109 protein-coding genes (2 of these 109 only partly in view) are annotated in these 111529 nt (G+C 60.2%); 51 read left to right on the forward strand and 58 right to left on the reverse strand.

Annotation, left to right across the window (positions count from 1 at the left end; genetic code table 11):
* Positions 1-6, reverse strand: partial view of a tartrate dehydrogenase gene (locus ACRWA7_RS14045; RefSeq protein ID WP_438391515.1) — the 5' portion only. It extends 1089 nt beyond the left edge of the window; the window shows 6 of its 1095 coding nt (coding positions 1-6); it begins with the start codon at positions 4-6; its stop codon lies off the left edge, out of view.
* A gap of 148 nt (positions 7-154) precedes the next feature.
* Between ACRWA7_RS14045 and ACRWA7_RS14050 the strand changes: the two genes are divergently transcribed.
* Positions 155-1069, forward strand: a complete 915-nt coding sequence (locus tag ACRWA7_RS14050; protein ID WP_438391516.1) for a LysR family transcriptional regulator — start codon at positions 155-157, stop codon at positions 1067-1069.
* Here the strand turns inward: ACRWA7_RS14050 and ACRWA7_RS14055 are convergent.
* The 3 genes from ACRWA7_RS14055 to ACRWA7_RS14065 are packed head-to-tail and all read right to left on the reverse strand — an operon-like array spanning position 1066 to position 1835.
* On the reverse strand, positions 1066-1317 hold the full coding sequence (locus tag ACRWA7_RS14055; RefSeq protein ID WP_438391518.1) for an AraC family transcriptional regulator: 252 nt from the start codon (positions 1315-1317) through the stop codon (positions 1066-1068). The two genes, ACRWA7_RS14050 and ACRWA7_RS14055, sit on opposite strands and share 4 nt — an antisense overlap.
* Complete coding sequence (locus tag ACRWA7_RS14060; protein WP_438391519.1) at positions 1281-1535, reverse strand: hypothetical protein; 255 nt, start codon at positions 1533-1535, stop codon at positions 1281-1283. The genes ACRWA7_RS14055 and ACRWA7_RS14060 overlap by 37 nt, the downstream gene beginning before the upstream one ends.
* A 15-nt stretch (positions 1536-1550) precedes the next feature.
* Complete coding sequence (locus ACRWA7_RS14065) at positions 1551-1835, reverse strand: hypothetical protein (RefSeq protein ID WP_060818064.1); 285 nt, start codon at positions 1833-1835, stop codon at positions 1551-1553.
* Positions 1836-2114: 279 nt separating this feature from the next.
* Here ACRWA7_RS14065 and kynB point away from each other — a divergent pair, with 279 nt between their 5' ends.
* Positions 2115-2756 (forward strand): arylformamidase, encoded by a 642-nt coding sequence (kynB, locus tag ACRWA7_RS14070; RefSeq protein ID WP_438391520.1) that lies wholly within the window; start codon positions 2115-2117, stop codon positions 2754-2756.
* 57 nt (positions 2757-2813) lie between these two features.
* Here the strand turns inward: kynB and ACRWA7_RS14075 are convergent, their stop codons facing one another.
* On the reverse strand, positions 2814-3659 hold the full coding sequence (locus ACRWA7_RS14075; RefSeq protein WP_438391521.1) for an oxidoreductase: 846 nt from the start codon (positions 3657-3659) through the stop codon (positions 2814-2816).
* Positions 3660-3891: 232 nt separating this feature from the next.
* Between ACRWA7_RS14075 and ACRWA7_RS14080 the strand changes: the two genes are divergently transcribed.
* Together ACRWA7_RS14080 and ACRWA7_RS14085 are read left to right on the forward strand one after the other, a co-directional pair.
* Entirely contained in the window at positions 3892-4842 is a 951-nt protein-coding gene (locus ACRWA7_RS14080) for an AraC family transcriptional regulator (RefSeq protein ID WP_438391522.1), read from the forward strand.
* 89 nt (positions 4843-4931) lie between these two features.
* Positions 4932-5240 carry a putative quinol monooxygenase gene (locus ACRWA7_RS14085; RefSeq protein WP_060818068.1) on the forward strand — a complete coding sequence of 103 codons (309 nt, stop codon included), beginning with the start codon at positions 4932-4934 and terminating at the stop codon, positions 5238-5240.
* A gap of 80 nt (positions 5241-5320) precedes the next feature.
* On the opposite strand, the gene ACRWA7_RS14090 is transcribed toward ACRWA7_RS14085, so the two are convergent.
* The gene (locus ACRWA7_RS14090; RefSeq protein WP_438391523.1) at positions 5321-5992 is read right to left on the reverse strand and encodes a glutathione S-transferase family protein; all 672 of its coding nucleotides are present in this window, start codon (positions 5990-5992) and stop codon (positions 5321-5323) included.
* A 179-nt stretch (positions 5993-6171) separates the two neighbouring features.
* On the opposite strand from ACRWA7_RS14090, the gene ACRWA7_RS14095 reads away from it, so the two are divergent.
* The gene (locus ACRWA7_RS14095) at positions 6172-6738 is read left to right on the forward strand and encodes a TetR/AcrR family transcriptional regulator (protein WP_438391524.1); all 567 of its coding nucleotides are present in this window, start codon (positions 6172-6174) and stop codon (positions 6736-6738) included.
* Between the two features lie 25 nt (positions 6739-6763).
* On the opposite strand, the gene ACRWA7_RS14100 is transcribed toward ACRWA7_RS14095, so the two are convergent.
* The 6 genes from ACRWA7_RS14100 to ACRWA7_RS14125 form a co-directional block, all read right to left on the reverse strand.
* A complete protein-coding gene (locus ACRWA7_RS14100; protein ID WP_438391526.1) occupies positions 6764-8386 on the reverse strand; it encodes an AAA family ATPase in 1623 nt (540 codons plus the stop codon).
* Between the two features lie 51 nt (positions 8387-8437).
* Positions 8438-9115, reverse strand: coding sequence for an alpha/beta hydrolase (locus tag ACRWA7_RS14105; RefSeq protein ID WP_438392797.1), 678 nt, complete (start codon positions 9113-9115; stop codon positions 8438-8440).
* Positions 9116-9236: 121 nt separating this feature from the next.
* Positions 9237-9974, reverse strand: coding sequence for a DeoR/GlpR family DNA-binding transcription regulator (locus tag ACRWA7_RS14110; RefSeq protein WP_438391527.1), 738 nt, complete (start codon positions 9972-9974; stop codon positions 9237-9239).
* A gap of 125 nt (positions 9975-10099) precedes the next feature.
* Positions 10100-11236 carry a substrate-binding domain-containing protein gene (locus tag ACRWA7_RS14115; protein WP_438391528.1) on the reverse strand — a complete coding sequence of 379 codons (1137 nt, stop codon included), beginning with the start codon at positions 11234-11236 and terminating at the stop codon, positions 10100-10102.
* 115 nt (positions 11237-11351) lie between these two features.
* Positions 11352-12350, reverse strand: coding sequence for an ABC transporter permease (locus ACRWA7_RS14120; RefSeq protein WP_438391529.1), 999 nt, complete (start codon positions 12348-12350; stop codon positions 11352-11354).
* Positions 12347-13936: a sugar ABC transporter ATP-binding protein gene (locus tag ACRWA7_RS14125; protein WP_438391531.1), complete on the reverse strand. Its 1590-nt coding sequence runs from the start codon at positions 13934-13936 to the stop codon at positions 12347-12349. The genes ACRWA7_RS14120 and ACRWA7_RS14125 overlap by 4 nt, the downstream gene beginning before the upstream one ends.
* A 314-nt stretch (positions 13937-14250) precedes the next feature.
* Here ACRWA7_RS14125 and ACRWA7_RS14130 point away from each other — a divergent pair, with 314 nt between their 5' ends.
* Complete coding sequence (locus ACRWA7_RS14130) at positions 14251-14793, forward strand: glycine zipper family protein (RefSeq protein ID WP_438391532.1); 543 nt, start codon at positions 14251-14253, stop codon at positions 14791-14793.
* Between the two features lie 85 nt (positions 14794-14878).
* On the opposite strand, the gene ACRWA7_RS14135 is transcribed toward ACRWA7_RS14130, so the two are convergent.
* From ACRWA7_RS14135 to ACRWA7_RS14145, 3 genes are all read right to left on the reverse strand, one after another.
* Positions 14879-16201, reverse strand: a complete 1323-nt coding sequence (locus ACRWA7_RS14135) for an SUMF1/EgtB/PvdO family nonheme iron enzyme (RefSeq protein WP_438391533.1) — start codon at positions 16199-16201, stop codon at positions 14879-14881.
* Between the two features lie 89 nt (positions 16202-16290).
* Positions 16291-17025, reverse strand: a complete 735-nt coding sequence (locus ACRWA7_RS14140) for a helix-turn-helix domain-containing protein (protein WP_438391534.1) — start codon at positions 17023-17025, stop codon at positions 16291-16293.
* Between the two features lie 157 nt (positions 17026-17182).
* Complete coding sequence (locus tag ACRWA7_RS14145; protein ID WP_438391535.1) at positions 17183-17650, reverse strand: universal stress protein; 468 nt, start codon at positions 17648-17650, stop codon at positions 17183-17185.
* Positions 17651-17892: 242 nt separating this feature from the next.
* On the opposite strand from ACRWA7_RS14145, the gene ACRWA7_RS14150 reads away from it, so the two are divergent.
* On the forward strand, positions 17893-19398 hold the full coding sequence (locus ACRWA7_RS14150) for an MFS transporter (protein WP_060818402.1): 1506 nt from the start codon (positions 17893-17895) through the stop codon (positions 19396-19398).
* 21 nt (positions 19399-19419) lie between these two features.
* Here the strand turns inward: ACRWA7_RS14150 and ACRWA7_RS14155 are convergent, their stop codons facing one another.
* The 3 genes from ACRWA7_RS14155 to ACRWA7_RS14165 all read right to left on the reverse strand — a co-directional run bounded on the left by ACRWA7_RS14155 (position 19420) and on the right by ACRWA7_RS14165 (position 23145).
* Positions 19420-20991: a DHA2 family efflux MFS transporter permease subunit gene (locus tag ACRWA7_RS14155; RefSeq protein ID WP_438391536.1), complete on the reverse strand. Its 1572-nt coding sequence runs from the start codon at positions 20989-20991 to the stop codon at positions 19420-19422.
* 163 nt (positions 20992-21154) lie between these two features.
* A complete protein-coding gene (locus tag ACRWA7_RS14160) occupies positions 21155-21952 on the reverse strand; it encodes a transporter substrate-binding domain-containing protein (RefSeq protein WP_060818081.1) in 798 nt (265 codons plus the stop codon).
* 38 nt (positions 21953-21990) lie between these two features.
* Positions 21991-23145 carry a methionine aminotransferase gene (locus ACRWA7_RS14165; protein WP_060818082.1) on the reverse strand — a complete coding sequence of 385 codons (1155 nt, stop codon included), beginning with the start codon at positions 23143-23145 and terminating at the stop codon, positions 21991-21993.
* 126 nt (positions 23146-23271) lie between these two features.
* Here ACRWA7_RS14165 and ACRWA7_RS14170 point away from each other — a divergent pair, with 126 nt between their 5' ends.
* Positions 23272-24186 carry a LysR substrate-binding domain-containing protein gene (locus ACRWA7_RS14170; RefSeq protein WP_438391537.1) on the forward strand — a complete coding sequence of 305 codons (915 nt, stop codon included), beginning with the start codon at positions 23272-23274 and terminating at the stop codon, positions 24184-24186.
* Positions 24187-24230: 44 nt separating this feature from the next.
* Here ACRWA7_RS14170 and ACRWA7_RS14175 read toward each other — a convergent pair whose 3' ends face one another.
* On the reverse strand, positions 24231-25388 hold the full coding sequence (locus ACRWA7_RS14175) for a branched-chain amino acid ABC transporter substrate-binding protein (RefSeq protein ID WP_438391538.1): 1158 nt from the start codon (positions 25386-25388) through the stop codon (positions 24231-24233).
* Positions 25389-26074: 686 nt separating this feature from the next.
* Here ACRWA7_RS14175 and ACRWA7_RS14180 point away from each other — a divergent pair.
* From ACRWA7_RS14180 to ACRWA7_RS14230, 11 genes are all read left to right on the forward strand, one after another.
* Positions 26075-27574, forward strand: a complete 1500-nt coding sequence (locus ACRWA7_RS14180; RefSeq protein WP_438391539.1) for a carbohydrate porin — start codon at positions 26075-26077, stop codon at positions 27572-27574.
* Between the two features lie 51 nt (positions 27575-27625).
* Entirely contained in the window at positions 27626-28753 is a 1128-nt protein-coding gene (locus tag ACRWA7_RS14185) for a hypothetical protein (protein WP_438391540.1), read from the forward strand.
* Positions 28754-28791: 38 nt separating this feature from the next.
* The gene (gene efeB / locus ACRWA7_RS14190) at positions 28792-30063 is read left to right on the forward strand and encodes an iron uptake transporter deferrochelatase/peroxidase subunit (RefSeq protein ID WP_060818087.1); all 1272 of its coding nucleotides are present in this window, start codon (positions 28792-28794) and stop codon (positions 30061-30063) included.
* 72 nt (positions 30064-30135) lie between these two features.
* Positions 30136-31161 (forward strand): iron ABC transporter substrate-binding protein, encoded by a 1026-nt coding sequence (locus ACRWA7_RS14195; RefSeq protein WP_438391541.1) that lies wholly within the window; start codon positions 30136-30138, stop codon positions 31159-31161.
* A gap of 4 nt (positions 31162-31165) precedes the next feature.
* Positions 31166-32821: an ABC transporter permease gene (locus tag ACRWA7_RS14200; RefSeq protein ID WP_438391542.1), complete on the forward strand. Its 1656-nt coding sequence runs from the start codon at positions 31166-31168 to the stop codon at positions 32819-32821.
* A 7-nt stretch (positions 32822-32828) separates the two neighbouring features.
* A complete protein-coding gene (locus tag ACRWA7_RS14205; protein WP_438391543.1) occupies positions 32829-33869 on the forward strand; it encodes an ABC transporter ATP-binding protein in 1041 nt (346 codons plus the stop codon).
* A gap of 71 nt (positions 33870-33940) precedes the next feature.
* A complete protein-coding gene (locus ACRWA7_RS14210; protein ID WP_438391544.1) occupies positions 33941-34372 on the forward strand; it encodes a MarR family winged helix-turn-helix transcriptional regulator in 432 nt (143 codons plus the stop codon).
* 68 nt (positions 34373-34440) lie between these two features.
* Entirely contained in the window at positions 34441-35145 is a 705-nt protein-coding gene (locus ACRWA7_RS14215; RefSeq protein WP_438391545.1) for an SDR family oxidoreductase, read from the forward strand.
* A gap of 321 nt (positions 35146-35466) precedes the next feature.
* Entirely contained in the window at positions 35467-36024 is a 558-nt protein-coding gene (locus ACRWA7_RS14220) for a hypothetical protein (RefSeq protein WP_438391546.1), read from the forward strand.
* Positions 36025-36406: 382 nt separating this feature from the next.
* Entirely contained in the window at positions 36407-36922 is a 516-nt protein-coding gene (gene msrB, locus ACRWA7_RS14225) for a peptide-methionine (R)-S-oxide reductase MsrB (RefSeq protein WP_438391547.1), read from the forward strand.
* A 69-nt stretch (positions 36923-36991) separates the two neighbouring features.
* The gene (locus tag ACRWA7_RS14230) at positions 36992-38794 is read left to right on the forward strand and encodes a cytochrome c biogenesis protein DipZ (RefSeq protein WP_438391548.1); all 1803 of its coding nucleotides are present in this window, start codon (positions 36992-36994) and stop codon (positions 38792-38794) included.
* Between the two features lie 15 nt (positions 38795-38809).
* On the opposite strand, the gene ACRWA7_RS14235 is transcribed toward ACRWA7_RS14230, so the two are convergent.
* Complete coding sequence (locus ACRWA7_RS14235; protein ID WP_438391549.1) at positions 38810-39514, reverse strand: class I SAM-dependent methyltransferase; 705 nt, start codon at positions 39512-39514, stop codon at positions 38810-38812.
* 281 nt (positions 39515-39795) lie between these two features.
* Between ACRWA7_RS14235 and gudD the strand changes: the two genes are divergently transcribed.
* The 6 genes from gudD to ACRWA7_RS14265 all read left to right on the forward strand — a co-directional run bounded on the left by gudD (position 39796) and on the right by ACRWA7_RS14265 (position 47328).
* A complete protein-coding gene (gene gudD / locus ACRWA7_RS14240) occupies positions 39796-41139 on the forward strand; it encodes a glucarate dehydratase (protein ID WP_438391550.1) in 1344 nt (447 codons plus the stop codon).
* 558 nt (positions 41140-41697) lie between these two features.
* Positions 41698-42717: a LacI family DNA-binding transcriptional regulator gene (locus ACRWA7_RS14245; RefSeq protein WP_438391551.1), complete on the forward strand. Its 1020-nt coding sequence runs from the start codon at positions 41698-41700 to the stop codon at positions 42715-42717.
* A gap of 1 nt (position 42718) precedes the next feature.
* Positions 42719-44206, forward strand: a complete 1488-nt coding sequence (locus ACRWA7_RS14250) for a sugar ABC transporter ATP-binding protein (protein WP_438391552.1) — start codon at positions 42719-42721, stop codon at positions 44204-44206.
* Complete coding sequence (locus ACRWA7_RS14255) at positions 44187-45209, forward strand: ABC transporter permease (RefSeq protein ID WP_438391553.1); 1023 nt, start codon at positions 44187-44189, stop codon at positions 45207-45209. Before ACRWA7_RS14250 ends, ACRWA7_RS14255 begins: the two co-directional genes overlap by 20 nt.
* 63 nt (positions 45210-45272) lie before the next feature.
* Entirely contained in the window at positions 45273-46223 is a 951-nt protein-coding gene (locus ACRWA7_RS14260; protein WP_438391554.1) for a substrate-binding domain-containing protein, read from the forward strand.
* 40 nt (positions 46224-46263) lie between these two features.
* Complete coding sequence (locus ACRWA7_RS14265) at positions 46264-47328, forward strand: sugar phosphate isomerase/epimerase family protein (RefSeq protein WP_438391555.1); 1065 nt, start codon at positions 46264-46266, stop codon at positions 47326-47328.
* A 113-nt stretch (positions 47329-47441) separates the two neighbouring features.
* On the opposite strand, the gene gndA is transcribed toward ACRWA7_RS14265, so the two are convergent.
* Positions 47442-48848: an NADP-dependent phosphogluconate dehydrogenase gene (gene gndA, locus ACRWA7_RS14270; RefSeq protein WP_438391557.1), complete on the reverse strand. Its 1407-nt coding sequence runs from the start codon at positions 48846-48848 to the stop codon at positions 47442-47444.
* 383 nt (positions 48849-49231) lie between these two features.
* Between gndA and ACRWA7_RS14275 the strand changes: the two genes are divergently transcribed.
* From ACRWA7_RS14275 to ACRWA7_RS14290, 4 genes are all read left to right on the forward strand, one after another.
* Positions 49232-49567, forward strand: a complete 336-nt coding sequence (locus ACRWA7_RS14275) for a hypothetical protein (protein ID WP_060818102.1) — start codon at positions 49232-49234, stop codon at positions 49565-49567.
* A 53-nt stretch (positions 49568-49620) separates the two neighbouring features.
* Positions 49621-50565, forward strand: a complete 945-nt coding sequence (gene panE / locus ACRWA7_RS14280) for a 2-dehydropantoate 2-reductase (RefSeq protein WP_438391558.1) — start codon at positions 49621-49623, stop codon at positions 50563-50565.
* A 109-nt stretch (positions 50566-50674) separates the two neighbouring features.
* Positions 50675-51259, forward strand: coding sequence for a chromate transporter (locus ACRWA7_RS14285; RefSeq protein ID WP_438391559.1), 585 nt, complete (start codon positions 50675-50677; stop codon positions 51257-51259).
* The gene (locus tag ACRWA7_RS14290; RefSeq protein WP_060818105.1) at positions 51256-51786 is read left to right on the forward strand and encodes a chromate transporter; all 531 of its coding nucleotides are present in this window, start codon (positions 51256-51258) and stop codon (positions 51784-51786) included. Before ACRWA7_RS14285 ends, ACRWA7_RS14290 begins: the two co-directional genes overlap by 4 nt.
* A 51-nt stretch (positions 51787-51837) precedes the next feature.
* Here the strand turns inward: ACRWA7_RS14290 and ACRWA7_RS14295 are convergent, their stop codons facing one another.
* Complete coding sequence (locus ACRWA7_RS14295; protein ID WP_438391560.1) at positions 51838-52386, reverse strand: hypothetical protein; 549 nt, start codon at positions 52384-52386, stop codon at positions 51838-51840.
* A 167-nt stretch (positions 52387-52553) separates the two neighbouring features.
* Here ACRWA7_RS14295 and ACRWA7_RS14300 point away from each other — a divergent pair, with 167 nt between their 5' ends.
* The 3 genes from ACRWA7_RS14300 to ACRWA7_RS14310 all read left to right on the forward strand — a co-directional run bounded on the left by ACRWA7_RS14300 (position 52554) and on the right by ACRWA7_RS14310 (position 55641).
* Entirely contained in the window at positions 52554-52892 is a 339-nt protein-coding gene (locus ACRWA7_RS14300) for a thioredoxin family protein (protein WP_438391561.1), read from the forward strand.
* A gap of 210 nt (positions 52893-53102) precedes the next feature.
* Positions 53103-54680 (forward strand): aldehyde dehydrogenase (NADP(+)), encoded by a 1578-nt coding sequence (locus tag ACRWA7_RS14305; RefSeq protein WP_438391562.1) that lies wholly within the window; start codon positions 53103-53105, stop codon positions 54678-54680.
* A 31-nt stretch (positions 54681-54711) separates the two neighbouring features.
* Positions 54712-55641 carry an SMP-30/gluconolactonase/LRE family protein gene (locus tag ACRWA7_RS14310; RefSeq protein ID WP_438392799.1) on the forward strand — a complete coding sequence of 310 codons (930 nt, stop codon included), beginning with the start codon at positions 54712-54714 and terminating at the stop codon, positions 55639-55641.
* A gap of 15 nt (positions 55642-55656) precedes the next feature.
* Here the strand turns inward: ACRWA7_RS14310 and ACRWA7_RS14315 are convergent, their stop codons facing one another.
* The 3 genes from ACRWA7_RS14315 to ACRWA7_RS14325 form a co-directional block, all read right to left on the reverse strand.
* Positions 55657-56088 (reverse strand): GNAT family N-acetyltransferase, encoded by a 432-nt coding sequence (locus ACRWA7_RS14315; protein ID WP_438391563.1) that lies wholly within the window; start codon positions 56086-56088, stop codon positions 55657-55659.
* Positions 56089-56688 (reverse strand): short chain dehydrogenase, encoded by a 600-nt coding sequence (locus ACRWA7_RS14320; RefSeq protein WP_438391564.1) that lies wholly within the window; start codon positions 56686-56688, stop codon positions 56089-56091.
* An 81-nt stretch (positions 56689-56769) separates the two neighbouring features.
* Entirely contained in the window at positions 56770-57210 is a 441-nt protein-coding gene (locus tag ACRWA7_RS14325; RefSeq protein WP_060818111.1) for a hypothetical protein, read from the reverse strand.
* Between the two features lie 331 nt (positions 57211-57541).
* Here ACRWA7_RS14325 and ACRWA7_RS14330 point away from each other — a divergent pair, with 331 nt between their 5' ends.
* Positions 57542-57715 carry a hypothetical protein gene (locus ACRWA7_RS14330; RefSeq protein WP_167353907.1) on the forward strand — a complete coding sequence of 58 codons (174 nt, stop codon included), beginning with the start codon at positions 57542-57544 and terminating at the stop codon, positions 57713-57715.
* A gap of 55 nt (positions 57716-57770) precedes the next feature.
* On the opposite strand, the gene ACRWA7_RS14335 is transcribed toward ACRWA7_RS14330, so the two are convergent.
* Positions 57771-58385 carry a DUF3005 domain-containing protein gene (locus ACRWA7_RS14335; protein ID WP_438391565.1) on the reverse strand — a complete coding sequence of 205 codons (615 nt, stop codon included), beginning with the start codon at positions 58383-58385 and terminating at the stop codon, positions 57771-57773.
* Between the two features lie 307 nt (positions 58386-58692).
* On the opposite strand from ACRWA7_RS14335, the gene ACRWA7_RS14340 reads away from it, so the two are divergent.
* Both ACRWA7_RS14340 and epsC read left to right on the forward strand, forming a co-directional pair.
* The gene (locus ACRWA7_RS14340; RefSeq protein ID WP_075643256.1) at positions 58693-58938 is read left to right on the forward strand and encodes a hypothetical protein; all 246 of its coding nucleotides are present in this window, start codon (positions 58693-58695) and stop codon (positions 58936-58938) included.
* A 134-nt stretch (positions 58939-59072) separates the two neighbouring features.
* Positions 59073-60032 (forward strand): serine O-acetyltransferase EpsC, encoded by a 960-nt coding sequence (gene epsC, locus ACRWA7_RS14345; protein ID WP_438391566.1) that lies wholly within the window; start codon positions 59073-59075, stop codon positions 60030-60032.
* 31 nt (positions 60033-60063) lie between these two features.
* Here the strand turns inward: epsC and folE are convergent, their stop codons facing one another.
* The 5 genes from folE to ACRWA7_RS14370 form a co-directional block, all read right to left on the reverse strand.
* A complete protein-coding gene (gene folE / locus ACRWA7_RS14350) occupies positions 60064-60723 on the reverse strand; it encodes a GTP cyclohydrolase I FolE (protein ID WP_060818115.1) in 660 nt (219 codons plus the stop codon).
* Positions 60724-60817: 94 nt separating this feature from the next.
* Entirely contained in the window at positions 60818-61048 is a 231-nt protein-coding gene (locus tag ACRWA7_RS14355; protein ID WP_060818116.1) for a hypothetical protein, read from the reverse strand.
* An 828-nt stretch (positions 61049-61876) separates the two neighbouring features.
* Positions 61877-62992, reverse strand: a complete 1116-nt coding sequence (locus tag ACRWA7_RS14360; RefSeq protein ID WP_060818117.1) for a succinylglutamate desuccinylase/aspartoacylase family protein — start codon at positions 62990-62992, stop codon at positions 61877-61879.
* A gap of 237 nt (positions 62993-63229) precedes the next feature.
* A complete protein-coding gene (locus ACRWA7_RS14365; protein ID WP_060818118.1) occupies positions 63230-64021 on the reverse strand; it encodes an ABC transporter substrate-binding protein in 792 nt (263 codons plus the stop codon).
* A gap of 324 nt (positions 64022-64345) precedes the next feature.
* Positions 64346-65446 (reverse strand): TIGR03118 family protein, encoded by a 1101-nt coding sequence (locus tag ACRWA7_RS14370; protein ID WP_438391567.1) that lies wholly within the window; start codon positions 65444-65446, stop codon positions 64346-64348.
* A gap of 520 nt (positions 65447-65966) precedes the next feature.
* Between ACRWA7_RS14370 and ACRWA7_RS14375 the strand changes: the two genes are divergently transcribed.
* A complete protein-coding gene (locus tag ACRWA7_RS14375) occupies positions 65967-67592 on the forward strand; it encodes a methyl-accepting chemotaxis protein (protein WP_438391568.1) in 1626 nt (541 codons plus the stop codon).
* A gap of 8 nt (positions 67593-67600) precedes the next feature.
* Here ACRWA7_RS14375 and ACRWA7_RS14380 read toward each other — a convergent pair whose 3' ends face one another.
* The 3 genes from ACRWA7_RS14380 to ACRWA7_RS14390 all read right to left on the reverse strand — a co-directional run bounded on the left by ACRWA7_RS14380 (position 67601) and on the right by ACRWA7_RS14390 (position 70389).
* Complete coding sequence (locus ACRWA7_RS14380; protein ID WP_438391569.1) at positions 67601-68527, reverse strand: LysR family transcriptional regulator; 927 nt, start codon at positions 68525-68527, stop codon at positions 67601-67603.
* Positions 68528-68585: 58 nt separating this feature from the next.
* Positions 68586-68801: a hypothetical protein gene (locus ACRWA7_RS14385; RefSeq protein WP_060818119.1), complete on the reverse strand. Its 216-nt coding sequence runs from the start codon at positions 68799-68801 to the stop codon at positions 68586-68588.
* Between the two features lie 88 nt (positions 68802-68889).
* Positions 68890-70389, reverse strand: a complete 1500-nt coding sequence (locus tag ACRWA7_RS14390; RefSeq protein ID WP_438391570.1) for an MDR family MFS transporter — start codon at positions 70387-70389, stop codon at positions 68890-68892.
* A 225-nt stretch (positions 70390-70614) separates the two neighbouring features.
* Between ACRWA7_RS14390 and ACRWA7_RS14395 the strand changes: the two genes are divergently transcribed.
* Positions 70615-71145: a TetR/AcrR family transcriptional regulator gene (locus tag ACRWA7_RS14395; protein WP_438391571.1), complete on the forward strand. Its 531-nt coding sequence runs from the start codon at positions 70615-70617 to the stop codon at positions 71143-71145.
* A 125-nt stretch (positions 71146-71270) separates the two neighbouring features.
* Positions 71271-71474 carry a cold-shock protein gene (locus tag ACRWA7_RS14400; RefSeq protein WP_060818122.1) on the forward strand — a complete coding sequence of 68 codons (204 nt, stop codon included), beginning with the start codon at positions 71271-71273 and terminating at the stop codon, positions 71472-71474.
* A gap of 16 nt (positions 71475-71490) precedes the next feature.
* On the opposite strand, the gene ACRWA7_RS14405 is transcribed toward ACRWA7_RS14400, so the two are convergent.
* From ACRWA7_RS14405 to ACRWA7_RS14415, 3 genes are all read right to left on the reverse strand, one after another.
* The gene (locus tag ACRWA7_RS14405; RefSeq protein ID WP_060818123.1) at positions 71491-72954 is read right to left on the reverse strand and encodes an amino acid permease; all 1464 of its coding nucleotides are present in this window, start codon (positions 72952-72954) and stop codon (positions 71491-71493) included.
* A 328-nt stretch (positions 72955-73282) separates the two neighbouring features.
* Positions 73283-74401 (reverse strand): 3-deoxy-7-phosphoheptulonate synthase, encoded by a 1119-nt coding sequence (locus ACRWA7_RS14410; protein ID WP_438391572.1) that lies wholly within the window; start codon positions 74399-74401, stop codon positions 73283-73285.
* A gap of 263 nt (positions 74402-74664) precedes the next feature.
* Positions 74665-75546, reverse strand: coding sequence for a manganese catalase family protein (locus ACRWA7_RS14415; RefSeq protein WP_060818125.1), 882 nt, complete (start codon positions 75544-75546; stop codon positions 74665-74667).
* 363 nt (positions 75547-75909) lie between these two features.
* On the opposite strand from ACRWA7_RS14415, the gene ACRWA7_RS14420 reads away from it, so the two are divergent.
* From ACRWA7_RS14420 to ACRWA7_RS14430, 3 genes are read left to right on the forward strand one after another with little or no spacing between them, the layout of a single operon-like run.
* Positions 75910-76326: a hypothetical protein gene (locus tag ACRWA7_RS14420; RefSeq protein WP_060818126.1), complete on the forward strand. Its 417-nt coding sequence runs from the start codon at positions 75910-75912 to the stop codon at positions 76324-76326.
* Between the two features lie 42 nt (positions 76327-76368).
* Positions 76369-77373: an extracellular catalytic domain type 1 short-chain-length polyhydroxyalkanoate depolymerase gene (locus ACRWA7_RS14425; RefSeq protein WP_438391573.1), complete on the forward strand. Its 1005-nt coding sequence runs from the start codon at positions 76369-76371 to the stop codon at positions 77371-77373.
* Positions 77374-77386: 13 nt separating this feature from the next.
* Positions 77387-77881: a nucleoside deaminase gene (locus ACRWA7_RS14430; RefSeq protein ID WP_060818128.1), complete on the forward strand. Its 495-nt coding sequence runs from the start codon at positions 77387-77389 to the stop codon at positions 77879-77881.
* Positions 77882-77917: 36 nt separating this feature from the next.
* Here ACRWA7_RS14430 and ACRWA7_RS14435 read toward each other — a convergent pair whose 3' ends face one another.
* From ACRWA7_RS14435 to ACRWA7_RS14445, 3 genes are all read right to left on the reverse strand, one after another.
* Positions 77918-79462: a methyl-accepting chemotaxis protein gene (locus ACRWA7_RS14435; RefSeq protein WP_438392801.1), complete on the reverse strand. Its 1545-nt coding sequence runs from the start codon at positions 79460-79462 to the stop codon at positions 77918-77920.
* A 178-nt stretch (positions 79463-79640) separates the two neighbouring features.
* Positions 79641-80747, reverse strand: a complete 1107-nt coding sequence (locus ACRWA7_RS14440; protein WP_438391574.1) for a porin — start codon at positions 80745-80747, stop codon at positions 79641-79643.
* Between the two features lie 193 nt (positions 80748-80940).
* On the reverse strand, positions 80941-81801 hold the full coding sequence (locus ACRWA7_RS14445; protein WP_438391575.1) for an MBL fold metallo-hydrolase: 861 nt from the start codon (positions 81799-81801) through the stop codon (positions 80941-80943).
* Positions 81802-82311: 510 nt separating this feature from the next.
* Here ACRWA7_RS14445 and ACRWA7_RS14450 point away from each other — a divergent pair.
* Entirely contained in the window at positions 82312-82590 is a 279-nt protein-coding gene (locus ACRWA7_RS14450) for a hypothetical protein (protein WP_438391576.1), read from the forward strand.
* A gap of 650 nt (positions 82591-83240) precedes the next feature.
* On the forward strand, positions 83241-84071 hold the full coding sequence (locus ACRWA7_RS14455; RefSeq protein WP_438391577.1) for a MipA/OmpV family protein: 831 nt from the start codon (positions 83241-83243) through the stop codon (positions 84069-84071).
* A 23-nt stretch (positions 84072-84094) separates the two neighbouring features.
* Here ACRWA7_RS14455 and ACRWA7_RS14460 read toward each other — a convergent pair whose 3' ends face one another.
* Entirely contained in the window at positions 84095-85348 is a 1254-nt protein-coding gene (locus tag ACRWA7_RS14460) for an MFS transporter (RefSeq protein ID WP_438391578.1), read from the reverse strand.
* A gap of 210 nt (positions 85349-85558) precedes the next feature.
* The gene (locus ACRWA7_RS14465) at positions 85559-86143 is read right to left on the reverse strand and encodes an H-NS histone family protein (RefSeq protein WP_438391580.1); all 585 of its coding nucleotides are present in this window, start codon (positions 86141-86143) and stop codon (positions 85559-85561) included.
* 404 nt (positions 86144-86547) lie between these two features.
* Between ACRWA7_RS14465 and ACRWA7_RS14470 the strand changes: the two genes are divergently transcribed.
* The gene (locus ACRWA7_RS14470; protein ID WP_060818133.1) at positions 86548-87018 is read left to right on the forward strand and encodes an HU family DNA-binding protein; all 471 of its coding nucleotides are present in this window, start codon (positions 86548-86550) and stop codon (positions 87016-87018) included.
* A 91-nt stretch (positions 87019-87109) separates the two neighbouring features.
* Here ACRWA7_RS14470 and ACRWA7_RS14475 read toward each other — a convergent pair whose 3' ends face one another.
* Positions 87110-87535 (reverse strand): phasin family protein, encoded by a 426-nt coding sequence (locus ACRWA7_RS14475; RefSeq protein ID WP_438391581.1) that lies wholly within the window; start codon positions 87533-87535, stop codon positions 87110-87112.
* A gap of 249 nt (positions 87536-87784) precedes the next feature.
* Between ACRWA7_RS14475 and ACRWA7_RS14480 the strand changes: the two genes are divergently transcribed.
* Entirely contained in the window at positions 87785-88090 is a 306-nt protein-coding gene (locus tag ACRWA7_RS14480; RefSeq protein ID WP_438391582.1) for a hypothetical protein, read from the forward strand.
* A gap of 33 nt (positions 88091-88123) precedes the next feature.
* On the opposite strand, the gene ACRWA7_RS14485 is transcribed toward ACRWA7_RS14480, so the two are convergent.
* Complete coding sequence (locus ACRWA7_RS14485; protein ID WP_438391583.1) at positions 88124-88345, reverse strand: hypothetical protein; 222 nt, start codon at positions 88343-88345, stop codon at positions 88124-88126.
* A 449-nt stretch (positions 88346-88794) separates the two neighbouring features.
* Positions 88795-90897, reverse strand: a complete 2103-nt coding sequence (locus ACRWA7_RS14490; RefSeq protein ID WP_438391584.1) for an FUSC family protein — start codon at positions 90895-90897, stop codon at positions 88795-88797.
* A gap of 365 nt (positions 90898-91262) precedes the next feature.
* Here ACRWA7_RS14490 and ACRWA7_RS14495 point away from each other — a divergent pair, with 365 nt between their 5' ends.
* A complete protein-coding gene (locus ACRWA7_RS14495) occupies positions 91263-92435 on the forward strand; it encodes an NAD(P)/FAD-dependent oxidoreductase (RefSeq protein WP_438391585.1) in 1173 nt (390 codons plus the stop codon).
* 59 nt (positions 92436-92494) lie between these two features.
* Here ACRWA7_RS14495 and ACRWA7_RS14500 read toward each other — a convergent pair whose 3' ends face one another.
* Positions 92495-93340, reverse strand: a complete 846-nt coding sequence (locus ACRWA7_RS14500) for an AraC family transcriptional regulator (protein ID WP_438391586.1) — start codon at positions 93338-93340, stop codon at positions 92495-92497.
* A 69-nt stretch (positions 93341-93409) separates the two neighbouring features.
* Positions 93410-93856 carry a DUF2000 domain-containing protein gene (locus ACRWA7_RS14505; protein WP_438392803.1) on the reverse strand — a complete coding sequence of 149 codons (447 nt, stop codon included), beginning with the start codon at positions 93854-93856 and terminating at the stop codon, positions 93410-93412.
* 318 nt (positions 93857-94174) lie between these two features.
* Between ACRWA7_RS14505 and ACRWA7_RS14510 the strand changes: the two genes are divergently transcribed.
* Positions 94175-95476: a sugar efflux transporter gene (locus ACRWA7_RS14510; RefSeq protein ID WP_438391587.1), complete on the forward strand. Its 1302-nt coding sequence runs from the start codon at positions 94175-94177 to the stop codon at positions 95474-95476.
* A gap of 3 nt (positions 95477-95479) precedes the next feature.
* Here the strand turns inward: ACRWA7_RS14510 and ACRWA7_RS14515 are convergent, their stop codons facing one another.
* The 4 genes from ACRWA7_RS14515 to ACRWA7_RS14530 form a co-directional block, all read right to left on the reverse strand.
* Complete coding sequence (locus tag ACRWA7_RS14515) at positions 95480-95668, reverse strand: hypothetical protein (RefSeq protein ID WP_157766598.1); 189 nt, start codon at positions 95666-95668, stop codon at positions 95480-95482.
* A gap of 44 nt (positions 95669-95712) precedes the next feature.
* Entirely contained in the window at positions 95713-96297 is a 585-nt protein-coding gene (locus tag ACRWA7_RS14520; protein WP_438391588.1) for a glycosyltransferase family 9 protein, read from the reverse strand.
* Between the two features lie 112 nt (positions 96298-96409).
* Entirely contained in the window at positions 96410-98701 is a 2292-nt protein-coding gene (locus tag ACRWA7_RS14525) for an FdhF/YdeP family oxidoreductase (protein WP_438391589.1), read from the reverse strand.
* Positions 98702-98907: 206 nt separating this feature from the next.
* Positions 98908-99417, reverse strand: a complete 510-nt coding sequence (locus ACRWA7_RS14530) for a hypothetical protein (protein WP_060818141.1) — start codon at positions 99415-99417, stop codon at positions 98908-98910.
* 318 nt (positions 99418-99735) lie between these two features.
* Between ACRWA7_RS14530 and ACRWA7_RS14535 the strand changes: the two genes are divergently transcribed.
* Positions 99736-100431, forward strand: a complete 696-nt coding sequence (locus ACRWA7_RS14535) for a glycosyltransferase (RefSeq protein WP_438391590.1) — start codon at positions 99736-99738, stop codon at positions 100429-100431.
* A 27-nt stretch (positions 100432-100458) separates the two neighbouring features.
* Here the strand turns inward: ACRWA7_RS14535 and ACRWA7_RS14540 are convergent, their stop codons facing one another.
* Entirely contained in the window at positions 100459-101046 is a 588-nt protein-coding gene (locus ACRWA7_RS14540) for a nucleotidyltransferase family protein (RefSeq protein WP_438391591.1), read from the reverse strand.
* 216 nt (positions 101047-101262) lie between these two features.
* On the opposite strand from ACRWA7_RS14540, the gene ACRWA7_RS14545 reads away from it, so the two are divergent.
* Positions 101263-102225, forward strand: coding sequence for a hypothetical protein (locus tag ACRWA7_RS14545; protein ID WP_438391592.1), 963 nt, complete (start codon positions 101263-101265; stop codon positions 102223-102225).
* A gap of 587 nt (positions 102226-102812) precedes the next feature.
* Here the strand turns inward: ACRWA7_RS14545 and ACRWA7_RS14550 are convergent.
* The 6 genes from ACRWA7_RS14550 to ACRWA7_RS14575 form a co-directional block, all read right to left on the reverse strand.
* The gene (locus tag ACRWA7_RS14550; RefSeq protein WP_438391593.1) at positions 102813-105041 is read right to left on the reverse strand and encodes a xanthine dehydrogenase family protein molybdopterin-binding subunit; all 2229 of its coding nucleotides are present in this window, start codon (positions 105039-105041) and stop codon (positions 102813-102815) included.
* On the reverse strand, positions 105038-106027 hold the full coding sequence (locus ACRWA7_RS14555; RefSeq protein ID WP_438391594.1) for an FAD binding domain-containing protein: 990 nt from the start codon (positions 106025-106027) through the stop codon (positions 105038-105040). Before ACRWA7_RS14555 ends, ACRWA7_RS14550 begins: the two co-directional genes overlap by 4 nt.
* 9 nt (positions 106028-106036) lie before the next feature.
* The gene (locus ACRWA7_RS14560) at positions 106037-106732 is read right to left on the reverse strand and encodes a 2Fe-2S iron-sulfur cluster-binding protein (protein WP_060818148.1); all 696 of its coding nucleotides are present in this window, start codon (positions 106730-106732) and stop codon (positions 106037-106039) included.
* A 323-nt stretch (positions 106733-107055) separates the two neighbouring features.
* Entirely contained in the window at positions 107056-107856 is an 801-nt protein-coding gene (locus ACRWA7_RS14565; protein WP_438391595.1) for a transporter substrate-binding domain-containing protein, read from the reverse strand.
* Between the two features lie 150 nt (positions 107857-108006).
* Positions 108007-108555 (reverse strand): isochorismatase family protein, encoded by a 549-nt coding sequence (locus tag ACRWA7_RS14570; RefSeq protein WP_438391596.1) that lies wholly within the window; start codon positions 108553-108555, stop codon positions 108007-108009.
* Entirely contained in the window at positions 108545-109858 is a 1314-nt protein-coding gene (locus ACRWA7_RS14575; RefSeq protein ID WP_438391597.1) for an inositol monophosphatase, read from the reverse strand. The genes ACRWA7_RS14570 and ACRWA7_RS14575 overlap by 11 nt, the downstream gene beginning before the upstream one ends.
* 263 nt (positions 109859-110121) lie before the next feature.
* Here ACRWA7_RS14575 and ACRWA7_RS14580 point away from each other — a divergent pair, with 263 nt between their 5' ends.
* Both ACRWA7_RS14580 and ACRWA7_RS14585 read left to right on the forward strand, forming a co-directional pair.
* A complete protein-coding gene (locus ACRWA7_RS14580) occupies positions 110122-110505 on the forward strand; it encodes a GFA family protein (protein WP_438392804.1) in 384 nt (127 codons plus the stop codon).
* Between the two features lie 170 nt (positions 110506-110675).
* Positions 110676-111529 carry the 5' portion of a S53 family peptidase gene (locus ACRWA7_RS14585; RefSeq protein ID WP_060818151.1) on the forward strand. Its footprint extends 718 nt past the window's final position, so 854 of the gene's 1572 nt are visible here — the first part of the coding sequence; the start codon lies at positions 110676-110678; the stop codon falls past the right edge of the window.

A 111529-nucleotide genomic window follows, 5' to 3' on the forward strand; every position in this document is an offset into this window, starting at 1 on the left:
CTTCATGTCGAGTCTCTTGGCGATTAAACATCTAACGCATCCTAAGGCGCAAATGGCGCCGGCAAACGCTGCTAGACTTAAATCGTTCTTAACTTGAGGTTAAGAATCCTGATCGCCTGGCAGCGCGCCCAAGCGACTCAAAATAAATGACTCGATGACATCTCCCATTCAGGCGGAAGACTTAAGCTTTTTTTCGATCCTCGCGGGTAGCGGCAGCTTGACTGCGGCCGCCCGCGAATTGGGACTGAGCACTGCGGCCGTCAGTAAACATCTCGCGCAAATGGAGGCTCGCGCGGGCGTTGCGCTGGTAAGCCGGACCACACGGCGCATGAGCCTTACACCCGAGGGCGAAATCTATGTTGCGCGGGCCCGGCGCATCCTGAGCGAATTGGACGAGCTTGCGCAACTTCTAGGCGGTGCTTGCGCTGCGCCAAGTGGTCTTTTACGCGTGAACGCAACGCTGGGTTTTGGCCGGAGTCATATCGCGCCGGCAATATCGCGATTCGTGAAGAAGTTTCCCGAGGTCGATGTTCAATTGCAGTTATCGGTCGATCCGCCGCCGCTTAGCGAAAATTCCTTCGATGTTTGCGTGCGTTTTGGCGAGCCGCCGGACGCTCGCGTCATTGCCCGGCAAGTTGCGCCGAACCGGCGGCTCCTTTGCGCCGCGCCCGCCTATTTCGCGGATCGTCCTTTTCCGCTGACGCCTGATGATCTGGCGCAGCACAATTGCATCGGCATACGCCAAGGTGACGACGGCTACGGTATCTGGCGGCTGATAAGCGGACACGGTGCGGCCGAGAAGACTGAAAGCGTTCGCGTGCGCGGCAACCTGACCACGAACGACGGAGAGATCGCGGTAAAGTGGGCGCTTGACGGACATGGCATCTTGCTGCGTGCGGAATGGGATATTGCTGAATACTTGCGCGATGGCCGGCTTGTGCACGTGCTGCCGGAATACCGCACGCCGGGTGCGGACATTTATGCGGTCATTCCGCAGCACCTGCAAACCACGGCGCGAGTGAAGGCGTTTATTGATTTCCTGGTACTTGCCTTGCACGACGACGCTTAAGCGAGCGGCAAGCAAATTTCCGTGAGCAGATCAGCAGGCGCTGTTTCTTTCGGGTTGTTCAGATATTCCTCGAAGGCCGGTGCATCGGCGGCTTCGCGACCCGACTGCACGAGCCAGGTTCCATAAAGCCATTCATAAGCCGCGTGCAGGTCGCTATAAGGGCCGGCGTGGCGCAATACCGCATATTCACCGCCGCGTATCTGCGTCAGGCTCAGCGGCGGAACGATTTCGATGTCACGCGGCAGCATTGCGCCTGCCTTCGATCGTAATTCCGCTTCGGGAACGATGCCCGGATCGTCGTATAGATCCCCACCATCCGGGTCCCCGGCGAAAGCAGGCCGCGGCTTGCCAGCCCGCCGATGAGCAAGTCGAACGCCTTGCCAATCTGCATATAGGGTCCGGTGTGATCGAGGCATGCCACGGTCATTGCCGCAATGTCGCGAATGACGACCTCATGTGCTGTCATTTCATTGGCTCTAAGTCATTCATCCATTTCGTTCACTCGCCCGATCAGCCTTGCGGGATCGGTCAGGCAATCTTCGATTGTTCCTTCGTCCTCGAACAGCATGCGCAGCACGCACGCTTCATCTTCTGTCAGGCCGGAGTCTTCGAGTTCCCCATCTTGGACAATAGTGTCGCAGTCGTCGAGCGTCAATTCTGCGATCACCGCCGACGACAATGCTACCGGCCACTTCTCGCTGAACGCGACAGTGATCACTTTGCGTGCTTCGTCGTAGGCCCTGATCTCGACGCTGATGTAGGACATGATGTCGAACCCTCGGGTGAATAGACCGGAGTGGGAAGTCTTAAGGGTCAGCAGGATCAGGAAACGCGATGGATGACATCGGTCAGCTCAAGTGTAGCAACACACAATCTCTCGCGTAAACCGGTGGGGTCAAGAAAGGTAATAGTCCTATGGAATACCAGACGTTCTGATTGGTGCCAAGCTTTTTATGCACCAGCGAAAGGCATTCAATCGCACCGGAATGAGGCAAAATTGTCGGCTTTCTCGTAAGATTGGTTTGAATTCGATTTGGTTAAGAACATGCCCCAAAAACTTTTCGACATCAGCGCGCCCATCGACTCGGATACGCCTGTCTGGCCCGGCGATACACCCGTTATGCTCGAACGGGTCTGGAAAATGGAGGCGGGTTCCCCAGTGAATGTCGGGCGCATGACGCTGTCGCCGCACACGGGGACTCATGCGGATGCGCCGTTGCATTATGACGAGCAGGGAGACGCTATCGGCGCGGTCGATCTCAATGTTTATATAGGCGAGTGCGTGGTTGTTTCGATCAGCCCCGCGGGTTCGCATGTCAGCGTTGAAGAGCTCGAATCGGCATTGCGTCACAGGCAATTGCCATTGCCTGCGCGCGTGCTGATCCGCACTTACGCCAAGGCGCCGACCACCGAATGGGATAGCGGGTTTGCCGCTATCTCAGCCCATGCAATCGACTGGCTCGCGGAGCGAGGTGTCGGGCTTATCGGTGTCGATACACCATCGCTCGATCCGCAGGAGTCGAAAACAATGGACGCACATCGTCGCGTGCGCGCGCACAACATGGCAATTCTCGAAGGCTTGATTCTCGACGACGTGCCCGATGGAATCTACGAGCTGATCGCGCTGCCATTGAAGTTGACCACGCTCGACGCCAGTCCGGTCCGGGCAGTCTTGCGGACGTATTGACGACCGATTGCCAGGAGCCGGACCGTTGCCTTTTTCTATGAGCGCGGCGAGCGATCGTCACGCGCTGAAGTCGGTCGAAAGCGACAGCGCTTCCCACTGCTGTAGTTCTTCCTGCAGCGCCGCCAGCTTGTTTTTGACCAACTGCACTGCGTCGCTTCCAAGTAACAAATGCACCGGCGGATTAGGTGCTTCAACGATCCGCAAAAGCGCTTGCGCCGCCTTTGCGGGGTCGCCCAGCTGATTGCCGCTTTTTTCTTCTCGTGCCCGGCGGATGGGATCAAAAAGCGCGTCGTAATCAGCGATTGTCCGGTCTGTGCGCGTCATGGAACGGCCTGCCCAGTCTGTGCGGAACGAACCCGGTGCGATTGATGTCACCTTGACGCCAAGGTCCTTCACTTCTTTGGCAAGCGCCTCGGATATGCCTTCGAGCGCGAACTTGCTGCCGCAATAATAGGCGACACCCGGCATGGTGACAAAGCCACCCATTGATGTGACGTTGATGATGTGACCACTGCGCCGTTGCCGCATTTCCGGCAAGACTGCTTTGATCATGGCGACCGCGCCGAATACATTGACGTCGAATTGGCGTTGTATTTCCTCCAGCGGCGATTCTTCAAGGATCCCTTCGTGGCCATAGCCAGCGTTGTTTACCAGAACGTCAATCGGTTTGTTATCTTGAACAAGCTTATCGATGCACGGCCTGATCGCGGAGAAATCGGTGACATCCAGCTGGACCGCGCGAGCGCGGGCAGTATCGAGCGACTGGAACTCCGCGGCTGCCTGTTCATTGCGGACAGTGCCAAATACAAGGTGGCCTGCATCGAGTGCGGCGCGCGCAAACGCACGGCCAAAGCCGGAACTGACACCGGTGATCAAAAAAGTCTTGTGGGTGGAATTGCTCATGACGCGTGGCTCCTGGACGGTTGGCCGCGACGATGCGCGGCATGATGTGAAATATCGAACACTGTGATGGCGTTCTTTTCGTCACGGAGGAAAGTCTAGAGGCGAAGCGTTGTTCCAGAAATGTCGGTTCGTCCGCGATGGTTGCCTAATCCTCTGGCCGAGTAGAAATCGTGTTCGCCTGATTCCTGTCTCATGTGACACTGGCGGTTATCGAAGACAGCATGTTGATGCCATGGAATCCGAACTCAAAGTCTTGACACGGCTTCGCCGTGAGACGGTTGCGCTGCTATATGAGCTTGCGCCAATTGAAGGCTATAACTTGTCCGCACTGCCGGATGTGCGCTTCGTGCGCTCGAATCGTCCGTTGACGCGCACGCCGGTGCTCTACGATCCTGGCATCGTGATCGTCTGTCAGGGGCGCAAGCGCGGTTACCTTGGCGAAGAGGTTTATCTGTACGACGCGGATCACTATCTGGTTGTGTCCGTGCCGTTGCCGTTTGCAATGGAAACGGATGCGACCGAACGAGAACCCATGCTCGCGATTTATTTACGGCTCGACTTCAATGTAGCGGCCGACCTGATGCTGCAACTCGATGAACGCGATGCACTGAGCCGCGCGAAACCGAGAGGCATGGCAACAACGCGACTCGATGTTCGCCTGAGCGAAACGGTGCTGCGCTTGTTGCAGGCGGTGAGCGATCCGCTCGAGGCGCAAATTCTCGGGCCGGCGCTGGTGCGGGAAATATACTTTCGTGTGTTCATGGGCGACCAGGGCGGGTCGATGCGCGCGGCGTTGAACCGGCAGGGGCATTTCGGAAGCGTTTCGCGGGCGCTTAGAAAGATTCATCAGGCGTTTGCGCAACCCCTGACGGTGGAAGAACTGGCGGCGGAAGCCAACATGAGTGTGTCAACATTCCACGCTCACTTCAAGGACGTGACGGATACATCGCCGATCCAGTACATCAAATCGACGCGGCTACATCAGGCGCGCCTGCTGATGGCGCGCAGCGGTCTGACTGCCGCCGCGGCGGCCGCTAAAGTAGGTTATGAAAGTTCCTCGCAGTTCAGCCGCGAGTTCAAGCGTTTGTTCGGCAGCAGCCCGATAGAAGAAGTGCAAAGAATGCAGCGTTATTTCGCGGTGCCGGCGCCTGCGCCAGATTCAATCTATGTGTCCTCGCACTGAACGCCTATCGAACGCCCGTGCAAGATCGGGATTATGATTAGCGCGGCATTTTCGCCGTCACTTGCCTTAATTCATTTGGAGGGCATCGGATGATCCATGTCATTGCCACTATCACTGCGAAACCCGGTCAACGTAGCACGGTGCTTGCATTGTTCAGTCAGAACCGGCCCGCAGTCCTGGCAGAAGCGGGATGCATCAGCTACGAAGCCGTGATCGATGTGCCTGGTGCTGGCGCAATCCAGACGCCTCTTGGCGACGATACATTCGCGGTCATCGAACAATGGGAAAGCATTGACGCCCTGAAAGCGCACGCCGCATCTCCCCATATGGCGGAATACGGCAAGCAGACCGCGCCGCTGGTCGCCGCGCGTGCAATCAACGTACTGCAGGCGGTCTAGCCGAACGACTGCACATGGCGGCTATGGTCTTTTCGTCTGGCAGCCTGTACGCGCGTATCGCTGTTCCAGGCTGCCGCGCTTTACGCTGCCGGAAGCGCCATCACTTGTCCGCTTCGATTCTTTACACTGGGGCGCTCTGACATCTTTGCCTGCCACGCAAGGAGTGCGGTGCAATCGTCGGGAATCACAACCCCTGCTGCACCTGCGTGCATGAGCGCCGCATAGACTGTGATGTCGGCCATCGAAAAATCATTGCCTGCTACGTAGGCATTTGATTTCAGCACGCTATCGAAGTACTGCATGCCGCGCACGAACTTCTCAAGATAGCGTTCTCCCCATTCCTTCCTGTGCGCCCACTCTGGACTTTTATAGGCCTCCAAGCGAGCGCCGAGTCCCGGCGTGGCGTGGTGAAAGTAAATGCCGATGGCATCAATCAGTTGATCGTCAGCACGCTTTTGCATCATATGAATGACGGCCTTCTGCTTGGGCGTCTTGCCGGTAAGCGTAGGATTGCCGTCCAGGTTGTCGAGATATTCCGTGATCGCAACGCATTCCGAAATGAATGTGCCGTCGTCGAGTTCGAGGACCGGGACTGTACCGGTCGGGTTGATCGCGAGAAAGGCATCCTGCTTGTGCTCGGCGGCAAACAGATCCACTTTGACGAATTCAATTTGTGCATCCAGGCCTTTCTCCGCCAGGACAATGCGAATGCGCGCCGGATTGGGAAAACCCGAAATGTCGTATAGTTTCATGACCGGTCCTTATCTATCGATAGGTTAATGGAGCGAAACGAAGATTAGGACGCGGCGGCAGAACTGTCAACAACAATCTATCGATAGATAAGGAGACAATTCGAGTTATCTATCGATAGGGTTATAATTCCGGGGTAGTTGCTTGACAACGCATGTTTAATGGAAAGAGGAAAGTCTTGATGGCCACTACGGACACCCGGGAAAAAATCATGAGCGTTGGCCGGCTCATGGTGCAGGGTCATGGCTATAACGCGCTGAGCTTTCGGGAGATCGGCAAGGAAGTCGGTGTGTCCAGTGCGAGTATCCACCATCATTTTCCTACCAAGGGCGATCTTGGCGCGGCGCTTGCACAGCGCTACACGGAGGACGGCATTGAGGCGCTTGGGCAAATACTCGCGTCGTCCAGGACGGCCCGCGATTGCATCGACAGTTATGCGGGGATATTTCGGGCGGCGTTATTGAACGACAACAGAATGTGTCTTGTCGGGCTGATGGCTGCCGAACATGATGACTTGCCTGTGGAGGTGCGCGCGGAGGTGGATCGCTTCATCAACGTCAACGTGGAATGGCTCGTTGAAGTGCTCTCGCGTAGAAGAACCAGGGTAGGGAAAGAAGCAAACCGCCAACAAGCGCTGGCGATTTTCGCGGCAATGGAAGGTGCTCAGCTTGTGGCGAGAGGGCGAGGGAATATCGCCTTGTTTGATCAGGCGGTGGCCGCCTACCGGGCCGCCGGCCTGTTTCCGTGAGAAATGCGTCGCACCGCAAGGCGCTTCAGGCATGTCCGCGAAATAACGCGCACATTCTGAAGGCCTCTTCGGAAAGCGGAATATCTTTGGCGCGGCAATAGCGCGTTGTGAGCTTGAGAAGTTCCTTGACGTCTCGTCCGCTTGCGTTCGGATAAGTTCGTGACAGCGCTTCAATTAGATCGTTATTGAGATCCGCGCCCAACTGCTCGCCAAGCAATTTCCAAAGCAGAATCGCGTCCGGTGGCGACGGCGTTTCATACTGTATTTTCGCAATGCAACGGGACAGGATGGCGTCGTCTACATCGTCCACACGATTGGTCGTCATGAAAAGCAGACCATTAAAATATTCGAGCGTACGCAGGAATTCCGCCACGATAGCGTTGTGTTCCAGATCGTTGTCCCGGCGGCGAATATAGACGTCGGCCTCATCCAGAAGCAGGATGGAATCCCAGCGTACCGCGCGCTGCAGAATGCCGGACAAGGACGCGCCGACCGACGCCGCCGAAGTTCCCAACTGCCCGGAATGCACACGGTACAGCGGCTTGCCCACCACTTCCGAATAGACCTCCGCAGTCAGCGTCTTGCCAAGCCCTGGCGCTCCCTGGCAAAGGATTGTCGTGCCGCTCGACTTGCCCGGCACAAAGTCCTGTACGAACACGCGATTTTTCGAAGTCAGAATGTCGATCAGATCGCGATGATGTTTTGGCAGCACCAGCTTGTCGCGCAATTCAGGCTGATACCGATATTCGGTGATGTGCTGCGCATGTACCCATATATTTCGATGCCACTCGAGATGAAACAGGTACACGTAGCAATGCAGCGGCACTTTCTCGAATCCCGTCTCGACGTTCGCGCTGCGCCAGAAGGCGGCGTCGGCCATCATCTGGAAGCGGCGTTCAAGCATTTCTTCGTCATTGATGCACTTCGCGCTGACGCCTTCGACAATACGCGCGAGTTGCGCAACACCCTTTGCATCGACTGTGAACGCGGCCTTCGAAATGACGAACTGCGCGCCAAAACGCGGCTGAATTTTAAGGAAGCGCTGCGCATGTTGCTCGTATTCACGCTTGAATTCCGGGCATTCCTTATAAAATCCAAACTCGGCCAGCAGTTCCGGAATGGTGCGGTTGACTATGTCGTGACGGTTGATAACCAGTGAAGTTGTCATGCCCGAAAGACGCATCTGCGGATCGGTACGTTCCGAGTTAGCCGACTGCATGGTGTTGGCCATCATGTCGACAACCACATAGGGGGCGCCCTGCTCGGGTTCGACATACCGCATGCGGTGCACGAGCCATGGCAAGAGCGTGCCGTCCTTGGCGCGACGGTATAACCAGCCATCGATCACGTCGCGGGAAAGATACGCGATAAGACCCGGCACGGTTTGATCGAGTGCGGGAATTGTGCGAGCTTGCGGCGCGTTATAGATGTTGTCGAGCGCAAGCATCTGGAACATCAGCGCGCTTTCGTTATTCGCCTTGCTCAGAGAATAAAGCGTATTCAGCGACTTCGAATCGAACAGCTTGCTCGACACAAGCATGTTGCCATGACATACACCGTGCTCGTTCAATTGTCTTGCTAGCGGCGACTCGGATTCGATCATTGCAAGCAAGGGGTGAACCAGTGATTCGGGTATTTCGAAGTCCATCAGTACACTCCCGTTGCGTTTGTCCGTAACCGGCCAACACCGGTGCGCTCGCTATTTGAGGAAGAATTGGATCGCCATATTCACAACTGCCGGCTGGATTGCGTGCAAGCCGTTGAACTCGATGTACTGCACGTCGTAGCCCGCCGCCCTTAGCTTGGCGGCATTCGCGCGGCCGCTGGTTTCAATGGGCAATTGCTCGTCGCTCAAGCCATGCGCTATAAAGACTTCCGGCGCGCCTTCCTGCATGAAGACCGACATGAAGCCACCGGAAAATGCGATCACGTGACTCGCAATATCGCCATTCGTAATGCCAATCGACAAGGCGTAACTCGCGCCGTCAGAAAACCCCGCAAAGGCGAGATGACGACGATCGATCCGGTAATGCGACGCGACTTCCTCGAGTGCTTGTTGCAGGCGCTCGAGGTCCGGACCGCTGCCGCCAATCACGATGTCCCACGTTGCAAACATGGAATGAGGTGCGAGGATCAGGAATTTGTCGCGCTCGGCATGCTCTTCGATGAAAGGCAGCACCTTCTCCGGGAAGCCGCCCGCTCCATGGAACATGATGAACAGCGGGACTTCCTGAAGCGCGTCGAGCCCGGTTGGCACGAACAATACGGCATCGCGCTCGCCGGATATCTGAAGCCGGTTGCGGCCCGGCGGCAACGGGTCTTTGCCGGGCTCGGCAGGCGAGAACGAGAGACGGCCGAACAACGAAGGATCGAGCATTGCGAGACCTGATGACGTCCTCATGAAAAATCGAAAGCACTGATATGTAATATATCACCAATGCATTTCGATCGACAAGCGTGGCATCGCACCGGAAAGGGTCGGTGCTGAAGTTGTCGGATCAGGTAGTGAGTGGACGTAACGCCTGGCCGCGCTCCGTGATCAGCGAATCGAAGTCGCTGAGTTGTGAGAAACGCACGGCCTTGACCTTGCCCATCTTGCTGGTATCGATGACCAGATGCTTTTCTACCGCGCTGGCCATCGCGGCTTGCTTGATCGCCACTTCGTGAAAATTCCAGCAAGTCACACCGCGCGTTTCGTCAACGCCACCCGCAGACATGAACGCCTTGTTGATGCCCATGCGCCTGACCGTCTCGATGCTTTCCTCGCTCGCGAACGAATCCGACGACGGGGCATAGACGCCGCCAAGCAGGATCATCCGCACATTGGACTTTCGCCGCAGGATCTCGGCGACGTTGAGTGAATAGCAGACCACGGTGAGATGCAATTCGGCCGGGATCATGCGCGCGAAAGAGGTCAGCGTCGTGCCGCAATCGATGAAAATTGTTTCGTTGTCCGTTACAAGCCGAACCGCGGTTGCGGAAGCTTCCACTTTCGCCTGAGCGAAGTGGTCCTTTTCCTCGTCAATGGTATAGCCCGGATTGATCGTATGATTCGGTACGTCCGAAGTCCGCACGATGTAACCACCGAGGTACGTGAACACGCCGGGGCTCGCGGCAATGTCGCGACGCACTGTCATCTCCGACACATCCAGCAGCGTCGCCGCTTCGCGCAGACGCAACACGCTTTGCTCGCGCAGCGTCTCGGCAAGCATACGCAGTCGTTCGTTCTTGGTCATGCGTGGATCATGCGTGAGTCATGCCTGAAAGAAGACGCGTCAGTCGCTCGCTGGTTGGACCATCGTGCCCGGCAGCACGCGAGACGTGCCGCCGGGCCGCTCTTGCAAGAGGGGTCAAGCGTGCGTCAGCCGCACGCGGGCGCTGCCTTCTTGCATGCGTCCGCGAGCGGCGCCGGCGGATCTTTCTTGAAGACGGTCTTGTAGGACTCGAGCACATTCGACTGGACAACTGGCAAGGATTGCACACCGATCCACGCAGGCGGTGTCTGGCCGAGAATTGCCTTCATCATCGCCATGGCTTCGGCTACGCCCTGATCGTAGGGACGTTGCGAGCCAGTTGCCTTGAGCGGGCCGCCCTTTGCAATTTCGATAGCCGATTCAAGACCAAGATCGACCGTGGTCATGGGAATGGTCACGCCCTGCGCGCGCATGGATGTGAGCGTGTCGAGCGCCGGCTGGTCCCACACGGCGAACAGCCCCTTGACGTCCGGATTGCCGGTCAGGAAGTCGCCCGCAACTTGCCCGACCTTGGACGGGTCGGTGAACGCAACCTGCTTGATCTTGATGTCCGGACGGTTCTTCTTCATCCAGTCGTTGACGGCTTTCGTGCGTTCCGTCGTGCTGAAATAGTCGACACCGAAATTCACCAGCCCGATAGTCGCGCCCTTCGCCACGCACGAGGCCAGTACCTTGGCCGCGATCTGGCCATTGCCTTCGCTGTCGGCCGACACCATGGCGGCATATTGTTCGGGATGCTTGAGACCCGTGGGCACGTTGTCCATGAACACCAGCTTGATGCCTGCCTGGGAGACCTTTTTGTAAGTGGCGGCGGTCGCGGTGCCATCCACGGGAATGGAAATGATGCCGTCGGGATGACGTTGAATGGTGTTCTCGATATCCGCAATCTGCTTGTCGACCTGATACTCAGCCGACGCCACGCCGATCACTTCCACGTTGTATTTCTTGAGCGTGTCCGTGATGCCCGCCACCTGCAGTTGCGCCCAGTCGAGGTTCATGGTCTGCATGGAAATGCCGACCTTGTATTTGCCCGCCTTGATCTTGTCGGCTTCGGCGGCGCTCAGCTTCACCGTATCGACGGATGCGGCTTTTTCTCCATTCGGTCCCTGGCCCACGATAGTCGCCGGCCCGATCGACCCTGCGGGCAGGCTGGTTACGCATTGCGCGCTCGCGTAGGTGGCACACAGCGCCGCGACGACACCGGTCAGCGCAGTCGCGAAAGTTGAATGACGACGATGATCCATGATTTGTCTCCGTTGATTTTGTGTACTGAGTATTACCCACACCACCAAGGAACCTTGCGTCACGTGCACTCACGCTTTGCATGATTCCCACATCACGAGTCATCGGTGCGCCTCGTTATTTCCGGGTGAACGCCACTGCCGCCACGATGATCGCGCCCTTGATCACGAGTTGAAGCGACGAACTGACGCCAAGCAGTACCAGCCCGTTGTTGAGCGTGCCGATGATCAGGCTGCCCAGCAACGTCCCGAGCACGAACCCGCGCCCGCCGAACAGGCTGCAGCCGCCGAGCGTCACGGAGGCGATCACATCGAGTTCGAGTCCTTGCACCACGTCGGGCCGCGCAGCGTGTGAACGCGCGGCGAGCACGAGCGCGGCGAGCCCCGCGAGTGCGCCGGTGAGAATGAACGCAAGCGTCGTCACGCGCTGGATGTTGATGCCTGAATAAAGCGCTGCGGTCGGATTGCCGCCGGCGGCATACACCTGCCGCCCGAAGACGCTGTAGTGCAGCAGCAGGACGCCGCCGACGACCGCGAGCAGCGTCCACAGGATCGGTACGGGCACGCCGAAGATATCGCCTTCACCGAAGATCGCGACGAAGGCGTCGTTCGTGATGATGACCGGCTTCGTGGTGGTGACAAGAAGCGCCAGTCCGCGCGCGGCGCTGAGCGTGCCGAGCGTCACGAGAAACGACGGAATGTTCAGCCGCGTGACCACAATGCCGTTGATGGCTCCGACTATCGCGCCGGTCCCTATCCCTGCAATCGCGCCAATGATCCAGCTGTCGCCGAGATGCGCCATCGCGAGCGCGGCCGACATGCCCGATAGCGCGAGCGTTGAGCCCACGGACAGATCGATCTGCCGCGCGATGATCACGAACGTCATGCCGATCGCGATGATCGAGACGAGCGCGGTCTGCCGGCCGATGTTGAGAAAGTTGTCGATGGAGAGAAACCATGGCGACGCGAAGCTGAACACGACCAGCAGGATCGCAAAGGCCACGTACAGCATGTACGGCCGTTCGCCCTGCAGCAGTAGCCGTGCGAGGCGCATCGCGCGGCTTGGCGGCTGGCTTGCGATCGGATCGGCCGCGAGCGGTGTAACGGAGTCGTTCATGTTGCGTGCTCATCCTCAAAGCGTGGGAGTTGGATCAGGTGATGCAGTGCTTCCGCGTTGCTTATGCTGTCGCGATCGACCGTGTTGACGACCGCGCCGTCCACAACGATTGAAATGCGGTCGCACAGGCGCAGCAGTTCGTCCAGATCGGACGACACGATGAGCACGCCCGTGCCCGCGCGCGCGGCGTCGTGGACCACGGCATAGAGTTCCTCGCGTGCGCCAACATCTACGCCGACCGTGGGTTCGTCGAGCAGAAGAAGCGAGGGCCGCGGACGACTCCACTTCGCGAAAACGACCTTCTGCTGATTGCCGCCCGAGAGAAATTTCACCGGCGTGGCGGGGCCGGGCGCTTTCACGGCGAGCGTTTTCATCGCGCTTCTTGCCTGTTGCGCGGCGGCGCGGCTTTGCAGCCAGCCCGCGCGTGAAAAGAGGGCGAGCCACGGCAACGTCAGGTTGCGTTCAATCGAATGATCCAGCACCAGACCTTCCACATGCCGGTCTTCCGGGACGAGTGCAACGCCCGCGCGTATCGCTGCAGCAGGCGTCAGGCGTTCGACCTGTTGGCCGTTGATCGCGAGCGTGCCGTGGTCGACCTGCCTTAGCCCGAACAGCGTCTGCAGGATCTCGGTGCGTCCGCTGCCGATCAGGCCGGCAAGTCCGTGGATTTCGCCTTTGCGCACCTGCAGGCTGACATCGCGCAGACGGTCGTTGCTGATATTGGACATGGCAAGGACGGGCGCGCTTTGATCCTTCGCACCGAGGCCGCCGCCAAGCTCCCGCGGCGTACCCAACGCGACTTCCCGTGCATGCAGCGCGGCGTGTCCCGATCCGACAATCGCGGCGACCAATTCCTTCATGCTGGTGTCGGCGGTGATGTAGGAACCCGCATTGGCGCCGTCGCGAAACACCGTGACGCGCTGTGAAATGCGGAACACCTCGTTGAGCCGATGTGTCACGTAGATCACGCCGACACCACGGTCCGTCACCGTGCGGATCGCCTTGAAGAGGATTTCTTCCTCGCCGCCGGTGAGCGCGGACGTGGGCTCATCGAGGATGAGAACGCGCACGTCGCCCATCAGCGCCTTGCAGATTTCCGTCATTTGCCGATACGCGAATGGGAGCGAGCCGACCATGGCGCGCGGGTCGAGCGGAATGCCATGCGCGGTGAGGAATTCGCCGACGCGCGCCATGAGTTCGCGCTTCTTAACGAAGCCCACGCGCGTTCGCGGTTCGCGGCCGAGCATCAAATTTGCGCCGACCGACATCGATTCGACGAGGCTCAGATCCTGGTACACCACGGCAATGCCCGCATTGCGCGATTTGGCGGGGGAATCGAATGCCACGCGCGCACCGTCGATTTCGATCACGCCCTGGTCGCAGGCGTGCACGCCGCTCAATATCTTGATGAGCGTGGATTTTCCGGCGCCGTTTTCGCCCAGCAGCGCATGCACTTCGCCGGGAAGCACGTCGAGATTCACGCCGCGAAGCGCCTGGACGCCGCCAAACCGCTTGGTGACGCCGGCTACGCGAATCAAAGGCGCAACGGTGTTGGGCGATGAAGCGGCCACGCGTGGCTCACTCATGTCGCATGTCTCCTTCGCCTGATTTAAAGTCGGCGATTTTTGTGCGTTGCGAGAAAATGCACGTTTTGTTGTTACGTTTCCATCGTGTAAATGGTGGTTCAGTAACATTTCTCAGGCGTATCTTGGGCTTCCGACATTTCCGATGTAATACGTGCATCTTCTAATGTGAAGATCCTGACTTTCCTGTTAGCTTGCAAAGCTCCCTCCGCGCAACGGTTGGCGGAGCATTGCGAAATGATTGGTAACCATTGAGTAACCATTTCGGGCCTGAATTGCTCTAACTTCGTAACTTCAGCACTTCGGATTTTCGCGATATGAACTCAGGCAAGTTACTCAGTGTGGCCGCGCTCGGCGGCGTGATCCTGCTCGGCGGATGTGCGGTCGTGCCGCCAAGCGGTCCGAGCATCGTGGCGTTGCCGCGTTCGGGCGAACCGCTTGCCACTTTTCGGGCGGACGACTATGAATGTCGTAACTACGCGTTTCAGGCGGGCAATCCGCAGGGCGCGGCGCAGGCGGCCACCACGAACAGTGTCAATAGCAGCGTGCTTGGGACGCTGGGTGGCGCTGCGGCGGGCGCCCTGATTGGGGCGGCGGCTGGAAATGCCGGTGCGGGTGCGGCTATTGGCGCAGGCAGCGGTCTGCTGCTTGGCAGCGCGGCGGGCGCGAATGGCGCTCAGTATTCGGCAGCGGGTCTGCAAAGCCAATATGACGCGGCTTATGCGCAATGCATGACATCGAAGGGCAATACGATTCAACAGCCTCAAGTCTATGCACCGCAGCCGGTGTATTACGCACCGCCGCCGCGGTACTACGCGCCGCCGCCTCCGGTCTATTACGCGCCTTATCCGTATTATTGATTGGCGTTGTGGCGGCCCACGTGGAGCGGGTCGTGATCCTGGCAAGGAAAAAGCCGGCCTCGGAGGCCGGCTTTTGATTTATCGGTCAGGATGCGCGCACGCAGCGGAACCCGGCGTACACGTATTGATAATGCGCCTGGAACCAGTTGCGAAAGCTCGGTCTGAGCATGCATGCCGCCGTGCGTGGTGAACCGCCCTTGAGCACGTAATGCTGGTCGTCGTAGAAGTTCGCCGAGTAGCCCAGGTAAAACGGAAATGGCTCGAATCCTGGCAACGGACCGAACGGGGTCGATGTCCATTCCCAGCCATTGCCAAACTGTCCCTCGACGCCTGCGGCACTGCGATTTTCCGGATGTCCCTGCACGGGCGAGGGTTCCCATCGGCGGAAGTCGAAGTTGCCTCCTTCCGCGTGCGGCGCGCCAATGGACGCACGTTGCCATTGCGCTTCGGTCGGCAGCGACTTACCCGCCCACTTCGCGTACGCGCTGGCTTCGGCGTGGCTCACATACACCGGCCAGTCGGCCGGCAGCGCGACCTCGTCGAACATAGTTCGCAGTTTCCACGCGTCCGGGTTGGACGGATCGCGTACCCAGAACGCGGGCTTGTCGATGCCTTCACGCTCTAACCAAGCCCAGTCGACGTCGCGCCAGAGATCGCGGTTCGAATAACCGCCAGCTTGCATGAAGTCGAGCCAATCTGAATTCGTGACCATGTAGCGGTCCATTTCGAACGCCGGCACGTCCACCTTGTGTTCACCAAATTCGTTGTCCCAGCCGAATGTTTCACTTTCGCGCGCGAGACCGAGCGTTGCCACGCCTGCCGGCACATGGACCATTTCGCGTGCCGCGTGGGGATCGAGCGGATGCGGGGCTTCCTTCTCGGTTACGCCGGGCCCGGTTTTCTGATGTAGCGGCAACTGATGCAGCATGTATGCGAGCGTCTCGGCATGCATCAGCCGATGCTCGATGGCTACCTCCAGCAGCGTCTCGGGTTTATCGTCCGACGTGACCGCATTGCCGTTCCTATCAGCACGGCTTGTAATTTCGACGGGGTCGAAGCGCGTGTCGATGTCATCGCGGATACGCTGAACGTACGCCCGAATTATTTCGAGCGTTGGCCAGTCATGCGGCTGATCGGTCGGCAGGCCGCCATCCACCGGATCGATACCGAACGCAAACAACTGGTCGAATTCGGCGTTGGGACTGGGCAGGTCGAAGAGGCGCTGATCGAAGAGATTACGGTCGAACGCTTCCAGATGGCCGATATAAAACACGATCCGATGTCGCTCGGCAATCGGCCGCTCATACAGGAACTCAGGCTTGACGATGTCGAACAGCGCGTCCGTTGTTTGACGCGCCTCGCGCAGGCGGGCGAGCAGCGGGTGCAGCGGGGTAGGTTCGCGATTCATCGCTCTGTTCTCCGGGCAGGGGCCGTGCAAAACGATAAATCGTAGCAGAGGGCATGCCAAGCGCGCTTGAACCGCCGGGAACGTTTTGGTCAGACGGCGCGCAGGCCGTCGAAATCAAGGATATGGATCAGTTTGCCGTCTGCCTGAAGCAGGCCTTTTGCCTGAAAACGCGACAGCGTCCTGCTGACGGTTTCAAGCGTGATGCCGAGAAAGCTGCCCATGTCGTCGCGCTTGAAGCGCAGGTTGAATTCGTTGCCCGCATAGCCGCGGCACGTCAGCCGGGACGATATATCCAGCAGCAGCGCCGCGACACGCTCGTCGGCGCGCAAGGTGCCGAGAATCATGGTTTGTGTCGATTTCCGGACGACTTCGCGGCTCAGCAACTGCAGCAGGCGACGATGAATCGCGATGGTCTCGCGGCAGGCGCGCTCGAAGGTGGACAAGGGGATCACGCAGACCGAGCTGTCTTCCAGCGCCACAGCGCGGCAAGCGTGTGTGCCGTCGTCGAAGCCCTCCAGGCCCAGCGCGTCCCCGCCGAGATGCAGGCCCATGACCTGATCGCGGCCATTTGCGCTTGTCACAACGGTCTTGATCGAGCCCGAACGGATGGCGTAGAGCGCGTCGAAAGTGTCGCCGACCCGGAACAAGGTCTCGCCGCGCCTGATCGCGCGTGCATTGACGATGACGGACTGCAGCTTGTCGGTGTCGGTATTGGACAAGCCTTGTGGTACGCAATACTGCCGCAACGCGCAGGTCGAGCATTGCCCGGCGTGGCGTGAGCAGGCGGAGGGGGCTAGGGCGGAAGTCTCGTGCAGGGTCTGCATGGCGGGCTCGGTTATCTGGTTTCTGTGTAAAACCTTGATCTGGAACAAGGAAATTGTCCCATTGATACTCCACGGAAACCGGGTGTCAAAAGGTCACGGACAATTTATTGCATTCGTGCGTGTTCACCGATTTCCGCATGGCGGCCACCCGTAAAACCTATTCCGCTGCGTCTTGAGCACCCGCCGCCGATGGAATCAGCAGTACCGGCAAGGTTGCATGCCTCAAGCAACGCTCCGCGACGCTGCCAAGAATCACGCGCTGGAAGCCTTTGCGCCCGTGCGTGCCCATGACGAGCAAGTCGGCGTTGAACGCGCTCGCCGCCTTGAGCACGAGTTCCGCGACATCTTCCACCGACGACGCTTCGCTCACCGCGACCTGACCTTCCACGCCGCGCTGTTTCATTGCCGCGTTGGTTTCGGCGGCGAGCGTCGCGCCCTGGTCTGCAAGCTGGGTGCGCAGAATCGACGGATCGTAGCCTGGGACGTCGAAGTAAATAGGCGCTTCTTCAATCACGTAGAACGGCTGCAGCACCGCGTGATGCGTGGCGGCGAGTTCGAGCGCGGCGTTGAATGCGCGGCCGGACGTGCGGCTACCGTCTATGGCGACAAGGATTCGATTGAACATGCGATTCTCCTTCAGCGGTTAGGCCATGCGATCCGCGATGTGATTGCCGGATTTCAATTGTCCGACTGTATAAATTGCCGATCGTTCCGTAAATTGCGGGCACGCCGGCCGATGAATTAATGGCGTCATACAATTAGGCTTCCGCCTTTTCATCTTCCATTCTTTAGCCCGTGTCTCAAGCCACCGCCAGCACCGATCCGCATATCGCTTCCCCGCTCCCCTTTCGTCACGCCCTCATGGCGATGCTCGGCATCGGCCTCGTCAACATGCTGGTCGCACTGGATCAGACCGTCGTGAGCACGGCCTTGCCGTCCATCGTCGCGGAACTGCATGGCTTCGAGTATTACGCGTGGATTGCGAGCGCATATTTGCTGGCTTCGGTGGTGACGGTGCCGGTGTTCGGACGTCTCGGCGATTATTTCGGCCGCAAGCGTTTCGTGATTGCCGCTGTCATCACGTTCACGGTGGCGTCCGTACTGTGCGGCGTGGCCAACGACATGCTGTTCCTGGTCATTGCGCGCGGCTTGCAGGGCGTCGGCGGCGGAATGATGGTGGGGACCGCGTTTGCATCGATTCCCGATCTCTTCCCTGATCCACGGCTGCGCGTGCGCTGGCAAGTGGTGATGGCCGCGTCATACGGCATTGGCACCGCCGCCGGTCCGTCGCTTGGCGGCTGGATGAGCGAACACTGGGGCTGGCGCTCGACGTTTCTTATCAACTTGCCGGTGGGTATTGCGGCGTTTTATTTCATCTGGGCGCATTTGCCGAACTATCGGCGGCCGCGCGAGGGCGCGGTGAAAATCGACTGGATGGGCGCGGCGCTGGTCGCGCTGGTTCTGGGTGGCCTGCAGGCGTTCATTGAAGGCGTGCCCAAGCACGGGTTGACGACCGGCAACGTGGTGCTTGCGCTGTGCGTGGCGATCGGGGCCGTCGCCTTGTTGATGTGCGAGCGTCGCGCCACGCACCCGATCATTCCGCTCGATCTGTTCAAGGATCCGCAGCTTGTGACCCTATTCACGTTGTCCGTATTGTCCGGCTTCGTGATGTTTTCGCTGATCTTCTTCGCGCCGTTATTGTTGCAGGGCGGCTTTGGATTGTCGCCGCAGGAAGCCGGTTTGCTCGCCACGCCGATTGCGATGTTTATCGCCATTGGCAGCTTTATCAATACGCGGATCGTGATTCATCTGCGCAAACCGACGCTGATCCTGTCCATCGGATTCACGCTGCTGCTGTTCGCGTGCATTGCGCTTTCGTTCGCGAATGCGTCGACGCCGCATGTCTGGATCGAGATACCCATGGCCGGAATTGGTATTGGCCTGGGCTTCATTTTGAACAACCTGAATGTGTTCGGGCAGGAGATTGCAGGGCGGGAGCGCTTCGGCATTACCACGGCATTGTTGCAATCCACGCGCATGGTGGGCGGCATGCTAGGGACCAGCGTGGTCGCGACGATCGTTCAGCATCATTATCGCGATGTCATCACGCGCACGCTTCGCGTACTCGGCGAGCCGGCAAGCACTGCATGGCTGCCACGATTCGACGATCCGCGCATCCTGATCGATTCCGCCTTGCGCTCGAAGCTGCTTGCCGATCTCGCGCCCGTTGGACTGGACGGTCCTGCGCTGATCGAAAGTGCGCGCGAGGTACTCGTGCAATCGATCCACATTGGCGTGTTGCTGACGGCGGTGGCGGCGCTGTCGGCCGTGCTGATGGTGCGGCGCGTGTCGCACATCACGTTCCGGAAGTGATGCGCGCCGCGCCCAACTACCTCAATGCGCGCCCGCCGCCGCGCCGCCGCCGCCGCCTTTCGCGCGCTTGGTGATCCAGATCAGTGGAATGATCAGGATGAAGATCACGGCGGACGCGAAGAAAATATCGTTGAGTCCCATCATCGCGGCTTGCGTGCTCACGGTGAAATCGAATAAGCCGCGCGCCTGGGCTTCGTTGACGTGCAAGGTACTCTGCGAAGCCTGCAGTGACGCCATGAAGGCCGGATTGTTGGCGTTCGCCTGTTCCGTCAGCCGTTCATGATGAAGCGCAATCCGGTCGGTCCACGCGTTGCCGCAGAGCGACGTGCCCACGGCGCCGCAAAAGACCCGGGCGAAATTCGACAGACCCGCCGCCGCCGGAATCTTCGCGGGCGGCAATCCCGACAGGATGATCGACGTCAGCGGCACGAAGAACAGCGCCATGGGAATGCCCTGCAAAAGCGTGGGCAGGACCAGATGCCATGTATCGATTTCGATCACGTATTTCGAGCGCATGTAGAACACGATCGCGAAGCCGACAAACGCCAGGGTCGCGACTACGCGAGCGTCCGTGCGCGGCAGCACCTTGCCCATCACCGGCGCGAGAATCACGGCGAAGATGCCGAGCGGCGCGGTCACGAGGCCGGCATCGACGGAACGGTAATTGAGGTATTGCTGCATCCATTGCGGCAACAGCACCAGGTTGCCGAAGAACACGCCATATGCCACGGAAATGGCGACGGTGCCGCCAAAGAAATTGCGTCCGGCGAACAGGCGCAAATCCACCACGGGATTCTTTTCGGTCAGTTCCCAGACCACGAAGAACGCAAATGCAATCAACGCGATAATGCCGAGCCACACGATCAGCGGCGACGAAAACCAGTCGAGGTCGCGGCCTTTGTCGAGCATGATCTGCAGCGACGCCACCCACGCAATCAGCAACATGAGTCCGACTGTATCGATTGGCGCCTTGCGTGTAGCCGATTCCCGTTTCCGGTAGATGAACCACGTCACGCTCGCGGCGAATAATCCGACCGGAATGTTGATGTAGAAGATCCACGACCACGAATAGCTGTCGGTGATCCAGCCGCCCAGGGCCGGACCCGCAATCGGCCCGACGACCGCGGTCATCGCCCATAAGGAAAGCGCCATCGACGCTTTTTCCTTCGGATAGGAACCGAGCAAAATGGCTTGTGAAAGGGGGATCAACGGGCCGGCAACCGCGCCTTGCAACACGCGCGCTGCGAGCAGCACAGGCAAGGTGGGCGCGAGGCCGCATAGCCACGAAGAAATCACGAACAAAAGAATCGCGCCAACAAACAACTTGATCTGTCCGATCCTCTGCGTCAGCCAGCCGGTCAGCGGAATGGACACGGCGTTGGCCGCGGCGAACACGGTGACAACCCACGTGCCTTCATCGACGGATACGCCGAGATTGCCGGAAATGGTCGGAATGGCGACGTTCGCAATCGATGAATCGAGCACGTTCATGAACGTGGCGAGCGCCACGGCGACGGTCGCGAGAACGAGTTGCCCGCCTTTGAGGGGCGCGGGCGGCGTTGGCACGGCAGGTGCGGCGGGCGCGGTGCTCATGAAAGATCCGGATGAACTGGCCGCGTAGTTAATTCAACGGCCGATTGAAGTGAAGATAATGTCTGCAGCGACAATGACTGTCGTGGCAACAAAAGTTCACAGTGTGCCAGCGTTCAAAATTCCGCGCTGACCGCACTCGCCTTCATCCGAATCTGAAACGCTTTCATTTAACCGACACGTCGATATCGCCGAGATGTTTCTTTGCGAATCCGGCAATCGTTCCGTCCGCCTGAAGCTTGGCAATCGCTGTGTTCAGGCGTTGTTTCAGCGCGTTGTCACCCTTGCGGATACCGAATGCAATGCCGCTGCCGAGGATCTTGTCATCGTGGACCGGACCGCCGGCAAACGCGTAACCCGCGCCATCGGGCTTCGACAAAAAGCCCGATTGTCCCGCCGCCGACATCACGAGCGTGCCGTCCAGACGTCCCGCTTTCAGGTCGGTATAAGCCTGGTTCTGATCCTGATACGCCACCACGTTCACGCCCGCGTTGGCCCAGTGCGCCTTTGCAAAAGTCTCCTGCACCGAACCCGCCAGCACGCCGACGTTCTTGCCCTTGAGCGACGTCGCCGTGGGCGCGAGCCCGCTGCTGGTTTTGGCGATCAGTTGCGTCGGCACGTGATACACGACGTTCGTGAAGTCGATAGCCTGGCGGCGCTGGTCGGTGGCGTTCATCGCGGAGTTGATCGCGTCGAACTTGCGGCCTTGCAGTGCGGGAATCAGGCCATCGAACGAGGTCTCGACCCACGCGCATTTCATTTTGGCCGTGGCGCAAACCGCGTTGCCGATATCGATGTCAAGGCCCTGCAATTCTCCCGACGCCGACTTCGATTCAAACGGCGGATACTGCGCTTCGATACCGTAGCGCAGCGTGTCGGAGTCGGCGGCGAAAGCGGCGGTCGCCGTGCACAACGATGCGGCCAGCAGCACGGCGGCGGTCAATGCGTGGAACGGTTTTTTCATGGAGCGGATCTCGTGTCTCATGGTGAATATCGGTTGGTTCAAACCGCGCACAGGCGGCGCGCACCTTCGCGCAATGTGTCGTCGTCCTTCGCAAAGCTCAGGCGAATGATGCGGTTGTCGGTGCCGTCGGTGTAGAACGCGGACAGCGGGATTGTAGCGACCCGAGTTTCACGGATCAGCCGCAGCACGAAATCGCTGTCGCTTTCGCCTGAAAACGCGCCGAAGCGCGCCAGCATGAAGAAGCTGCCCGCGCTCGGCAGGAGTTCGAAGCGCGAACCGGCGAGCGCCGCGGCCAGCAGGTCGCGCTTGTCCTGATAGAACGCGCCGAGGCCGAGATAGCTCGACTCGTCGCCGAGCGCTTCGGCGAATGCGATCTGCATGGGGGTATCGGCGGAGAAGGTCATGAACTGATGGACCTTGCGGATCTCGTTGGTCAACTCGGCTGGCGCGAGCGTGAAGCCGACACGCCAGCCGGTCACGTGATACGACTTGCCAAACGAGGACACGATCACGCTGCGCTCGGCCAGCGCCGGATACCGCGCCATGCTGTGATGCAGGGCGCCGTCGAAGACCACGTGCTCGTACACTTCGTCCGACAAAACGATGATCTTCGAATCGCGTGTGAGCGCCGTGAGCCGGTCGATATCGCCGCGCGTGAACGCGCTGCCCGAAGGATTGTGCGGCGAATTCACGATGATCATGCGAGTGCGGGGCGTGACGGCGGCCTGAACCTCGTCCCAGTCGATGTGAAAATCCACCGGCGAAAGCTTGATGGCGATCGGCGTTGCGCCTTGCAACTGGACGATCGGGCCGTAGCTGTCGAAGGACGGTTCGAAGTAGATCACCTCGTCGCCAGGATGGACGAGCGCGCTGATGGTCGCGTACAAACCCTCGCTCGCGCTCGCGACCACCGTGATCTCGCTCACCGGGTCGTAGGTCGCGCCGTAGAGCTTTTGGGTTTTTAGCGCCAGCGCTTCCCGCAGCGCGTGGACCCCCGACATGGGCGCGTACTGGTTATGCCCTGCGCGCATGGCTCGGGCGGCGCTTTCCACGAGTTTCGGGTCGGGCGCGAAGTTCGGCGCGCCTTGCGAGAGATTGAGCGCGTGATGTTCCTCGGCAAGCTGGCCGATCACGGTAAAAATAGTCGTGCCGACATCCGGCAGCTTCGACGCGGGGGTCCAGGCACTTTTCACGACAAGAGTCTCCACAAGACTGAATTCGGGTAATCGAAGGTCATTCGACCGCAGCCATTAACCGCCGACAATCGAAAGTTTGTCATACTAGCCATGAACGCCGCTCATGGCTAACGAGGTTCCCCGATGAAACCGCTGCCTTCACTTGATGTGCTCAAGACCTTCGCCGTGGTCGCGCAGCGCCTTAACTTTACCCGCGCCGCCGAGTTGCTCAACGTCACGCAAGGCGCTGTCAGCCGGCAGATATCCGGACTGGAAGCGCATCTGGGTTATGCGCTGTTCGTGCGTCAGCCGCGCGGGCTGGCGCTCACGCCCAATGGCGCCATGCTGCTCGCGCCCGTACAGCAGGCGCTCGCGCAGATCGCCGAGGCGCTCGAGCGCAGCGGCGCGCAGTCCGGCACCTTGCGCGTGAAATGTCCGACGTGCGCCATGCGCTGGATCTTGCCGCGCGTGATTCGCCTGCAAAACGAGCGGCCGGAACTCGTGATCGAGGTGACGGCGGCGGTGTCGCACGGCGTCGAATTCAATGCCGAGCAATTCGACGCCGCCGTTGTGTTCGGCCAGCCATCGCTAAAAGGCGTGAGTGTTCACCATCTCTTCGATGAAGTCCTGACACCGGTTTGCGCGCCGGGCTTGCTTGCGGATTCGGCCCGCGACATCACGCCCGACGATCTTGCCGACCAGACCTTGCTGCATCCCACGCGCGACCGGCGGGACTGGTTGAGATGGCTTGCGGCCTATGGATATCGCGGATTGCCGTCCGCGAAAGCGCAGCACTTCGATACGCTGGATCTCGCAATTTCTTCGGCCATGCAGGGTTTAGGCGTGACGATAGGCGATTTGTCGCTGATCGAAGAAGATCTGGCGGCGCACAGGATCGTGACGCCGTTTTCGCTTTGTGTGCCGAGCGGCGCTTCGTATTACCTGATCTATCCGGAACGGCCGGCGCCTTCGAAAGTATTGAGCGAGTTTGCTGACTGGATGGAAGGCGAGGCCGCGCGGACGCGGGCCGGGCTTTCGAGGTATCTGGAACAGGCTTAGATAGCTCGCTGGAATGCCTCGCCGCCGCGCCCGTTGTTTTCCTCTTACGTCCCGCTCTTCGTGACAATCGGCACCCACGCGCCGTTCTTGACCTGGTACATCGTCGACGATGCGTTCTTCAAGGCTCCCTTGTCATCGAATGCGATGGTCCCGGTAATTCCGGGAAACGAGATGGTCTTCAATACCGGCCGATACACCTTCGGATCGATGGAACCCGCCTTTTGCATGGCGTTGACCGCCGCCCACGCCGCGTCGTAGCCAAACGGCGCATACGAAAGAATCGCGACGCCAAAGCGTTTCTGGAACTTGTAGGCGAAGGCCTTGCCCTGCGGCATCTTCTCAAGCGGACTGCCGTATTCCCACGCCATCACGCCTTCCGCCGTGTCGCCCGCGAGCTTCAGGAAATCGGCGTCCATCACGCCGCCGCCGCCCACGAGTTGCGCGTTGACGCCCAGTTGCTTCATCCGTTTGGCCACGGCCGCCGCTTGCCGGTCAAGGCCGCCGAAGAAGATCAGGTCCGCGCCCGCGCCCTTGAGCGCCGTTAGCTGCGCCGAGAAATCGACGGTCTGGTTGTCGCTGTACTGACGCGCGACGATCGAGCCGCCTGCCGCTTTCACCGCCTTTTCGAACTCGTCGGCTTCGCCCTGGCCGAAAGCCGTGCGGTCATCAATGATCGCAATCTTCTTCGCCTTCGTGACCTTCACCGCGTACGTGCCGGCGTTGCCGGCGTTCTGGGCGTCGCTGGAAATCACGGTGAAGACATTTTCGAAACCGCGCTCGGTGATGCTCGGATTGGTCGCGGCCGGATCGATCACCGGAATGCCCGCGTTCTGATAGACCTGCGACGCCGGAATCGTGGTGCCCGAATTGAAGTGGCCAACCACCACCGCGACACCGCCATCCACGAGTTTTTGCGCTGCTTGCACGCCCACGCGCGGATCGGCCTGATCGTCTTCCGCCTGGATCGTGAAGTTGGCCGTCTTGCCGCCAATCTGGATTTTCTTGGCATTGGCTTCATCGAGTGCAAGCTGCACGCCGTTCTGCAGGTCTTTTCCGTAACCCGCATTCGCTCCCGTCAGCGGCGCGGCGAAACCGACTTTCACATCGATGGTGTCAGCGGCCGCGGACAGCGGCAACGCGCCAACGGCGGCAGCACACGCGATGATCCAGGCAAGCGGTTTGAGGCTTGTTCGAAGATGCATTTTTCTTCTCCTTCGGGTTGGACAGGTCAAGCGAGCAGTTCTTTTCTTTGTTGCTTGCAGGCTCCGTACGGATTGGCGGAACACGGGAAACGTTTTCAGTACCACGACTGAAACATGGCCGATATACGCCAACAAGGCGGATTTCCCCGTGCAATCACGGCGGATCCAGCGGAGCGTTCCTCCGGGCCGCCTGGATCGCCGCCAACAGCAATTTAGGAAACCAAATTAGCGGCGTCTTGGCAGTTCGTCGCATTGGGGATGCGCATTTCGGCACAGCATGGCTCGACCGCCTGAAAGTCACGTTTGGGATGAAATGCCCGTCCGCGTTGATGGGATTTTGCGCAACGTCAATGCGAACACGCGCGCGGTTGGCCGATGATTGAAGATTGCGGCACAACGTGGTGGCGTTGCTGAAGAATCCGTAACGCCGCGCAAGATCGTCGTATCTATCTAAAGCATTACGGATTTATTTCACCTCATCCGCCATGGATTTTGAGAAGAACGGATTCTGTAATGTGCATATCGACCGCATGTAATTACAATGAGAATCGTTCTCGTTTATGTTGACGACAGCATGCGGGGTCGATACGATTTGCTCGCCGGCGCCGTATGGCTGAGAACAATCAATGCGGCGCCCGCGCCCGTCAAGAGTCGCAACGGCGTCCGCAACAAGCAAGAGGATTCCGATGCAACCCGTCCAACCCGACACGCGCGATTACAACGCGCCACTGCGCTTGGCCTCCAGATGCCCCGCGCCTTTGCGGCGCGCCTTGTTGGGCGCATGGCTTGCACTGGCTTCATCGGCGGCAATGGCGGCTGGCGCGCCCGTCAATCCGGATGCCACGCCCACGGACGCGCCCGAGGCCGACCTGAACATCCAGGCGCAGCCGGCCGGGCAGTGGACGGGCGTGTGGACCCGTTCGACCTTGCTTGGCGACATGGGCGGCGTCCGCTCGTTTCTGGGTAAATACGGCGTGTCGCTGCAGGCGACCGAAACGTCGGAATACCTGGCGAACGTGCGCGGCGGGCTCAAGACCGGGGGCACCTACGACGGTTTGACCACGGTCACGCTCGGCCTCGATACCCAAAAGGCCTTCGGCTGGGAAGGCGGCACGTTCAACGCGAGCGCGCTGCAGATTCATGGCCGCAACCTCAGCCAGTACAACCTGGGAACGCTCAACACGGCGAGCGGCATTGAAGCGCAGGACACCACGCGTCTTTGGGAACTCTGGTATCAGCAGTCGTTCTTGAACAAGCGCGTGGACGTGAAGATCGGGCAGCAGAGCATCGACCAGGAATTCATGGTCAGTTCGTACGCAGCTACCTTCGTGAACACCATGTTCGGCTGGCCCGGCTTGCCGTCCTACGACATGCCTTCGGGCGGTCCCGCGTATCCGCTGTCCGCGCTCGGCGTGCGGGTGCGCGGACAGATCACGCCGTCCCTGACTGCGCTGGCTGGCGTGTTCGACGGCGATCCGCTCGGCAACAACCCGAACAATCTCAGCGGCACGAATTTCAACCTGCATAACGGCGCGCTGTACATAGGCGAATTGCAATATGCAATCAACCAGCCGTCCGATGGCGAAATGGTCGGCGTGCCGCAAAGCGGTTTGCCGGGCACGTACAAGATTGGCGTCTGGTACAACAACGAACGTTTCGACGATCAGGGTATCGACAACACCGGCTTCTCGCTCGCCGATCCAGCCAGCAGCGGGACGGCGCAATCGCATCGAGGCAACTACAGCTTCTATGCCGTCGCCGACCAGATGATCTGGCGTCCGGACCCCGACGAACCACGCAGCATTGGCGTGTTCGCGCGCGTGATGGGCGCGCCCGGCGACCGCAATCTCGTGAGTCTTTCCGCGAACGCGGGCATCGTGATGAAAGCGCCGTTCAAGGGCCGTGATTACGACAGCGTCGGCATTGGCCTTGCGTATATCAAGGTCGGCAATCACGTGCATGACCTCGACGCGCAGAGCGCGGCTTTCAGCGGCGGCCCCTACGGTGTGCGCACCAGCGAAACGGCGCTCGAAGCCACCTATCAGTATCAGGTCACGCCGTGGTGGGTTCTGCAGGGCGACCTGCAATACACCTTCAATGCAGGCGCGGGCCAGAATCCGAACGACCCCACCGCGCCCTTGCGCAATACCTTCGTGGTCGGCGTGCGCACCACCATTACTTTCTGATCGACGGGACTCGTGAACATGAACTTCAATGCACGCACCCGGAACACTTGCATGAAAACACTTATTGGCGCGATCGCGGTTGTGGGCGCGGTTGTTGGCTCGATTGCCGGCTCTGTCGCGCATGCGGCGCCTATCGGATTTCTCGAAACGCTGCACAGGAACACCACGCTCATCAACACGGTGCCGTCCAACGGCGACCAGAATCCCTACGCGGTCGTGGTCGCGCCGGTCTCGAGCGGGACCGTGAAGCAGGGCGACGTGCTGGTCGGCAACTTCAATAACGCCGCGAACCTGCAGGGCACCGGCAGCACCATCGTCAACTATCACCCGGACACCAAGGAACTGAGCTTGTTCGCGACCGTGCCGCGCGACCTGAAGGGTTGCCCGGGCGGAATCGGCCTGTCCACCGCAATGACCATGCTGAAGTCGGGCTGGGTGATCATTGGCAGCACGCCGAGCAACGACGGCACGACCAATACCAAGGGCGCGGGCTGCCTGATCGTGCTGGATAACCAGGGCAAGGTCGCATCGACCATCGTGAGTCCTAATATCAACGATCCGTGGGGCAACATGGCGGTCGTCGACAACGGCGACCACGCCACGCTTTTCGTGAGCAACGCGGGCTTCGGCGTGGGCGGCGCGGACGGCACGCCGCCGCCGGTCTTCAAGCAGGCGACCATCCTGCGTCTCGACCTCGATATTCCCGAAGGCCGCGCGCCGGTCGTCAAGCAGGAAACGGTGATTGCAAGCGGCTTCGGCGCGCAGGCCGATAAAGGCGTGTTCCTGATCGGGCCGACAGGACTGGCCTTGTCGCAGGATCAGAAGTTGTTGTACGCGTCGGACGCAATCGGCAACCGCGTGACGGAAATAGATGACCCCATGACACGCGATACCAGCGCAGGCGTTGGCCGCCAGTTGACCGCCGATGGTTTCCTGCATCGTCCGCTCGCCATGGTGACCGCGCCCAACGGGCATTTGCTCGTCACGAACGCGTTGAACGGGCAGGTGGTCGAGATCGATCCGTCGACGGGCAAGCAACTGTACGCGCGCTGGATCGATACCGACAAAGCGCAATCGCCGCCGGGCAACGGTGACTTATTCGGCATTGCGCTGACACCGGAGGGCGACGGTTTCTATTACGTGCAGGACGACGTGAACACGCTGGTTCTGGCGAAATAACGAGCAACGGGTAACAAGCAACAAGGCAGGGCGACATCATGGCAAACGATCAGGATCCACCACGCCGGCGCTTCTTGAAAGCGGGCGTTGCAGCGGGCGCGGCATTGGGCGCGGGTTCGGTCGCGCACGCGGCGACCAAGGCGCAGTTCAGGCAACCCATCGACCCGATGACCGTGGTCGAGCCGTTTTTTGGCGAGCATCAGGCGGGTATCGTGACGCCGCAGCAGAGCCACACTTACGTGGCCGCGCTCGATCTCACGACCGACAAACGCGACGACGTCATCAACCTACTCAAGCAATGGACCGATGCGGCGGCCCGCATGTCGCGCGGCGAGACGGCAAAACCGCTGCCCGCCGACGATAAATCCGCGCCCGATTCCGGCGATATCCTCGGCATTGGCGCGGCTGGCCTGACGATCACGTTTGGCTTCGGCCCGGGCATGTTCGAACACGAAGGCCGCGATCGCTACGGCATTGCAAAGCATCGGCCGGCCGCGCTCGTCGATCTGCCGCGCTTCAACGGTGACCAGTTGCTGCCGCAGAAAACCGGCGGCGACATTCTTATTCAGGCTTGCGCGAACGACGCACAAGTCGCGTTCCACGCGGTGCGGCAACTTGCACGCATGGGTTACGGCGCGGTCGCGATGCGTTGGGGGCAGGCCGGTTTTCTCTCGGGACCGCGCGGACAAACGCCGCGCAACCTGATGGGTTTCAAGGATGGCACGAACAATCCGTCGACGGCGCAGCCCGCGTTGATGAACCAGTTCGTCTGGGCCAATGCGCCCGACGCACCATGGATGAACGGTGGCACGTACACGGTCGTGCGGCGCATCCGCATCACCATCGAGCACTGGGACCAGATGGAGCGCGGGTTTCAGGAGCAGGTCATGGGCCGGGAGAAATACAGCGGCGCGCCGATTGGCAAGAAGAACGAATTCGACGCGCTCGATCTCGACGCCGCCGATAAAGACGGCAACCCCGTGATCCCCGATAACTCGCACGTGCGCTTGTCGAATCAGGCAACGAACAAGGGCGCGCAGATCCTGCGCCGCTCGTATTCGTACAACGACGGTACGGATTTTTATATAGAACGCTGGCCGCCGTGGCGTCAGGAAACCGAGTACGACGCGGGGCTGATTTTCATCGCGCACCAGAGCGATCCGCGCACCGGCTTTATTCCGATCAACGACCGGCTCGCGAAGTTCGACATGATGAATCAGTTCACTACACACGTAGGCAGCGGCGTGTTCGCGTGCCCGCCGGGCGCGCGGCCGGGATCGTTTATTGGTGCTGGATTGTTTGAGGCCTAGTCGTCAGCAACGGGCAATGCCGCTCGAATGCGACGCCGCTCAACGTCAAAAAACATAACGGGAATGAATGCAATGAAGACCACACGCTCCATGACCGCACTGCGTGCGCTGTGCGGCCTCGCGGTGCTGTCCGCGTCCGCCGCGCTGCCGCTCAGTTCGGCCGCCGCCACGCTGACCTTGTACAACGCGCAGCACGAACAGGTCGTGGCGGCGCTTGCCAGGGACTTCGAGGCCCAAAGCGGCGTGTCTGTGAAGATCCGCAACGGCGAAGGCCCGGCAATGGCCGCGCAACTCGTTGCCGAAGGATCGGCTTCTCCCGCCGATGTCTATTTCACCGAGAACTCGCCCGAACTCGTGCTGCTCGACGAAAAGGGCTTGCTCGCGAAAACGGATGCGTCCACGCTCGCCGTGATCCCTTCACGCTTCAACTCGCCGCAGGGCGACTGGGTCGGCGTGCTCGCGCGTGAGAACGTGCTGGCCTACAACACGAAGAAGGTCGATGCGGCGCAACTGCCGGCGTCGCTGATGGATCTTGCCAAGCCCGAGTGGAAGGGCCGGGTCGGCATTGCGCCGAGCGACGGCGATTTCCTGCCGGTCGTGAGTGCGGTCATCGCCATGAAGGGTGACGAACAAGCGCTTCAATGGCTCAAGGGCCTGAAGAAAAATGCCCAGATCTTCGACGACGACGAAGGTGTGGTCGCGGCCGTGAATCGTGGCGGCGTGGCGACGGGCGTGATCAACAACTACTACTGGGCGCGCCTGCATACGCAACTCGGCGACAGCGCCACGCGCAGCGCGATCTATCACTTTGGCAATGGCGATGTGGGCGCACTCGTGAACGTATCGGGCGCGGCGGTGTTGAAGTCGAGCAAGAACCAGCAGGCCGCGCAGCAGTTCCTGGCTTATCTTGTCAGCGAGCGTGCGCAGGAACTGATTGCGAAGGGCAAGATTGCCTATGAATATCCGCTGCATGCAGGCGTTGCGCCGGACCCGATGCTCAAGCCTTTTGAGCAGTTGAGCCCGCCGTCGCTGAGCATTGAACAACTCGGCGACGACAGCAAGGCTGCAAAGCTGATGCGTCAGGCCGGCTTGCTGTAAGCGCATGAGCGATGCCGTGAACGCCGCTGCAATTCCGGCGTTGCCCGCGCGCCTTGGCCGCAAACGTGCGCCACGGGGTTTGCTTGTTGCGGCGGGAGCCTGCGCGTTGCTCGTGCTGATGCCGCTTGCGTTCACGGTCTATCGTGCGGTGACGTTTGGCTGGGACGACGCGCTCGAACTGATCTTCAGGCCGCTCGTTGGCGAATTGCTGATCAATACGTTATCCATAACAATCAGCGCGACGCTGGTTTCGGCGATTGTTGGCACGGCGGCGGCGTGGTTTATAGAACGAACGCGCGTGCCTGGAAGACGGATCTGGGCCGTGCTCACTATTGCGCCGCTTGCCATGCCCGCGTTTATCACGAGTTATGCGTGGGTGTCGTTGAGTCTGGATCTGCAGGACTTTGCGGGTGCGCTGCTCGTGATATCGACGGCATATTTTCCTTTGGTTTATTTGCCTGTTGCTGCGGCACTGCGCGGCATGGACCCCGCGCTTGAAGAAAGCGCGCGATCCCTCGGTTGCGGACGTGCAGGCGTTTTCTTGCGCGTGGTGCTGCCGCAATTGCGGCCCGCGCTGCTCGGCGGCATGCTGCTTGTCGCGCTCGGCGTGCTGTCGGAATTCGGCGCGTTCACACTGCTGCGCTTTCGTACCTTCACCACGCAGATCTACGCTGAATATCGCACGAGCTTCGATGGCAGCGGCGCTTCGGTTTTTGCCTGCATCCTCATAGCGATGTGCCTGCTGTGTCTCGCGCTCGAAATGCGCGTGCGCGGCGGCGCGCGTTATGAACGGGTGGATCGCGGGGTTCGCCGTGCGGCCTTGCGTTACGAACTTGGCCGCGGGCGATGGATTGTCGCGTCAGGTTTCGCCGCGCTGGCCGTGGTCACGCTGGGCGTGCCTATCGGCATGATTGGATTCTGGCTGACGCAAAGCGGCGCTGCCGCGATCACGCCGGCCGAAGTCTCTCCGGAATTGTTGCTGGAGTCGACGTTGGCGTCGCTAAGTTACGGCTTTGCTGCGGCGATCGTCACCACGCTCGCGTGCGTGCCGCTGGCGTTTTTGCTCGTGCGCTTTCCCAGTCGTCTCGCGACCATGCTCGAGCGCACCGTGTTCCTCGCGCAAGGCTTGCCAAGCCTCGTGGTGGCGTTGGCAATCGTGTCCCTGGCGGTTCATGCGCTGCGGCCGCTGTATCAAAGCGCGACCTTGCTGGTCGTGGCGTATGCCATCCTGTTTTTGCCGCTGGCGCTGGTGAGCGTGCGCGCCGCGTTCACGCAGGCGCAGCCCCGCCTGGAAGAAACTGCGCGCTCGCTTGGCCTGAACTGGCGCGAAACCGTGCGGCGCGTGCTGCTGCCGCTCGCCGGTCCGGGTCTGGGCGCGGGCGCGACAATGGTCTTTATCTCGGTCGTCACCGAACTCAACTCCACGCTGCTGTTATCGCCAATTGGCACGCGCACGCTCGCCACGCAAGTCTGGATCGATACCTCCACGCTTGCCTTCGCCGCCGCCGCCCCGTATGCCGCGTTGCTGGTCGGAATTTCGCTGCTGGCGTCGGGAACGTTGTTCGCGTTGCTCGGACGATCCGCCGTCGCGGGCGGTGCCACCGGCATCAAGGCAGGCGTCCAATTCAATTCGCAGGCCGGTTCGCCGTCAGATAAGTAAAAACTCCATGAGCGAACTCCGCGTCACGAGCCTAACCAAATCATTCGATGGTCAACCCGTGCTCCACGGCGTGGATTTATCGGTGGAAAAGGGGACGTTGCTGGCCCTGCTCGGGCCTTCGGGCAGCGGCAAAACCACCTTGCTGCGCGTGCTGTGCGGTTTCGAACGCGCCGATGGCGGCACGGTGGAAATCGATGGCGTGCGCGTCGCCGGGCCGGGCGTGCATGTGCCGTCCGAAGCGCGCCGCATTGGCTACGTGCCACAGGAAGGCGCGCTTTTTCCGCATCTTTCGGTCGCCGATAACATCGTCTTCGGCTTGCCCCGTGCGCAGCGGCGGGCGCGGTATCGCGTGGACGAACTGCTGGCGCTGGTCGGTCTGCCCGCCGCGTATGGCGGGCGCGCGCCGCAGGCTTTGTCGGGTGGCCAGCAGCAGCGCGTTGCGCTGGCGCGCGCATTGGCGCCGTCGCCGTCGCTTGTGATGCTCGACGAGCCGTTTTCCTCGCTCGACGCCGCGTTGCGTATCGAGACACGCGAGGCCGTGGCAACCGCGCTTGCTGCGACCGGCGCAACCGCCGTGCTGGTCACGCACGATCAGTCCGAGGCGTTGTCGCTCGGGCGCGAGGTCGCTGTGTTATGGCAGGGGCGGCTCGTGCAGATGGATACGCCGGAAGCGGTGTATCGGCGGCCGGTGTCGCGGGAGCTGGCGAGTTTTGTCGGCGACGCGGTGATCGTGCCGGGATCGGTCATTCCCGGCGACTCGACGCATGTGCGCTGCCAATTCGGAACGTTGCCCATTGCGTGCTCAATCGACGCAGGCGCGGTGGACGTGATGATTCGCCCGGAGCAAATCCGTATCACGGATGATGGCGAGGTCCATGCGAGCGTCGAAAAAGTCGTTTTCTACGGACACGATGCCAGCGTCATGCTGCGTTCCGACGCGGGTTCGCACGTGCTGCAGATTCGCGTGGCGGGGCATTCGTATCCGCGCGTGGGCGAGCGCGTGGCGCTTTCGGTAGAGGGCGATGTGGTGGTTTATCCGGGGATTTAGCCGAGATCAGAACCACTATTTGAAATAGTGCCAGCTTGACAAAGTGCATATGCACAAATTAACCTGTGGACATGACTTCATCTGAATCGACCTATCTCGACTGCAACTGTTTTGCCATTCGCCAGGCGGCGCGTTTTGTCTCGCAACTTTACGAGCGGCACGTCGGGCAGGCGGGCGTGACTGCCGCGCAATTCACGCTGCTCGCGGCAATTCACCGGCGTCCCGGCACGACCATGGCCGAACTCGCAGACGCAATGGTGATGGAACGCACCACGCTCGTTCGCGCGTTGAAGCCTTTGCAGCGCGACGGTCTGGTCACGGCTGAACAGCAAGACGCGAGCACGCGCGCGGTTGCGCTTAACCTGTCGGATGCCGGCAGGACAACGCTTCATGAGGCCTCGTTGCGGTGGATCGAGGCGCAAAAGGAATTCGAAGAGAAGTTTGGCCGGGAACGCGCCGCCGAACTGAGGAAGTCGCTGCTGGAACTGACATCGATGGAATGAAGGCGCGCCCGGCATGTCGCCGGGTGTTTTTTAATCTAGATAGTGCATATACACAAACGGAGTTTGACATGGAAATCAAAGGCAAGGTGGTTCTTGTAACGGGCGCGAATCGCGGCCTGGGCGAGCAGTTCGCGAAGTCGCTGCTGGCAGCGGGCGCATCGAAGGTCTATGCAACTGCGCGGGATCGGTCCGCCGTCAAGATTCCCGGCGTGGAAGCGGTTCAACTCGATGTGACCAACGCAGAGAGCATTGCTGCGGCAGCCGACCGGCTGACCGACGTGCAGATCGTCATCAACAATGCAGGCGTGATTGTCGGCGGTTCGCTGCTGGACGCAGGCGCGGCCGACGCCGTGCGCGCTCTTGTCGAAACCAATGTAATCGGCCCGCTCGCCGTCACGCAGGCATTCGCGCCGGCTTTGAAGCGCAATGGCGGCGGCGCGGTGGTGAATATTTTGTCCGTGCTGAGCTGGCTGACTATCGACGGAACGGGGCCTTACAGCGCCTCTAAATCCGCCGCGTGGGCGATCACGAACGGTTTGCGCACCGAATTGCGTGGTCAGAACACGCTGGTGGTCGGCGTGCATCCGGCTTTTATCGATACCGACATGACCGCAGGCATCGATGCGCCGAAAACCACGCCGCAAGAAGTCGTGCGTCAGGTACTGGAAGGGCTGGAACAGGGCAAGGAAGAAATTCTCGTCGATGGCGTTGGCCGCAACGTCAAGCAGTCGCTGTCGTCGGCAATACCTGCTTATCTGGCGCCTGCCCATTGAATCGGGAGCCGTGAGCTCGGCCGCATGACGGGTACGAACTTCAACGCGCGCTGTACGCTGCCAGATCAGGAATGCATCGATTTCACGCGAGCGAAGTTTCCTTCCCCCTAGGGTTTCCACGCAATGGACCGTCGAGAAAGATGCGTGGAAAAGCGGTCCAGCACTCCAAAATGGACATAAACGCGAAGACTTGGCGGATTATTGCGATAGTCTTTCGCACGAGCCCAGCGCACCGACAGTATGGTGAAAGCTCGTTTGATTGCGCCCGCAACCGCTATTCGGCCCGGGCGTAGCCGATCCCGTTTTCGGAGTGCAATAGCTATGAGAATTCCCCTGTCTGCCGGTGTTGCCATGCTGTGCGTGAGCGCAAGCGCGCTCGCCCAGCAGCCGCCTGCGTTTCCAATGCGCAGCCAAAATCCGGCGCAAATGAGTATCGACAACGCCATGTGCTACAGCTACGCCAATCAACACACGGGCGTGATCATGGCGAAGCAGTCGCAAGTGCCTCAAAAACCGCAGGCCACGAAGCCCGGCGCGGTGCACCCGGTTGCAGTGGCGGCGCCGTTGCCGTCGGCGATGGCGCCCGGGTCCGGGCCGGTTGGGGCGTCGGCTGCCTACGCGGCTTCTGCCGCTTACCCTGCTTCCGCCGCTTCCGGCACAGCGAAGTCGATGGCTTCCACGCCGGCTTCCGCTTCTGGATCTCCCGCAGCCTCCGCCGCAAGGCCGGGCGTCGCCTCCGATGCACGCGCGGTCGCCAGTGCGAGTTCCTCATCCACCGACGCACCCATGCCTGCGCTGCCTCCGCCCGAACCGCCGATGGTTCAGTACTGGCGCGCGTATAGCGAGTGCATGACCGAGCGTGGGTACATGGTCAAGTAAGCAGTGGTATAAAACCTGGGTTCTCGAATGCCTTTCATTGCGCCCGTCTCCGGGCGCAATTCATTTTCCCCCATTTATTTCTCGTCATTAAGCACTTCACTTCGCCTGATCACGCGTTACGCTATATTTCATAAGATATAGCGCAACGATCGATAAATTCGATCAGCGTGATGTAACCCGCCGAGCCTTCACGACGAACTAGCTAATAGAAGCGCTTGAATGCGGTTTTTCATGCACAAAAACATTTTCGCTCCGCCAAGGATTAAACCCGCGTCAGAGGTGTTTGCGTGTTTGTTAGCACGTTCGGGTTATCCAGATCGACACGAATCCGTCCATAGCCGGACGGGAATGCTTGGCAGTGAGTCTTGTTAAGGAGCACATCATGACCACCAGACGCCGGTTTTTATTTGCAGGCAGCGTGTTGGCCGCTGCTACGTTTGCCACGCTGAGGCAACGCAACGTGCTGGGTGCAAGCGCGGCTGACGCGGGAAATACAGCCGAATCCTTCGAAGTTGTGCATACCAGCGATCAGTGGCGCGACCTGCTTACATCGGTGCAATACGATGTGCTGCGGCGCGAGGGCACGGAGCGGCCTTACAGCAGCGCGCTGAATAGCGAGCATCGCAGCGGCATGTTTTCGTGCGCCGGATGCCAGCTCGACGTTTTTTCGTCGCGCACGAAGTTCGAAAGCCACACAGGCTGGCCGAGCTTCTGGGCACCGCTCGATCATGCGGTTGCGACCCGCGAGGATCTGTCGTTCGGCGTGTCGCGTACCGAGGTTCATTGTCGGCGCTGTGGCGGCCATCTTGGCCATGTCTTCGAGGACGGTCCTAAACCTACCGGACTTCGCTATTGCATGAACGGCGTAGCGATGAACTTCAAACCGGGTTCTGCCTGAGTGCTTCGAGCGCGGCCTGATTGCGGCCTGATTGCCGCAAAACCCCTGAACTTCGAGATTCTCCAGCTCATGCTGCTCATCATCCTTGCTTATCTTGGCGGCGCGCTCACTATCCTGAGCCCGTGTATCTTGCCTGTCTTGCCGTTCGTCTTCTCGCGGGCGGATCAGCCCTTTGTGCGCAGTGGCCTGCCGTTGCTGGCCGGCATGGCGCTGACTTTCGCGGCCGTGGCAACGCTCGCGGCGGTCGGCGGCGGCTGGGTGACACAAGCCAACCAGTACGGCCGCTGGCTTGCGGTCGCGTTGCTTGGCGTCTTCGGCCTGACCTTGCTGCTGCCAAGCTTCGCCGAGCGCGTGATGCGCCCCTTCGTGAGCGCGGGCAACCGTCTCACCGAATTTGCACAGGCCGATGGGCAACAGGTCCGCGCAGGGTCATCGTTCTTGCTTGGCATCGCGACCGGATTGCTGTGGGCGCCCTGTGCCGGCCCGATCCTCGGACTGGTCCTGACCGGCGCGGCGTTGCGTGGCGCAAGCGTCGGTACGACCTTGCTGCTCGCAGCCTATGCGGCAGGCGCGGCAACGTCGCTTGCGGTCGCGTTGCTGATCGGCGGCCGCGTGTTCGCCGCCATGAAGCGGTCGCTGGGCGCGGGCGAGTGGATTCGCCGCGGTATCGGCGCTGCGATGCTGCTTGGCGTGGTCGCTATAACGCTGGGACTCGATACCGGCGTGCTCGCGCGCGTCTCGACTGTCGCAACGGGCGGACTCGAGCAAAAGCTGGTCGATCGTTTTTCGCCGGCATCGGCAAACAGACCAGCATCCGCCGATACCGACAAATCCGCCGACGCAGCAAGCACGAGCGCAAATCCGCCCGCCATGATGCGCGCAGCCGCCACGTTCGACGTCCCGCTGCCTGTGGAAGGCCAGTTGCCGCCGCTGTCGGGGGCGGTTCAATGGCTCAACTCGAAGCCGCTTGACGCGCAGGACTTGCGCGGCAAGGTCGTGCTTGTCGACTTCTGGACGTACTCGTGCATCAACTGCCTGCGTTCGCTGCCGTACGTGAAGGCGTGGGCGCAGAAATACCGCGATAAGGGGCTCGTCGTGATCGGCGTGCACGCGCCCGAGTTTGCGTTCGAGCGCAACGTCGATAACGTCAAGCGTTCCGTGCATGATCTCGGTATTGACTATCCGGTGGCTATCGACAACGACTACGCCATCTGGCGCGCGTTTGGCAACCAGTACTGGCCGGCGCATTATTTTATCGATGCAAAAGGGCAGGTCCGCTTCCACCACTTTGGCGAAGGCGATTATGCGCACTCCGAAGAAGTGATCCAGCAGCTATTGAAAGAAGCCGGCCATACCGATGTCGGCCCGGCGACAAGCCCGACCGACGCCAAAGGCGTGCAGCAAGCCGCCGACAATGCCGACATGAGGTCGCCGGAGACCTACGTGGGTTACGAACGCGCCGAGAATTTCGCCGGGCGCGGTGGCGAGTCGCATGATGCGGTTCACACCTACGCCGCGCCTGCCACGCTTTCGTTGAATGATTGGGGATTGGGCGGCGCGTGGAAAGTGGGCGCTGAGGAAGCGTCGCTGGCGGGATCGAAGGGAACGATTGTGTATCGATTCCACGCGCGGGATTTGCATCTCGTGCTGGGACCGGGCAAGGACGGCAAGCCCGTGAAATTCCGCGTGACGATAGACGGCGCGGCTCCCGGCGATGCGCACGGCACGGATGTCGCCGCCGACGGCACGGGCACGGTGACGGACGAGCGGCTTTATCAGCTCGTGCGGCAGCCGGGCGACGTGAAAGACCGCACGTTCAGCATCGAATTCCTGGAGCCGGGCGTGCAGGCTTATGCGTTCACGTTCGGTTGATCGGCGGCGGTTCGTTCAGACTTCGTTGAATCGATAAACCAGCAAGCGCCCTTTGTACGCGGCAGTGTCGTCGAACGCAACGCGGTCGAGCCGTTCTTCGCGCATTTGAAAGCCGCGGTCGCCCATTTGGCGGTTGAATGCCGCGCGATTGCCGCGGTCCGGGTCCACAATCCAGACCTCGGCTTCGGGCGACGCGTGCAAGCCGATAAACGCTGCGAGTGAAGCGTTGGCGTCGCGTTCATAGAGCAGGTCGCTGCCCATGATCAGGTCGTATCGACCGTTGACGATGCTGCGTCCCGCCGTGTCTTCGAGCGTGCCTTCCAGTTCCGGGACGGACCAGTTGCCGTGGAGATATTTCATCGGCGGGAGGTCGTTCAGGCGCAGGTTTTCGTCGAGGAACGCCGACGTCAGCGGATGGCAATCGCTTGCCGTGACATCCGCTCCCCGCCGGTGCCCGACGAGACTCGCAAGCGCCAGGCCGCAGCCAATCTCGAGGATTCGTTCAGTGGCGAGCACGGGCCGCAGCGCGAGCCGCGCCGCGAGATGCGCGCCCGATGGCCACAGCATGCCGAATAGCGGCCACATGGCGGACGAAATGCCGATGCGTTCGGCGTCGCCCGAAGGGTCGGAGAATTGCTGCAGGTCGAGCAGTGAACGAATGATGAGATTGTCAACGCCGGTGACGGCGATGTTTTGCTGCTTGGTCAGGTAACCGGGCATTCAGGCGGCGCGGATTTGATGCCGCGCGGAGGGGAGGGGGACGTAGTATGCGCTGGTTTCGAGTCCTCGCGTGGTTTGTGCGAGCAAAGGGTTCGATTAGTCATCAGACATCTTGGTTTTCATAGATCCCTGTATCAGTCCATCAAAAATCCTGTTCGATATCGCCAAGCCGCCGGTCTGCCATAGATAGGGTAAACGCACCGTTGAGGAAGTCTGGGAAAAAATCGTATAGTGTCGTCAGACAACATACATTAATTTTCCTGAGTTCCAAGATCATGCCCATGACGTCAGTCAAGCCCAACGCCACTCCCACTGTCACGGGATTGCGCGTCGTTCCTGTTGCTGGCCGTGACAGCATGCTATTGAATCTGAGTGGCGCGCACGGGCCGTTCTTTACGCGCAATGTCGTGATCCTGACCGATAGCGCGGGCAATACCGGTGTAGGTGAAGTGCCGGGTGGCGAGGCGATCCGCAGGACGATCGATGACGCCCGCCCGCTGGTTGTCGGCCAATCCATCGGCAATTTGCATGTGATGCTCAATAAGGCGCGCACGCAATTCGCTGACCGCGATGCAGGTGGCCGTGGTTTGCAGACCTTTGACTTGCGCACGACCATCCATGCTGTCACGGCGCTCGAGGCTGCGCTTCTTGACCTGCTGGGCCAGCACTTGGGCGTACCGGTCGCGGCGCTTTTGGGTGAAGGCCAGCAACGTGATGAAGTTGAAATGCTTGGCTACCTGTTTTACATCGGCGATCGCGGGAAGACTGAATTGCCTTACGCGAGTGGCGCTGGCGGCAACGATGACTGGGAGCACTTACGTACGGAAGAAGCGCTGACGCCTGAAGCTGTTGTGCGGCTGGCTGAAGCGGCTCAGGCGCGTTATGGCTTCAACGATTTCAAGCTGAAGGGCGGTGTTCTTTCGGGCGATGCGGAAATTGAAACCGTGACTGCGTTGGCGGAGCGTTTCCCGAAGGCGCGCGTAACGCTAGATCCGAACGGCGCGTGGTCATTGGCAGAAGCAATCCGTCTCTGCCGCGATCAGCACCATGTACTAGCTTATGCAGAAGATCCGTGCGGGGCGGAGAACGGTTATTCGGGGCGTGAGGTCATGGCGGAATTCCGCCGGGCGACTGGCTTGCCAACGGCGACCAACATGATTGCTACGGACTGGCGTCAGATGGGTCATGCCATTCAGTTGCAGTCGGTGGACATTCCGTTGGCGGACCCGCATTTCTGGACGATGCAGGGTTCCGTGCGTGTGGCGCAGATGTGCAATGAATGGGGTCTTACGTGGGGATCGCACTCGAACAACCACTTCGACATTTCGCTTGCGATGTTCACTCAGGTCGCGGCGGCGGCGCCTGGCAGGATAACTGCCATCGATACTCATTGGATCTGGCAAGACGGCCAGCGCCTGACTCGCAGGCCGTTACAGATTATCGGTGGAAAAGTGAAGGTGCCTGAGCAACCGGGTTTGGGCGTAGAGCTTGATACGGATGAACTGGCGAAGGCGAATGCGCTTTATGAGCAACATGGACTTGGAGCGCGCGATGATGGTGTTGCGATGCAGTTTCTGATTCCGAACTGGAAATTCGACAACAAAAAACCCAGTCTTGTACGATAAGGAAGAATGATTTCCTTCGTTCGGAAAAGCGATACCGGCTGGGCGGCACGATAACTTAGAAAAGTAAATAGCAGAGCGCCCCCAAATCAGTACGTTTAACTAACATTTTGTTAGTGCGCGCCGCGCTTTCCTGTTTGAGGCTACTCACACTGGTGGCGAAGCGTGTGGGTATCTGTGAACGGAGGGGGAGGGTTTCAACTGTCCGGGGTTTTACGCTGAGTGTTCTTTTGAAGTCCCAAGCAGATATACGTGCACGCTCGGGACACTTAAGAATTAGCGGTTGAAAGGCGTTTTCTTTGCTTCGTTTCTTTTTCGCCGTTGGAAAAAGAAATGAAGTCCCGCCACGGACAGTGGCCAACAGTGCTAAAGAGGAACAACGCACAGGGACCGCGCGCAGGCGCAAAAAGCAGCAAACCCATCCCACTAACCACTCACTCCAAGTGCCAACGACTTCCCTTGGCGTTTGTCCCTATCGCAAACCCCCACCCCGCGTCCAATAATGTAATCCATTACATCGAATGGCATACGAAACGCCCGACGACCGAGAAGACCAAACCCATGTCCGAATCGTTTCGCATCCCCGATGAAATATCGATTTCCGATGTAGCACAAACGGCGGGCGTTTCGGTCGCAACCGTTTCCCGCGTTCTCAACGGCCACACCAACGTCCGCGAACCGACGCGTGAAAAGGTCCTCGCTGCGATCGCGGCTAGTGGCTACCGTGTCAACGAACTTGCGCGCAACTTGCGCACTGCTGAAAGCCGCTTGCTGCTCACCATGGTCCCTGACTTCGGCAATCCGTTCTACTCGGCGATAGTGCGGGGCATCGACAGTGTCGCGCGTCAGAACGGCTACTTCATGCTGCTCTGCGACACCGGCGCGGACCCGGGCCGTGAGCGAAGCTACTTCGACCTCTTGCGCGGGCGCCGCGCTGATGGCGCGATCTGCCTGGACCCTGCAGCCGTACAAAAGGCCCTCGCCGAAGAAGCGTCCGCGCTCCCGTGGGTCGCCTGCTGCGAATTCGATCCAGCGGCGGGCGTCCCCTACGTAGGCATTGATAACCACCAGGCGGCCGGTGACGCCGTGCGTCATCTGCTCGGCCGCGGCCACAAAAAGATTGCGCTGATCAATTCAGGCCATGGCTATCTCTACGGCCGGCAGCGTGCGGAAGGTTATCGCGATGCGTTGAGCGCAGCGGGTATTGAAGCCGATCCGGCGTGGCACATCGATCTCGATACGCTCGATTACGCCGCGGGCGAAGCGGCCGCGCATACGCTCGCACGTCTGCAAAACAACCGTCCGACGGCCGTGTTCGCCGTGTCCGACACGCTCGCCATTGGTGTTATCAACGGCTTGCGCGGCGCGGGCCTGCGGGTGCCGGACGAGGTGGCCGTAGTGGGTTTCGACGACATCGCCGTCGCCGCGCAGATCGATCCGCCGTTGACAACCGTCGCACAACCCATGCGCGAGCTTGGCGAAACAGCGGCGAATCTTCTGCTCAAGCGCCTGCGCGATCCGCATGCGGAAGTCCCTGGCGTACTGCTGCCGCACAAGCTGATGATACGAAGGAGTGCGTGACATGAGCCTCGCAGTCGGCTTCGATAATATCGCCAAGCAGTTCGGGCCTGTGCGCGTGCTGCATGGCGTCAGCTTCGATCTCGCGGCCGGCCGCGTCTACGGCCTCCTCGGCGAGAACGGCGCGGGCAAGTCGACGCTCATGAAGATCCTTGCAGGCTACGAACAGGCAAGCTCCGGCGCGTTATCGATCAACGGCGTTGTGCAGTCATTCGATAGTTCTCGCGATGCCGAAGCCGCCGGCATTGTGCTGATCCATCAGGAACTGAATCTCGCGGATCATTTGAGCATCGTGCAGAACATGTTTCTCGGCCACGAGAAGCGGCGCGGTTTTTTCCTCGATGAACCCGCCATGCGCGATGAAGCCCGCGCACGCTTGACCGATGTCGGCCTGCATCGGCACCCTGACACGCGCGTGCGCGATCTGATCGTCGCGGAAAAGCAGCTCGTCGAAATTGCGAAGGCGATGCTGCGCGAGACCCGTCTCCTGATCATGGACGAACCGACCGCGACGCTCACGCCCGCGGAAACGCAGCGTCTCTTTGCATTGATGGCGCGCCTGAAAGAGGACGGCGTGACGATCGTCTATATCTCGCACAAGCTCGACGAAGTGGAGCGCGTGACGGACGAAGTGATCGTGATGCGCGACGGCCGCTTCGTCACGCGCAGTCCAACCGCGCAAACCTCGCGCCAGCAGATGGCGAACCAGATGGTCGGCCGCGAAGTGTCGGACATGTTTCCCGACAAACCCGCGCTTGCGGCGGATGCGCCCATCGCCTTCAAGGTCGATCACGCGTTCGTCCCTGGCTGGGCCGAAAACATCAGCTTCGCGGTGCGCGCGGGAGAAGTATTTGGTTTCGCGGGACTCGTGGGCGCGGGGCGCACGGAATTGTTCGAGGGACTCGTGGGCTTGCGGGCGCGCACGGCGGGGAACATTGAACTGAACGGCGCTCCGATCAATCCGCGCAGCCCGCGCGCGGCAATGAAATACGGCATCACCTACTTGAGCGAAGACCGCAAGGGCCGCGGCCTGCATGTGGACATGGCGCTCAAGGACAACCTCACCATGATGACGCTCGAGCGCTACGCGCATCCCTTGCTCGATGGTCAGGCCGAACGCGACGCGTTGAAAAAAGCCGTGGAGGATTTCGGCATCCGCACGGGCAATCTCGCGAGCCGCGCGCGCATGCTGTCGGGTGGCAACCAGCAAAAGCTCGCGCTCGCAAAGTTCCTGCATCCCGATCCCCGTGTAGTCGTGCTCGATGAACCCACGCGCGGCGTGGACGTGGGTGCTAAACGCGACATCTATTTCCTGATTCATGCGCTCGCCGCCGAGGGCCGCGCCGTGATCGTCATATCTTCCGAACTTATCGAACTGATTGGCCTGTGTCATCGCGTGGCGGTGATGCGCGGCGGCCAGCTCGTCGCCACGCTTGGGTCCGGGCAACTCACTGAAGAGAGGTTGATCGCGCATGCGACCGGCACACACTGAAGGCGTGGAAGTATCGAAACGCAGTCGCCTGGGCAGACTCGCGCGGCGGCTGCACGGCGTCGGACCGCTACTTGGACTGATCGCGCTGTGCATTGGCGGGACGCTGCTCAATCCCGATTTCGCCACCTTCGATAACGCCATGAACGTGCTCACGCGAACGTCGTTCATTGGCATCATTGCGGTGGGCATGACGTTCGTGATCATCTCGGGCGGTATCGATTTGTCGGTTGGATCGATGGCCGCGCTGATTGCCGGCAGCATGATCTGGACCATGAACACGCTTGCGCGCGGCGTGGGCGGCCATAGCTTCGCACCGCTGACGATAATCGCTATTGGAATTTTTTTAGCCCTTGTTTTAGGGGGTATTTTCGGCTTGGCGCATGGCCTGCTCGTGACCAAGGGGCGCATTGAACCGTTCATCGTAACGCTCGGGACGCTTGGAATTTTTCGCGCCGTGCTGACGTGGCTTGCGGATGGCGGCGCGCTCACGCTCGACAATACCCTGTCCGATCTTTACGGTCCTGTGTATTACGCGAGTCTCTTCGGCATCCCTGTGCCGATATGGGTATTCCTGATCGTCGCGGCCGGCGGCGCGGTCGTGCTGAACCGCACGGTGTTCGGCCGCCATGTTCAGGCGATCGGATCGAACGAACAGGTCGCGCGTTACGCGGCCATTCGCGTGGACACCGTAAAGATTGTCACGTATGTGCTGCTCGGCTTGTGCGTTGGCGTGGCAACCGTGCTGTATGTGCCGCGCCTGGGTTCCGCGACGCCAACCACCGGTCTTCTCTGGGAACTCGAAGCCATCGCGGCCGTGGTTGTAGGCGGGACCGCGTTGAGAGGCGGCGAAGGGCGCGTGATCGGAACGGTGATCGGCGCGATCCTGCTCTCGGTGATCGCGAACATACTGAATCTCACCAGCATCATCAGCGTGTATCTCAACGCGGCAGTGCAGGGCGCCGTGATTATTTTCGTAGCGTTTTTACAGCGTGGACGTCGTTGAAGTCTGTTCGCACCGTGCCCTGACATCCGCTCAGGTGACTGTCACAACAATGGAGACACAGCAATGAAAAACATTCTTCGCGCACTCGGCGCATTGACGCTGGCGGCAAGCGCGGTCGCGGCCATCGCCGCCGACAAGGTCACGCTCGGCGTCGCCATTCCGACGGCCACGCACGGCTTCACCGGCGGCATTGTGTGGTGGGCCAACGAAGCGAAAAAGGAGCTGGAAAAAGCGCATCCGGATCTGAAGATCATCGTCAAGACGGCGGGCGGCGCGCCCGAACAAGCTAATCAATTGCAGGATCTGGTGACCGTGAACAAGATCAATGCACTGGTGATTTTCCCGTTCGAATCGGCGTCGTTGACGCAACCTGTGGCGCAGGTCAAAAAGAAGGGCGTATATGTGACGGTGGTGGATCGAGGCCTGACCGATACCAGCGCTCAGGATGCCTATGTAGCCGGCGACAACACCGCGTTCGGCAAGCTGCCCGCCGAATATCTGGCGAAGACGCTGGATGGCAAAGGCGACATTGTCGCGTTGCGCGGCATTCCGACCACGCTTGATAACGAACGCTGGACCGCGTTTGAATCGGTGATCAAGCAGCATCCGGACATGAAGGTGCTGGACGCCAAGTACGCCAACTGGAATCGCGACGACGCGTTCAAGGTGATGCAGGATTACCTCACGCGCTTCAAGCATATCGATGCAGTCTGGGCCGCCGACGACGACATGATGGTCGGCGTGCTGAAGGCCATCGATCAGGCGAAGCGCACGGACATCAAGGAAGTGTTCGGCGGCGCGGGATCGAAGGAAGCGGTCAAGCGGATCATCGATGGCGACAAGCTGGTGAAGGCCGACGTTTCATACTCGCCCAAGTTCATCTACGACGCGATCAAGCTCACCGCCGAAGCACGTTTGAAGGGTGAAAAGCTGCCCGCGACAACCATCATTCCCTCGGTGCTGATCACGAAGGACAACGCCAAGCAGTTCTACTATCCGAACTCGCCGTTCTGAGTTTTATCGATGATGAACAGACGTCTGTGGATCCACGATCATGAAAACCATCAAAGGCCCGGCGATTTTCCTGGCGCAGTTTCTTGGCGATGAATTGCCTTTTGACAATCTCGCGCATCTTGCAGGCTGGGCGAAGGGGCTGGGTTATGAAGGCATTCAGGTTCCGTGTGATCCGCGGCTGATCGATCTCGAACAGGCGGCGAAAAGCGACGCCTATTGCGACGACCTGCGCCGCGTCGTGGAGGATGCGGGTGTATGCATCACGGAATTATCGACGCATCTGCAAGGGCAACTCGTGGCGGTTCATCCCGCCTACGACACGCTTTTCGATGGCTTCGCCGCGGCGCACGTTCGCGGCGATCCGCGGGCACGCACCGCGTGGGCGGTCGAGCAAGTGGGATTCGCCGCGGCCGCGTCCAGGCGTTTGGGTTTGAGCGCGCATGTCACCTTTTCGGGCGCTCTGGCGTGGCCATATGTGTATCCATGGCCGCAGCGCCCGCAAGGGTTGATCGAAACGGCGTTCGATGAACTGGCTCAACGCTGGCGTCCGCTGCTAGACGCCTTCGATCAGGCAGGCGTGGACGTGTGCTACGAATTGCATCCGGGCGAAGACTTGCATGACGGCGTAACGTTTGATCGTTTTCTCGATGCCGTCGATCATCATCCGCGCGCCAACATTCTCTTCGATCCGAGCCACTTCCTGCTGCAGCAGCTGGACTATCTTCAGTTCGTCGATATCTATCACGACCGTATCAAGGCGTTTCACGTCAAGGACGCGGAGTTCCGGCCCAACGGTCGACAGGGCGTGTACGGCGGGTACTCGGGCTGGGTGGACCGGGCGGGGCGCTTCCGGTCTCTTGGCGACGGGCAGATCGACTTTGGCGCGATCTTCTCGAAGATGGCGCAATATAATTTTCCCGGCTGGGCGGTGCTTGAATGGGAATGCGCGTTGAAGCACCCGGAAGACGGCGCGCGTGAAGGCGCGGGTTTTATCCGCGAGCATATTATCCGCGTGGCGGATCGTGCCTTCGATGACTTCGCCGGAAGCGGCGCGAACGGTGAGGCTTTACGGGAAGTGTTGGGGATTCGTGGACAACAGCCATAATCGCGCGGGATCGTAAAAGAAAGCGCCGTTGCCGATCACCGAAAATGATCGTGCAACGGCGCAGTCAATCACAACGTTTCCTGCTTCGGCGTCAGGTCATGACGCCTTGAAGCTTACGCCCAATCCGCGTGAAAACTCCCCTTCTTGTCCACGCGCTCGAACGTATGCGCGCCGAAGAAGTCGCGTTGCGCCTGCACCAGGTTCGCCGGCAGCGTTTCGGAGCGGTAGCTGTCGTAATAAGCCACCGCCGATGAAAACGCCGGTACCGGCACGCCTGCCTTCACCGCGGCGACCACGACCTCGCGCAACGCGTCCTGATACTTCGCTGCAATGTCGCTGAAGTACGGATCGAGCAGCAGGTTGTGCAAGTCTGCGTTGGTCTTGTAGGCGTCCGTGATCTTCTGCAGGAACCCCGCTCGGATAATGCAGCCGGCCCGGAAGATTTTCGCGATCTGACCGTATTGCAGATCCCACTTGTACTCTTCCGAAGCCGCGCGCAACTGCGCGAAGCCCTGTGCATACGAAACAATCTTGCTCAGGAACAAGGCGCGCCGCACGGATTCCACGAACGCGTTACGGTCGCCGTCGAACTTGGGCGACGGTCCCTTCAGTTGCTTGCTCGCTTCCACGCGCTGATCCTTGAGCGACGACAGCACGCGCGCAAACACGGCCTCGGTGATCAGCGGTAGCGGCGCGCCGAGATCGAGCGCATTCTGGCTTGTCCACTTGCCCGTGCCCTTTTGCGCGGCGCGGTCAAGAATCACATCGACGAGATCCTTGCCTGTTTCTTCGTCTTTCTTCGAGAAGATCTTCGAGGTGATTTCAATCAGGTAGCTATCCAGCTCGCCCTTGTTCCACTCGACATAAACCTTGCCCAGTTCTTCATTCGACAAACCCGCCACGCGCTTCAGCACGTCGTAGCTTTCGGCGATCAGTTGCATGTCGCCATACTCGATCCCGTTGTGCACCATCTTCACGTAGTGCCCCGCGCCGTCCGGACCCATGTACGCCACGCACGGCTCACCGTCCGGCGCCTTCGCGGCGATCTCGGTAAGGATCGGAGCCACGAGGTCATACGCTTCCTTCTGGCCGCCGGGCATGATCGACGGGCCCTTGAGCGCGCCTTCCTCACCGCCCGATACACCCGTGCCGATGAAATGCAGGCCCGACTTCGCCAGATCCGTGTTGCGGCGGATGGTATCGGTGAAATGGGTGTTGCCGCCGTCGATCAGGATGTCGCCTTTTTCAAGCAGCGGGCGCAGCGAGTCGATGGTGGCGTCGGTGCCCTGGCCGGCCTTGACCATGAGCAGGATGCGGCGCGGCTTTTCCAGCGACTCGACGAATTCTTCCAGCGTGTAAGAGGGGACGAGCTTCTTGTCGGGATGCTCGGCCATCAGGTCGTCGGTTTTTTCTCGACTACGGTTATAGACCGATACTGCGTGCCCGCGGCTCTCGATATTCAATGCCAGATTGCGTCCCATGACGGCGAGGCCGACAACGCCGATTGCTTGTTTGCTCATGTTTCTCTCCGAATGACCGGAGCGCTTGCGGTTCGTGGCCGCGCACGCTGCGGATACGTTTGTGTCAATGGGGGCGGTGTCCGCGATGGCGTTCGGCCGGGTTTTCGCGCCATCGGGCGCGTCGCGCCGGAGCGAGACGCGCGGGATGTGCCGCCCAACGCGGCCCCGCGCCGCCGAACGCCGCGCGGAACGCGCAGACCGAGCGAGATTACCACTTTGACACGCAACCGGCAGACATCGCGCGCGGCGCAGGCATGGCGCGCGGGGCGTGCGCGGGTCGAAAATGGGCCAGCAAGCGCCCCTTTCGGCGGCGGTCTAGAATGAGCGTCCCAGCCCGTTCCAGGACCGATCCGCGCGACGGAAAAAGCGCACAAGGCAAATGCATGGCCCTTAGAAGGAAGGCTCACCACTACCACGTCTACGTGATCGAACTCGCCGATACGGTGTGGAACGAAGCGCGGTTCCGGCGCGCCAATCCGGATTATGTGCTGGGCAAGCCGTTTGTTTATGTAGGCATGACGGGCATCGACCCGGACGTTCGTTTCGATAAACACAAGGCCGGCATCCAGTCGAACCGGTATGTGCGGGAGTTCGGGCTGCGCCTGTTGCCACAACTGTACGAGTTGTACAACCCCATGCCGTACGAAGGCGCGCGAGAGATGGAAGTGGAACTGGCAATCGGCTTGCGGGAAGCGGGATACGGCGTATGGCAGGCGTGAAGACAGCGCGCGGATTCCGGGCGCATCGATCAGACTAATCGGGAGCAGCACATATGCGGATACTGGTGGTGGGCGCAGGCGCAATTGGCGGATATTTTGGTGGACGGCTGCTCAATGCCGGACGCGACGTAACGTTTCTCGTGCGCGAACGGCGCGCCGCGCAACTGGCGCGAACGGGTCTCAACCTGCGCAGCCCGAACGGCGATTTATCGATACCCAATCCGCCCGTCGTGCTGGCAAAAGATGTTGCCGAGCCTTTCGACCTGATCCTGCTGAGCTGCAAGGCTTACGATCTCGACGGCGCCATCGAGTCGATCAAGACATCGGTGGGTCCGGACACTGCCATCCTGCCGCTGCTCAACGGCATGCGGCATCTGGACGTGCTCGAAACGCAGTTTGGTCCCGACCATGTACTCGGCGGCCAGTGCGTCGCTGCCGTGACGCTCGACGCCGAGGGGACCATCGTGCATTTGAACAAGATGCATTCGATGACCTTCGGCGAGCTTGCAGGCGGCACGTCGGCGCGTATCGAGGCCATCGCCGCCGAATTGTCGGGCGCGCAATTCGACGCCGCCGCGAGCCCGAATATCCTTCAGTCCATGTGGGAAAAATGGACTTTCCTCGCGACGCTCGCGGCCGGCACGTGCTTGATGCGCGCGCCCGTTGGCGACATCATTGCGGCGCCGGGCGGTCAGAAACTGCTGCTCGATCTCTTCGATGAAGCCCGCGCCATTGCCGCGGCAAACGGCTTTCCGCCCGGCGAGGCCGCGGTCACCCGCACGCATTCCATGTTGACCGAAGCGGGTTCCGGCATCACCGCGTCGATGCTGCGCGACCTGGAAAATGGCGCGCGCATCGAGGCGGATCACGTGGTGGGCGACCTGATCGCGCGTGGGAATGCGCCTGGGCACGAGCAGCACTCGCCGATATTCGCGACTGCCTATATCCACCTGAAGGCATACGAATCGCGCCGGGACCGAAGCGCGAAAGCCTTGTAAGGCATGCTGTGAAAACACGGGAAATTCGTCAGTTGTCCGCGTCAGTGCTTTGAATCCGCGCAAATAAAGCGTTACCCTCTGCGCTTTTCCAAAGCACTTATCGCCATCAATGCACGAAGACGCTCACGATCAGCCACTCGCGCCGCCGACCATCGCGGAAATTTTCATCGGCTTCCTGACGCTTGGGCTGACCGCCTTCGGCGGTGCGCTGCCGCTTGCACGCCGCGAAGTGGTCGAGCGCCGCAAATGGCTCAACGCCGATGAATTCACGGATCTTCTCGGGCTGTGCCAGTTTCTCCCCGGCGGCAATGTCATCAATTTATCGGTGGCGATCGGAATGAAGTTTCGCGGCGTTCCCGGTGCGCTCGCGGGCCTGCTTGGCTTGATTGTGGGACCGTCGCTGATCGTGATCGCGCTCGGCGTGTTCTATCAGCGCACGCACAACGACGCGCACATTCGCCATCTCTTCGCGGGATTGGCTGCGGCTGCGGCGGGTCTGCTGGTATCGATGGCCGTCAAAGTCGCGTGGCCATTGCGCAGGAAATTGTCGATGGCGGTCATCGCCGTGCTGGCCTTCGCGGCAATCGCATTGGTGCGCTTGCCGCTGTTGCCCGTGATGCTCGTCCTCACGCCGATATCGATTTTCATCGCGTCGAAATTCAGCGGCGAGACGAACCGCGGGGCTAACCAATGAATCACGATCTCGTCTCGCTCGCCGCGATTTTCAGCCAGCTTTCGTTGCTCGCGTTCGGCGGCGGCAATTCCATCCTGCCCGAGATGCAGCGGCAAGTGGTCGAGGTGCATCAGTGGATGTCGAAGGCGGATTTTTCCGCGCTGTTCGCGCTCGCGCAAGCCGCGCCGGGACCGAACATGATGGTCGTGACGCTGGTCGGCTGGCATGTGGCGGGTTGGCCGGGCGTGATCGTGACATCGATTGCGAAGTTCGGGCCGTCGTCATTCGTCACTGTCGCCGCCATGCATGCGTGGGAGCGCTTCAAGCACCATTCGTGGCGCCGCTACGTGCAACTTGGCCTCGTGCCTATGACGGCGGGGTTGCTGGCAGCGAGCGCCGCGCTGATTGCGGAGGCGTCGGATACGCAATGGGTGCTGGGCGGGATTACGGCGGCGGTCGCGCTGTTGTCGTTCAAGACAAAGGTGCATCCGCTATGGTTGCTGGCTTTGGGAAGTCTGGTCGGGCTGACGGGATTCGGGCAGTTCTAGGCCGCGTTGGGTCGCGGGTGCGGAACGCGCCTGATATACATGCGCCAAGCCTTAAGCGGCATCGATGAGTTCGGCAATATCGTCAACATCGATGGTGCGGCCATGTTTGTTCTTCACGCCACGGCCCCACGCCTGAACAAACGCGCCCGGACTCAGATAGCGGGCAAGTTCGGCAGCGGCGTGAGGCGGCATGCGCAGCGACGTGCCTTCGTCCAGCAGCGCGCCGCGCAATTCGCCCCTTGGACCATACAACGACATGGTCACTTCTCCCTGTACATCCATTGGCTTGCCTTCAAGTCTTGCAGGACCTGGCGCCGGATGTTGCGGCCCTTCGTCGATGATCTCGACGCCGTTCTGGCTCGTCAAGGAAACAGCCGCGATGACGTTGGCGGCACGCGGTTTCACGCCGCGCACGCGAATGGTATTGCCGGGCGCAATGTGCTTCGTCACTTGCCTTGTCATATGCGGCGGGAAGTGAACTTGCAGCGTGCTGCCCGCCGTGTTCAGGATCAGGCCGTCAAGCTCACCGTGGGGATTCAACAGAAATTGCGTTACTTTGCCGCGCGTTTCCGGCAGGCAGGCGGGATCGATCCAATGCATGAGCGCTCCAATAAAGTCAGTCGCCGTTCGCGAACGGCGGAGAACGAGATGCATCGGTTCAGCAAGAAACCTGCCTCGCGGCCCTCCCGCCATAAAAGAGCGGCTGCAAGCGGGTTGGATCGTTGCTCACTAGAATGTCTGATGATCCGATAAAAGGAGCACCCTTCATGGCGATGACAACCGATTACGCAACAGCCGAGCCGCCGCGTGCGGATATCGATGATCTTGCGGGGCCAACGGTGGTTGAGTTCGGCACCGCGTGGTGCGGTTATTGCAAGGCGGCCCAGCCGCTGATTGCACAGGCGTTCAACGACCACCCTGGCGTGCGGCATCTGAAGATCGAGGATGGCAGCGGCAGGCCGCTCGGCCGGTCTTTTCGCGTCAAGCTCTGGCCGACGCTGATTTTCATGGACAGCGGACGGGAAGTCGCGCGGCTGGTTCGGCCAAGGGACGTGACGGAAATACGCGATGCGTTTGCGCTCATCGACAAAACGCTTTCCACTTGAAGCGCCTTCTTGCGAGGGGTTTTGCCGGCCGTCACCGGTGCGATGGCGAGGGCGAGGAATATCATCGGTGGAAACAGAGGGCTGGAACGAGCGTTTCTGCAGGATAACGGCGCAGCGAACTTTCCGCGCGACGGCGCGGTCCACCGTCGAGTGGGCGGTTCCCTAACTTCCCAACATAACGTGCCATTCGCGGTTATCAGGAGAATTGACATGCAGATCACGGGTGAAATGCTGATCGGTAAAACGGCCGTGCGCGGAACAGATGCAACGCTGCACGCCTTCGATCCCGCGCGCAATCTCAAGCTCGAGCCGGCGTTCGGCGGCGGCGGCGCGAAGGAAGTCGCGCGCGCGGCGGAGCTGGCCGAACAGGCCTTCGATACCTACCGCCTCGCGCCGCTCGAAACACGCGCGCAGTTTCTCGAAGCGATCGCGGACAACATCGTGGAAATCGGCGATGCGCTTATCGATCGCGCGCACGCCGAATCCGCGCTGCCGAAAGCGCGTCTCGAAGGCGAGCGCGCCCGTACGGTTGGGCAGTTGAAGCTGTTTGCCTCGCTCGTGCGGGAAGGGCGATGGTTGAGCGCCACGCTCGATTCGCCGCAGCCCGATCGAAAGCCGTTGCCACGTCCCGATCTGCGCCTGCAGAAGATACCGGTCGGCCCGGTTGCGGTGTTCGGCGCGAGTAATTTTCCGCTGGCGTTTTCGGTAGCCGGGGGCGATACCGCCGCAGCGCTTGCCGCCGGTTGTCCGGTTGTCGTCAAGTCGCATCCTGCGCATCTGGGAACGTCCGAAATGGTCGGACGCGCGATCCAGAAAGCGGTATCGGACATGGGCTTGCCCGAGGGCGTGTTCTCGCTCGTGGTGGGCGAGGGCAACGGGATCGGTGAGGCGCTGGTCGCGCATCCGGCCATCAAGTCGGTCGGCTTCACGGGTTCCCGGCGTGGCGGCCTTGCCTTGATGGAGATTGCATCGAAACGGCGCGAGCCGATTCCCGTGTTCGCCGAAATGAGCAGCATCAATCCGTTCTTCGTGCTGCCGGGCGCGCTGGCCGCGCGCGCTGAAACGCTTGCAAGCGGATTCGTGGATTCGCTCACCCTTGGCGTCGGCCAGTTCTGCACGAATCCGGGTCTCGTACTCGCGCTGGAAGGGCCGCATTTGCAGGGGTTTATCGACTATGCGGTGAGCGCGCTGGAGAAGAAGAGCGCTCAGACCATGCTGACGTCAGGGATTGCCGCGGCGTATCAGGAAGGTATCGCGCAACGCGATCAATCCGGTGTCGAGCGCGTTGCGACCGGCGCCGAAACCGATGCGCCTTTCGCCGCGCTGCCAGCGCTTTTTACCGTCAGCGCCGAGCGTTTTGCGGACACGCCGCATCTCGCGGACGAGATATTCGGTCCGGCGGCGCTGATCGTGATTTGCCGCGACGAGGACGAGATGCTGGACCTCGCGCGGCGTATCGAAGGTCAGTTGACCGCCACGCTTCAGCTTGAAAACGATGACGTGCCGTTCGCCCGCCGCCTCATGCCGATCCTCGAGCGCAAGGCCGGGCGGATCCTCGCGAACGGCTTTCCAACGGGCGTCGAGGTATCGTATGCCATGGTGCATGGCGGCCCATATCCGGCGACCTCCGACAGCCGCGCGACTTCGGTGGGCGCAATGGCTATCGAGCGGTTCCTGCGGCCAGTGTGCTATCAGGATCTGCCGGCGGCCTTGTTGCCGCTCGCGCTTCAGGACGACAATCCGCTGAGCCTGTGGCGTCTGCGCGATGGCGAGCTTGGACCCAATTGACCCAACCACACAGCAAGGAGACCTTATCTTGATGGAGCGCCGTTATCCCGATCCTGCCGTCCGCGTACTGGACGAGCGATTCAACGCGCTGCGCGTGACGGCGGCATCGGTGGAATGTCTGTATCAAGGCGCTCGATGGTCGGAAGGACCAGTCTGGTTCGGCGACACGCGCTCGCTTCTGTGGAGCGACATTCCAAACAACCGCATGCTCCGATGGGACGAGGAAACCGGCGTCGTCAGCACGTTCCGGAAGCCCTCGAACAACGCGAACGGCAACACGCGCGACCGCGAAGGGCGGCTTGTGACATGCGAGCATCTGACGCGCCGCGTGACGCGCACGGAATACGACGGGTCGATCACGGTGATCGCCGATCAATACCAGGGCAAGCCGCTCAATTCTCCGAACGACGTGATCGTCAAATCCGATGGCTCCATCTGGTTCAGCGATCCTACATTCGGCATCGATGGATTCTACGAAGGCGAGCAGAAGCCGCCGGAATTGACGCCGGGTGTGTATCGGGTCGGTGCAAAAAGCGGCGAGATCACGTTGATGATTTCCGATCTGGCCGGTCCGAACGGACTCGCATTTTCGCCGGATGAATCCGTGCTTTATGTAGTCGATTCACGCGCGTCGCCGCGTGAAATCCTTGCATACGAAATGGCGCTGGATGGCTGTTCGTTCAAGGATTCGCGCGTGGTGATCGACGCTCGCGATGGCACGCCGGATGGTTTTCGCGTCGATATCCACGGCAACCTCTGGTGCGGCTGGGGCATGGGCAGCGACGAACTTGACGGGGTGCGCATATTTACGCCGCGCGGTGAAGCGATCGGGCATATCGCGTTGCCCGAACGCTGCGCGAACGTGTGTTTTGGCGGCCGGCACCGCAACCGCTTGTTCATGGCCGCGAGTCACGGGCTCTACGCGCTGTACGTCAATACACAAGGCGTGAAGGGCGGCTGAAGACTGCCTGGGGATTTATCCGGCCGCGCGCTTTTCCATCAGCTTGGCCGGTTCCGCTGGGGCCGCAAACCCGAAGCGCGCGTACAGCGTGTGTGCGCTCGACGTAGTCAGCATCATCTTTCGCAAACCCTGCAAATCCGGATGCGCCAGTACGCATCGCACGAGCCAGACGCCGAGGCCGTTGCCCTGGTGTTCGGGCAGCACGAAGACATCGGCGAGATACGCGAAGCTCACCGTGTCCGTGATCGCGCGTGCATAACCAATCTGAACGCCGCGATGAAACAGCCCGAACGCGAGCGAATGGCGCGCCGCGCGTTCGACCTTCTCGCGCGAGATCCCCGGCGACCAGTACGCGACTTCGCTCAAGTACCGATGCACGACATCGAAGTCGAATTCGGCAATATCCGTTGTTACGCGATAATCGTCGCGCAGCCATTCGATCGCCATTCAACGCACCTTGTAGACGCGGCCGGTTTCGAGTCCTTCCACGCTGCGGCTGTAAGCCAGCGCCACGCGTGCGCCGGATGCCGCTTCGAAGCCGCGGAAGTACGGGCCGAACGCTTCGCGCGCCTCTTCCAGCATGGTTGCATTGACCACGTTGATGCGCAGTCCGCGCGGTAGCTCGATCGCGGCGCCCCGTACAAAACCTTCTATTGCGCCGTTCACCGCTGCGGCGCTCGCGCCATATTTGATCGGTTCGTCTCCAACGATTCCGCTTGTCAGCGTGAACGAGCCGCCATCGTTTAAATAACGCTGCGCGTGAAGCACGAGATTGACCTGGCCCATGAGCTTGTCATCGAGGCCGATACGGAACTGTTCCGAGGTCATTTGCGAGAGTTCGCCGAAATGCACATGGCCGGCAGTGGCCACAATGGCATCGACCTGGCCAATCGATTTGAAAAGCGCATGAACGCTGTTGAGATCGGTCAGGTCCACGCGATGCGCACCGCGCGTCGCGCCGATCTCGAACACTTCGTGACGTGGCGCGAACTCGGCCAGAACGGCACGGCCGACCGTGCCCGTGGCACCGATAACGGCAATTTTCATGAGGAGCTCGTCGAAGAGGAAATGGGCCCTCATTGTGCGTTTTCGCCGCCGCTTGAACAAGATGCGGCGTTTGACGCGGCTTTATTTCCGCTGCAAATTTTGCTCGTGCGATGCATCCGGCGACAGCAGGAAGATCGCCGCCGCCAGCTTGCTCACCAGCACAATGCCGGTCACGATTGCGGCCGTTGGGAACATTCTCCACTCCACGCCGAGCATGGGACCGACCAGCACGACCGACGCTACGCCAAGCGCGACGGTGAGCCAGCGCGCCCATTGCAGCCGCAGCGCGACGCAGACGTAAAGGCCGCCGATTAATACCCGCGACGCGATCAGCGGTGCAAGAGGCTCGTTCGGTCCCACCATCAATGCAAGGCCCATTTCAGCCCACGAGAGGACGTAGGCGACACCCAGGCATGCGATAGCAGTCGAAAGCGCCTGTGTTGTCCAGGGCGCGCGCAGATCGAACGAACGTGACGTGCCTTGTGTTGCAGCTTCGTTCGTATAGGTATTGGTCGTTGTCATTTCTGGTCCCGTGGCTTACTTTTTTCTGGATCCGTACGTTCTGCATTCCCGCTGGATTCCTGATGCTTTTGTCTGACTGGCAACCCGCCCGGCAACCTTTTATGCACGAGACGTGCCAGGCCATGCCAAATGCTGGGAACATCGCTTGCTTTCAAACTCTTCAGGCCCGCTGGACGCGGATTTGCCTGAAGAAAGCGTGGCGCCGTTGAGGTTTTATCGACCGGAAAACCCCAGTGGCGGCGCGGCTGCATTGCAAGGGTCTCTCTTCGCGATGGCAGGCTTTACACGTTGACCGACTGACTATCCGGATCAAACGAAAAAAGGAACCCTTATGAGCGCGACGCAAGGTAATGAACCCAAAGAACAACGCCCACACTCGGAACGCGGGGAAGACGACGTCGATAAAGCCGTGGAAGACACGTTTCCGGCAAGCGATCCGCCGTCGACAGGCGGTGTGACGCGGATCGAATCAGACGAAGACAAGGAAAAGTCGAAAGCCAAATAAGAAAAACCGCGCTGAGCAGCGCGGTTTTTCCATGATCAGCCGAATTGTGCCGCGCTCAGGATTTGTCGCGCCGCTGAATTTCGATCAGCCTCGAAGGGCGCACGTGGTTGACCGCATAATGTTTGCGTCCGCGCAGCGTATCGCCGCGTGCATCGCGATCCACGAAGTCGTATTGCCGCTCCACCTCTTCCGCATCAGGTGCGATCATGCCTTTGTCGACTACGCTGAAGCCGCTTGCCAGCTTCAGCGCCAGGCCATTACGCGCAGGACGGCTGTCGAAACCGCCGAGGCCGTCGCCTTGTTCGAAGCGTGAATTGACAAGCGATGCGTTCACGCCAACAAACGCATCCGGATTCTGTCCGATCAGGAATTCGTCCTTTGCCGCGTCGTGGCTTTTGCTATCGGCGTCGACGGTATCGTCCAGTGTGTCGTCGTTGAGTACGTCGATTGCTTGATGTGTGAGATCGAGTTGCTCGATCGGTCCGCCTTCTTCCTTCGATGCACCCCGCGCCTTGCCGTCGCTGCGCGGCCCCGCCTGATTACTGTCCACTGCGGCAGCCACGTCACCCGTCTTGGCGTGCGCGGTCTCCGTCTCCGGCTTTTTCAGTGGGCTGTCCGCGGCGCGCTGGGTTTGCGTGTCCTGCGACTCATTGTTCTGTGCGTTGTTCATGTTTCGCTCCGCCTCGAATTGATTAACCCGAGTATAGGACGCAAGAAGTATTCCGGAAGCCTCGTAATGTGCCGCGCCAGAGCGCTGCTTATCGCGGGGAATAAACAACGGGATAAATCATCAGTAAATGTTCTAAGCCTGATCGATTTTTTTCAGTCGAACATGCCATTTCGCAAGAGTATGATTTGTTGTTCGCCGGGCCAGCGCGCGTTTCCGGACGGCCACCGCCGTAACGGCTTGTGCGCATGAGCGAGCAGGAGACGACCATCGCGAATCCAGCGGGGCATTTAAAAGATGGGGGTGATTCATGCAATATGACGATGCATTTTCACATCGTGGATATCTACTCAATTGCGCGCCGGCCCGCCAGGGCGACGGTTGTTTTCAGCCGTACGTCGTCATCTCCCGGTCAAGCGATGGCGAACTCGTCGCGAACCGTTTTTTTCCAGCGGATCTGCGCTTTGGCAATGCCGATGAAGCCATCGCCCACGCCCGCGACTGGGCCGTCCGATGGATCGACGCCAGTCACGTAAAAGTGGACCCGCCGTCCTGAACGTGCGGGACAGACCGGCCCGTTGTGGCGGAATTCCGCGTGCCGCAGGTGCGGCGTATTGGCGAAAAAACGGTTAATCTCGGGGCATTCATTAGAACGTGCCGTCATGGCGTACTCCGCTCAAGCCCCAAGACATGCCCAAAACCGTTTCCCTCGAAGCCTTGGCTTCTTCCCACGAATGGGGCCTCGACAAGATCGTGGCCGACTTGCGCGCGTCGCGCGAACAATTGCATCGCACGCGGCATCCGCTTGGCATTCGCGAATTGCCTTCGCGTGAAGCCATTGTCAAGATTGTCAACGGCTTGCGCTCCGCGCTGTTTCCGACGCATTACGGAGCCGCCGACCTGACCGCGGAAAGCGTGGATTACTACGTCGGGCATACGCTTGAAAGCACCTTGCGCCTGCTTGCCGAACAGATCCGGCGCGCATTGCGTTTCCTGCCTGAAAATCATGATCTCAGCGACGCCGAGCTTGGCACGCATGCGTTCGAACTCGCGCGCGAATTCGGCACGCAGTTGCCCGGCATCCGCGCGCTGCTCGTGAGCGACATCCAGGCGGCGTTCACCGGCGATCCAGCGGCGCAGCACATTACCGAAATCCTGCTTTGCTATCCGGGTATCTGGGCCATGACACATCATCGTCTGGCGCATGCATTGCATAAACTCGGCGTGCCGCTGCTCGCGCGTTTTATCAACGAGATTGCGCACTCGGCGACAGGTATCGACATTCATCCGGGCGCGACCATTGGACCGAGCTTTTTTATCGATCACGGGACGGGCGTGGTGATTGGCGAGACCGCGGTGATTGGCGAACATGTTCGCGTGTATCAGGCGGTGACGCTGGGCGCGAAGAGTTTTCCGGCGGGCAATGACGGCGTGCTTGTAAAGGGCAACGCACGGCATCCGGTCGTGGAAGACCACGTGGTCATCTATGCGGGCGCGACCATTCTTGGGCGCGTGACCATTGGGCGTGGATCGGTGATTGGCGGCAATGTTTGGCTGACCCATAGCGTGCCGCCAGGCAGCAGCGTCTCGCAGGGGAAAATCCGCGAAGTGGGCGACGGCGTTGCGCCCGATGAAGGTCGCAGCGCCTGAGGTTTGGAGACCCGTTTTGCGCCTTGGGGCTTCAGGTATTCGATACGCTGAAGCCGCTCGAATGCCCGACGATCGAGAGAAATTCGCGACGCGTGGACGGGTCGTCACGGAAGGTGCCCAACATGCGCGATGTGACCATCGACGCACCTGCCTTATGCACGCCGCGCGTGGACATGCATTGATGCGTGGCTTCCAGGATCACGCCCACGCCTAGCGGTTGAAGGACTTCTTCTAGCGTATCGGCGATTTGTGCGGTCATCTTTTCCTGTATCTGCAGGCGTTTCGCGAATGCGTCCACGAGCCGCGCCAGCTTGGAGATGCCGACCACGCGCTCGCGTGGAAGATAGGCCACGTGTGCCCGGCCGATGATTGGCACCATGTGATGTTCGCAGTAGCTTTCGAAGCGAATGTCCTTGAGCACGATCATTTCGTCGTAGCCCTGCACTTCCGAGAACGTGCGCGCGAGGATATCTTTTGGATTTTGCGCGTAGCCCGCGAAGAACTCTTCGTAGGACCGGATCACGCGCGCGGGGGTATCGACGAGGCCTTCGCGGGAAGGGTTGTCGCCGGCCCAGCGGATCAGCACGCGAACGGCGGCTTCGGCTTCTTCGCGGCTCGGACGATCGGCGTGGCTGAGTTCATCAGCGTGGATGTCTGGGGACGCGTCGGGTTTGTTGCGCGTGGCGCTCATTGAAGGCTCCAGATGCTTGTAGCAAAGTCATGAAGCCGTCATTGTTCCACGTTTTTCCTTTGACAAGACCCCGGCGCAATGTCGGGTTCTCTTTTCAGGGTGTACCGGTTTTGCCGCCGCCGTCGATGCCTGAACCGGTTTGCCAGGTTCTTTTTCCTTCGTTCGATAGCTTGCCGGAACTGTTGTGCTGGTCGGGTTCGGTGCCTGGTTCGGCCATGGGGCCGCCGGGTTGCTCTTGAGCGCGCTGCTTTTCGCCCTTGCGCTGGGCGCGGCGTTCTTCCTGGGATCGGCCGGCGTAGTTTGTATTGGTCGGGTTTGCGGTCATGTCGGGACTCCTTTTGTGAGTGACAATGTGACGCGCGCAAGGGGCGTTCCAGCGGGAGCGGGGTGGGGTGGGTTTGTTTCGCGGAGCGTCTTGGGGTTGGGTGGTTTTATTGCTGAGCGCTCGTTGCTCGTTGTTCGTTATTTGGAGCAGATGGTGTTGGCCGGGAATCAATGCCGGGTTGCTGCTTTTTAGGGCTTCGCGCGTTTCGTTTTAGCCGATCTTTTTAGCACTGTTAGCCACTATCCGTGGCGGGACTTCATTTCTTTTTCCAACGGCGAAAAAGAAACGAAGCAAAGAAAACGCCTTCCAACCGCTAATTCTTAAGTGGACCAAGCGTGCAGTGATATCTGCTTGGGACTTCAAAAGAACCCTCGCCGCCATAACCACCAACACCTGAAACCCTTCCCCTCCATATCCCGACATCCACACGCTTCGCCACCAGCGCCCTCGGGCAAGCACACAACCCCACAGAACCAGTTCGGTCGAACACCCCGTCGCGCGCCGCGCTTTCCTGTTGAAGGCTACTTACACTGGTGGCGAAGCGTGTGGGTAACCGTGGACGGAGCGGGAGGGTTTCGACTGTGCGGGGTTATGCGCTGAGCGTTCTTTTGAAGTCCCAAGCAGATGTAATTGCACGCTTGCTCTCTTTAAGAATTAGCGGTTGGAAGGCGTTTTCTTTGCTTCGTTTCTTTTTCGCTATTGGAAAAAGAAATGAAGTCCCGCCACGGACAGTGGCTAATAGTGCTAGAAAGATCAACTAAGACAAACCGCGCGAAGATCTAAAAAGCAGGACCCATCTGCCCAAAAAACCTCCGCGCCAGCATCCCCCTACGCCGACAACAACGACCCCGTCCGAAACGCGGTAGCACTGGCAATCCGCGCCACCTCCATCCCGGCGGTCGTAAACCGCGCAATTTGTCGCGCATACAAAACACCACTGACCGTGCTGTAGAGCGTGGTCACGCTATCGCTCAACGGATCGACAACATCCGCCACGGCCTCGCCGGCATTCACCATAGCGCCCACGTTGGCGCGAAACACCAGCACGCCACTCGCCGGCGCCACAATCGGCTCAGCGCCGGCAAGCGGCGTAGCAGGATAAGACAGAACCGGCATGGCAGGCGCGGGCGCATCAATCACACCACGATGCATCAGGTAATTGATGATCCCCTGCGCGTCGGCATCGGCGAATTCATACGATACGTCGTGCTGGCTGCGCAATTCCACTGTCACCGAAATGCCGCCGTTCGGGATCGGAAAACGATCACCAAACTTCGCGCGCAAGTCCGACCAGCAAAAGCTGTGGATTTCATCGAAGGGATTGCCCACCGAATTCAACGCGAGCAGCGACGCCTTCGAGTCCAGATAACGCGCGAGCGGTTCGACTTCATCCCAGATGTCCGGATTGGTGTAAATGTGCAGCGCGGCGTCGAGATCACAATGCAGGTCGAGCACGACATCGGCGTCATACGATAGCTTTTGCAGTGCAAGACGCTGCGATTCGAGTTCGGTCTGCGGATGTTGCTCGTCAAGCGCGGCGCGCATCGCCTCGCGTACGGCAAGCTTGTTCTCCTGAATATCGCCCGAAAGCCGGCCTTCAATACGCGATGCAATCAGCGCACCCAGATCATGGAAATTGCGGTTGAAGTTATGGCCGCTATTGAGCTCGAACCGGCCAAGCAAGGTGCCATGCATGTTCTGGTTCAGCCCGATAGGATTCGGCACCGGCACGATCACCACTTCGCCGCGCAGCTTGCCCGCGGCTTCCAGTTCGGCGAGTTGACGGCGCAAGCGCCACGCCACCAGCATGCCCGGCAGTTCGTCGGCGTGCAGCGAGGACTGAATGTAGATTTTCTCGCCGCCGCCCGCGCCATAGTGAAAGCTCAGGATATTGCGGGTGGTGCCAAGCGATGGCGAAATCAGAGTGTGCGTTTTGGTTTGCATGGTGGTCGGACGCGCAAGGCGCTTTTAAGGCTTTGCGCTTCGATGAGTGGTGTCGGCATGTTCAGGAGAGCGGGGCGACGCGCAAGCCAAGGCTGTGCAACTCGGCATCGCCTGCTCCAGACGTTCGATCTTAGCCGAAAAAAGACGGGTTGCCGCATGCGGCGCATATGTGCCGCTAAAACAAAACGGGCTCCGCAGTGTTGCGGAGCCCGTTTTTACACGCTGCTCAGGTATCGATCAGCCGCCGTACACGTCGAAATCGAAGTATTTCTTTTCGAGCTTCTTGTACGTGCCGTCCTTGATGATCGCGGCGATCGCCTTGTCGATCTGCGCCTTCAGGTCGGTGTCTTCCTTGCGCAGGCCAATACCCGCGCCATTGCCAAGAATCTTTTCGTCGACCAGATCCTTGCCGACAAAGTCATAACCCGCACCGCGCGGGGTCTTGAGGAAGCCCACATCGGCTTGCACCGCGTCCTGCAGCGCTGCGTCAAGGCGGCCGGCCAGCAAGTCGGCGTACACGCCGTCCTGGTTCTGGTACGGCGTAACCGTTACGCCCTTCGACGCCCAGTAGGTCTTGGCGTAGGTTTCCTGGATGGTGCCTTGTTCCACGCCAACGGTCTTGCCCTTCAGGCCTTCAGGCGTCGGCAGGATGCCGCTGCCCTTCTTGGCGATCAGGCGCGTCGGGGTGTTGAAAAGCTTGCTCGAGAACGCGATTTGTTCCGCGCGCTGCGGCGTCATGGACATAGACGAGAGCACGCCGTCGAACTTCTTGGCCTTCAAAGCCGGAATCATGCCGTCGAAATCGTTTTCCACCCATACGCACTTCGCCTTCAGGCGCGCACAGATTTCATTGCCGAGATCGATATCGAAACCAACCAGCTTGCCATCCGGACCTTTCGATTCGAAAGGGGCGTAGCTGGCGTCGACGCCGAAACGGATGGTCGAGTAATCCTTCGCATTGGCGGTGACGGAGGTGATCGATGTGACGGCAAGCAGAGAGATCGTCAAAGCCGCGAGCAGTTTTTTCACTGTTTTTACTCCAAAGGTGGTCGGTACATCCCAGACAGATGGTGCCCGGGTTTGTCCGGCGCGAAGTCTCTCGCCGGACGGCTTACATTCCGCGGATTGTGCCCGCAATAGAATCGCAGCAGATTACCAAGCCAAAAAAATCTGGGAGTTAGTGAAAGCCCCGATAGTAAATCTCAAGAGCGTTGATTGGCGGGCTTGTTCAGCCTGTGCGGATAAATTGGTGCTTATTTGTGCGGTGCGATTTTCGCGAAGTTTCACACACACGTCCGCACGCCCGCCGCCACGGGTCAGGTAGCGGCGGGCGCTTCTCTCTATATCACCTGCTTACTGCGCATCGATACGGCCATAAATGCCGGTCGTCGGGCTCGGACCTGCAGCGAAGAACAGCGTGTTGGTCGGCTGGCTCGCGGCGTTATTGCCGAACGACATGCCCCAGATGCCGGTTTGCTTGATCGGCGTGCCGTCTGCCTGCGTCAACGCGCCAATGAACGCGCCGGTCGTCGGATTGAACGCATTGATGGTGCCGTCGCCAAAGTTGCCGACCAGCAGGTCGTTGCTGGCCGCGCCGAAGTTGGCGGGCGCCATCGCGATACCCCACGGCGAGTTCAGCGCGCCGCCCGAGGCAATGCGCTTGATGAACCGGCCATCGGTATCGAAGGTATCGATCACGCCGTTGCCTGCGCCGTTGACCTGCTTGCGGCCATCCGTGCCTTGCTTCGCGTACGTCACAGTGACTGTCGTGCCCGTCACGTTGATGCCGAACGGCGCAAAGCCCGCAGGCAACGCCGGGTCCTGGAAGCTGCCGGCGAGCTGGACCTTGGCGAAGTTCTTGTCGAAGACATCGACCTTGTTGTTGTGGAAGTCGGTCGCGTACAGGAAATTACCCGTCGCGTTCTTGCCGATCGCGAGACCCTTGTAGACCGCGGCGCCAGCGGCGTCGTCGAAAGCGATGACGGCCGTGGTCGGCAACACCTTGGGCGACCAGCCAGCGATCGTGCCGGCTTCCGTCGCCCACAAGAACAGCGCGTTGCTCGTGTTGCCGCTGGCGCTGATCTGGAAGTCGGTGGTCGTGTTGAATACGATGCCCGTCGGACCGCCTGGGCGTCCGTTTGCCGCCGGCGGAATCGTCACGACCAGCGACTGCGGAACGCCATTGCCGTCATACAGCGTGGACTTGCTCGTGGTGTTGTCCGACACCCACATCACACCGGTCGGATTGAACGCGATGCCCCAGCCGTTTTGCAGGTTGGCGTCGGCGTGCGCCGCGGGCGTGCTGCCGTCGGATACGAGCAGCGTGGTCTTGAACGGCGCCGTCAGCGTGGTGCTGTTGTTGTTCGAATTTGAATCGCTGCCGCCACATGCCGCCAGCGTCGCAACGGTGAGTCCCAGCATCATGGACAAGGCAAGCTTTTGCTTCAGTTTCATTGGAATTTTCCTCTCGCGGTATGAGTGGTGTTCGCCGGCTTGCTTCATCGTCTTGAAGCGCGGCCAACCGACGACATGGATTCGCCGGAGATGAGCGACCGCTGCCTCCGCAGCGGCTTGCCTGTCTCCTTCAAGCGTCCGAACGTCTCACTCTGAACGCGCGTATAAAACTATTTATTCCAAAATATTTCCGTGGAAACAGGGCAGAAATTTTTCTTAGCGATTCCTAACTAAACAGCGATCTTGTCAGCATTGAGAGGCGCTTTAACAGCCAGCGCCGCGGGGTTATTCCATGCGCCCAAAAATAGTTTTCGGCCTGCTTTTTATTTCCTGGGCGATGGAATAAATCGGCGCTCAAATACGTTAGCGGGGGAAGGGCTTCAAAGGTCGTGCATCGCTTCAATCCAGCGGGTGAAAAAAGCCTCAAGTTTTTAAAACAAGGCCCGTAAACACACGTGAGGCATGGCCCGTGACAGCGCGTCACGAGTCTGCACGGTCACAACTCAACGAGAAAAACGACATGACTATCGTTCGACGGCTGGTGTTGACGCTCGGGGTAGCGTTACTGGCTCTGGCGTTCGTGGGCGGCTACGGGCTTTCGCAGCTTCACGGGTCTTATCAGCGCATAGAAGGACTGGAGACGCATACGATCCCGGGTTTGAAATCCATATCGATGACGCTCGATGACGTCGCCGACATGCGTCTGAATGTGTATCGCTATGTGGTGGACGGCATCGATGACGTGAGCCGCAGCGAGATCCAGGGTGAAATCGCCGATGCGGACAAGCGCTTCGACGCACACGTGGCCGAGTATCAATCGCGCGGAATATCCGACGCTCGCGATCAGCAAATGCTGAACGCGGACAGGGCGAACATCAACGCATACCGGACTGCGCGCACCGCGTTCTTCGACAAGGTCAGAGGCGGCGATAAAGATGGCGCGCTCGCCATGCTGCACGACGGCGGCGCGGTGCATACAGCGGCGGTTGCGCTCAATGGCGGCTTGCATGCGCACCTGAACTACAACATCGAACGAGGACAGACAATACGCGACGAGAACGCTGCGGCCTACAAGACAGCGTTTGGCCTGATGCTCGCGATCGTGATTGGCGCGCTGGTGGTGACGGGCTTGTTCGGCAGCCAGCTTTACCGGTTGATCAGCCACGGACTTGGCCGCTTGCAAGGAACGCTGCAGCGCATCAGCACGTCGCTGGATCTCTCGCAGCAGGCGAAGGTGGATCGCATGGACGAGATCGGACACACGGCGGCCGCGCTGAACAGTTTGCTCGAGCGCATGGCCGGCGTTGTCAGCGAAGTGAGAGTGTCGAGCGATGCGGTCGGCGTTGCATCGAAGCAGATTGCCGCGGGCAACATCGATTTGTCGGCCCGCACCGAACAACAAGCGGCTTCCTTGCAGGAAACCGCCGCAAGCCTCGATGAACTGACGGCCACGGTACAGGGCAACGCCGACAGCGCGAAGCAGGCAAGCGCGCTGGCGGTGAGCACCACGCGCATCTCGGACGAAGGTAACGTCGCCGTGGAGCGCATGGTCGGCACCATGAGCGAGATTGCGTCGAGTTCCGCGCAGATCGCCGAGATCACCACGCTGATTGAAGGCATTGCATTCCAGACGAATATCCTCGCGCTCAATGCCGCAGTTGAAGCGGCGCGGGCGGGCGAGCAGGGACGCGGTTTCGCGGTGGTGGCCTCCGAAGTGCGCAGCCTCGCGCAACGATCATCGGTCGCGGCGAAGGAGATCAAGGATCTGATCGAGCGCTCGGTTGCAACGATTCATTCGGGTTCGTTGCAGGCTGAAGAGGTTGGGCGTTCGACGGCCGAGGTGCAGCGCGCGATCAAGCGCGTGGCTGAGATCGTCGGCGAGATTGCGGCGGCGTCCGACGAACAGGGCCACGGGATCGAGCAGGTGAATCAGGCGATCGGCCAGATCGACGAAGCCACGCAGCAGAACGCGGCGCTGGTCGAAGAAGCGGCGGCCGCGGCGCAGTCGCTCGATGAACAGGCGATACGCCTGAGCGGGACCGTTTCGGTGTTTACGGTGAACGCAGGCAGGTCAACGGGCGGCGACCGACTCATGATTCGGCCCGTTCAGGCGCTTGAGGATGGCGTCGTTCTGCAAGCTTATTGAGGGCGCGCCTACACGTGATCTCCGAGCGGCGCTCCGGTCATCGACACAAGAAAATCAAAGAACGCGCGCACTTTCGCGGGCAGATGATGGCGCGACGGATACGCCGCATAAAGCGGAAAGGTTTCGTCGGCCCAATCGGGAAAGAGGTCGACCAGCCGGCCGCTGGCAAGCAACTGCTCGACACCGAGCGCCAGCACCTGGGCAATCCCGTGACCTGCAAGACACACGCCGTGCATGGTGCCGACGTCGTTTACGCATAGACGCCCGCGCGCCTTGATGACGACCTTGTTCTTGCCGCGATGAAACTCCCACGGAAACGGCCGGCCCGTTTCCGGATCGCGAAAATTGATGCATGCATGCGGCTCGCGTTCGAGATCAGCAGGCGCGAGAGGCCGGCCATGTTTCCTGATATACGCGGGCGACGCCACCGTGATGATCCGCGTATCCAGCAGTTTGCGCGCAATCAAGGTCGACTCGCGCGGTTCGCCGAACCGGACGGCGAGATCGAAACCGTCTGCGATCATATCGCCGAGCTGGTCTCGCGTGATCAGGTCTAGCTGGAGTTCAGGATACTTCTCGACAAACGCACCAAGCCGCGGCCCTAGAACCAGGCGCGAAAAAAACGGATCGACATTCACACGCAAGCGTCCGCGCACAGCGTTCGCGCCACGCGACGCCGATGCCGCCGCTTCTTCAAGCCCGCTGAGCAACGGCACGACCTGCTCGTAGAAACGGCGGCCTTCGTCGGTGAGTGTCACGGAGCGCGTGGTCCGCTCGAAGAGCCTGATGCCGAGCCGCGCTTCGAGCCGCGCAACGGATCGGCTGACGCCGGATTGCGACATGTCGAGCGCTTCGCCCGCCGCGGCGAAACTGCCGCTGTTGACGATTGCGCTCAAGACGCCCATGCCGTTCAGTATTTTTTCATCGAAGCTCATGAGCATGCTTTCCCGTCATCGATGGCGTGGAATGCGGAGGTACGCATCCCTCATCAGTTCACGGCTGGGAGTACGTGCCCTTGGCGCTGGACGCGGTATTGCGCGTCTTGCGTGGCTTTTTGTGCTTGGGCGCGGACGAGCGGTGCGTTGCATTTCCCCCGCCTGACATCGACGATTGTCCTTCGCCAAAATGATAAGTCTCGGCGAACGCTTCGCCTGAAATGACGGCGAAGGCGCTAAGCGTCGAGACAACGATCATGTGCTTGAGCTTCATGTGGCAGGCATTCCTCTATTGAAAGTGCGTCAGCTTAAACCAAATGAATTCGGATCGAAGGAAAGCCGGCCCACTCAAGGCATTGCCATTATTTCCGCAGCGGCTTGTCCTGCATGAACCACGACAGTGCAAACGCCAGCAGCACAACGGCGCTCGCCACCAGAAACACAACGTGCATGGATCCTGCAAACGCGTTGAGATAAATATCGCGGGCCATTGCGGGCAACTGCTGGACCATCGCTGGCCGCATTGAACCGGGCATTTCCATTCCGGCCGGAAGTGCATCGGCGAGCCGCGTTTGCAGGCCGTTCGAGAAAATCGCGCCAAACGTGGCGACGCCGACAGACCCGCCGATCGACCGGAACAGCGTGGCGCCAGATGTCGCCACCCCAATATGCTTGAACGGCACTGCGTTCTGCACCGCCAGGACAAGAACCTGCATGACCATGCCAAGCCCGAGTCCGAGCAGCAGCATATACAGGTACATGGTGTGAAGCGGCGTAGCCAGTTCGAGCCGCGACAGGAGGAACATGGCAAGCGCCACGAGCGCCGTGCCGCAGACCGGAAACCAGCGGTACTTGCCAATCCTGCTGATCACCCGCCCGCTGATGATGGAAGTTGAAAGCACGCCGGCCATCATGGGCAGGATCTGAAGGCCGGCTTGCGACGGTGTCGATCCCTTCGCCACCTGAAGGTAAAGCGGCAGGAAAGTGGTCGCGCCAAACAGCGAGAAGCCCACGATAAAACCAATCAGTCCACTCAATACAAAAGTACGCTCCTTGAAGAGGCCAAGCGGCATAATTGGTTCTTCGGCGAGACGTTCTTCATGAATGAACCCGCCGAGCGTGATGATTCCGAGCGCCAGCGTGAACCAGAGTTGCGGCGAACTCCAGGGCAGCAAAGTCCCGCCCTGACTGGTGAAAAGGATGATACAAGTGAGCGATGTAGCCAGAAAGGCCGCGCCCATGTAATCGATTTTATGCTTCACATGCGCCACATGCGGCTTGAACACCAGCCCGATCACGATCAGCGCCACAACGCCCAGCGGCACGTTGATATAGAAGATCCAGCGCCATGAAAGATGCTCGACGATAAACCCGCCCAGCAGCGGCCCGATTACCGTAGCCACGCCGAACACGCCGCCGAACAAGCCCTGATAACGGCCGCGTTCCGCAGGCGGAATCACATCGGCAATGGCTGCCATTGTCACGACCATCAGGCCGCCGCCGCCAAGCCCCTGCAACGCGCGCAGGACGATCAGCTGGGTCATGTCCTGCGCCATGCCGCACAGGATGGAACCCGCCAGAAAGATCAGGATCGACGCCTGGATCACGATCTTGCGGCCGAACAGATCGCCGAACTTGCCGTACAGCGGGACCACGATAGTGGAACTCAGCAGATACGAGGTCACCACCCACGACAGGCTTTCAAGTCCTCCAAGCTCGCCCACGATAGTCGGAAGCGCCGTCGACACAATGGTCTGGTCGAGTGCGCCGAGCAGCATGACAAGCAGCAGCGCCGTGAAAAGCAGCCGGATGGGTGGCCGCTCAGCAGCGGGAAGCGCAACAGTGGGTTGCATGGTTTCCATTCGAGTGCCTGAATTAATTAACATTTAAGTTAATATTAGGCGACGTCTTTCCTTGGGTCAATTGCGACGATGACTAAAAATGTTACCGAAACTCCTCGAAGTAATATCTCCGCCGACGCCGACAAGCCTGTGCGCCGGCGCGGCCGGCCAACTGGCGTGCACCATGGTGAACCGCGCGCGCTGCTACTTGATGTCGCATTGTTACTGTTCGCGCGACGCGGAATCATGGAAACCACGCTCGGTGCAATCGCGCGGGAGGCGGGCGTCACACCTGCGATGGTCCATTACTATTTCAAGACCCGTGAACAATTGTTGGACGTACTTATCGACGAGCGTTTCGTGCCGCTGCGTGCGAGGCTCGGCTCGGCGTTTGCCGACTCGAATGCCGAACCGGCAGAAGCGCTGCGTGCTTTTGTGGAAGGACTCGTGGCAGTGGCGGAACAAAATCCATGGTTCGCGACGCTGTGGATCCGGGAGGTGATCAGCGAAGGCGGTTTGCTGCGCCAGCGCATAGCCGAGCGCTTCGGTGACGCAAACCAGAAGGCGTCGATCGAGCGTATTGAACAGTGGCAGAAGGAGGGCAAGCTTAACCCGCACCTGGAGCCGTCGCTCTTGTTCGTTTCATTGTTCGGGCTCACCTTGTTGCCTCTCGCCGCGAACTACAAGTGGGCCGAGGAGCGCGGCTGGAAGCCCAGGCGCGATAATGTCTCGCCGCATGCCGTCGCATTGCTGATGCAAGGTATTGGACCTGTCTGAACCCGGTCGATGCGCGCAACGATCAGACAAGCACTGGCAAAATTTCGCCGGTTGAACCGCATTCGTACGCAACCGCGCGAGCATTGCGTGCTACCGTTCCTCCTTTTTGCAGCCAGGAGACGGCCATGCCGACCGGACGAGTGAAGTGGTTTAGCGACGCAAAGGGTTTTGGGTTCATTACGCCGGACGATGGCAGCGAAGAGTTGTTCGCGCATTTCTCGGAGATCAAGACTGAAGGGTTCAAGACGCTGCTGGAGAACCAGAAGGTCAGCTTCGACATTGGCCAGGGTCCGAAGGGCAAGCAGGCATCGAATATCCTGCCTGCCTGAGCGTTTCGGTGCGGCGTTATTGAACGTGGGTTTCGGGATGGCGTAGCCGCGAATGATTGCGTCCGTAAGAAACATAGATTACGAGTCCAATCACCAGCCAGACGACAAGACGCATCCACGTGACGAGCGGCAAGCCTGTCATGAGCAACACGCAGAACAGGATTCCGAGGATCGGCACGACAGGCACGCCCGGCACGCGAAATGGCCGGCTCGCGTCCGAGTCGCTGCGCCGCAGGTAGATCACCGCGCCGCACACTAGTACGAACGCGAACAGCGTCCCGATGCTTACCATCTCGCCGAGCACGCTGATCGGCGTAAAGGCCGCGACAACGGCAACGGCCGCGCCAATCATGGTCTGGCTCAGGTACGGCGTCTTCAATCGCGGATGAACCTGCGCGAAGAGCCCGGGCAACAAGCCGTCTTGCGACATGGTGAAAAAGATGCGGCTCTGGCCATACAGCAGCACGAGGATCACGGTCGTCAAGCCTGTCAGCGCGCCTATCTTGATGAGAATGGAGAACCACGTGAGTCCGATTACGTCGACGCCCTTGGCGATTGGATCGGGCACGTTCAGTTCGCCATAAGGTACGAGCCCCGTCAACACGCCGGCTACCGCGATATACAGGATCGTGCAGATGATGAGCGATCCGAGAATGCCAATAGGCATGTCGCGTTGCGGCTTGCGTGCCTCCTGCGCAGCGGTGGAAACCGCATCGAAACCGATGAACGCGAAGAACACCACCGCCGAGCCGCGGAGGATTCCGCTCATGCCGAAATTGCCGAACTCGCCGGTATTGGGCGGAATGAACGGATGCCAGTTCGCCGGATGCACAAAGAACACGCCCAGCGCGAGGAACGCCACCACCACGATCAACTTGACGGCGACCATCACGTTATTGAGCCGTGCCGACTCCTTGGTGCCCATGACCAGCATCAGCGTGAGCGCGGCAACAATGAACACGGCCGGCAAATTGACCATGCCCGAGACCGACGTGCCATCGGCGAGTTTCACCATCGTTCCGGGCGCGGCGGCAAAGCGCGGCGGTATGGTTAAGCCGACGTTATGCAGCAAGCTCACGATATAACCCGACCATCCGACCGCGACGGTGGCGGCGCCCATCGCGTATTCGAGTATCAGGTCCCAGCCGATGATCCATGCGAACACCTCGCCCAGCGTGGCGTACGTATAGGTATAGCTGCTGCCGCAGACGGGCAGCATGGCCGCGAGTTCCGAGTAGCACAGCCCGACGAACGCACACGCAATACCGCCAAGTACGAACGACAGAATAATGCTTGGTCCTGCGAACTGAGCGGCGGCCGTGCCGGTGAGCACGAAGATTCCAGCGCCGATGATCGCGCCTATGCCCATTGCCGTGATACTGAGCGCGCCTAACGTTTTTGCCAGTGGACGTTCGCCGCCGTCAGCACTCTTGACGATATCCTCGACGGATTTGCGCGCCATGTAACTGGTATCGGCCATCGGTGTCGCCTCGCTTACGTTGTTGGATACGAACTCAACCGGCCGGGCCGGTCGATCTGCACACCACTACGAAACATGCTTGATGCAAGACGGCTCGCCGTTCCTGGCGATTGTCCAGGAGCGGTGAATTGACGATGTGACGAGTCTATGCGGCCCAGTCTATGCCGAATGAATTTGCTTGTGAAGTCGCGGATATGCCCGTGTTTTCACGACGCGTCGCGCGAAATACGTAGCAAAGGTTCGAGAAGGAGAGGCACCCGGAACCGGTGCGCAGCCTCTTGTGCTGCGGTATGCAATGCGCCGGAGGTCACTTCGGCGCATCGAACAATCAGTGCTTGCGACGTTCACGCACCGCAGCAGCCAGACCATGCAGGACGGGTTCGGTCTGCGTCCACGCAAGACATGCGTCGGTGATGGAAACGCCACGGCGCAATGGTACGCCCGGCTTCAGATCCTGCCGTCCTTCTTCCAAATGGCTTTCGATCATCACGCCAATAATCCGCTTGTCGCCATCGGTCAATTGCCGTGCAATGTCCTCGCTCACATCAACCTGGCGCAGATGCGACTTGCCCGAATTCGCATGCGAGCAATCGATCATCACCTGCTCGCGCAAGCCCACGTCTTTCAACGCGGCGCATGCCGCAGCCACGCTTTCGCGATCGTAGTTCGGGCCTTTCTTGCCGCCGCGCAGGATGACGTGCGCGTCCGCGTTGCCGCGCGTTTCGAAGATGGCGGCCATGCCCATCTTGGTCATGCCCATGAACGCATGGCTTGCTGCTGCCGCCACGATTGCGTCCGCCGCGATCTGCACGCCGCCGTCGGTCCCGTTCTTGAATCCGATCGGGCAGCTCAGGCCCGACGCGAGTTGTCGATGACTCTGGCTCTCCGTCGTACGCGCGCCGATAGCGCCCCACGCGATCAGATCCGCGATGTATTGCGGGCTGAGCAGATCGAGGAATTCCGTGCCGGTGGGCAGGCCCATGTTGCCGATATCGAGCAGCAACTGGCGCGCACGGCGCAGGCCTTCGTTGATGCGGAATGTGCCGTCGAGCAGCGGGTCGTTGATATATCCCTTCCAGCCCACGGTTGTACGCGGCTTTTCGAAATAGACGCGCATGACGATCAGCAGATCGTCGCGCAACGCGTCGGCGGTCGTTTTCAGGTGGCGTGCGTATTCGATCGCCTGATCGTGATCGTGGATCGAACACGGACCAACCACGATGACCAGACGGTCGTCGCGGCCTTGCAGGATATTGGCGATCTCGACACGGCTTTGTTCAACCAGTGCCTGCACGGCTGGCGTGACGGGCAAGTCGTCCTGTAGCAGGGCAGGCGAGATCAGCGGACGTACAGCGCCGATGCGGACGTCGTCGATGCGTGTTGTGTCCTGGGTCGCGTCGGCACGGCCGGCTTCCTGATCGTGGAATGGGTTGTCGAGGCGGCTCATTGAGGTTCTCCGAAGCTGGGCATAGCCTGGAATTATCGCATTTGTCCCGGGCTATTTGCGCCAAGCGCGCACGCGTGTTCGGCGACGGCGCATTTTCGGTATGCGTAATACTAAACCCTGTTGCCGGGAGAGAGCCTTGCGGGTTGTGAAATGGCGGATGGATATCGTGTTCTTAGCTAAAACAGACGTCGCAGAGAATTCGCGTGTCACGCAGCAGATGTTCAGAGGCCCTTCCAGCTAGCGCTGGAAGGGCCTCTTCCTGCTTAAAGCACCTTCGCCTGTCCCGCCCCGAGATCCGCACCGGTCGTCGGATCCGAATTCAGATCCGACGCAGTGCGCGAGGCCATGGCCTGCAACACGTCGACTTCTTCCGCCGATACACCCACGGTCGCCAATCCATCACCGCCATCGACTGCCGGCTGCGGATCTTCGACGAACTTCCAGTCGCCGCCTTCATTCCACGGTCCGCGCAAAGCCGGCTCCGTGCCTTGTGACATGTTGTAGTACACGCTTGTAAATTCCGGATTGCCCGGCAACTTTCCTTGCGGAAAATTTGGCTGGATGGAATGCAGCGCCTTCTCGAACGATTTCTGATGCGCGATTTCCCGCGTCATCAGAAAGCCGAGCGTGTCCTGGATGCCCGGGTCGTCGGTGAGATTGATCAGGCGTTCGTAGACAATCTTCGCCCGCGCTTCAGCCGCAATATTCGAGCGAAGATCGGCCGTCGGCTCACCAATCGTATCTATATAGGCAGCCGTCCATGGCACGCCCGCCGAACTCGTCAGCGCCGGGCCGCCGCCATAAAGCAGGGACGTGATGTGCGAATCGTTGCCGTTCGCCGTCAGCGACCGGTACAACTCCGCTTCTTCTTCCACACCTTCGGCAAGGCGGCCTTTTGCGCCCTTGTTCAGCATGGCCACGATCGAGCCGATGATCTCGAGATGGCTCAACTCTTCAGTGGCGATATCGAATAGAAGGTCCTTGCGCGCCGGATCATCCTCACTGACTGCTTGCGTGAAGTAGCGGCACGCGGCCGCGAGTTCGCCTTGTGCACCACCGAACTGCTCGAGCATCAGATTCGCGAGGCCTGGATTTGGCGCTGCGACGCGAACGGTGTATTGGAGGCGTTTGTTATGTACGAACATGGGTAAATCTCCTTAGCAAAGGGTCGAGGCTTCGCATCGCGTTTTCGAAAGGCGTGCGCACGCCCGCGAATCGTCGCGATGAAAAAACCAGATTGGACATGTTGGTTGCTCCGGACGGCAACGCACTATTGAACGCGTTACACCCAGCCAAGGGCGCCCGGATCTCAAAGCATTTGCAATGCTTTGGCGACTTGCGGCGACTTCGCCGCGAAGAAAAATGGGACTACGAGGTTCACTTCAGCATTGGCTGTTCCCGGGACGGTGTATCTGCCTGTTTACGTTAAAAAAGCCGAAAAAATTTGACGCGGTGCAAAAACCAGCCTATAACCATCTACATGGATGGTATTTGGATGGATTTAGGTAATGCAAAAACTTGAAGTGGTTCGGCCAAAAGGCGGCGAGACCGAGAAGATCACGATCAATCTGGGTCCCATCGACCTGGGGCAGATCGATTTGCTGGTCGAAGAAGGGTTTTACTCAAACCGCACAGACCTGATTCGGACTGCGATCCGTAATCAGTTGGCGACCCACGCGCAAGTGGTGAACGAAACGGTCACGCGCCGCGCACTGGTGCTCGGCATGCAGCACTTTTCAAAGCGCGATCTGGAAGCTGCGCGTGACGCGGGCGAGCGCTTCGATATCCAGGTGCTGGGTCTCGCCAGCATTGCTTCCGATGTCACGCCGGAACTTGCGCTGGAGACGATCGCATCGATTGTCGTGCTCGGGGCGTTCCACGCTTCGCCCGCGGTGAAAGCGGCGCTGGCCGGCCGGATCGCTTGAGCGCCCTACACACCGCTCTTCTTTCTATAACTGGACAAGATGATGAAACTCGATGAAGGATTTCTGCACTCGATGCAGGACACAATGAAGCTGCTGCGCACGCACGGTCCACAAGAAGCGACCGCGGCGCTGCAACGCGCGCTGAAAGGACAGGTCCCGCAAGCGCCCACGGCGGATGTATCGCCAGTTAAGCCGGCGCAGGCACCCGGTACGTTCAGCACGCACTCCTATGCGAACGCGGCAGGTCAGCGTACCTACAAGCTGTACGTGCCGCAAAAGTACAACGGCCAGCCAGTGCCGCTTGTCGTGATGCTTCATGGCTGCACGCAAGATGCCGACGACTTCGCCGCGGGCACGCAAATGAACGCATTGGCCGAGCGCGAGGGCTGCATCGTTGTGTATCCGGTGCAGCCGCAGCAGGCGAACACGTCGAAGTGCTGGAACTGGTTCAAGCCGGCGGATCAGCGGCGTGATGCCGGAGAGCCGTCGCTGATCGCGGGCATTACGCGCGACGTGATGGCGAAGCACACCGTCGATCCGGCGCGTGTATTCGTAGCGGGTTTATCGGCAGGCGGCGCGATGGCTGCGATCATGATTCGCGCCTATCCCGAACTCTACGCGGCAGCCTGTGTGCACTCCGGCCTCGCGGCGGGTTCCGCGCACGATCTGCCGTCGGCGCTTGCGGCCATGCGCGGCGGCAAGACAGCGCGCGCCCGGAATACGGAAACGCCGAAGCGGCCGCTGATCGTGTTTCACGGCGACGCCGATAAAACCGTGCATCCATCGAACGCTGCCGAGTTATTGCGTGCGTACGGCGGGCAAGCCGTCGTATTCGATGAAGCCACGCGCGACGAAACCGGCAAGCGAAAGAGCACGGTAGAGCGGGTCAAATCGGCGGACGGCGTGGATGCCGAACTGTGGCTTATCCACGGCGCGCCGCACGCGTGGGCGGGAGGAAGCGCGCGAGGCTCCTACACCGACGCAGGCGGCCCCGACGCAAGCGCGGTCATGATGCGCTTTTTCCTCGATCATCCGATGCGCGGCTGAAGGAAACAAGGTCATGAACAACGACGCGAACGAACGCGACATGGCGTTGCTGCGGGAAGTGATCGCGCTTTCAGAAAAGTCGAGGCACGAAGGAAGGCATCCGTTCGCCGCGCTTATAGCCGATGAACACGGCCATGTTGTCGCGCGAGCCGGGAACAATTCAATGCCGCCGCTGGGCGATCCCACGCAGCACGCCGAGTTGCGCGTGGCAGCGCAGGCGGCGAAGGACTTTTCGCCGGAGCAGTTGCTCAAATGCACGCTCTACACGAACGCCGAACCATGCTGCATGTGTTCGGGCGCGATCTATTGGTGCAGTATCGGCCGCGTTGTGTACGCGATGTCGGAGCGGCGTCTGCTTGAAATTACCGGCGATCATCCCGAGAATCCGACGTTCTCGCTGCCGTGCCGGGAAGTATTTGCGCGCGGACAGCGGAAGGTGACTGTAGTCGGGCCGTTGATCGAGGATGAGGCGGCCGTGGTGCATGAGGGATTCTGGGAACGGGAATGATGCACATGACGTTACCCTGCCATGTGCACCCCACGCTCAAGCCGGCAACGAAAAACTTCCGATTGCTTCGCGCAGGACATCGACCTGATCCTTCAGCGAATGTGCTGCCGCCGCCGCCTCTTCAACCAGCGCCGCGTTCTGCTGGGTGACCTGATCCATCTCGCCAACCGCTCGGTTCACCTGCTCGATCCCCGCGCTTTGCTCGTTCGACGCGTGGCTGATTTCATCGAGGATCTCATTCACGCGACGCACGGAACTGACGATCTCGCTCATCGTTGCGCCCGCGTTCGAGACCAGCGACGCACCTTCTTTCACCGTATCGGTCGACGTGCCAATCAGCGCCTTGATCTCCTTCGCAGCCGTCGCCGAACGTTGCGCGAGGCTGCGCACTTCAGCCGCCACGACGGCAAAGCCGCGCCCTTGTTCGCCTGCCCGGGCCGCTTCGACGGCCGCGTTCAGCGCAAGGATGTTGGTCTGGAAAGCAATGCCATCGATCACGCCGATGATGTCGCCGATCTGCTTTGAACTCTCGGTAATGCGCGTCATGGTGTGGATCACTTCTTCCACCACGCCGCTGCCGCGCTGGGCGACATCGGCGGCTTCGCCCGCGAGCTTGGCCGCTTGCGTGGCGCTGTCGGCGTTCTGCTTCACGTTCGCGGTCATCTCGTCCATGCTCGACGCCGTTTGCACGAGCGCGGCGGCCTGCTGTTCCGTGCGCTGCGACAGATCCGTATTGCCGGCGGCGATTTCCGATGCGCCCACATTGATGTTCTCGGTCCCGGCGCGCACCCGCGAGACGGTCTCGACCAGGCCGCTTTGCATTTCGCTCAGCGCGTACATCAAGCTATGGGCGTCGCCTGCGGCGAGCGGCACGTGCGTGGTCAGGTCGCCGCGCGCAATGCGTTGCGCCGCGCCGACAGCAATTGACGGGTCCCCGCCGAGTTCGCGCTTGATACTGCGCAGCACCAGCAGCATGGCAAGCGACGCCAGCACGCCGAGCACCGTGGTAATTGCAAACCAGCGCAACGCGCTTGCGTAGAACGCACTCTGGATATCGTCGGTGTACATGCCGGTCACGATGTACCAGTCCCACGGCACGAAGTGTGTGGCGAAGCTCATTTTCGGCACGGGTTTGTCGCTGCCAGGCTTCGACCACAAATAATTGATGAAGCCGCCTTCGGGCGTCGAGTTACCGGCGTTGACGATGTTGACGAAGAGCTTGTTGCCCGCCGGATCGGCGAAACCGGCGAGATTCTGGCCGTTCAACGCCGGTTTGATCGGATGCATGATCATGACCGGGCGCGAGTCGTTGACGGATATATAGCCATCAGTGCCGTATCGCATGGACGCGAGGACCTCGAGCGCACGCCTTTTCGCGTCGTCTTCGGACATGGTCTTGTTTGCGGCGAGACTCTGGAAATGCGCGGTCATGGTGGCGCCTTGGGCAACCAGCGCTTTCAGTTGATCGCGTCGATCCTCGATGGTTGAGGAACGGCTTTGCCATGCCCCGATAAACCCGATCGCGACAAGTCCCAGCCAGAGTACGGCGATCATTGATCCGAGCTTCTGATTCAAATTCATCTTTTTCATGTCTACCGCCGTCGCCTATGTTGAACCGCGTTGAATGTGCGGCGTTGGGCGCTGCCGAGCGCTATGCCTGACTCATTTACGGCATGGCGGAGACGGAATGTAGGGGTGGGATAACCCGTATCGGACAATTAGACGAGCGCGGGTACTTTTAAGCGCCCGCTTGCATTGATCAGAACGTGCTGCGAATTCCCACGCGGCCCACCGCCTGCTTCTGGTTGCTAGAAGGATTGAAGCCTGCAATCTGCGCGGCGTTCGCGTCGCCGGCTGCTTTTTGGTAAACGCCCAGCGCGTAGACCGATGTCCGCTTCGACAACGCATATTCAGCGGTCAGGTTGAACTGGTTGTATTTCGGCTGGGCGCCGTTTGCGTGATCGCGGCCGGTCGTATACGTGTAACCTGCGCCGATGGTGACTGCCGGCGTTGGCATGTAGATGCCCGATACTTCGTAGTTCTGGAAGGTTGCATCGTGGCCTGCGCTGCCTTGCTGGAAGAGGGTATTCGTGAAATCGGCGAGCAGTCGCAACGATTCGAGCACCTGATATGAAGCGCCCACGCCAAACACGCGTTGTGCTCGCGCAGCCGCAAGATAATCGCCATACACCGCATTGGTGAAGCCGGGATAGTTCTGGTAACCCTGCGTCGATACCCCCGGATCATTGATGCGCAAATAGGCGACGCCTGCGCTGATCGGACCGGCGGCGTAGGTTGCGCCCGCGCTGAACGTGGCGTTGTCGGAGAACCGTCCCGCGATGCCGCCCAGCGAATAGAGTCCGCCGAAGGTGAAACCCCCGATGGTTGGGCTGCGGTATTTCACGGCATTCGAAATAGGAAAGCCGTTGTCCGTGTTGTCCATATCGTTCGGGTGCGCGAAGTAATAGCCGCCGACATTACCGTTGAGGCTATAAGGCTCGACGAAATCCACGATCGAATCCCACTGGCGGCCAAGGGTCACCGTACCGGCTTGCGCGCTTTCGATACCCGCGTATGTATTGCGCGAAAACGCAAGTCCGCTGCCGAGCCGGCCAGAGTTGATGTTAAAGCCGCTTTCCAGGCGGAAGATCGCCGACAGGCCGCCGCCGAGGTCTTCAGCGCCGCGTACGCCCCAACGGCTGCCGGCCGTCACGCCGGAAGCGAGTTGAAACAGGCGGTTGCCCCGAACGTTGCTGACGATATCGACCCCGTCCTCCACGATTCCGTACAGGGTCACCGAGCTTTGTGCGTGTGCAATGGACGCAGTCGCGACGATAGGAAGGATTGCTGCAAGTTTTTTTCTCATACTGGCGTCCCGATCTGAAGCGAGGTGAATAAATGAGTTTGGTGAAGCTTCACTTGAGGATCGCCGAGGATAAAGGGCCCGTCTCCCAGTTTGGTAAAAAACCGTCTCCTTGAATTACCCAGGACATATTTCGGATAACTACGGAATTGAATAAACTGAATTCAAATCCTTTCTCACACGCGTCAGACCCGCATCAGAACACGTTGATTGGAAGCTTCAGATAGCGTGTCCCGTTGGTTTCGGCGGGCGGGAATTCGCCAGCGCGAATATTGAGTTGTATGGACGGGATGATCAATGCCGGTTGCGCCAGCGTGGCGTCGCGTGCCGTGCGCATGGCGACGAATTCGCCGGCGGTAATGCCATCGCGCACATGAATGTTGTCCGCGCGCTGCTCGGCGACCGTGGTCTCCCAGCGCGTGCCGCGGCCCTCAGGGGGGTAGTCATGGCATGCAAAAAGACGGGTCTGCGGTGGCAGGCTCAGCAAGCGTCGAGTCGATTCGTAAAGCGTGTGCGCATTGCCGCCGGGGAAGTCGCACCGCGCGGTGCCCACGTCCGGCATGAAAAGCGTATCGCCCATGAATGCCATGCCGTCGAACAAATAAGCCACATCTGCCGGCGTGTGGCCGGGAACGTGCATGACCTTACCCGTCAGCGTTCCGACCTGGAACGTGTCGTCATCGGCGAAAAGGTGATCGAAAGGCGCGGCGCCTGAGGACGCGTGTGCATCCAGATTGAAGATGCGCTCGAACGCGCGTTGTACAGAACGAATATGCTCGCCGATGGCAATAGCGCCGCCTAGCTGCTTCCTGATGTATGCGGCCGCCGAAATGTGGTCGGCGTGCGCGTGTGTCTCCAGCAACCATTGCGCTTGCAGGTTTTGCGCGGTCACGAAGCGGATCACGCGATCGGCCGAGCCGTGGGATATCCGTCCGGAAGCCGGTTCGTAGTCGAGCACCGCGTCGATGATCGCGCACGGCGAACCCGGAGCTTCGTACACCACATAGGTCATGGTTGAAGTCGCGGGATCGTGAAAAGCTTCGACGCGTGGTCTCATGAGGGACTCCGGGTTCGACAGGGTGGATTTCCTGCGCGCCTCAACCTGGCGCCGGGCAGGTCGAGCTATTGTCGATTGGTTGCAAACTCCCTTCAACCCGGCGGGCGTAGGTCGCGATTTCTCTCCTCAAGTCTCCCGCCCGCCTGGCCGATAAACCAGCAAAGGTAGCGTTCACCGTAGGTGTCTATGCGGCGCTTCCGGAGGATCATCGTAAAAAACTGTTGCGATTTTGCCTAAGACCGCACCATGACAAGCAATCGAAGCATAGAGTTAAAGTGCTTTCTCAAGTTTTTGGTGCGTCGCGGGAGGTCCTGTGAAACGTAGAACGGCAAAGCAACTCGTTGTTCAACTCGCGGATTTAAGGAATCTCGCGCGGTGTAGCGCACTGAGAGCGGCGGCGGCCAGTAGCACGATGATGCAAAGCACGCCTGAGGATGTCAGCCGCAAGACACCAGGCGTCATAAATACGGCTGGTGAAGGTGAGCCAAGAATCATTTGTGGGAGCGGCATATGAAATCCACGCATGAGCACTCGCTGCGGACCCAGGTCGAAAAATGGCTTGCGCCGGGTTTGTCGACTCCTGTTCGTGTTACTGAATTCAGCCGTACGCGCGTAGGCCGGCGACGGTATGTATGTGTCGAAACGGCTTTGCCGCGCGGGCCGCGCGCGCTGCTTTTCTTTCGTCATGACGATGGCTGCTGGTGCGTGTTTCCACCCGCGTCTGATGGAACACGCTCGAGGTACCCGGGGGCTGATCGCCTACAGGTAAGTTCATTTTCATGGCAATAGTAGTTCGGGATGCTGAGTTGAACAGGCTTAGGTAAGCGCGCGGCAATGTGATGCCGCGCGTGATGTGCGGATCACATGGCGGCAGTCTGCTTGCCGTGTGCTGAAAACTACTACGCTGGGAGAATCGCCATGTACATCGGCTTGCTTGTCTCGCAAGTGCGGGATCGTCAGGAACGGCTTTCTTATCCCGATACCGCATCGTCTCAGTTCGCTCCTTCAGCACATCGATTTGCCGGCTTCTGGACGAGAATCAAAGGCGCTTTTTTGCATCGAGCGTGAATCGGTTCATTTGCCTTGGTATTTTCGACATGGCCGGAACCTTCCGGCCAGCGGCTTTCTTGTCCCTTCCAATTTGCTGCGGTCCTTCGACCGCAGCGTCATATCTCTGCTTTGCTGACGCACCTCGCGCATTGCAATGGCGCGCCCTGCGCTGATTGCGTTCGCCCCGGGTTTCTGATATCGGTCGTCCGGGTTCGCCGCATCGGGCGGGGTTAGTGCTGACGGAGCGCTGAATGAGCGCTGGGCTGCACATCGACTTGTGCTTGAGTTTCCGGCTGCGAAACGAATACGGCGCGGGTGCATTTTCCGAAAATCCTTCCAAGAAAAATGCCGGGTCTCTGCGCCCTTGATCCTCATTTAACGGTTCGCAAATGCATAAGCGGAAAGCTTACTCGAAGCTCGACGACCCGCGGTTCCTCCTCATGATCTGCTGCCTGATCTCGGCTCAGGCAAGCCGGGCCGCGGCCGTGGATCTTCCAGGCATGCTGCCGAGCATGGTGGGCGGCGGCCTTGGCTCCACGACCGATTTCGCGGGCGGCAAGGATCGCTTTGTCGGCGCTGTGCCGGGCGTGCGATACGTGACCGATGGCGGACGCCTGTTCGAATTGTATGGACCGTACGCACAGTTCGATCTTGGCGGGGTTACAGGGTTGCAATACGGTCCTGCGGTTTCGCTGCGGCTGGGACGCAGTCATGTCGATGACCCGGTCGTCTCGCAGATTCACGAGGTCCACACCACAGTGGAAGGCGGCGGGTTTGTCGGCTATGAGTATGAGCATGTGGGGACCGTGCCGTATCGGCTGCGCGGGTCGGTGACGGTTGTGACCAACGCGGGTGTGGTTTATACAGGCGCGCGCGTGTCGCTGAATGGCAGCTTCTGGATGCCGGTGTACCGGCGGGTTTTCGCGGGCGCCGGAGTGGGCGCGAGCTGGGTCAGCCAGGGGTTCAACCAGGTCTACTTCGGGGTCACGCAGGAGGACTCCGCGCGCAGTGGACTGCCCGCGTTCAGTCCTTCGGGCGGACTCGAACAGATGACAGGATGGCTCGCCGCGATCTATCAGTTCAATAAACACTGGTTCGGCGGCGCGATGATCTATTACCAGCGAATATCGGGTTCGGCAGCGGACAGTCCTATTGTGACGCAGCGCGGTAACCGCAATCAGATCACTTATGGCGCGGGCGTCGCTTATGCGTTCGATTGAGTATCGAAATGAATGGGGCGGAATTAATTCAGATCCACGCCCTTCAGTTCGGGAATGAGAAAAAGCGTCGCCAGCATGTCGAGAACATAAATGCCCGCGAGCGATGCAATCGCGACGTGCAACGAATACGACGCAGCCAGTCCGCCCACGATAACCGGTCCGAATCCGCCGACGGCCCGTCCAATATTGAACAACACGTTTTGCGCCGTCGCGCGAGCCGCAGTGGGATACGCTTCGGAGATAAGCGCACCATAGCCGCCGATCATCCCGTTGATGAAGAGGCCCATTACCGCGCCGGCCCAGAGCATGGTGCCGGATGTCGACAGCGTGGAGTAGAAGATCACCATCACGACGGAACCTGCCTGGAAGAACAGGAACGCAGGCTTGCGGCCCATGCGGTCAGCGAGTTGACCGAAGAGACAGACGCCGATCATCATCCCGACAATGGTGACCGAGGTCCAGAGCGCCGACTTGGTCAGACCGAAGCCGAGCGTCTTTCCGAGGTAAGTCGGCAGCCAGATCATGATGCCGTAATAGCCGAAGTTCTGGACGGAACACAGGATCACAATGCCGATACTCGCGCGGGTCGTGGCGGCATTCGCGACGAGCAGTTTGAAAGCGTTCGGCTTGGGTTCGAGCTTCATCGCGCTTCGAACAAAGACTTCCGGTTCGTGCAGCGAGCGCCGAACCATCCAGGCAATGATCGCCGGCGCCAAGCCGAGTAAAAACATGCCGCGCCAGCCAATGTGCGGCAATAGCAGCGGCGTCAGCAAGGACGCCGCGAGTACGCCTGCCTGCCAGCCCAACGCAACATACGACGACGCCCGCGCGCGATACTTCGCCGGCCACGCTTCCGCCGCCAATGCCATCCCGATACCAAATTCGCCGCCAAGCCCGATACCCGCGATGGTCCGATACGCGAGCAGATCCCAGAAGCTCCGTGCGAACGCGCATAGGCCCGTGAACACCGCGAACAGCATGATGGTCCACGTCAGCACGCGGACGCGGCCAAACCGGTCGCTCAACGAGCCGAACACAATGCCGCCCGCAACGGCGCCGATCAGCGTCCACGTAACCAGCGCCCCGGATTGCTGCGCGCCGAGATGCAATTCAAGCGCGATGGCAGGCAGCATGAAGCCGAGAATGAGCAGGTCGAACCCATCCATGGCGTAGCCGGTCGCCGATGCGACGAGTGTCTTCCACGCGGTTTTATCGGCTGCGTCCGAGCGTCTTAGGTTCGGCGCGGTGTGTCCGGATGCCTTTGCGTCGGCTTCCATGCCAAGCTCCGTTGCGAATTCGTTTTGGGTTTGAAAGCGCCGTGCCTGAAACAACGCGTCACGTTCCGGCGGATGCAATTCAATGTCGCGTTCGCGCGGCCTCAGGCATTAGACGATACAAGGCCAATAACCGGAATTGCACATCGCTGATGGAAAAACCGATGGCGGCACGTGACACGCGGCCCCATCGATTACCGTTTCCGGCGTTACCTAGATTGCTTTCTGGCTTGCGCGCGGGGTTTTGACAGAGCGGTTGCGCGCGGCTTTTTTCGCCGGTGCGCTCTTGCTCGATGCTTTGACTGTCTTCGCCACGCCTTTCTTTGCAACCGCTTTCTTCGCTACGGCGCTGCCCGTTGCCGAGGGCTTCGCTTGTGCGTTCTTGCGCGGCGCGCGGACTTGCTTAGCGGTGGCATCGGTGCCGTCGGCCGCACTGGCTGCGTTTGAAATCAGGAACTTCGAACGGTCCTTGACCTGGGCGATCCATGCCGGCGCACGGCCATGACCGGTCCAGGTTGCACCCGTCTTCGGATGAAGATACTTCGGCGCACTCTTGCCCGGCAGACTGCCTGCGGCTTTCCGCCTTGTTTTCAAGGGTGCTTTGGCAACGCTGCCATGAGCCGTTTTCGCTTCGCGTCTTGCCTTTGCTTTCTGTTCGATATCGTCGGTGGTCAGGCCGTGTTCCAGCATGATCTTTCGAATCTGATCGACTGCCGCCTGCATCTTTTTTGCAATCAACGCGTCAGCCTGAGTCTGTAGCTTCGTTATTTTCACGCGAAGCTGGTCGATCGTAGGCATTGGGACCTCCTGTAGTGAACGTGGCCGCACTATGCCACGCGCGCTTCAATTGCAAAAGTGCTGATCGCGTTCAGCGAGACGGTCGTAACCATTCATTACGGTGGGACCCGCAAGGTTGGCGATCGAATGCGGTCGCGTTTGCTCACAACTTGAATACTGGTTGAAGGACGTCACCTATGCTTTTCGATAGGGTTTTGCTGGATCTGCGTCCACGAAGTGAGGTACAGGTGCCCGGTTTCGTGACTTTCATGCAAAAAACCCTTTAATTTATGGTCCGGGATGTTGCGTCTTGAAGGCGGTGTTGTTACGCTGGCGCCCAACCTGAGGATTTGTACCTTTGCGTTAGTCGGTGACGGCGCAAAGGCAAAGGTCTTGGGCAACTTTTGACTACAAGCGAGGAACTCATGGCAACAACCACAAAGAAGACCGCAGCTCCGGCTGCGAAGAAAGCAGCAGCTCCGGCTACCAAGAAAGTAACGGCAGCCAGCAAGAAAGCTGCGCCGGTAGCGAAGAAGGCAGCGGCGCCCGCAGCGAAAAAAGCCGTTGTGGCCGCTCCGCTGAAACCCATCAAGGACTCGTTCACCAAGGCATCGCTGACCGTTCATCTGGCAGAACGTTCGGGCGTCGAGCCGAAGGCAGCGAAGGCATTGATGGCAGCACTTGAAGAAACGCTGCTGGCATCGATTCACAAGAAAGGTGCTAAGGAATTCACGTTGCCGGGCCTGTTGAAGGTCGTTGCACAAGACGTGCCGGCGAAGAAGAAGCGCTTTGGCAAGGACCCGTTCACGGGTGAAGACAAGTGGTTTGCTGCCAAGCCGGCGTCGGTGCGCCTGAAGGTGCGCCCGCTGAAGAAGCTGAAGGACGCCGCACTGTAATTGAAGTCTGCTGAATAAAAAACGCCTCTCGTGATGAAAATCCGGGAGGCGTTTTTCATGGCGGCCCCGAAAGATCGCGCCAAAGGCCTGCTTACTTTTGCTGCTGCTCCATCGACGACTTCAGTTCCTTGGCCGCTTCTTCAATCCGCTTCGTCACGATCGCGTAAGCCTCGGTTTGCGCCTGCTGCGTTTTCTGCGCAATGTCCTGCATGTCGGCCAGCGCCTGATGCAGCGCCTTCTGCACGACCTCTGTCGGGTTAGCCGTGGCCTTGCCGGGCGACGCGGCGAACTGCTGCGCGATGGTCTGGAAATCGCCCAGTGCGCGGCGCAGGATTTCAAGCTGCTTGTCCCGAAGCGCTTCCATGCCACCGAATGCAACCCGGTTTGCGGCCGCAAGCGCCTCGACGTCCTTGCGACGGGCATCGAGAATTGCCTGGACATCGAATCCGGGGAGTTTGTATTGCTGGAACATCGCGGCAAACTGACTGAACGGGTCGCTGTACTCGGGCTTTGCCATGTGCGTCTCCAATAGGTTTAGTCGCGGTTTAGTCGCGTTCGGAAAAACGCAGGCGCTCCCGGTGTACGACCTTCGGCGCCCAACGCTCGTTCGATATTACAGCGGAACGGCCATTGACGAATCCGAGGGAAAACGCGCGGGATCGGGTTCGCGAACCGTCCGGACGCAATTAGTCGGGAACATAGTCATTCTCCACGGCTCATAGGAAATGAGTGGATGGCCATTCATTGCAGGGCATTAGTGGAGTAAATGATGAAAGTCGCGGCGAAGATTTTTGTATCGATGCTGATTGCAGGCATGTCAGCAGGTGTTCATGCGCAGGCGAGCGGCAATCTGGCCGACGGCGCGAGTCCGGCGCTCATGCCCAATCCCGCTGCTCCCAGTTCAACGATGCCGAACCCGAGCGTCACGGGCAGCCGCTCGCAAACCAGCACGGGTCTCAGCAAAGGGACGGACGGCGTCATCAGCAGCATGAGAAGCAATGGCACGAGGACCACGGAAAGTTCCAACCTCAGGCCGCCCAACAGGACAGGGACAATGCCCGGCACGCGATGACCTTGGCCATGTTATTGATCCACGAACGGGCGCTCACCGGAACACGAGCGCGCGCGCGCCGCCTCGCTGCAACAGGAAAGCCTCGATCACCATGGCAAGGTCTTTCTCGTTAGGGCGTGTTCCCCACGTGCTGTATCCGGCAACGGAAGCGATCGCGAACCATGAATGAGGCGGGAACCATTCTGCTATCACCGTGCCGCCATCGAGGATACGCAGGCGCCCAGTATCGCGATTAAATTCCGCTGACATCGACATGCTGTCGATTTGCCTGCTTGCGCGGACCGGTTTGCTTAGCATCATGCGCTCCCTTGCAACGTGTTTCATGACGTCCGTGACGTACTCGAAGCCGTTGGCCCCGATCGGCAATGCTCGATGGCCGGTGCCCGCAATATGCGGCAACCGCTGGATGCCGCGATTCTTCGGAGCAAACGAATCCCGAGCATCGTGCGCATTCCGCGCGACAGTCCGTGCTTTTATTGAAGGCGTTGAATTATCCGCACGGTGACAACCATGCGGCGGCAAAGCGATGCGGGAACACCGCACCAAATTTTGCCCCGGGCGGTTTGCGCGTCCGGATGCGCGGCGAGAAAGGCGCATGACCTAAACATAAGCCGACGATTTCCGCGAGGCAATCCCTCATTTAGGGGGCATCGTCTATAAGGAAGTGGCTGATAGAACGGCACCGCGCCGCTCCATTCGCTCTTTCACGCCCGGCCGGCTTCGCTGAGCAGGCGCCGCAGCAACATGACCTGATTGACCGCATCGGCTTCGAGCAACGACAGGCCGTCTTTCGAAAAGGCCGCGTCCGGATGAGGCTGTGGATCACCGGACAATTCGGCCTCCATACTCCCGGCTGCCTTCCTGATCCATTCCGCGAGCGGCGCATTTGCGGTCAAGCCCGCGCCGAACGAACGTGCGCGAGTCGCTGTTCCCGCCACCCGGCGCAGCAGCGCAAGCGCGGTCGACCCGGTGCGGTCTCCGCTGGATGTATCGAGTTTCTCCAGCCGCAGACGTGCGAGCACTTCTTCCGCATTGTTGCTTGCGAGGCCGGCGGCGCGCCTGAGCCGCTCGAGTTCGAGTTCATTGCTTTTCGACTTTCCGAGCGACTCCGCGAGATAGTCGAAATTCGCCGCGATCGCTTCGCTCAGGTGCTGGTTGAAGCGAGCCGGTTCCCGGCTTGGCCAGAGCAGGAAGGTCGCAAGCAAGGCCACCACACACCCAAGAATGTTGTTCGCGAGCCGCGTGATCGCGAAGCCAAGTTCAGCGCCGCCGGGCGCCGCGAAGTCCGCGACCAATACGAATGCGGGCGTAACGAAAAGCACGAAGAGACTATAGCTTACGGGTCTGAGCGCCATGGTCGCGCACACCAACGGGAACACGACCAGCGAGATCGCCACGGGCGAATGGACCGCGAGACCAATCGCGGCCGCGAGCAGTCCGCCCAATATGCTGCCCGCCGCGCGCTCCATGCTGCGCGGCCAGCTCGTTGCAATGGACGGCTGCAAGGTCAGCAGCGTCGCCATGGTCGCCCAGTATCCGAACGGAAGGTGGAGCAGGCGCACCGTCATGAACACAATGGTCGCGGCCGTCGCAACACGCGCCGCGTGCCGCGCGCCGATAGATCCGCTCGACGCATTCGCCTTCAAGGTTTCAAGGCCGCGCTTCAGGTTCAATGCCGCTGTGTTCCACCAGGACACCTGCGCGATTGGCGCGGGTTCGAGTTCGCTGAAGTCGACGTCGAATCGAAGTGCGATTTTCTCGCCCAGCGCGGTTTCCAGTTGCCGCGCAAGCGAGTTGAGCCGGTCGCGCTGGCGGCGGTTTGGCTCCCAGGGTTTGTGGGCGATTGCGCGGGAAAGACGCGACAGCACTTCGGCGAAAGCTTCCAGCGCGCGCGCGGCGCGTTTCGCATTCGGCAGCCGATGATGACCGCGCTCGCAGGCATCGGTGACGGCAATGAGGTATGCGAAGATCTGTTCGCTGTCGGCGAGCGCGAGGAGCAGGTTGCTGTAGGTGTCACGCCTGTCTGCCTTCGATGGAGGAACCCGCGCAAGCGCTTTCCGGGTTGTCTCTATGGCGGTGCGCGCCTGCCCTCGATACCGCGACGCGTGCGATGCCCATTCCTGGAATCCGGTGCGCTCGGTTTTGATCAGGCGGGCGGCGTCGCTTGCCATCTCGGCCAGCCGCGCATAGGTCGAACGCATGGCGGTGCGGCTCGTTCCGAACGGATGGATGCGCCAGACTGTAAAGCTGAGCACGGTCGCAAACAGGCATCCGACCATATACAAAGCGAGGAACCGCAGGCTTCCAGAGGGACCGTGAATGGGGCGGTCCACCATCACCACGCACGCCGTTGCTGCAAGAATCCCGACTTGCGCCGACGCCGAACCCCAGATCCGCGCGAGCGCGCCCAAGCCTGAAAATACAAAAACAGCGGCGGCCGCGGCAACGATAGTCGAACCCGACGCGTAGGCGGTCAGTCCTCCGCATATTGTCGATAACAGCACGAACCCGCTCATGGACGCAAAGCGCATCCGGTTGGATCCCGCCGCATCCGCGAGACACGTCCAGAATGCGCCGATGGCCGCCCATGAGAACTCCGGCATATGCAGGAGATTGCCCAATAGAAGCATGACGGTGGATGCGAACGCGGCGCGCAGCCCTTCCGACAGATCCGCCTGGTTCATCGCAAACGACACCATCCAGACAGGACGATTGCGCGCGACGAAGTCGAGCAATCCGGACGCCGCTTTGGAATGGCGTCCTGCTACCTTTCTCGATTCGCGCTGAATATCTCGCAGACGCAACATAAGCTTGATGGGAATTCGTGGTTGTTGCGTCAGGTTGGGGAAACGGGCGCAGGCTTAGCCGCCGGCCGGTTTGCTTGCGACGTCATGCGGGCACGTGCTGTTTCTCGAAGGCATCGACCGGCGGCCGGGGTCTGTTGACGATTGCCCGGCTGGGCTCAAAAGATTCGTATCCATCGGCTAAGAGAAGATAAGAGGAAGTGCGCGGTTGTTTCCGATAATACCATCGGGTTAATTGCAGTTAATTTACGGCGCGAAGAATAAAGAAAGCACGGCTCGCGCCGTTGTGTCCTCTGCAAGTTTGCTAACAAAAAAACACCGTAGTATCGTTTCCGGACTTGATTCGGTCATGCCCTCTGGAGCCGTTCGTGAGTTCAAAAGTCGTTATCGTCGGTGGCGGAGTGATCGGCAGTTCAGTGGCTTATTTCCTGCGCGCTTCGGACCCGACCGTGGGCGTCACGGTCATTGAACGCGACACGACTTACGCCCGATCTTCCTCGGCGCTCTCGGCGGCATCGATTCGCCAGCAATTTTCTACGCCATTGTCCGTGCAGATGTCCTTGTACGGTATCGAGTTCCTGCGTGGTATCGGCGACTTGCTTGAAGTCAACGGCGAAAAGCCATGCATCGATCTGCACGAAGGCGGCTACCTGTTTCTTGCAACGCCTCCCGGCGAATCCGTATTGCGCGAGGACCATGCAATGCAAACGCGTCTGGGCGCCGACATTTCGTTGCTTGACAAGACAGCCTTGAGCGCCAGGTTTCCATGGCTGAATACGGACGATCTCGCGGCGGGCGCGTATGGGAATTCGGGCGAAGGATGGTTCGACGGATACGGTCTTGTGCAGGCGCTAAAGAAGAAAGCGCAAGCGCTCGGAGCGCGTTACGTTCCTGCCGAAGTCATGGGTATGGAACTGGCCGGCAACCGTCTCACGAGCGTGACGACGCGTGCCGGCGAGCGCTTCGATTGCGATACCGTCGTCAACGCCGCAGGTCCGTGGGCACGCAATATCGCAGTAATGATGGGTATCGACATGCCTGTGCGTGCGCGTCGGCGGAGCATCTTCAATGTGTCGTCGCCAGCCGTGCTCAACGCTTGCCCGCTGCTTGTCGATCCCACGGGCGTTTATTTTCGCCCGGAGGGGAAGACCTATATTTGCGGCACGTCGCCGGACCCGAATAACGATCCGGACGATCTGCCGCTGGAACAGGTCGATCACGCCATTTTCGACGATGTCATCTGGCCTGTGCTTGCGAACCGCGTGCCCGGGTTCGAAGCGCTGCGCGTTGAAAATTGCTGGTCAGGCTATTACGAGTACAACGTGCTCGATCAGAACGCGATCATTGGCTACCACCCGCAAATCGATAATTGCGTATTTGCCAATGGTTTCAGCGGTCACGGATTGCAGCAAGGGCCGGCGACCGGGCGCGGTGTCAGTGAACTGATTCTGGACGGCGGGTATAAAACGTTGGACTTGTCTTCACTGGGCTGGTCACGTGTGATCGAGAACCGGCCGATCGTGGAGAAGAACGTAGTGTGACGCTCTTTCACTCGAAGCGAGTGTTGGCGTGTTGCCGGGGTTTTTTCAATGCGGCAGCGTCATGCGAATGCGGCTTGATAGACCTTCGGCGTGACGCCGGTCTGCTGCTTGAATACGCGCGTGAAGTGCGACTGATCCGCGAAGCCGAACCGTGCGCCGACCTCGGCAATCGGGCGGCCGTTGCGCAGCAGCGGCATTGCGCGGCGTACGCGTTCCTGTTGCTGAAACGCGTGCGGACTCAGTCCGGCCTCGCGCACGAAGGCGCGTAATAGTACAAACGGCGTCACATCGAATTCGCGAGCCAGCGTCGATAAAGTCAGCCGCGCGTGCGTGTCCACGTCGAGGTTATCCCGCAGGCGATCCTTTACAGCCTTGACGAGCGCGGGTTCGCTGCGCACGGCAGGCAGAACGCCGGGCCGGCCCGCGTGACGCGCATACAAGCTGGTGACGGCGCTTGCCAGTACTTCGCTGCGCTTGAACGCGTCGTGGTCTGCCTCGGAACACCAGTTCACGCCGTAAAGATGCCGCGACAATTCCGTATCGGCGATAAACGGGCTCGGCATGTCGAAGCGCTCGCGCCGCGCAATGCCGAGCTGCTCGCAATACGCCCCGAGCGCCGCAGGCTGCACATGCGCCACGCGCATCTTCCATTGACCATCGCCCGCGGCGAGACCGGCATGCACGAGATCCGCGTCGATGACAATCACATCGCCGCGGCGGCACAAGCGTCGCTGTTGCCGGACTTCGACCGCAAGCACGCCGCCCGTGATCACGGCGAGACAATGGGTGTCGTGCGAATGGGGCGGATAGCGGTGACCAACGAAGCGGCCCTTGAGCATGACGGCGTCCATCACGTCGGGCGCATGCCAGAGCTTGATCGAATTGCCCGGGGCGGTTGCGTTCATGAAAAATGCGGTTCTTGAAAGCGGCTGGAAAACGCCATGATATTCCTTGCGCTTTCACGCTGCTCGCGCTCAGGCGAAGAGCGCAAGTCCGCCGACGAGCTTGCCGACTTTCTTCCTGGGCCCGACCAGACCGACCGCGAGATAGTGCAGCGACTCGCCCGGCAGTGAACTAACCACGCTCAGAAGCGCGGCATAGTCGGTCGTGGTCTGGCCCTGCACCGGAAAGTCCACGACATCGCAATGCGGCAGCGATTTCAGGCGAAGCGCGCTCAACTGTGCGGCTGTGGCTTTTAGCACTGGAATGCCGATGGGAATAAGGCCCGGATGCGCGGTTCCATCGAGTTCACGAAGCGGCTCTCCTACGAGATGGCTATGACGCTGCCCCAGCGTGAACGCCACGACCGCGGCGGCGTTCGACGCTTTACCGGGCGCCAGCGCTTCGTCCACGACAATCACACAACGCTCCGGCTCAGCCGGCGTTTGCGCAGCGCTCGCGCCAATTGATCCGTTTTGCACTGACAATGCGTTTCTCCTGAAGGACATGGTGGAGAACATGCTAGGGAAGCGCCTCGCAAAAGTATTGGACGATTTTGCAGGGCGACCCGATTCGGCAGACTCGACCGGATCACGGCGTGCTTTGAACCACGCGAGTTCATCGAACCAACGTTTAGCTAGGCGACATAAACGCTTTAACCCGTTGCTGTTTGTTGTGAACATTCCATCAGACTCATTGAAAAAAACCTTCGCCCGTGTTTAAGTGCGCGCTGACGTCTCTTTTTCGCGCTCGCGCAACGCGGCCAAAAAAGAGGGTCCTGGCTGCCAATGTGAATTTCAATGAACGCCGTCTTCAAGACTTTTCTCGCGCTGATTCGTCTCCCCGGTTATCCCGGCATTTCACTCGCGATGTTTCTATCGGGCATTGCGTCGTCGTTCGCCGTGCCTTACACATCGTTGTTCGGTGCAACCGAAGCGCACATGACGCCGCTGCGCCTGGGCATCTTCATGACCCTGACGGCGGTCAGCAGCGTGGTCGTAAGCGCTTATCTCGGACGCGTGGCCGATCGGCGCAGCGATAAAAAACGCATCGTGCTGCTCTCAATAGCCGGCTCTGCATTGGGCTATGCGTTGCTCTGCGTCACGCGCAATTACATCTTGCTGACTATCTTCGGCTGCGTGTTCCTGAGCATTGGCGCGGCGGTGTTTCCGCAGCTTTTCACATTCAGCAAGGCGCGGATGCACGCCGAAGGCATCAGCAACACCGAATTGCCGATGGCGACATTGCGCACCACGCTTTCGTGCGCATGGGTGTTCGGGCCGGCGGCCGGCGCAATCGTGCTGGGCGTGTCGGGCTTCAACGGATTGTTTTTATCGGCGGCGGGCGCGTTTGCCGTGGCTGGCGTGATCGTATTGTTCATGCGCGAGCCGAAGGTGTATGACGCGCTCGAAGCGGGGGACAAAACCAGCAGCGAAATTCCCCAGCAAGGGAAGAACGCGCACGTGTACGCCGCGCTCGTGAGTTTCACGCTGATTGGAATGGGTTCGGCAATCGCGACCATCATGCTGCCGGTGCTGATCGTCGACCAGTTGCATGGCACGACGGCGCACGTGGCGCAAATGGTCGGACTCGGCGCATTCGCGGAAATCCCGATGATGCTGATGCTCGGCGGCGCGTCACGCCGGATCAACAAGGCGAACATGATCGCGTTTGCGTCGCTGTCGCATATCGTTTATTTCGCCGGAATCGCGCTTGCGCCCAATCTTTGGGTGCTCGTGCCGCTGCAAATCCTGAACGCGGTGGTTGTCGCCGTGACGTCGTGCCTCGGCATGTCGTATTTCCAGGAGTTGATGCCTGGCGCGCTGGCCCGCGCGACCACGCTGTTCTTCAACACCATGCGCACCGGCTCGGTGATGGCGGGCGTGGCGTCCGGGTTCGTTGCCGCGACGTGGGGGTATCGCGCGGTATTTGTGTTTTGCGTGGCGCTGGCCTCGACCGCGTCGGTCGTGCTGTTCATATTCAACTATCAGCGCGGCGCGAAGGTGTTTATCGATCCCGCCGCTGAGCCTGCCGCCGAACCGGTTGCGTCGGGCTCAGCAGTCGCGGTCGCTGAATCCACGCGCGCGGTGAGCAAGGTGTAACGCTCAGATGGGATGGCCGTCCGGAGGGGCATCGGGCTGCTGCGGTTCCTCCGGCCGATGCCCCGGCGACGGCGGCGACAACGGATCGGCCTCGGGGTCGCGGTTCGGGTCAGCGAGGGGATCGGGAATCGGATTGGTCTGCATGCGGTAGCTTTCGTATTTCACTGTTTCAACGCTCATTGCTGTATTCATGGCTCGCCTCGGTGGTCAACTCGGTGATCAAGTCTCGCGGAAGTTCATGCTGCATTCTTCAGCATAGGCGTATGGAGCGTGAAAGGCAGCCCGGGATGCGCTGTGCATTGCGTATGAAGTTCGGCGAGCGCCGCGCCCACGATGGCGTCGGCGGTCTCGCCAAAACGGCCGCTATCGAGGCTGATTAACGGAGTACCACGTTCATGCGCAAGTTGAGCCACCGCAGAACCTTGCGCGCGTTCGCTCAAGACCAGACGCGCATTTCCAATCAACGCAGCCTGGGTATCGCGTGTCGTCGCGCCGGAGAGATAGAGCGCGCCGGACTGCATCGCGCCTAACACAGCGCCCGTGCGTTCGGATTCGGCAGGGTCCCCGATTATTCCAATTTGCCAGCCATCGGCGGCGAGGGTGTCGCTAATGTCGGCTAGCAACTGGCCGTTATCGGAGGCATGGGTATCCGAATGCGGATCGATCAGCACCAGACGATCCGGCTCGATACCGTGAAAAGCGAGCAGCGCTGCATAGTCGTCCTTGGGATGCACCACAGGTTCGAACGCGCATGTCCCCGACGCGGCGAGCTCGGCGCTCAAGGGTTCGTCTAAGGTAGCGAAGTCTGAAGCGGCAAGCATGGGTGGCTCCTGCTTATCTTGGAACGAACGGTTGAGATTGTGGGCGGCATGGGCATTGGCCGCGCCGGGAGCTTGCAGCACGCTTCATGCCTGTTTGAGCTTCTGCTCCAATTCAAGCCGCCATCTTCCGCAGCCGGATCGGGATGGCCTTGCCCGCCGGGACCTTGCTGCGCTTCGCATGGTGCGACACGGGAATCAGCCGGTTGCATTCGGGGTAATAGCCCATCACGCAACCCGCCGGGATGTCATAGGCATGGACTCGCAGGCCGCCGAGTTCGCGCGGCACATCGTCGTCGGTCACCGTCACGGCGGCCACGGCGTCGTCCTCGGCGAGCCCCAGTCGTGTCATGTCGGACTTGTTCATCAGCAGTACGTCGCGTGTTTTCATGACGCCGCGAAACCGGTCATCGAGCGTATAAACGGTTGTATTGAACTGGCTGTCGCCGCGCGTGGTCATCAGGCGCAACGTGCGTTCGCCGTCGAACTGCATGTCGGGGTCCTCGCCAAACCCTTCCGGCACAATAAAGTTTGCCTTCCCCGTCTTGGTCTTCCATTCGCGCCTGGCGGCGGGAAGCGGCCGATGAAACCCGCCTGGCTGCGTCATGCGCGCGTTGAACTCCTTGAACTGATCCGGATAGGTCCGCTCGATGGCACTGCGTACCAGCCCGTAGTCCGCCACCCAGGCGTCCCAGTCGATAGCCGGGTTCGGCGGCAGAATCGCCTTCGCAAGCGCGGCGACAATGGCAGGTTCGGAAAGCAGATGCTCGCTCGCGGGCTCGACCATTCCCTTCGATGCATGAATGCACGCCGTGCTGTCCTCCACCGTGACAGTTTGTTCACCGCTCGCCTGCCGGTCCACTTCAATGCGTCCGAGACACGGCAGCAGATACGCCGCGCGCCCATGCACGACATGACTGCGGTTCAGCTTGGTCGCGATCTGCACGGTCAGCGGCACCTTCTTCCAGGCCGGATCGAGCACGCCCTGATCCGGAACTGCACGCGCGAAGTTGCCGCCGAGCCCAATAAACGCATCGATACCGCCATCGCGCACGGCTTCGCATGTATCGACGGTCGTGAGGCCCGTTTCCTTCGGCGGCGCGAAGTTATACAACTCGGCGAGCTTGTCCATGGGCACGAGCGCGGGCTTTTCCGTGATGCCGACCGTGCGTTGTCCCTGCACGTTCGAGTGGCCGCGAATCGGGCAGATTCCCGCTCCCTTCTTGCCGATATTGCCGCCGAGCAAAAGCAGATTCGTGAGCATTTGCACGGCAAGCACGCCCTCGCGATGCTGCGTGATCCCCATGCCGTACAGGATCATCACGGCTTTGGCTCGCGCGTATTCGGTCGCGGCCGCTTCCAGTGCTGCGCGCGTCAACGCGGATTCCAGTTCGATGTCCTTCCAGTCGGCGGCGCGCATTGCGTTGGCGAAGGCTTCGAATCCATGCGTATGTTCAGCGATAAACCCCGCATCGAGCACACGCGGCGCGTTCGCGGCAACGGCTTTATCGTCGGCTTCGATCAGCGCCTTGCAGATACCCGTGACCGCCGCAATGTCGCCGCCGATCTTCACCTGGTGATACTGCGTGCTGATACAGATTTGTTCAGTGGAAAGCATTTCTTTCGGCGACTGCGGATTGGCGAAACTCACGAGACCCCGTTCCCGCAGCGGATTGAACGTGATGATCTGCGCGTTGCGTTTCCTCGCTTCCTGAAGCGGATGGAGCATGCGCGGCGCGTTCGTGCCGGTGTTGTGGCCAAAGAAAAACATGCAGTCGGTGTGCTCGAAGTCTTCGAGCGTAACCGTTCCGACCGGCACGCCGATGGTTTCCGGCAACGCCACCGACGTACTCTCGTGGCACATGTTGGAGCTGTCCGGCAGGTTGTTGCAGCCATAAAGCCGCGCCATCAGCGCATACATATAGGAGGTTTCCAGCGACGCGCGTCCCGACGCGTAGAACACCACGCGCTTCGGGTCATAGCCGCGCAGCTTTTCACCGATTTCATCGAAGGCTTGTTGCCATGAGATTGGCACATAGCGGTCCGACTCGGCGTCGTAGCGCATGGGGTGAGTGAGGCGTCCCTGCGATTCGAGCTCGAGATCGCTCCACGCTTCGAGCGCCGCCAGCGTGTGATGGGCGAAGAAGTCGGGTGTTGCGCGCTTGGTCGTAATTTCCCAGGCGGTCGCTTTTGCGCCGTTCTCGCAGAATTCGAAGAGGTGAGGGTCGGCCGGTTTGGCCCAGGAGCAACTCACGCAGGCGAAGCCATCCGGTTTGTTCTGCTTGAAGAGAACGCGCGTGCCGTTCGCGGCGACGTGCTCCTGAAGAAGTATCGATGAAACCGCTTTCACCGATCCCCAGCCGCCTGCCGGATGATCGTACTGCTTGATATTGGGTTGCTTGCTCATGGCTTCGACGCTCCGCGGATGGACAATAAGCGAACCGCTCGAATGCGTTCGCTGGCGGAGTTTCATTCAGCAAGAAACAGGCTCAGGCAGGCTCGACAAGCAATTGGGGGAAAATCGAAATGAAATCAGGAAAATGAAAGCCGCCGCCCCGTAGAGACGGGACGGCGGCTTTCGGATACTTCAATACGGGGGTTCGGCGGCCTGCGTCAGGCTTCTTCGGATTGCTGGCCTTCGGGCGCCGGTTTGAATTTATCGGCGCGACGGCGGATCTCTTCCACTTCGACCGTCACGAACGTGCGGTTTTCAGCGGCCAGCGCGCGTTGGTAAGACGCGCCTTCCGGCACGCGATGCAGCAGCGCGCGCATTTCACCTTGCGTTGTCTGCTCAACCGGTTCGAAGTTGTAGAGACGCAGCATCAACTCCGCGCGTTCGTGCAGCAGGAACAGGCAGGCCGCGAACACCGCTACCGCGACCACTTCCTGCGCGCCAAAGCTGAAGTCATCGGGAATTGGCGAGAACGGCATTGCCACGACCGCGATCAATCCGGCGAAAGCCAGCACGATTGTCGCGTACAGGAAAAATTTCGCACGGCCGACAATACGGTCGTGTTCCGCCTTGAGCTGACCGGCCGAACGCGGAATGAGGGCCGCATGGCCGTGGTGTTGCTCGTAATGCTGGTCGCGTTGTTGAGGTGCTGAAAGCGGAAGGGCGGCCATGGACTCGGTTGCCTCACAGATCGGTAAGTTCGTCGCCAGGAATTGGCGCTGTCACCGGGTTAACGCCAGGCTTTCAGGAAAGTTGACGCAGGTTACGTGTTGTTTCAGTCAGGTCTCAAAATGTTTCCGTGCCGGGCACATTGAAGTGCTGTGTATTTGTACAGCCTGGCGTGCTGCATGCCACACTCGCCTTGGGCGCAACACCCTGTTTTTTCACGTCTTTCGCCGTCCGATCTCCGTTGGGAATGCCCATTGCTTGGTGCATCCGGCAACTGTCCGGGCGTTCCGGGCGAGAAAAATACGAACGGAGAGAAGAACATGATCGGCATCATCATTCCCGCTCATAACGAAGCGGCGCAGATCGGGGCGTGTGTAACGGCAGCAAAACGCGCGGCAAGCCATCATCAACTGCTCGGCGAAGAGGTGCGCGTGATCGTGGTCGCCGACCATTGCAACGACGAGACCGCCGCCATTGCCGAAGCGCTCGGTGCGGAAGTGATCGCCGTGAATGCGCGCAACGTCGGCATTGCACGGGCGGATGGGGCCGCGCGCGCGTTGTCACTGGGTGCGAGATGGCTGGCTTTCACCGATGCCGATAGCGTCGTCGCCGATGACTGGCTCGTTCGCCAGCTCGACTTGTGCGCCGATGCGGTTTGCGGCGTTATCGCGATTCACGACTGGTCGCCGCATTTATCGGCAGTGCGCGAGCATTTCGCGCGCACATATACCGACGCGGACGATCATCGGCATATTCACGGCGCGAACATGGGGGTATCGGCGGCGGCTTATGTGCGGGTCGGCGGTTTTGCTCCGCTGGAACACAGCGAGGACGTGGCGCTGGTCGAGGCGCTGATCGCCGATGGCGCGTCGATTGCATGGAGCGCGGCGCCGCGCGTGGTGACGAGCGCGCGCACGGACTTCAGGGCGCGCAAGGGGTTCGGCGCGACTTTGGTCGATGTGAGCCGGCGATACTTTCTGGCGTCGACGGGCGAGGAAGGGGTGCTGGCCGCTTAGAACGATTCGTTTGCTTTGACGCCGGATTCAGTCTGCCTTCAAATCTTCCGGCACATCGACATCGCGAAGAATATTCGCATCGTCGACATTGATTTTTTCCACGTCCTCCGACATGAACAGCGCCCGCGCTCCAGCATCGCCGTCGAGTGCGCTTAGCGCGTCCAGGTGGATCGCGGCGAACCCCGCCGGATGTCCTCGCTGCCCGCGATAAAACGGCGCGACGATCGACGCCCCCGCATCCAGCGAGCGCGCGACCGCTTCCACCGTTGCGGGCTCGATCCACGGCATGTCGCCAAGCGTCACCAGCCACCCCTCGGCTTCCGGCGTTGCGCGGACCGCGGCGGCGAGCGTTGCGCCCATGCCGCGTTCGGCATCGATGGAAAACATCACGTTGCATCCCGCTTCGTTCAACACTTCGGCGAGCTTTTCCGATCCCGGCCGCACGACCGCCAGCACGCTCGATACCGCCGATAACAACCGCCGCGCCGACTGAAACACCACAGGTGTGCCATCGGGGAGCGTGGCGAGAAGCTTGTTGTGAAGGCCGCTTGGGTCGAAGCGGGAACCATAGCCGGCGGCAAGCAGGATGCCCGTCGCGCTCGATGCGTAGCTCATGCCGGCGTCCTGAAAAAAGGGGAGGAATTAAGAGCGTTGATTTTGACAAGCTGTATTGCTTGCTGCAAGCAGGAAAAAAACCGCGCGGCGTTTAACCGTCTCGTCAGCCACGTTTCAGTGATGTACAGGTCCATGATTGGCGCTGCCCCCTTTATTGAGACAGGCTGAGGGCGAAGTGGGTTAGCGTTACGGTCGTTAAAACACAAAGCAACTGAGATGACAACCGAACTCATGCGCTATGAGGGCCACCGCTTCTTGCTTTATAAAAAGTGGGACTACGCGCCGAATGGCAGGACCAAAGAACAGACAGAAGCACTCGAAGCCGGAAAAGCCTTGTTCAAAGCCGCGAATTTCGAGCATTGGGCAAGCCAGCCAGAGCTGGTCAAACGCATTCAAACATTCCTTGTAGATTCGTTTCCTTCCTACCGCTCAAACCCTTGCGGTGATCGCCCCGGCGATATTATCAAGACGTTTTGTTGGGAAGTGCGCAACGAGGCGGCGGTGATCGTGCGCGCCAAGCCAGAATACATCGTCCACAATGGCTTCGTCCCGAAACGCGAATTCGACTATGCCGCGTATAAACGTGATTTGGACGAACGTGGTCGCGCTTACATGGCACGTTCGAAAGCGTACTCCGATGATCTGAAGGCATATAACAAGTCAATCGATGACCGCATCAGGCGCGAAGCTAACGCGCTAAAACCGTACCGGCATATCGAAACGATGGCCGAAGCGCAAGCGCGTACCATCGCAGCGCGCGCTGCCCGTGACGACATAAGCGCGCTTGCGTCGTCGGTCGTATCGGCGCTGTCCGCTGTCGCGTCGTCCTTGCCGTCGATTGAAGTTGACACGTTTGACCTTGGCGGCGCCTCGAAAGCTGGCGCAAGCCCCACACCGTTGGCCGATGCCGTGCCGTTCGAGTTTGGTGAGATGCCGGCCTTTGGCGGTAGTTATGAAATCGCGAAAACGCCCAACTACGGGGAACCGGGCACGTGGTACACGAACCCCGGAAGCGGGCAAATGCGGTTGTATGGGGACACTGGCGCGCCCGTTGTGGACTTTGATTTCGATCATGACCACGGCCAGGGAATTCCGCATGCGCATAACTATGGCGCGGTTGGCGCGGATGGCGCATTCAGCCGGGAAGGCGGGCGAAGTTTTTCTATTCTTCCGCGGTAACACCGAAGTTTCTGGAGCTAAAAATGATTAGAAAAAAGAACTACCACGACGCCGAATTAGTTGGTTTGTATTACATGCGAGACAGGCATCATCTATTGCTGAATTTTCAACTCGTAGAAGGCGATCTAGCGATTGTCCGGTGCGAGGGCGTAACCCATTTCAGGCTTGGCGAAATGGGTTTGCAGAACGTCACATCGCGATTGTTAATTTCCTCCGAGTTTGATTTTCAGCCAGACGAAATCCGAAATTACATCAATTGGGCGTGCAGTCGAGACGGATATGAGCACGGAATGACTGACTCAAGAGCCGCATACTTTAGAAGTGGCATACGGCATCGACAATTGACACTTCTTGTTTTGGAACCATCGATTGGTGCGGAAGTGGCGGTGGTTTGCAAGTCTGTTATACACGTCGAGTAAGTTCAACGATATTTACAGGACAGCGAAAGTGCGTCGCTTCAAAAGCGGGCATCGAGGCTTCGGGATTCGAGCATGGCGACGAGAAGTTTTAAGTAGTTCCGATGCAGGAAAAAACCGCGCGGCGTTAAGCGGTCGCGCGGTTTCATGACATCGACACCACTACATCCACTACGCCATCGTTTTCGGCATCACCTTGTCGAGCGTGATCGGCAAATCCCGCACACGCACACCGGTCGCGTGATACACCGCGTTCGCAATTGCGCCCGCCACGCCCGTAATGCCAATCTCCCCGATTCCCCGCACACCGAGCGAATTGATATGCGGATCGGTCTGCCCAAGCACCGTAATATCGATTGCGTTGATATCGGCGTTCACCGGCACGTGATATTCGGCGAGATTGGCGTTCGTGTAGCGGCCAAAACGCGGATCGAGTTCGCTTTTTTCAGTGAGCGCCGAGCCGATGCCCCACACCACGCCGCCCATCAACTGGCTATGCGCGGTTTTTTCGTTGAGCAGGCTGCCCACGTCGTACACGCTCACCACGCGCGCGACGCGGATCGTGCCAAGGTCGGCATCGACGTGAACCTCCGCGAACACCGCGCCGAACGAGTGGAACGCGTACTCCTTTTTCTCGTCGCCGGGCTTCGCTGTGGCCGTGGCTTCTATCGGCTTGCCGCCGTTACGCGCAATCACCGCCGCCGCCGGATCGCGCTTCGACGGGTCCGCGCGGCTGATCACCCAGCCGTTGTTGACCGTCACGTCGTCGGGCGATGCACCGGCGAGCGGCGAACCCGAATCGGCGATGGCCATTGCGATCAACTTGCCGCGAGCCTGCGACGCCGCGTCGCGCACCGCTGGCGACACGCTCGCCGCAGATTGCGATCCGCCCGACACCGGCGCTTTCGGCAACGATGAATCCCCGAGCGCGAACGTCACCATTTCCATGGGAAAGCCGAGTGCATCGGCGGCGACCTGGGTCATCACGGTGAAGGTGCCGGTGCCGAGATCCTGCGTGCCGGACGCCACCATCGCCGTGCCGTCCGGCAAGATGCGCGCGATCGCCGATGCCTCGCTGCGATTCGCCGGATACGTCGCGGTCGCCATGCCATAGCCGATCAGCGTGTTGCCTTCGCGCATGGAACGCGGTTTAGGATCGCGCCGCGACCAGCCGAATTTTTCCGCGCCGACCCGGTAACACTCACGCAATGACTTCTCCGACCAGGGTTTTTTCTCCTGCGGCTCCATGTCGGCGTGGTTTTTCAGACGGAAGGCGAGCGGGTCCATGTTCAACTGATATGCCATTTCGTCCATCGCGGATTCGAGCGCGAACGAGCCGCTCGTTTCACCCGGCGCACGCATGAAGGTCGGCGTGCCGACATCGAGTTTCACCAGCTTGTGCGTGGTCGCCTGATTCGGCACGGCGTACAGCATGCGCGTGAGAATGGCCGAGCTTTCGTTCCAGTCCTCGAACGTGGATGTAGTCGATATCACGTCATGACGCATGCCCGTGAGCGTGCCGTCGTCGCGTGCGGCGACCTGGAAATGCTGCTCGGTGAAAGGACGGTTTCCCACCATGCCGAACATCTGCGGGCGTTCCAGCACGAGCCGCACAGGCCGTCCGGTCTGCTTCGCGGCCATCGCGGCGAGTACGACATGCGACCAGACCGAGCCTTTGCAGCCGAACCCGCCGCCAACGAACGGGCAGATCACGCGCACATTATCCTCGCCGATACCCAGCGTTTTCGCCACCGCGCTGCGTGCGCCGGAGACGCCCTGGGTTGCATCGTAGAGCGTGAGATTGGGGCCGTCCCAGCGCGCCAGCGTCGCGTGCGGCTCCATTGGATTGTGGTGCTCGTTCGGCGTGGTGTAGACCACGTCGAGTCGTGTTGGACCTTGCCGGAGGCCTGCGGCAACGTCGCCACGCTGCGTGTCTATAGGCCGTCCCATCATCTTTTCCGGCCGGTACGCGCTGCCTTTGGCACGTTCGTAGTCCGCGTTGGGTGAGGCCGCCTCATAACGGATCGATGCCTGCAACTTGCGCGCGCCATCGGTTGCGCGTTCCAGCGTGTCGGCCACGACCACCGCGACCGGCTCGTTGCTGTAGCGCACTTCATCGGTTTGCAGCAGCGACAGCCGGCGCACGGCAGGCGGCGACGCATCCGGCTTGCCGCCATTGGGCAAACGCATTGCGGTTTCGTGCGTCATCACGAGCAGCACGCCGGGCATGGACTGCACGCGCGCGGTGTCCATCGACGCCACGCGGCCGTGCGCAATCGTGCTTGTCACGAGCACCGCATGCGCGAGCTTGGCTTCGGGGTTATCGGCGGAATAGCGGGCCTGGCCCGTGACTTTCAAAAGTCCGTCAGTGCGATCGAGCGGTTGTCCGAGAACACTCATGCCACACCTCCAGCGGTTGAAACGGCGCGGACGATCGCGCGCTGAGCCAATTCGATCTTGAAGCGGTTCTCGCGATAACCCTTCGCATCGCGCACGGCGAGCGCGGCGGCGCGTTGCAACGTATCGTGCGAAAGAGGGCTGCCGACGAGCATCTGCTCAGTTGCCGTCGCGCGCCATGGTTTGTGCGCGACCCCGCCCAGCGCGACGCGCGCCGTCTTCACGGTGTCGCCGTCCATCTGCAATGCCGCCGCGACCGAGACGAGCGCGAACGCGTAGCTCGCGCGATCGCGCACCTTCAGGTAATGCGAGTGATCGGCGAACAAGGGCGGCGGCAGATCCACCGACGTAATCAGTTCGCCACTCTTGAGCGTGGTATCGATTTCGGGATGATCTCCCGGCAGCCGATGAAACTCCGCAAACGGAATCGCGCGCTCGCCTTGCGGACCGTTCACGCGCACGACGGCATCGAGCGCGGCGAGGGCCACGCTCATGTCGGAGGGATTCGTCGCGATGCATTGTTCGCTCGCACCGAGGATCGCGTGGATGCGGTTGTTGCCTTCCAGCGCCGCGCAGCCGCTGCCTGGCGCGCGCTTGTTGCACTGGCTGAAGCCCGTGTCATAGAAGTAATAGCAGCGCGTGCGTTGCATCAGGTTGCCGCCGACCGTCGCCATATTGCGCAATTGCGCCGATGCACCCGCGAGAAACGCCTGCGATAAAAGCGGATATCGCCCGCGAATCCATGCGTGGTTCGCGGCGTCGCTGTTGCGAACGAGCGCGCCGATTCGCAGCCCGCCATCGGGTAATGGCGTCACGCTGCCGAGGCTGTTGATATGCGTGATATCGACGAGTTTCAGCGGCCTTGCAACGCCGCCTTTCATGAGGTCCAGCAGGTTCGTCCCACCGCCGATAAAAGCCGCGCCGGGTTGTTGTGCAGCCTTGATTGCCGCGCTGACATCGGTTGCGCGTTCGTAGGAAATGGCATCCATGTCGCGCTCCTAGGCCTTGGTGATCGAGATGGCTTTCACCGCCGACACAATGTTCGGATACGCGCCACATCGACAGATGTTGCCGCTCATGCGTTCGCGGATTTCGTCGTCGGAGAGTTGTGGCGGACGGAAGCGGACATCGGCGGTGACGGCGCTGGCGTCGCCGGCACGGAATTCATCGAGCAGGGCCGTGGCCGAACACAGTTGGCCCGGCGTACAGAAGCCGCACTGAAACGCATCGTGCTCGATGAAAGCGGCCTGTATGGGGCTTAGCTTTTGCGCGGCGGCGAGCCCTTCAACGGTCGTGATCGACTCGCCTTCATGCATGACGGCGAGCGTCAGGCATGAATTGATGCGGCGGCCGTTCGCGATCACCGTGCAGGCGCCGCATTGTCCGCGGTCGCAACCTTTCTTGGTTCCGGTGAGGCTTGCATATTCGCGCAAGGCGTCGAGCAAGGTGGTGCGCGCTTCGAGTTGCATTTCGTAAGGATGACCGTTGATGGTCAGCTTCACGGGCATGAGCGACGCGGCAGTGCCGGTATTGGTCGATACCGTGGATGCGTCGGCCATGGCCGGCTGTTGCTGTGCATGAGCCAAAGGCGCTGCCGATACCGCGGCGGCTGCGGCGGCGGATTGCAGGAAGCGGCGTCGGGAGGGTTTGACTATGTCGTGAGAGGCGGTGGTGCTGTCGGTCGTGTGGGGCATGGCGATGTGAAAGCTCCTCGCTGAGTCGGTCGGCGTTGGCTCGACGCACTCAATGTCGCTATGCGTCTGGCTAACAGCGGTGCTGTTCATTCGCTTGGTCGTGCTGCGAGCGCAGTGGCGAACCAAAAGGCGAATGGAACAACGGCAGTGAGCAAATCCAGTGCCATACATGCATGCCGCGTTTTGACGTGCCGCGGCCGAACGATTCCAGGTAAGGGCTACATTCAGCGGTAAAACGCGCAGAGGTAAACGCAAACCGCCGCCCAAAGGCGGCAGTGCATCAATCATCAATCGAACTGAGGATCAAAAAACCGGAAGCCAGCTTACAGATCGCCGGGGTACGGTGCCTTCAGCCACTTTGTCGAAAGCTTGTTCAGCGTGCCATCGTTTTTCGCCTTCAACACTGCCGCGTCGACTTCCTTGAGCAAGCGTGTCTCGCCCTTGTTGACCGCGACATGATCGGGTGAACTGAAAAGCTGGAACTTCTGTTCGGGCGCAATCGGCGGATTCCGCGCGATGATCGTCGCGCCTACGTCGTTTCCCACCACCATCAGTTGAACCTGCCCCGACAGAAACGCCGAGATCGCGCCGTTGGGGTCATCGAAACGCTTGATGGTCGCATCCGGCGGCGCGACCTTCGTCACGCTCAAATCTTCCAGCGTGCCGCGCGCCACGGAAATCGTCTTGCCGGCCAGGTCCTTCTCGTTTTTCACGGCGAGCGTCTTCGGCCCGAATACAGCCAGATAATACGGCGCATACGGCCGGGAAAAATCGAGCACCTTGTCGCGCTCGGGCGTCTGGCCCACGCTCAGCAATACATCGGCTTTACCCGTGGCGAGGTACGCCATCCGGTTTTCGCCCGTGATCGGAACCAGCTCGACCTTGACTTTCATTGCCTTCGCCAGGTAATCGGCCATTTCGATGTCATACCCCTGCGGCTTCATATCCGGACCGATAGAACCAAACGGCGGGTAATCCATGAACACGCCGACCCGGACGACGCCGTTTTTCTGCACGGTATCGAGCGCATCCGCGTGGGCGAGCGACGCCGCGCCCGCAAGCGGCACAGCGAAAGCCGCGGCCACAAAAATGCGCCGGGCAAGGCGTGGGAGGCAAAGGGTCATGGTGGTGGCCTTGAGCAATGTCGAAAGTCGGAGAGATTGCGGCTTGAACGACCGCGTGTGAATGGACTGTAGGGAGGCCAAAATCCCGTAACAATCGAAATCTGCTCATGCCAGCCATGACGGCTAGACATGGCTCGCGCGCTATTTGCTCTATTTGATGAGCGCGAGCACTTCCTTGAACCGCGCGTTCTCGCAACTTTCCACCCAGCCGAAAATCGCCGTTTCGGTTGTGGTGGGAAGCGCGCCGTCGCGCTGCGCGCGTGCCAGCGCGATTGCCTTATCCTCCGGCACGCGTGAACCGGTGGCATCGGCGATGAGTTCCACGGCGTAACCCAGCCTGAGCAAACCGCGTACGGTCAGCAGAACGCAGACATGCGTCTCGCAACCCGCCACGAACAGCACCGTGTTCTTCGGCGGCAGCGCTGCAATGAAGTCCGGGCAGAGCGTGGCGTCGAATGTGTGCTTCTCAATGACGCGATAATGCTCGCGAATCGAACCATGGGGCAAACCGCGGGTCAGCCCATCCACGCTCGCGCCAAGTCTTTTCGCACTTTGCTCCGTGACGAGCACAGGGATGCCGAGCAGATCCGCCGCCGAGATCAGCGCGGCGCACCGTTTGAGCACGCGCCCGGCGTTGTCGATATGCGGCATCAGCTTCGCCTGCATATCGACCACGATCAACATCCGGTCAGGCTTCACTTTCCATGATCCGGTCGATCAGCCGCGCGTTTTCTCCCGCCGATCCAATTCCGGCATGCTTTGCCATCGGAATGAAGAAATGCGTCTTCACATTCGGCAGGCTGGCGCGTTCGAGCCACTCCGACAGATGTTGCGTGAGACGTTGCGCGGGGACATCGAGTTCGCGGCGCAGCGCGGGCGGCAACTGCTCCAAGTATCGCGCTTCCGTCTGATACGGCTCGGGCGCGACGCACAACGCATCGGGGCGGCCGTCCGGGTCCGCGGGCAGGCGCTCGAGCGCCTCGCGCAGGAGCGCAACGCCCAGACCTTCGCCGCGCCAGGGTTTGCGTACTTCCCACGTGCTGATAAACACCACCCGGTGCGTGTTGAACACCGAACACAGGCGTTCCGGCCCGAGCGCCTCGGTCGCGGCGAGCGCCAGCGACAGCATTTCGCCGGAATAAGTGTCCAGCACATAAACCAGGTCGGCGCTACTCTGGATGGGCGGCACTTTTACGAGTTTCAACTCGACGGCGGCCGCGACAATATCTGTCCCGGCTTCATGAAAGACGGCGAATGCGGTGCCGAGGCGTTCGTCGTCCACTTGCGGGTATTCATGGCGGTACGTCATGGTCAGCAGGAACGGGCCGATCTGTTCGCGGTAGGCGAGCGGCTTGTCGACGTCGTAGTCGCTTGTGCCTTCCAGCCCGTACGGGTCGTAATCCCTCGGCGTCACTTCTCCCGGTGAATGCCGCACAGCGGCCACGGCAGCGGCCGGGCGGCGCGATTTCGGCACGAGATCTTCCGGCAAGCCTTCCCAGCTAAGCCGGAGAAATTCACGCCCGCCGCGATAATGCGTTTCAAACAGCGACGCTACCGGCGCGGCGGAAAAAGGCGCAAGGATACGTTCGGCGGATTCCATCGCGCGATCCATGAGCTGATCGGCTTCGGCGGGATCGGGCACGTGGCGGGTGGTGTCATCGGCCGTTCCGCCTTCTGCAACGTGTTGAGCGCGCGCAAGTTCGAGCCATTCGTCGGCGGCGCGTTCGGCGAGAAAACCCGCGGCGATCTGAGCGCCGGACAGTATGATCGACTTGCCTGTTTCTCCCAGCGGGAACACGTACTCGTCGGACATCACATCCTCGACGCTCACGCTTTTGTAATCCGTACGAGGCGATGGCGCGTTCGCGGCGGCGTCGTACCGTTCATGCGAGAGCACGTGGGCGGCGAGATCCGCCGCGCCTGGTGTTGCGTTCGGACCAGTCGCCGTTGCGAATGCCGAGGCGCCGGTGGGGAGCAGAGCCAGCAGGGATACGTGCTTCATGAACGCCATCTCCGTCTCTTTGGGGGTGTCATCGTAGCAAACCCGCGGCTTTTTGCAGCGCCCGCGTGCGCTTCGGCGCAAGAGTTGCTACCAGTCGCATATTGGTACTACCGTTGCCGTTGCCTGGATCATGTACCGATACCAGTTTACAGGGAGCCGCGATGAACCATTCCACAAGTCACTCCAGTCACGCTAATCACTCTAGTCAGGAACCGGTCGACGGGGAAGCCGGATCGGACGAACACCGCGAATATCGCGAGACCATGCACGAAGGAGGTTGCGCATGCGGCGCCTGGCGGTTCGTGGTGTCGTCCGATCCGGATCGCGTCGGACTGTGCCACTGCATGACTTGCCGCAAGGTGCATGGCTCGGCGTTCGGCGCGTATGCCGTGTATCTTGCCGAACAGGTCACCATGTCGGGCGCCACCAAAGCCTGGCAAAGTTCCGCCGATGCGCGCCGGCATTTCTGCGCGGTGTGCGGGTCGGTGGCGTACATGGCGTATGTGAACACTGACGAAATCGACCTTCCAATTGGCGCGTTCGATGAAACTGGCTTTCTCGAACCGACTTACGAGTTGTGGTGTATCCGCCGTGAACCGTGGTTGTCCGCCGGCGGCCGCCGGGAATATCCTGAAGACCGGCCCTGAATCCGCTTTTTGCGTCCGGTTTTGCTTTCGTTGGCAATCGTTTGCCGGTTCCGGAACTGCGTTCATTGCGGTATGTCGGAAGAACGTTGTCCGACGGAAAGCCCTGTCGGTCATCTCGAACGCCCAATCCACGCGACACGAATTTCGTACCAGCAAGGAGTCCGAGCACCATGACCGTTACAAAACACCCGATCCCAGGCAGCGACAAATCGCAACCCGAAGGCGCGCGTTGCGTCGGCGCGTGCAATCCGGATGAAAAAATCGAAGTGGTGGTGATGCTTCGCCGGCAAAACGAAGGCGAATTCAAGCAGCTGATGCAAAAGATCAACGAAGGCGCCGCCGACGTAACGCCGGTTTCCCGCGATGAATTCGGCAAGCGCTTTGGCGCATCGCAAGCGGATGTGGCCAAGATAGAAGCGTTTGCAAAGGCGCAGGGACTGGATGTGGTCCGTGCGGATGCTGGCTCGCGCAGCGTGGTGCTGTCCGGCACGATCGCACAATTCAGCGCCGCGTTCGACGTCAAGCTCGAACGTTTCGAACACCACGCAATTGGTGAATATCGCGGGCGTTCGGGACCGGTGAACGTGCCATCGGACATGAAGGACGCCGTAACCGCCGTGCTCGGTCTGGACAGCCGGCCGCAAGCGCGTCCGCATTTTCGTTTCCGGCCGCCATTCCAGCCTGCGCGCGGTCAGGCGAGCACTTCGTACACCCCGCTCGATCTCGCGCGCCTCTACAATTTTCCCGATGGCGACGGCAGTGGGCAATGCGTTGGCATCATCGAATTGGGCGGCGGGTATAAGCAAAGCGATCTCAGCGCGTATTTCTCGAAGCTCGGCGTGGGCAAGCCGGATGTGATATCCGTTGGTGTCGATCAGGCCAACAATGCGCCCACGGGAAATCCGAACGGGCCGGACGGCGAAGTAACGCTGGATATCGAAATTGTCGGCGCCATCGTGCCGGGCGCGCGCATCGCGGTGTATTTCACGACCAATAGCGACGCGGGTTTTGTCGATGCCGTGAA

Source organism: Caballeronia sp. DA-9, from assembly GCF_051615025.1.
GTDB lineage: Bacteria > Pseudomonadota > Gammaproteobacteria > Burkholderiales > Burkholderiaceae > Caballeronia > Caballeronia sordidicola.

Excerpts from the sequence above, each read along its gene's own strand:
- ACRWA7_RS14205 (WP_438391543.1), top strand. The coding sequence starts at position 32,829 with ATGAGCGAACTCCGCGTCACGAGCCTAACCAAATCATTCGATGGTCAA.
- ACRWA7_RS14565 (WP_438391595.1), bottom strand. The coding sequence starts at position 107,856 with ATGACCCTTTGCCTCCCACGCCTTGCCCGGCGCATTTTTGTGGCCGCG.
- ACRWA7_RS14405 (WP_060818123.1), bottom strand. The coding sequence starts at position 72,954 with ATGGCCGATACCAGTTACATGGCGCGCAAATCCGTCGAGGATATCGTC.
- ACRWA7_RS14415 (WP_060818125.1), bottom strand. The coding sequence starts at position 75,546 with ATGTTCGTACATAACAAACGCCTCCAATACACCGTTCGCGTCGCAGCG.
- ACRWA7_RS14200 (WP_438391542.1), top strand. The coding sequence starts at position 31,166 with ATGAGCGATGCCGTGAACGCCGCTGCAATTCCGGCGTTGCCCGCGCGC.
- ACRWA7_RS14485 (WP_438391583.1), bottom strand. The coding sequence starts at position 88,345 with ATGTCGATGTCAGCGGAATTTAATCGCGATACTGGGCGCCTGCGTATC.
- ACRWA7_RS14100 (WP_438391526.1), bottom strand. The coding sequence starts at position 8,386 with ATGGACTTCGAAATACCCGAATCACTGGTTCACCCCTTGCTTGCAATG.
- ACRWA7_RS14460 (WP_438391578.1), bottom strand. The coding sequence starts at position 85,348 with ATGGAAGCCGACGCAAAGGCATCCGGACACACCGCGCCGAACCTAAGA.
- ACRWA7_RS14305 (WP_438391562.1), top strand. The coding sequence starts at position 53,103 with ATGCAGATCACGGGTGAAATGCTGATCGGTAAAACGGCCGTGCGCGGA.
- ACRWA7_RS14555 (WP_438391594.1), bottom strand. The coding sequence starts at position 106,027 with ATGGATGCCATTTCCTACGAACGCGCAACCGATGTCAGCGCGGCAATC.
- ACRWA7_RS14060 (WP_438391519.1), bottom strand. The coding sequence starts at position 1,535 with ATGACAGCACATGAGGTCGTCATTCGCGACATTGCGGCAATGACCGTG.
- ACRWA7_RS14250 (WP_438391552.1), top strand. The coding sequence starts at position 42,719 with ATGAGCCTCGCAGTCGGCTTCGATAATATCGCCAAGCAGTTCGGGCCT.
- efeB (WP_060818087.1), top strand. The coding sequence starts at position 28,792 with ATGGCAAACGATCAGGATCCACCACGCCGGCGCTTCTTGAAAGCGGGC.
- ACRWA7_RS14120 (WP_438391529.1), bottom strand. The coding sequence starts at position 12,350 with ATGAACGACTCCGTTACACCGCTCGCGGCCGATCCGATCGCAAGCCAG.
- ACRWA7_RS14310 (WP_438392799.1), top strand. The coding sequence starts at position 54,712 with ATGGAGCGCCGTTATCCCGATCCTGCCGTCCGCGTACTGGACGAGCGA.
- ACRWA7_RS14275 (WP_060818102.1), top strand. The coding sequence starts at position 49,232 with ATGGCCCTTAGAAGGAAGGCTCACCACTACCACGTCTACGTGATCGAA.
- ACRWA7_RS14520 (WP_438391588.1), bottom strand. The coding sequence starts at position 96,297 with ATGCTTGCCGCTTCAGACTTCGCTACCTTAGACGAACCCTTGAGCGCC.
- ACRWA7_RS14105 (WP_438392797.1), bottom strand. The coding sequence starts at position 9,115 with ATGCTCGATCCTTCGTTGTTCGGCCGTCTCTCGTTCTCGCCTGCCGAG.
- ACRWA7_RS14110 (WP_438391527.1), bottom strand. The coding sequence starts at position 9,974 with ATGACCAAGAACGAACGACTGCGTATGCTTGCCGAGACGCTGCGCGAG.
- ACRWA7_RS14285 (WP_438391559.1), top strand. The coding sequence starts at position 50,675 with ATGCACGAAGACGCTCACGATCAGCCACTCGCGCCGCCGACCATCGCG.
- ACRWA7_RS14230 (WP_438391548.1), top strand. The coding sequence starts at position 36,992 with ATGCTGCTCATCATCCTTGCTTATCTTGGCGGCGCGCTCACTATCCTG.
- ACRWA7_RS14535 (WP_438391590.1), top strand. The coding sequence starts at position 99,736 with ATGATCGGCATCATCATTCCCGCTCATAACGAAGCGGCGCAGATCGGG.
- ACRWA7_RS14425 (WP_438391573.1), top strand. The coding sequence starts at position 76,369 with ATGAAACTCGATGAAGGATTTCTGCACTCGATGCAGGACACAATGAAG.
- ACRWA7_RS14335 (WP_438391565.1), bottom strand. The coding sequence starts at position 58,385 with ATGAACAACGCACAGAACAATGAGTCGCAGGACACGCAAACCCAGCGC.
- ACRWA7_RS14170 (WP_438391537.1), top strand. The coding sequence starts at position 23,272 with ATGAAACCGCTGCCTTCACTTGATGTGCTCAAGACCTTCGCCGTGGTC.
- ACRWA7_RS14470 (WP_060818133.1), top strand. The coding sequence starts at position 86,548 with ATGGCAACAACCACAAAGAAGACCGCAGCTCCGGCTGCGAAGAAAGCA.
- ACRWA7_RS14055 (WP_438391518.1), bottom strand. The coding sequence starts at position 1,317 with ATGCTGCCGCGTGACATCGAAATCGTTCCGCCGCTGAGCCTGACGCAG.
- ACRWA7_RS14125 (WP_438391531.1), bottom strand. The coding sequence starts at position 13,936 with ATGAGTGAGCCACGCGTGGCCGCTTCATCGCCCAACACCGTTGCGCCT.
- ACRWA7_RS14210 (WP_438391544.1), top strand. The coding sequence starts at position 33,941 with ATGACTTCATCTGAATCGACCTATCTCGACTGCAACTGTTTTGCCATT.
- ACRWA7_RS14500 (WP_438391586.1), bottom strand. The coding sequence starts at position 93,340 with ATGAACGCAACCGCCCCGGGCAATTCGATCAAGCTCTGGCATGCGCCC.
- ACRWA7_RS14530 (WP_060818141.1), bottom strand. The coding sequence starts at position 99,417 with ATGGCCGCCCTTCCGCTTTCAGCACCTCAACAACGCGACCAGCATTAC.
- ACRWA7_RS14095 (WP_438391524.1), top strand. The coding sequence starts at position 6,172 with ATGGCCACTACGGACACCCGGGAAAAAATCATGAGCGTTGGCCGGCTC.
- ACRWA7_RS14315 (WP_438391563.1), bottom strand. The coding sequence starts at position 56,088 with ATGGCGATCGAATGGCTGCGCGACGATTATCGCGTAACAACGGATATT.
- ACRWA7_RS14080 (WP_438391522.1), top strand. The coding sequence starts at position 3,892 with ATGGAATCCGAACTCAAAGTCTTGACACGGCTTCGCCGTGAGACGGTT.
- folE (WP_060818115.1), bottom strand. The coding sequence starts at position 60,723 with ATGAGCGCCACGCGCAACAAACCCGACGCGTCCCCAGACATCCACGCT.
- ACRWA7_RS14235 (WP_438391549.1), bottom strand. The coding sequence starts at position 39,514 with ATGCCCGGTTACCTGACCAAGCAGCAAAACATCGCCGTCACCGGCGTT.
- ACRWA7_RS14330 (WP_167353907.1), top strand. The coding sequence starts at position 57,542 with ATGAGCGCGACGCAAGGTAATGAACCCAAAGAACAACGCCCACACTCG.
- ACRWA7_RS14085 (WP_060818068.1), top strand. The coding sequence starts at position 4,932 with ATGATCCATGTCATTGCCACTATCACTGCGAAACCCGGTCAACGTAGC.
- ACRWA7_RS14265 (WP_438391555.1), top strand. The coding sequence starts at position 46,264 with ATGAAAACCATCAAAGGCCCGGCGATTTTCCTGGCGCAGTTTCTTGGC.
- ACRWA7_RS14355 (WP_060818116.1), bottom strand. The coding sequence starts at position 61,048 with ATGACCGCAAACCCGACCAATACAAACTACGCCGGCCGATCCCAGGAA.
- gudD (WP_438391550.1), top strand. The coding sequence starts at position 39,796 with ATGACGTCAGTCAAGCCCAACGCCACTCCCACTGTCACGGGATTGCGC.
- ACRWA7_RS14175 (WP_438391538.1), bottom strand. The coding sequence starts at position 25,388 with ATGCATCTTCGAACAAGCCTCAAACCGCTTGCCTGGATCATCGCGTGT.
- ACRWA7_RS14420 (WP_060818126.1), top strand. The coding sequence starts at position 75,910 with ATGCAAAAACTTGAAGTGGTTCGGCCAAAAGGCGGCGAGACCGAGAAG.
- ACRWA7_RS14135 (WP_438391533.1), bottom strand. The coding sequence starts at position 16,201 with ATGAATCGCGAACCTACCCCGCTGCACCCGCTGCTCGCCCGCCTGCGC.
- ACRWA7_RS14325 (WP_060818111.1), bottom strand. The coding sequence starts at position 57,210 with ATGACAACGACCAATACCTATACGAACGAAGCTGCAACACAAGGCACG.
- ACRWA7_RS14050 (WP_438391516.1), top strand. The coding sequence starts at position 155 with ATGACATCTCCCATTCAGGCGGAAGACTTAAGCTTTTTTTCGATCCTC.
- ACRWA7_RS14410 (WP_438391572.1), bottom strand. The coding sequence starts at position 74,401 with ATGAGCCGCCTCGACAACCCATTCCACGATCAGGAAGCCGGCCGTGCC.
- ACRWA7_RS14245 (WP_438391551.1), top strand. The coding sequence starts at position 41,698 with ATGTCCGAATCGTTTCGCATCCCCGATGAAATATCGATTTCCGATGTA.
- ACRWA7_RS14290 (WP_060818105.1), top strand. The coding sequence starts at position 51,256 with ATGAATCACGATCTCGTCTCGCTCGCCGCGATTTTCAGCCAGCTTTCG.
- ACRWA7_RS14480 (WP_438391582.1), top strand. The coding sequence starts at position 87,785 with ATGATGAAAGTCGCGGCGAAGATTTTTGTATCGATGCTGATTGCAGGC.
- epsC (WP_438391566.1), top strand. The coding sequence starts at position 59,073 with ATGCCCAAAACCGTTTCCCTCGAAGCCTTGGCTTCTTCCCACGAATGG.
- ACRWA7_RS14440 (WP_438391574.1), bottom strand. The coding sequence starts at position 80,747 with ATGAGAAAAAAACTTGCAGCAATCCTTCCTATCGTCGCGACTGCGTCC.
- ACRWA7_RS14455 (WP_438391577.1), top strand. The coding sequence starts at position 83,241 with ATGCATAAGCGGAAAGCTTACTCGAAGCTCGACGACCCGCGGTTCCTC.
- ACRWA7_RS14540 (WP_438391591.1), bottom strand. The coding sequence starts at position 101,046 with ATGAGCTACGCATCGAGCGCGACGGGCATCCTGCTTGCCGCCGGCTAT.
- ACRWA7_RS14155 (WP_438391536.1), bottom strand. The coding sequence starts at position 20,991 with ATGAGCACCGCGCCCGCCGCACCTGCCGTGCCAACGCCGCCCGCGCCC.
- ACRWA7_RS14215 (WP_438391545.1), top strand. The coding sequence starts at position 34,441 with ATGGAAATCAAAGGCAAGGTGGTTCTTGTAACGGGCGCGAATCGCGGC.
- ACRWA7_RS14560 (WP_060818148.1), bottom strand. The coding sequence starts at position 106,732 with ATGCCCCACACGACCGACAGCACCACCGCCTCTCACGACATAGTCAAA.
- ACRWA7_RS14295 (WP_438391560.1), bottom strand. The coding sequence starts at position 52,386 with ATGCATTGGATCGATCCCGCCTGCCTGCCGGAAACGCGCGGCAAAGTA.
- ACRWA7_RS14435 (WP_438392801.1), bottom strand. The coding sequence starts at position 79,462 with ATGAATTTGAATCAGAAGCTCGGATCAATGATCGCCGTACTCTGGCTG.
- msrB (WP_438391547.1), top strand. The coding sequence starts at position 36,407 with ATGACCACCAGACGCCGGTTTTTATTTGCAGGCAGCGTGTTGGCCGCT.
- ACRWA7_RS14400 (WP_060818122.1), top strand. The coding sequence starts at position 71,271 with ATGCCGACCGGACGAGTGAAGTGGTTTAGCGACGCAAAGGGTTTTGGG.
- ACRWA7_RS14490 (WP_438391584.1), bottom strand. The coding sequence starts at position 90,897 with ATGTTGCGTCTGCGAGATATTCAGCGCGAATCGAGAAAGGTAGCAGGA.
- ACRWA7_RS14430 (WP_060818128.1), top strand. The coding sequence starts at position 77,387 with ATGAACAACGACGCGAACGAACGCGACATGGCGTTGCTGCGGGAAGTG.
- ACRWA7_RS14510 (WP_438391587.1), top strand. The coding sequence starts at position 94,175 with ATGAACGCCGTCTTCAAGACTTTTCTCGCGCTGATTCGTCTCCCCGGT.
- ACRWA7_RS14575 (WP_438391597.1), bottom strand. The coding sequence starts at position 109,858 with ATGAAGCACGTATCCCTGCTGGCTCTGCTCCCCACCGGCGCCTCGGCA.
- ACRWA7_RS14195 (WP_438391541.1), top strand. The coding sequence starts at position 30,136 with ATGAAGACCACACGCTCCATGACCGCACTGCGTGCGCTGTGCGGCCTC.
- ACRWA7_RS14525 (WP_438391589.1), bottom strand. The coding sequence starts at position 98,701 with ATGAGCAAGCAACCCAATATCAAGCAGTACGATCATCCGGCAGGCGGC.
- ACRWA7_RS14515 (WP_157766598.1), bottom strand. The coding sequence starts at position 95,668 with ATGAATACAGCAATGAGCGTTGAAACAGTGAAATACGAAAGCTACCGC.
- ACRWA7_RS14545 (WP_438391592.1), top strand. The coding sequence starts at position 101,263 with ATGACAACCGAACTCATGCGCTATGAGGGCCACCGCTTCTTGCTTTAT.
- ACRWA7_RS14320 (WP_438391564.1), bottom strand. The coding sequence starts at position 56,688 with ATGAAAATTGCCGTTATCGGTGCCACGGGCACGGTCGGCCGTGCCGTT.
- ACRWA7_RS14260 (WP_438391554.1), top strand. The coding sequence starts at position 45,273 with ATGAAAAACATTCTTCGCGCACTCGGCGCATTGACGCTGGCGGCAAGC.
- ACRWA7_RS14075 (WP_438391521.1), bottom strand. The coding sequence starts at position 3,659 with ATGAGCAATTCCACCCACAAGACTTTTTTGATCACCGGTGTCAGTTCC.
- ACRWA7_RS14220 (WP_438391546.1), top strand. The coding sequence starts at position 35,467 with ATGAGAATTCCCCTGTCTGCCGGTGTTGCCATGCTGTGCGTGAGCGCA.
- ACRWA7_RS14160 (WP_060818081.1), bottom strand. The coding sequence starts at position 21,952 with ATGAAAAAACCGTTCCACGCATTGACCGCCGCCGTGCTGCTGGCCGCA.
- ACRWA7_RS14385 (WP_060818119.1), bottom strand. The coding sequence starts at position 68,801 with ATGAAGCTCAAGCACATGATCGTTGTCTCGACGCTTAGCGCCTTCGCC.
- ACRWA7_RS14580 (WP_438392804.1), top strand. The coding sequence starts at position 110,122 with ATGCACGAAGGAGGTTGCGCATGCGGCGCCTGGCGGTTCGTGGTGTCG.
- ACRWA7_RS14185 (WP_438391540.1), top strand. The coding sequence starts at position 27,626 with ATGAAAACACTTATTGGCGCGATCGCGGTTGTGGGCGCGGTTGTTGGC.
- ACRWA7_RS14465 (WP_438391580.1), bottom strand. The coding sequence starts at position 86,143 with ATGCCTACGATCGACCAGCTTCGCGTGAAAATAACGAAGCTACAGACT.
- ACRWA7_RS14300 (WP_438391561.1), top strand. The coding sequence starts at position 52,554 with ATGGCGATGACAACCGATTACGCAACAGCCGAGCCGCCGCGTGCGGAT.
- kynB (WP_438391520.1), top strand. The coding sequence starts at position 2,115 with ATGCCCCAAAAACTTTTCGACATCAGCGCGCCCATCGACTCGGATACG.
- ACRWA7_RS14360 (WP_060818117.1), bottom strand. The coding sequence starts at position 62,992 with ATGCAAACCAAAACGCACACTCTGATTTCGCCATCGCTTGGCACCACC.
- ACRWA7_RS14475 (WP_438391581.1), bottom strand. The coding sequence starts at position 87,535 with ATGGCAAAGCCCGAGTACAGCGACCCGTTCAGTCAGTTTGCCGCGATG.
- ACRWA7_RS14380 (WP_438391569.1), bottom strand. The coding sequence starts at position 68,527 with ATGAGCTTCGATGAAAAAATACTGAACGGCATGGGCGTCTTGAGCGCA.
- ACRWA7_RS14445 (WP_438391575.1), bottom strand. The coding sequence starts at position 81,801 with ATGAGACCACGCGTCGAAGCTTTTCACGATCCCGCGACTTCAACCATG.
- ACRWA7_RS14130 (WP_438391532.1), top strand. The coding sequence starts at position 14,251 with ATGAACTCAGGCAAGTTACTCAGTGTGGCCGCGCTCGGCGGCGTGATC.
- ACRWA7_RS14390 (WP_438391570.1), bottom strand. The coding sequence starts at position 70,389 with ATGGAAACCATGCAACCCACTGTTGCGCTTCCCGCTGCTGAGCGGCCA.
- ACRWA7_RS14550 (WP_438391593.1), bottom strand. The coding sequence starts at position 105,041 with ATGAGTGTTCTCGGACAACCGCTCGATCGCACTGACGGACTTTTGAAA.
- ACRWA7_RS14065 (WP_060818064.1), bottom strand. The coding sequence starts at position 1,835 with ATGTCCTACATCAGCGTCGAGATCAGGGCCTACGACGAAGCACGCAAA.
- ACRWA7_RS14395 (WP_438391571.1), top strand. The coding sequence starts at position 70,615 with ATGGAAACCACGCTCGGTGCAATCGCGCGGGAGGCGGGCGTCACACCT.
- ACRWA7_RS14140 (WP_438391534.1), bottom strand. The coding sequence starts at position 17,025 with ATGCAGACCCTGCACGAGACTTCCGCCCTAGCCCCCTCCGCCTGCTCA.
- ACRWA7_RS14340 (WP_075643256.1), top strand. The coding sequence starts at position 58,693 with ATGCAATATGACGATGCATTTTCACATCGTGGATATCTACTCAATTGC.
- ACRWA7_RS14145 (WP_438391535.1), bottom strand. The coding sequence starts at position 17,650 with ATGTTCAATCGAATCCTTGTCGCCATAGACGGTAGCCGCACGTCCGGC.
- ACRWA7_RS14370 (WP_438391567.1), bottom strand. The coding sequence starts at position 65,446 with ATGAAACTGAAGCAAAAGCTTGCCTTGTCCATGATGCTGGGACTCACC.
- ACRWA7_RS14090 (WP_438391523.1), bottom strand. The coding sequence starts at position 5,992 with ATGAAACTATACGACATTTCGGGTTTTCCCAATCCGGCGCGCATTCGC.
- ACRWA7_RS14375 (WP_438391568.1), top strand. The coding sequence starts at position 65,967 with ATGACTATCGTTCGACGGCTGGTGTTGACGCTCGGGGTAGCGTTACTG.
- ACRWA7_RS14115 (WP_438391528.1), bottom strand. The coding sequence starts at position 11,236 with ATGGATCATCGTCGTCATTCAACTTTCGCGACTGCGCTGACCGGTGTC.
- ACRWA7_RS14450 (WP_438391576.1), top strand. The coding sequence starts at position 82,312 with ATGAAATCCACGCATGAGCACTCGCTGCGGACCCAGGTCGAAAAATGG.
- gndA (WP_438391557.1), bottom strand. The coding sequence starts at position 48,848 with ATGAGCAAACAAGCAATCGGCGTTGTCGGCCTCGCCGTCATGGGACGC.
- ACRWA7_RS14180 (WP_438391539.1), top strand. The coding sequence starts at position 26,075 with ATGCAACCCGTCCAACCCGACACGCGCGATTACAACGCGCCACTGCGC.
- ACRWA7_RS14255 (WP_438391553.1), top strand. The coding sequence starts at position 44,187 with ATGCGACCGGCACACACTGAAGGCGTGGAAGTATCGAAACGCAGTCGC.
- ACRWA7_RS14150 (WP_060818402.1), top strand. The coding sequence starts at position 17,893 with ATGCTCGGCATCGGCCTCGTCAACATGCTGGTCGCACTGGATCAGACC.
- panE (WP_438391558.1), top strand. The coding sequence starts at position 49,621 with ATGCGGATACTGGTGGTGGGCGCAGGCGCAATTGGCGGATATTTTGGT.